Source organism: Streptomyces sp. NPDC040622 (assembly GCF_055593965.1).
Genome location: NZ_JBVIXD010000007.1, coordinates 113,294 through 194,424 on the forward strand (window position 1 = coordinate 113,294; position 81,131 = coordinate 194,424).

The following is an 81,131-nucleotide window of genomic DNA, read 5'->3' on the forward strand; positions in this document are numbered from 1 at the left end:
CGTGCGGATCAAGTTGTTCACGCCGGGACCGCAGAAACGCGGCCAGCTCCTGTGTCGCGTCCACCGTGCCGGTCCTCATGTCCGCCCCAACAGCCGGGACAGGGCCCGTGTTCCCGGAAAGGTCGCTCCTGGCCCGGCTCAGGACACGTCTCCGTAGCGAACGGCCAGCGCGACAGCACGGTGGTGCAGGGCGGTGCGCAGCGACGGCGGGGACAGCGCCTCCGCGTCCGTGCCGAGTTGCCACAGCGCCCACTCGGCGTGCCGTGCGTCCTGAAAGGTCACCTCCAGCCGCAGCCGGCCGTCCGCGTCGGGTTCCTCCGCGCGGACGGCCAGCGCGGTGTCCAGCAACTCCTCCCGCCGCGCGGGATCCACCCGGACCAGCGCGGTGAGCAGGTCGCCGCCGGAGAGGAACCGCGCGGAGCGTTCCCGCCAGATCCGGTCCAGGTCGACCCGGCCCGGCCGCTGTGCCGCTTCGGGGAGTTCCTCGGCGGCGGACATCCGCGCGAGGCGGTAGGTGCGGTCCTCGCCCTCCCTCGTGGCCAGCAAGTAGCCCCGGTCGCGCACGGTGACCAGGCCGATCGGGTCCACCGTGCGCCACCGCGGCGGCCCGCCCGCGGCCGCGTAGAGGATGCGCAGCCGGTGCCCGGCGAGCACCGCGCGCCGGACCTCGGCCATCGCGGTGGCGGGTGCCTCCTCGGTGACCTGCCGACGCGAGAGGAGGTCCGTCTCCGGGTCGACGAGGAAGCGCTGGACCGCGTCGCTCGCGGCGGCGCGGTGGCCCTCGGGCAGCGCGTCGACCACCTTCCGCAGGGCCGAGGCGAGCGCGGGACCGAGGCCGAGCAGTTGCTCGCCGCGCCCCGATCCGGCGGTCAGCAGGGCGAGCGCCTCGTCGCGGTTCAACCCGGTGAGCTCGGTCCGGAAGCCGGGCGCCAGCGCGAACCCGCCGTGCCGGCCTCGTTCGGCGTAGACCGGGACGCCGGCCACGGACAGCGCCTCGATGTCGCGCAGCACGGTACGGGTGGAGACCTCCAGCTCGCGGGCGAGCGTGTCCGCGGTCAGCCGACCGCGCTGCCGCAGCAGAAGCACCAGCGAGACCAACCGGTCGGCGCGCATGCGGGAACTTTATCGAAATACATGACCAAGGATGTCGTGAATTGTTGCGAGGCTCCTCGGCACGACGTCAGGACGGCGACCACCGAGCCGACGGACGGACGTACTCCCCGTAAAGCGAAGTGCCCATAAAGCGAATGGAGCTGATGTGACGATGGAAAGAACCGCGGTCAACCCGGTGACGTGGTCGGCGGAGATGGGATTCAACCAGGGTGAGCTCGTCTCCGGGCACACCCGGACCCTGTACATCTCGGGGCAGACCGCGATGAGCGAGGACGGCAGGCCCGAGCACGAGGGCGACATGGCCGCGCAGTTGGCGCTGTGCGTCGACAACGTGGAGGCCGTGCTCCGCGAGGCCGGCATGTCCCTGGCCCATCTCGTCCGGCTCAACGTCTGCACGACCGACGTGGGCCTGCTCCTGCGCCACTACGGCGTACTGGCGGCGCGGCTGGGCGCCGCAAAGGTGGCGCCCACCACCACGATGCTCGAGGTGACGAGGCTGGCGGTCCCCGGCCAACTGGTCGAGCTGGAGGGGACCGCCGTCGCGTGAGGCGGCCTCACCTCCTCACGCGGTGCGCCGGATCAGGGCCAGGTACATCGCGTCCGTCCCGTGCAGATGCGGCCACAACTGCACGTCGGGGCCCTCTCCCAGCGCCGGGACGCCCTGCATCAGCGGGCGCGCGTCGAGCAGTTCGGCGCCGTCGGACTCCTTGAGGATGTCGTCGACGACCGCACGGGTCTCGGCGAGGTGCGGCGAGCAGGTGGCGTACCCGACGACACCGCCGATCCGCACCGACTCCAACGCCGTGCGCAGCAGCGAGCGTTGGAGCGGCGCGAAGCCGTCCAGGTCCTGCGGGCGGCGGCGCCAGCGGGCCTCGGGGCGGCGGCGCAGCGCGCCGAGGCCCGTGCAGGGCACGTCCATCAGGACGCGGTCGAAGGTGCCGGGCCGCCACGGCGGCCGGGTCCCGTCGGCCGCGACGACCGCGTACGGTCCGGGGTTCCCGTCGAGCGCCTGCGCGACGAGGCCCGCCCGGTGGGGCTGCTTCTCGGCGGCGAGCAGGGCGGCACCGCGCTGGGCGGCGAGCCCGGCGAGCAGGGCCGCCTTGCCGCCGGGGCCCGCGCAGCCGTCGAGCCACTTCTCGTCGGGGCCCTCCAGCGGCGCGTTCGCGAGGGCCAGCGCGACCAGTTGGCTGCCCTCGTCCTGCACGCCCGCGCGCCCCTCGCGCACGGCCTCCAGGGAGCCGGGCTCACCGCCCTCGCTGAGCCGCACGGCGTAGGGCGACCAGCGCCCGGGCAGCGCGGAGTCCTCGCCCACGGAGTCGAGGAGTTCACCGGCGGTGGAGCGGCCGGGCCGCGCCACGAGTGTCACCTCGGGCCGTTCGTTGTCGGCTTCGAGCAGGTCCTCGATGCCGGCTCGGCCGCCGCCGAGCGCGTCCCACAGCGCCGAGACGACCCAGCGGGGGTGCGAGTGGACGACGGCGAGGTGGTCCTCGGCGTCCTCGTCGTAGGGCGGCGCGACCTTCTCCACCCAGCCGTCGAGGTCGTCCTGGGAGACCTTGCGCAGCACGGCGTTGACGAACTTGGCCCGGCCGTCGCCGAGCACGACGCGGGCCAGCTCCACCGAGGCGGAGACGGCGGCGTGCGTCGGGATGCGGGTGCCGAGCAACTGGTGCACGCCCAGGTTCAGGACGTCGAGCACCGGGGGGTCGACCTCGCGCAGCGGCCGGTCGATGCAGGCCGCCACGATCGCGTCGTACGTGCCCTGGCGGCGCAGCGTCCCGTAGACCAGCTCGGTGGCGAGCGCCGCGTCCCGCGCGTCGAACTTCTCGGGCCCCTCCTTCTCCCGCGCCTTGCGCAGGAGCGGCGGCAGGACGAGGTTCGCGTACGCGTCGCGCTCGTCCACGGCTCGCAGCGCCTCGAAGGCGAGGAAGCGGACGGGGTCCTTCTGCGGGCGGCGGTAGGGCTTGCCGGACTTCGCCGGCCGGCCCGACTTGCCCGGGCCACCCGGCTTGCCCGAGTTGGCCGGCTTGCCGGAGGACTGCTGGGGACGCCGGTTCGGCTGGTCGTTCAAAGGTGCTCCGCTGCTGGAATGGGTCGAACCCACCCAGCGTACGTCGCCTCCGCCCGCGCTCCCACTCGCCTCCCGACGCCCCCTGCGGGCCCGGCCTCCCGGGGGCCGCCCGGCGGCTGCCCACCCCGGCCGCCGACGACGGGCGCGCTACGCGCCGACCCGCTCCCCCGCCGCGATCCGCACCCCGCGCGCCCAGTCCGCGCCGCGCATCGGCTTCTTGCCCTGCGGCTGGACCCAGAGCAGTTCGACGGCGTGCGATCCGGAGCCGACGTACACGTTGTTCTTGGCCGCCGAGAGCTCGCCGGGCGCGAGATCGGTGCGGTCCTGGACCGGCGCGGCCTGAATGATCTTCAGGCGCTCGCCGCGGAAGACGGTCCAGGCGCCCGGCGCGGGCGTGCAGCCGCGCACCACGCGGTCGACGCGGAGGGCCGGCGCCGCCCAGTCCACCTCGGCGTCCTCGACGGTGATCTTCGGGGCGAGCGTGACGCCGTCGGCCGGCTGCGGCACCGCCTTGAGGCTGCCGTCCTCGATGCCGTCCATGGTCGCCACGAGCAGCCCCGAGCCCGCGAAGGCGAGGCGCGTCAGGAGGTCCCCGCTGGTGTCGGTCGGCCGGACCGCCTCGGTGACCGTCCCGTACACCGGACCGGAGTCCAGGCCCTGCTCGATGAGGAAGGTGGAGGCACCGGTGATCTCGTCCCCCGCCATCACCGCGTGCTGCACCGGCGCGGCACCGCGCCAGGCGGGCAGCAGCGAGAAGTGCAGGTTGACCCAGCCGCGGGCCGGCACGTCCAGCGCGATCTCGGGCAGCAGCGCGCCGTAGGCGACGACGGGGCAGCAGTCCGGGCCGATCTCCCGCAGCCGCGCCAGAAACTCCTCGTCACGCGGCTTCGCGGGCTTGAGGACCTCGATGCCAGCCTCCTCCGCGCGCTCCGCCACCGGGCTCGCGACGAGCCTGCGCCCGCGGCCCGCGGGCGCGTCCGGGCGGGTCACGACGGCGGCCACCTCGTGCCGGTCGGAGGCGATGAGGGCGTCCAGTGCGGGGACGGCGACCTCGGGGGTGCCTGCGAAGACGAGCTTCACTGGTGGGTACCTCGGATCTCTGGTCAGGGGTGGGGCGACGGCAGCGCACCAGTCTATGGGCCGCCCGGCGGGCCCGCCCGGGACGGTCGCCCCGCGCCCGTGCCGACACCGCCCCCGCTGCTGCCGCCGATACCATCCCGGCGCCGCCGCCGTCGCCGGCCTCCACGCCGCCGGGGGCGTACGAATGGGCGCGCGCCCTGTGCATATGCGCATACGCCCCTCCACCGTGACCCCACACGAACTAGCGCGTTGGTCAAGAAAGAGTTGACCTCAATGGGCCGCGCAGGCGGCCCGATCCTTTTCAACGCCGGTTCGAGAGGCTTGTTCATGGCCGACCACGCAACCCACGACGCCCAGGCACGGGCCAGCCTGCACCTGCTGGTGCGGGACATCGAGCGGGTCCGCCGGCAGGTGGACGCACTGCGCACCCTCACCGCCCAGCTCGGCAACGTCTACCGCCCGCGCCGTTCCAGCCCGTCCGCGGGCTTCGTCGTGTACGGGCGGGCGCCCGCCCCGACCGTCCGCCTCGCGCAGGAGCTGCGGGACAGCGTCGAGACGCTGGTCACCGCCGCGGTGGACTTCGACCGCTCGCTCGGGTTCTCGTGGGACGCGGTGGGCTCGGCCCTCGGCGTCACCAAGCAGGCGGTCCACCGCCGCTACGGCGCGCGGCGGGCCACCACGCAGGCGGCGGCCGAGGCGGAGCGCGCGACGGAGACCCCGGCGCCCGCCGTGACGTCCACGGTCACGCGGCCGCTCCCCGTGGGTGCCCCCCTGCCGTCCGTCCCCGCCGCCCGCGCGATGCCGACCCAGCCCACCGCGGGCAGCCCCACCCTGCGCGACGAGGCCAGGCCGAGCGCCTTCCCGGGCCCTCGCAACGGCTGACGTGCCATCCCCCTGCCGCCCCCTCGTACCGCCGCCAAGGACGAGGGGGCGGCTTCTTGTCCGACCCACCGGGTCCGCCGGCCCGCTCACCCCGCTCACCCCACGCGTCGAAGATCAGCCGATGTCCGGCGGATCCACCCTGACCCGCACCGCCTCGCCGCCCGCCTCCCTGGCCCCCTTGGCCCCCCGGGCCATCCGGGCGGCCTGCGCCACCTTCAACGCGTGCGCGAGCGCGGCCCCGCTCCCCGGCGGCACCCGGATCAGGACGCGCTCCGCCTGCTCCCCCGCGGGCGCTCCACCGCCACGGCGCGCGGGCGCGGGACCGGCCTCCCGCACCGGAACGGGACCCAACACCACGGAGTCCGCGGGAAGTTCGGCCCCCGAAAGGAAGTCCGAGAGCGCCTCGGGCGGGCCGGACACCGCCGCCATCCGCGACACCGGCGGAAACCCCAGCTCGGCCCGCTCGGCGAGCTCCCGCACCGCGTGCCCCACGGGATCCCACCGCACCAGCGCCTGCACGGGCCGCAGCGTCGGCTCGGCGACCACCGCCACGGTGCCCCCCGCACCCTGCGGACGTACGAGGGAGGCGGCCCCGATCCACCGCCGCAGCGCGTCCTCCCCCGCCCGCAGGTCGGGCCGGCCCAGCATGGCCCACCCGTCGAGCAGCAGGGCGGCCGCGTAACCGCCCTCGGCGACGGGCTCCGCCCCCGGTGTGCTGACCACCAGCGCCGGTGTCCCCGGCACCGTGTCGAGCACCTGCTCCCGCCCGGACGTGCGCACCGGCACCGCGGGAAACGCCCGCCCCAGCTCCTCGGCGGTGCGGCGCGCCCCGACGATCTGCGCGCGCAGCCGGAACCCGCCGCACGACTCGCAGTGCCAGGCGGCCTCCTCCACCCCGCACCAGCCGCACCGCAGCGCGGCCCCGCTCTCCTGCGCCTCCAGCGGTCCGGCACACCGCCGGCACCGCGCGGGTTCCCTGCACCGCTCGCAGGCGAGCCGCGGCACATAGCCGCGCCGGGGCACCTGCACCAGGACGGGCCCGTGTTTCAGGCCCTCCCGCGCGACCTGCCAGGCCAGCGTCGGCAACCGCGCGGCCCGCGCCGCCTCGTCCCGCGCGAGATCCCCGTCGCCCACGGTCCGTACGAGCGGCGCCGCCCCGCGCACCTGCTCGCGGTCGGCGACGAGCGGCGCGGCCCAGCCGCTCTCGACCAGCTGCGCGGCCTCCACCGTGCAGCTCCAGCTCCCCAGCAGGAAGCCGCACCTGTCGCGGGTGGCGCGCAGTTCGAGGACCTCACGCACGTGGGGGAAGGGCGCGTGGTCGTCGCTGTGGTTGGAGTCCCCGTCGTCCCAGATGACGACGAGCCCCAGGTCCCGTACGGGCGCGAACATGGCGGCCCGGGTGCCGACGACGGCCCGCACGGTCCCGCGCCGCACGGCGAGCCATTCCTGGTAGCGCCGTTCCTGCCCGGCGTCGGCGGTCAGCAGCGCGTGCTGTCCCGCGCCCAGCAGGTCGGTGAGCGCGGCGTCCACGCGCGCGGCGGGGCGCCCGGTCGGCACGACGACGAGCGCGCCCCGGCCCGAGGCCAGGGTGGCCTGCACGGCCCGGGCGATCTCCTCGGCCCACCGCGGCCCCGGCAGCGCGGTCCACACGGCGCGCGGCGCGCCCCCGGAGGCCAGGGCGTCCAGGAACTCGGCCCCGTGCCCGTACCGCCGCCAGCTGCCCGCTTCGGGCGGGGCGGGCGGGGCGGGCGGAGCGGGCGCCTCCCGCGCCTCGGCCCGTGCGTGCCGGGGCGGGATCGCCAGCTGCAGCACGTCGGCGAGGCTGCCCGCGTACCGGTCGGCGACGGCCCGCGCCAGGTCGAGCAGTCCGGTGTCGAGCACGGGCTCCGGCGAGACGACCTGGGCCAGCGCGGCCAGCGGCCCGGTGTAGTCGGTCTCGGCGCACCGCTCGACGATGTACCCGTCGATCAGCCCGCCGCCCTCGCGCCGCCCGTCGCGCACGTTCCGCGACCCGGCGCCGAAGCGCACCCGGACCCGCACCCCGGGCTGGGCCTCGGTGTCCAGCTCCTCGGGCACGGCGTAGTCGAAGTACCGGTCGAGGTGCAGCACTCCCTTGTCGACGAGCACACGCGCGACGGGCAGCTCACCGGCCAGCGCGGCGCCCCGCCAGGTCCGGGGCTTGGCCCGCGGCACCTTGGCCTTGCGCACCGACTCCCGGATGAGCGCAAGCTGCTCCGGCTCCTCGGCTCCCCCCGCCCCGGGCCCTTCGTTCTCCCTGCTCACAGCTGCATTCCTACCAGACCGCACTGACACCGCGGGAAAACGCCGAGGCCCGGCATCCCTCCAGGGACACCGGGCCTCGCGAGAGCCTGAACAGGACCGGGACTAGAGCCCCGCCGCCTTCCGCAGCGCGTCCACGCGGTCCGTGCGCTCCCACGTGAAGTCGGGGATCGCCCGGCCGAAGTGGCCGTACGCGGCGGTCTGCGCGTAGATCGGGCGGAGCAGGTCGAGGTCGCGGATGATCGCGGCCGGGCGCAGGTCGAAGACCTCGCCGATGGCGGTCTCGATCTTGTCCGTGTCGATCGTGGCCGTGCCGAAGGTCTCGACGAAGAGACCGACGGGCTCGGCCTTGCCGATGGCGTACGCGACCTGGACCTCGCAGCGGGCCGCGAGGCCCGCGGCGACCACGTTCTTGGCGACCCAGCGCATCGCGTAGGCGGCCGAGCGGTCGACCTTGGACGGGTCCTTGCCGGAGAAGGCGCCGCCGCCGTGGCGGGCCATGCCGCCGTAGGTGTCAATGATGATCTTGCGGCCGGTGAGGCCGGCGTCGCCCATCGGGCCGCCGATCTCGAAGCGTCCGGTCGGGTTGACCAGCAGGCGGTAGCCCTCGGTCTCCAGCTTGATGCCGTCCTCGAGGAGGGCCTTCAGCTCGGGCTCGACGACGAACTCGCGGATGTCGGGCGCGAGGAGCGAGTCCAGGTCGATGTCGCTCGCGTGCTGCGAGGACACCACGACCGTGTCGAGGCGGACGGCCTTGTCGCCGTCGTACTCGATGGTGACCTGGGTCTTGCCGTCGGGGCGCAGGTAGGGGATCGTCCCGTTCTTGCGCACCTCGGAGAGGCGGCGCGAGAGGCGGTGCGCGAGGTGGATCGGGAGCGGCATCAGCTCCGGAGTCTCGTCGCAGGCGTAGCCGAACATCAGGCCCTGGTCGCCCGCGCCCTGCTTGTCGAGCTCGTCCTCGTCGCCCTCGACACGCTTCTCGTACGCCGTGTCGACGCCCTGCGCGATGTCGGGGGACTGCGAGCCGATGGACACCGAGACGCCACAGGAGGCGCCGTCGAAGCCCTTCTTCGAGGAGTCGTAACCGATCTCGAGGATCTTGTCGCGCACGAGCTGCGCGATCGGCGCGTACGCCTTCGTCGTGACCTCACCGGCCACGTGGACGAGGCCGGTCGTGATCAGCGTCTCCACGGCGACCCGGGACTTCGGGTCCTCTCGCAGAAGCGCGTCGAGAATGGTGTCGCTGATCTGGTCAGCGATCTTGTCGGGGTGACCCTCGGTCACAGACTCCGAGGTGAAGAGGCGCCGGGACACATCGCTCCCTGTGGTTGCAGCGGCTGCTGGCTGATCATGGGTGGACTGGCCGAGAGCTGCGCTCGGCGTCATCCGTGACCAGTTTATCGGTCACACTCGCCCGCCGGACCACATGTCTCGCCACTTGGGAGCCCTGTGACCTGCGGCACTGCATTGTGCGGTACGACGATCGGTCTCCGCCAGGGGGCCTCGCGCCCGATTTATCCGCTTTCTCCGGTATCGAGGCACCCGATGGGGCGAAGGTGACATTGAGCCCCGGCCACCGAGACCCAGTCAAGGGAATCGGTGAAACGTGGCCAAGTTCCGCCCACAGGCGAAAGAATCCGGAGAATAAATCCGCACAGCCGTCCACATCGTGAGACGGACTGCGCGTCGGCATCGTCCGGCGGCTCAGGAGAGGCGCTCGGCGACCAGGTCCCAGACCGTGTCCGCGAGGGCTTCCTTGGGCCCGTACGGGACCGGGGTCTCGCTGCCGTCGGCGCCGAGCACCACGGCCTCGTTCTCCTCGGAGCCGAAGGTCTTGCGCTCACCGACCTCGTTGACGACCAGCAGGTCGCAGCCCTTGCGGGCGAGCTTGGCGCGGCCGTTGGCCAGGACGTCGTCCGTCTCCGCGGCGAAGCCGACGATCACCTGTCCCGCGCGCTGCCGCTCCCCCGCGATCTCCGCGAGGATGTCGGGGTTGCGGACCAGGGCGATCGGGGCCGGTTCCTGGCCGTCCTTCTTCTTGATCTTGCCGGTCGCGTACGTCTCGGGGCGGAAGTCGGCCACGGCCGCCGCCATCACGACGGCGTCGGCGTCGGCCACGGCCTTCAGGACGGCCTCGCGCAACTGCACGGCGGTGCCGACCGGCACGACGTCCACGCCGGCCGGGTCGGGCAGGTTCGCGTTGGCCGCGAGGAGGGTGACACGGGCGCCGCGGGCCGCCGCGCTGCGGGCGAGCGCGTAGCCCTGCTTGCCCGAGGAGCGGTTGCCGAGGAAGCGGACCGGGTCGAGGGGCTCGCGGGTGCCGCCCGCGCTGACCACGACGTGGCGCCCCGCGAGGTCCTGGGCCAGGTCCCCGCGGGCGAGGACACGGCGTACGACCTCGAAGAGCTCGACGGGGTCGGGAAAGCGGCCCTTGCCGGTGTCGACGCCGGTGAGACGGCCGACGGCGGGCTCGACCACGAGTGCGCCGCGCCGCCGGAGTGTCGCCACGTTCTCCTGGGTGGCCGGGTGCTCCCACATCTCCGTGTGCATGGCCGGGGCGAACACCACCGGACAGCGGGCCGTCAGGAGCGTGTTGGTGAGCAGGTCGTCGGCGAGGCCGTGGGCCGCCTTGGCCAGCATGTCGGCGGTGGCGGGGGCGACGATCACGAGGTCGGCGGCCTGGCCGATGCGGACGTGCGGCACCTCGTGGACGTCGGACCAGACCTCGGTCGAGACGGGGTGGCCGGACAGCGCCGACCAGGTCGCGGCGCCGACGAAGTGCAGCGCCGACTCCGTCGGCACGACGCGCACGTCATGGCCCGACTCGGTCAGCCGCCGCAGCAGCTCGCACGCCTTGTAGGCGGCGATGCCACCGCTGACCCCCAGGACTACCTTCGGCTTCTCGGCCACTGCCTCTGTCTCCCCGCACTCGGATGCGTACTGCTCCATGACACACCACAGGCCCGGCAGCCGTGCTGCCGGGCCTGTGGTGAAGGTGGTGCGAACCGCTTACTGAGCCGGGCCCTCGATGGCCTCGGAGGTCAGCAGACCCGCGTTGATCTCGCGGAGGGCGATCGAGAGCGGCTTCTCGTGGACGTGCGTGTCCACGAGGGGGCCGACGTACTCCAGAAGGCCCTCACCGAGCTGCGAGTAGTACGCGTTGATCTGACGGGCGCGCTTGGCGGCGTAGATCACGAGGCTGTACTTCGAGTCGGTGGCTTCGAGCAGCTCATCAATCGGCGGGTTGATGATGCCCTCGGGCGCGGTAATGGAAGAGGACACTCTCTGCCTTCCGATGGGGTCAAGACCAGAAGTCAAGACGGAATAAAGATCAAAGAACCTTCATCAAGGCTAGCAGCTCACGGGCCACATCCTCGACGGAGGTATTGACCAGGGTCGTATCGAACTCGGCCTCCGCGGCGAGTTCCACCTTGGCGGCGACGAGCCTGCGCTCGATCACCTCGGGAGCCTCGGTCCCCCGGCCGGTGAGCCGGCGGACCAGCTCGTCCCAGCTCGGCGGGGCGAGGAAGACGAGCTGCGCCTCGGGCATCGATTCGCGCACCAGGCGCGCGCCCTGCAGGTCGATCTCCAGGAGGACGGGCTCGCCCGCCTCCAGGCGCTCGATCACCGCGCGGCGCGGGGTGCCGTAGCGGTTGCCCGCGAATTCGGCCCACTCCAGGAGCTCGCCGTTGGCGATGAGCTTGTCCATCTCGTCGTCGGAGACGAAGAAGTACTGGACACCGTGCTTCTCACCGGGCCGCGGCTTGCGGGTGGTGGCCGAGACCGAGAGCCAGACCTCGGGGTGTTCTTTGCGCATATGAGCGACGACCGTGCTCTTGCCGACCCCGGAGGGGCCGGAGAGCACGGTCAGCCGCGGACGTACGTCCGGGGGCACGGGGGTCGTCCCCCGGGATGTTGCAGCCATGCAGCGATTATCCAGGTTCTCAGGAGTGCCCGAGAACATCAGCCGGCGGCACCGCCACCGAACTCGCGCTCGAGCGACGCGATCTGATTGGAGCCGAGACCGCGCACACGGCGGCTCTCGGAGATGCCAAGACGCTCCATGATCTGCTTGGCGCGGACCTTGCCCACGCCAGGCAGTGACTCCAGGAGGGCGGAGACCTTCATCTTGCCGATGACATCGTTCTCCTGACCCTGCTTGATGACCTCGTGAAGCGAGGCACCGGAGTGCTTGAGTCGATTCTTGACCTCGGCCCGCTCCCGGCGAGCCGCGGCGGCCTTTTCGAGCGCGGCTGCGCGCTGTTCAGGGGTAAGGGGCGGAAGAGCCACGCCTACGTCACCTCGGATGTCGAACTGTCGGATACGGACCGGTGAGGAACCTAGTCGCCCCACACCTGGTGAGCAACGTGCAACGCGCTTGCCCGTTCGCTCTCGTCGGAGACTAGCGGGCATGGCCGCCGGAGTCAGCGAGAACAGACGAAAAGTCCTGGTCAGCATCCATCGAGCCGTACATATCGGGCATTTCTCCCCCGATTTGAGCCGGTCGGCCATCAACGGAACGTATGCGCGGCCCTCGTTGCCCCGCTCAGGCCGCTTCGAACGCCGTCCTGATCTCGTCCGCGAAGCGCGTCGCGGAGTCGCGCAGGCCCGTGACGTCGGGTCCGTGCCGCAGCACTCCCCGGCTGACGCTCGGCACCACATTGCGCACGGCCGCGCCGAACACGCCCGGCAGATCGGCCGGGGTGGCCCCCTGCGCGCCGATGCCGGGGGCGAGCAGCGGACCGTTGACGGCGAGGTCGTACGAGGACAGGTCGCCCAGCGTCGCGCCGACGACCGCTCCGAAGGACCCCAGCGGCGTCTGTCCCGCGTTCTCCTCGGCGAGGTGCCCCAGGACGGTGGCCGCGACCGTGCGCCCGTCCTCGCGCACCGCGTGCTGCACCTCGGCGCCCTCGGGGTTGGAGGTGAGGGCGAGCACGAAGAGCCCGGCGCCGTTCTCGCGGGCCAGGTCGACGGCCGGCTTCAGGGAGCCGTACCCGAGGTAGGGCGAGACCGTGAGCGCGTCGCTGAACAGCGGGGAGTCCTTGTGCAGGAAGGTCTCGGCGTAGGCGGCCATGGTCGAGCCGATGTCACCGCGCTTGGCGTCCATCACGACCAGGGCGCCGGCCGAGCGCAGCTCGGCGACCGCCTTCTCCAGGACGGCGACGCCCCGCGAGCCGAAGCGCTCGAAGAAGGCGCTCTGCGGCTTGAAGACCGCGACGCTTTCGGCCAGTGCCTCCACGACGGTCCGCGTGAACCGCTCCAGGCCCGCGATGTCGTCGTTCAGGTCCCACGCGGACAGCAGGGAGGCGTGCGGGTCGATGCCGACACACAGGGGGCCGCGCGCGTCCATGGCGTGGCGCAGGCGGGCGCCGAAGGGCTCCTGGGGGCTCATGCGGTGACCTCGGGCTTCCTCACATCGGCGCCGACCGCGTCGGCGAGGGTGGCGTACGGGCTCGTGCGCAGGCGCGCGGCGAGGCCCTTGTGGATCGCGCGGCCCCAGAAGGGGCCTTCGTAGATGAAGGCGCTGTAGCCCTGGACGAGGGTGGCGCCCGCCAGGATGCGCTGCCAGGCGTCCTCGGCGTTCTCGATGCCGCCGACGCCCACGAGCGTGATCCGGTCGCCCACGCGCGCGTAGAGGCGGCGCAGGACCTCCAGGGAGCGCTCCTTGAGGGGCGCCCCGGACAGTCCGCCGGTCTCCTGGACCAGGCCCGGGTCGGAGGTCAGGCCGAGGCCCTCGCGCGCGATGGTGGTGTTCGTGGCGATGATGCCGTCCAGGCCGAGCTCGACGGCGAGGTCGGCGACCGCGTCGACGTCCTCGTCGGCCAGGTCCGGGGCGATCTTGACGAGCAGCGGGACGCGGCGGCCCTCGACGCTGCGGTCGGCGGCCTCGCGCACGGCGGTCAGCAGGGGCCGCAGCGACTCGGTGGCCTGGAGGTTGCGCAGCCCGGGGGTGTTCGGCGAGGAGACGTTGACCACGAGGTAGTCGGCGTGCCGGGCGAGGCGCTCGGTCGACTTCACGTAGTCGGCGGCGGCCTCCTCCTCGGGGACGACCTTGGTCTTGCCGATGTTGACGCCCACGACGGTGTTGAAGACGGCGTCGCGGGCGGCGAGGCGCTCCGCGACGGCCGCCGAGCCCTCGTTGTTGAAGCCCATGCGGTTGATCAGCGCGCGGTCGGGGACGAGGCGGAAGAGCCGCTTCTTGGGGTTGCCGGGCTGCGGCTCGCCGGTGACCGTGCCGATCTCGATGTGGTCGAAGCCGAGCATCGACATGCCGTCGATCGCGACGGCGTTCTTGTCGAAGCCCGCGGCGAGCCCGAAGGGGCCGTGCATCCGCAGGCCGAGGGCCTCGGTGCGCAGCTCCTTGTGGCGCGGCGCGAGGACGGCCGCGACGAAGGTGCGCAGGACCGGGACGCGGGCCGTGCGGCGGATCCAGCGGAAGGCCAGGTAGTGGGCCTGCTCCGGGTCCATCCGCTGGAAGACGAGGTTGAAGAAGAGCTTGTACATGAAGGGTGTCCTCGGTGTTCTCACCGGAAGCCGGTGTCCTCACCAGAAGGGGGACACCGGGTGTCCGGTGTCCCCCTTGTGGGCTGCTAGTCGCGGGTCGCGGTCAGGTGTTCCGCGTGTTCCTGGAGCGATCGGACGCCCACGTCCCCGCGGCCCAGCGCGTCGATGCCCTGGACGGCCGCGGCGAGCGCCTGGACCGTGGTCAGGCACGGCACGGAACGCGACACGGCGGCCGTACGGATCTCGTAGCCGTCGAGGCGGCCGCCGGTGCCGTACGGGGTGTTGACGATGAGGTCGACGCCGCCGTCGTGGATGAGCTGGACGATGGTCTTCTCGCCGTTGGGGCCCTCGCCCTCGGACTGCTTGCGCACGATCGTGGCGTTGATGCCGTTGCGCTTGAGCACCTCGGCCGTGCCGGACGTGGCGAACAGCTCGAAGCCGTGCGCGACCAGTTCACGCGCCGGGAAGATCATCGAGCGCTTGTCGCGGTTGGCGACGGAGATGAAGGCGCGGCCCTTGGTCGGCAGCGGACCGTAGGCGCCCGCCTGTGACTTGGCGTACGCGGTGCCGAACACCGAGTCGATGCCCATGACTTCGCCCGTGGAACGCATCTCCGGGCCGAGGACGGTGTCGACCCCGGCGCCGTGGATGTCGCGGAAGCGCGACCACGGCATGACGGCCTCCTTGACGGAGATCGGCGCGTCCATGGGGAGCGTGCCGCCGTCGCCGACGGCCGGGAGCATGCCCTCGGCGCGCAGCTCGGCGACGGTCGCGCCGAGCGAGATGCGCGCGGCGGCCTTGGCCAGCGGCACCGCGGTCGCCTTCGAGGTGAAGGGGACGGTGCGCGAGGCGCGCGGGTTGGCCTCGAGGACGTACAGGATGTCCCCGGCCATCGCGAACTGGATGTTGATGAGCCCGCGGACGCCGACGCCCTTGGCGATGCCCTCCGTGGAGGCACGCAGGCGCTTGATGTCGAAGCCGCCGAGGGTGATCGGGGGCAGTGCGCACGCCGAGTCGCCGGAGTGGATCCCGGCCTCCTCGATGTGCTCCATGACACCGCCGAGGTAGAGCTCCTGGCCGTCGTAGAGCGCGTCGACGTCGATCTCGATGGCGTCGTCGAGGAAGCGGTCGACGAGGACCGGACGCGAGGGGCTGATCTCGGTCGACTCCTCGATGTACGCGGAGAGCCGGGTCTCGTCGTAGACGATCTCCATGCCGCGCCCGCCGAGCACGTACGAGGGCCGTACCAGCACGGGGTAGCCGATCTCGTCGGCGATGGCCTTCGCCTCCGCGAACGTCGTCGCGGTGCCGTGCTTCGGCGCGGGCAGGCCGGCCTCCGCGAGCACGCGGCCGAAGGCGCCGCGGTCCTCGGCGGCGTGGATGGCCTCGGGCGGGGTGCCCACGACCGGCACGCCGTTGTCCTTGAGGGCCTGGGCGAGGCCGAGCGGGGTCTGGCCGCCGAGCTGGACGATGACGCCCGCGATCGGTCCGGCCGCCGCCTCCGCGTGGACGATCTCCAGGACGTCCTCCAGGGTGAGCGGCTCGAAGTAGAGCCGGTCGGAGGTGTCGTAGTCCGTGGAGACGGTCTCGGGGTTGCAGTTGACCATCACGGTCTCGTAGCCCGCGTCGCTCAGCGCGAAGGAGGCGTGGACGCAGGAGTAGTCGAACTCGATGCCCTGGCCGATGCGGTTCGGGCCCGAGCCCAGGATGATGACCGCGGGCTTGTCGCGCCGCGCGACCTCGCTCTCCTCGTCGTAGGAGGAGTAGAAGTACGGGGTCTTCGCGGCGAACTCGGCGGCGCAGGTGTCGACCGTCTTGTAGACCGGGCGCACGCCGAGGGCGTGCCGCACCTCGCGGACGACGTCCTCGCGCAGGCCACGGATCTCGGCGATCTGGTGGTCGGAGAAGCCGTGCCGCTTGGCCTCGGCGAGCAGCTCGGGCCGGAGCTTGTCGACGGCGGCCAGCTCGTCCGCGATCTCCTTGATCATGAAGAGCTGGTCGACGAACCACGGGTCGATCTTCGTGGCGTCGAAGACCTCCTCGGGGGTGGCGCCCGCGCGGATGGCCTGCATGACGGAGTTGATGCGGCCGTCGGTCGGGCGGACCGCCTCGGCCAGCAGCTCGGCCTTGTCGCCGGGCTCGCCCACGAAGGTGAACTGCGAGCCCTTCTTCTCCAGCGAGCGGAGGGCCTTCTGCAGGGCCTCCGTGAAGTTGCGGCCGATGGCCATGGCCTCGCCGACCGACTTCATGGTGGTCGTCAGGGTCGAGTCCGCCGAGGGGAACTTCTCGAAGGCGAAGCGCGGGGCCTTGACCACGACGTAGTCGAGCGTCGGCTCGAAGGACGCCGGCGTCTTCTCGGTGATGTCGTTCGGGATCTCGTCGAGCGTGTAGCCGACGGCCAGCTTCGCGGCGATCTTCGCGATCGGGAAGCCGGTGGCCTTCGACGCGAGCGCGGAGGACCGCGAGACGCGCGGGTTCATCTCGATGACGATGACCCGGCCGTCCGTCGGGTCGATGGCGAACTGGATGTTGCAGCCGCCGGTGTCGACACCCACCTCGCGGATGATCGCGATGCCGACGTCGCGCAGGGTCTGGTACTCGCGGTCGGTGAGCGTCATCGCCGGGGCGACGGTGATCGAGTCACCGGTGTGCACGCCCATCGGGTCGAAGTTCTCGATGGAGCAGACGACCACGACGTTGTCGTTCTTGTCGCGCATCAGCTCCAGCTCGTACTCCTTCCAGCCGAGGATGGACTCCTCGAGGAGCACCTCGGTGGTCGGCGAGAGCGTGAGGCCCTGCCCGGCGATGCGGCGCAGCTCCTCCTCGTCGTGCGCGAAGCCGGAACCGGCACCGCCCATGGTGAAGGAGGGGCGGACGACGACGGGGTAGCCGCCGAGCTCCTCGACGCCCTTGAGCACGTCGTCCATCGAGTGGCAGATGTAGGAGCGGGCGGACTCGCCGTGCCCGATCTTCTTCTTGACCTCTTCGACGACGCCCTTGAAGAGGTCGCGGTCCTCGCCCTTGTTGATGGCCTCGACGTTGGCACCGATGAGCTCGACGCCGTACTTGTCGAGGACACCCTGCTCGTGCATGGAGATGGCCGTGTTGAGGGCCGTCTGGCCGCCCAGGGTGGGCAGCAGCGCGTCGGGGCGCTCCTTGGCGATGATCTTCTCGACGAACTCCGGGGTGATCGGCTCGACGTACGTGGCGTCGGCGATCTCCGGGTCCGTCATGATCGTCGCAGGGTTGGAGTTGACGAGGATGACGCGCAGGCCCTCGGCCTTGAGGACGCGGCACGCCTGGGTACCGGAGTAGTCGAACTCGGCGGCCTGGCCGATGACGATCGGGCCGGAGCCGATGACCAGGACGGACTGGATATCGGTGCGCTTAGGCACGCTGGCCCTCCATGAGCGAGACGAAGCGGTCGAACAGGTACGCGGCGTCGTGCGGACCCGCGGCTGCCTCGGGGTGGTACTGGACGCTGAACGCGGGCTGGTCGAGGAGCTGGAGGCCCTCCACCACGTCGTCGTTCAGGCAGACGTGGGAGACCTCGGCGCGGCCGAAGGGCGTGTCGGAGGCCTGGTCGAGCGGCGCGTCCACGGCGAAGCCGTGGTTGTGCGCGGTGACCTCGACCTTGCCGGTGGTGCGGTCCTGCACCGGCTGGTTGATGCCGCGGTGGCCGTACTTCAGCTTGTACGTGCCGAAGCCGAGGGCGCGGCCGAGGATCTGGTTGCCGAAGCAGATGCCGAACAGCGGCGTCTTCCGCCGCAGGACGGCGGTCATCAGCGCGACGGGGCCGTCGGCGGTGGCCGGGTCGCCCGGGCCGTTGGAGAAGAAGACACCGTCGGGGGCGACGGCGTACACGTCCTCCTCGGTGGCGGTCGCGGGCAGCACGTGCACCTCGACGCCGCGCTCGGCCATGCGGTGCGGGGTCATGCCCTTGATGCCGAGGTCGACGGCGGCGACGGTGAACTTCTTCTCGCCGATCGCCGGGACGACGTAGGCCTCCTTGGTGGCGACCTCCTCGTACAGGCTGGCGCCCTTCATCTGCGGCTGCGCCTGGACGCGGGTGACCAGCTCGTCGTCGGTGCCGAGCCGCTCGCCGGAGAAGATGCCGGAGCGCATGGAGCCGCGCTCGCGCAGGTGGCGGGTGAGCGCGCGGGTGTCGATGCCGGAGATGCCGACGACGCCCTGGCTCACCAGCTCGTCGTCGAGCGAACGCTTCGCGCGCCAGTTGGAGGGGATCCGGGCGGGGTCGCGGACCACGTATCCGGAGACCCAGATACGGCCGGACTCGTCGTCCTCGTCGTTCCAGCCCGTGTTGCCGATCTGGGGCGCGGTGGCGACCACGATCTGACGGTCGTAGGACGGGTCGGTCAGGGTCTCCTGGTAGCCGGTCATGCCGGTGGAGAACACCGCTTCGCCGAAGGTCTCCCCCACGGCCCCGTAGGCACGACCGCGGAAGACGCGGCCGTCCTCCAGGACGAGTACGGCGGGAGACGCCTCCTTCCTCTGCGAGGCAATCCCCTGCTTGGAGGTCGTCATCGTGCGGTGCCTTCCGTAGTGCTGGTGTTGATCATGTTGTTGATGGCCTCGACCCACTCGGCCTGCTCGGCCGCGTGGTCCGAGCGGAAGCCCGAGTCGAGCAGCTTCCCGCCGTGCTCCCACGTGACGATCAGGAGCCCGCCCTCCGCGAGGACCTTGCCCGCGATGCCCTTGTCGAGGCGGGCCTCGCGCAGCTGTGCGGCCGGGACGAAGAAGTCGGCCGCGCCGGGGCGTACGACGTCCAGGCCCGCGTCGGTGAGCGTCAGCTCGACACGGCTGCGGGTGCCCAGGCCGTGCGCCACGATGCGGTCGAGCCACTGCCCCGCGGTGGTCGAGCCGTGGTACCGGCCGCTCAGCTCAAGTTTCACCGGGCCGGGCTCGGTCGGCGAGGCAGGCAGCTCGGGCAGGTCGCCCTGGAGCGTGCCGCGCCACTTCCAGCCCTCGCGCATCAGCCAGTAGACGAGCGCGATGAAGAGGAGCAGTCCGACGACCCAGCCGGCGCGCGCGGCCCAGTCGGTGACGTCCGCCGATTCCTTCTCGGCGGCCAGTTCCAGGAGTGATGTCACGTGAGCTTCCCGTCGACGAGCGTGGCCCGACCCCGGAGCCACGTGTGCGTGACGCGGCCCGGCAGCTCACGGCCCTCATAGGGAGTGTTGCGGCTGCGCGAGGCGAAGCCCGCGGGGTCCACTGCCCCACGGTAATCGGCGTCGACCAGGACGAGGTTCGCGGGCTCACCTGCCGAGACGGGCCGGCCGTGGCCACTCGCCCCGCCGATCGCGGCGGGCTTGACGGACATCCGGTCGGCGACGGCCTCCCAGGTCAGCAGTCCCGTCTCGACCATCGTCCGCTGGACGACGGACAGGGCGGTCTCCAGGCCCACCATCCCCATGGCGGCCGCGGCCCACTCGCAGTCCTTGTCCTCGTGCGGGTGCGGGGCGTGGTCGGTGGCCACGATGTCGATGGTGCCGTCGGCGAGGGCCTCGCGCAGCGCCATGACGTCGCGCTCGGTGCGCAGCGGCGGGTTGACCTTGTAGACCGGGTTGTACGAGCGGACCAGCTCGTCGGTGAGGAGCAGGTGGTGCGGGGTGACCTCGGCGGTGACGTCGATGCCTCGGGACTTGGCCCAGCGCACGATCTCCACGGACCCCGCGGTCGACAGGTGGCAGATGTGCACGCGGGATCCGACGTGCTCGGCGAGCAGGACGTCCCGGGCGATGATCGATTCCTCGGCGACGGCAGGCCAGCCGCCGAGGCCCAGCTCGGCGGAGACGACGCCCTCGTTCATCTGGGCACCCTCGGTCAGCCGCGGCTCCTGCGCGTGCTGCGCGACGACGCCGCCGAAGGCCTTCACGTACTCCAGGGCCCGGCGCATGATCACCGCGTCGTCGACGCACTTGCCGTCGTCGGAGAAGACGGTGACCCCGGCGGCGGACTCGTGCATGGCGCCGAGCTCGGCGAGCTTCTTGCCCTCCAGGCCGACGGTGACGGCGCCGATGGGCTGCACGTCGCAGTAGCCGGACTCCTTGCCGAGCCGGTAGACCTGCTCGACGACGCCGGCGGTGTCGGCGACGGGGAAGGTGTTGGCCATGGCGAACACGGCGGTGAATCCGCCGGACGCGGCGGCGCGCGTGCCGGTCAGGACGGTCTCGGAGTCCTCGCGGCCCGGCTCGCGCAGGTGGGTGTGGAGGTCGACGAGGCCCGGCAGGAGCACCTTGCCGTCGGCCTCGACGACCTCGGCGCCCTCCGCCGAGAGCCCGGCACCGACCGCCTCGATGGTCTCGCCGTCGATCAGGACGTCCTGCGCCTCGCCACCGAGCACCTTCGCACCACGGATCAGGATCTTGCTCATGTTGGTTACTTCTCCTCGGAACCGGTGATGGAGGGGCGCGCGACGCGCTCGTCAGAGGGCTGGTGGTGGGAGACGGGCGGGCGGGTGTGGGTGACGGCGGGCTCGTTGCCGCCCAGGAGCAGGTAGAGGACGGCCATGCGGACGGAGACGCCGTTGGCGACCTGCTCGACGACCGTGCAGCGGTCGGAGTCGGCGACCTCGGCGGTGATCTCCATGCCGCGGACCATCGGGCCCGGGTGCATCACGATGGCGTGCTCGGGCATCTTCGCCATGCGCTCGCCGTCCAGACCGTAGCGCCGGGAGTACTCGCGCTCGGTGGGGAAGAACGCGGCGTTCATGCGCTCGCGCTGCACCCGCAGCATCATCACGGCGTCGGACTTGGGCAGCACCCTGTCCAGGTCGTACGAGACCTCGCAGGGCCACTGCTCGACGCCGACCGGCACCAGCGTGGGCGGGGCGACCAGGGTGACCTCGGCGCCGAGGGTGTGCAGCAGGTCGACGTTGGAGCGGGCGACGCGGCTGTGCAGGATGTCGCCGACGACGGTGATGTGCCGGCCCGCCAGGTCCTGGCCGAGGCCGGCGTCGGGACCGACCAGGCGGCGGCGCATGGTGAAGGCGTCGAGCAGGGCCTGGGTGGGGTGCTGGTGGGTGCCGTCGCCCGCGTTGATGACGGCGGCGTCGATCCAGCCCGAGGTCGCCAGGCGGTAGGGCGCGCCGGAGGCGCCGTGCCGGATGACGACGGCGTCGACGCCCATCGCCTCCAGGGTCTGCGCGGTGTCCTTGAGCGATTCGCCCTTGGAGACGGACGAGCCCTTGGCGGCGAAGTTGATGACGTCGGCGGAGAGGCGCTTCTCGGCGGCCTCGAAGGAGATCCGGGTCCGGGTCGAGTCCTCGAAGAAGAGGTTGACCACGGTGCGGCCGCGCAGGGCGGGCAGCTTCTTGATCGGCCGGTCGGCGACGCGGGCCATCTCCTCGGCCGTGTCGAGGATGAGGACGGCGTCGTCGCGGGAGAGGTCGGCGGCCGAGATGAGGTGTCGCATCATCTGCGTGTACTCCGGTGTGTGGAGGTCTGCGGGCGCGCGGGCGCGCAGGGGTGTGCCCCTGGGCCCGTGAGGGAGGAAGCCGGTGCTAGGCGGAGGCGGGCTTGGCGCCGAGCAGCACGGCGTCGCGGCCGTCCTCCTCGGCGAGCTGCACCTTCACCGTCTCCCGCAGCGACGTGGGGAGGTTCTTGCCCACGTAGTCGGCGCGGATGGGCAGCTCGCGGTGGCCGCGGTCGACGAGCACGGCGAGCTGTACCGCACGGGGGCGGCCGATGTCGTTCAGCGCGTCGAGGGCGGCACGGATGGTGCGGCCGGAGAAGAGCACGTCGTCGACGAGGACGACCAGGCGGCCGTCGATGCCGTCACCGGGGATCTCGGTGCGGGCCAGCGCGCGCGGCGGGTGCATGCGCAGGTCGTCGCGGTACATGGTGATGTCGAGGGAGCCGACCGGGATCGTGCGTCCGGTGATCTCTTGGAGCTTCTCGGCGAGCCGGCGGCCGAGGAAGACGCCGCGGGTGGGAATGCCGAGCAGAACCACGTCGTCGGCGCCCTTGGCGCGCTCGACGATCTCGTGGGCGATGCGGGTCAGCACCCGCGCGATGTCCGGGCCTTCGAGCACGGGGCGCGCGACACCGGGGTCATTCGTGTCCATATGAAACGGACCTCCTTCTCCGCCTCACGGGACGGACGTTAAAGGACGTCGAAATTGCGCCAGTCAGACTACCAGTACTCAAGAGCGAGCACGTCATCAGCCTCCACCGAAGGGGCGGTAAGGACCTCTCGGCTTGACGCAAGCAAGTAACGCTGCGTAACCTCACAGTGAGTTACCAGCCACGCGGCGGAGCCGCATGATTGTCGCAGCGTCCGGGGAGCTATATGTCCAGCGAATACGCCAAGCAGCTCGGGGCCAAGCTCCGCGCGATCCGTACCCAGCAGGGCCTTTCCCTCCACGGCGTCGAGGAGAAGTCCCAGGGACGCTGGAAGGCGGTCGTGGTGGGGTCGTACGAGCGCGGCGACCGTGCCGTGACCGTGCAGCGCCTCGCCGAGCTGGCGGACTTCTACGGCGTCCCCGTCCAGGAGCTCCTGCCCGGTACGGCTCCCGGTGGCGCCGCCGAGCCGCCGCCGAAGCTCGTCCTCGACCTGGAGCGGCTGGCCCACGTGCCGGCCGAGAAGGCGGGCCCCCTGCAGCGGTATGCCGCCACGATCCAGTCGCAGCGCGGTGACTACAACGGCAAGGTGCTCTCGATCCGCCAGGACGACCTGCGCACCCTCGCCGTGATCTACGACCAGTCCCCCTCGGTCCTGACCGAGCAGCTGATCAGCTGGGGCGTCCTGGACGCGGACGCCCGGCGTGCGGTCGCCCACGAAGAGGTCTGATCCCGCACCACACATCAGCAGAAACGTGCCGCCGGGGTGGCCGCAGCCGAAAGGCCGCGGCCACCCCGGCGGTTTTTTCGCATTTCCCGGAGCATTTCGCCCACGACGGCATTTCGCCCCACCACGGAATTCCGCGCGCGGTCCGGGCGGCGACAAATCGGAGGGCCCGCGGCATTGCGCCGCGGGCCCTCCGATGACGTACGGGGACGCCTTACCGACTTACGCCTCGTCCCGGCGCAGGGACGGCTTCAGGTCCTTGAAGCGTCCCAGCAGGCCGTTGACAAAGGCCGGTGACTCGTCCGTGGAGAACTCCTTGGCGAGCTGGACCGCCTCGTCGAGCACCACGGCGTCCGGCGTCCCGTCGACCCAGACGAGTTCGTAGGCGCCGAGCCGCAGGATGTTCCGGTCGACGACCGGCATGCGGTCCAGGGTCCATCCGACGGCGTACTGCGAGATGAGTTCGTCGATGCGGCGCTCATGCTCCGCGTACCCCTCGACGAGCTCCATCGTGTACTCGCTCACCGGCGGCTGCCGGGTGTCGGACCGCGAGTGGCGCACCCAGTCGGCGAGCACCGTCAGGACGTCGGTACCGCGCTGGTCTGCCTCGAAGAGGATCTGGAAGGCGCGCTTGCGGGCCGTATTACGAGCAGCCACGGTTAGCTGTTCACCCGGCCGAGGTAGCCGCTGTCACGGGTGTCGACCTTGATCTTCTCGCCGGTGGTGATGAAGAGCGGCACCTGGATCTGGTGGCCGGTCTCCAGCGTGGCGGGCTTGGTGCCACCGGTGGAGCGGTCGCCCTGGACGCCCGGCTCGGTCTCCTGGATGACGAGCTCGACGGCGGCGGGCAGCTCGACGTAGAGCACCTCGCCCTCGTGCTGCGCCACGGAGGCGGTGAAGCCCTCGATCAGGAAGTTGGCGGCGTCACCGACGGCCTTGCGGTCGACGTGCAGCTGGTCGTACGTCTCCATGTCCATGAAGACGAAGTAGTCGCCGTCCATGTAGGAGAACTGCATGTCGCGCTTGTCGATCGTGGCCGTGTCGACCTTGACGCCGGCGTTGAACGTCTTGTCGACGACCTTGCCGGAGAGCACGTTCTTGAGCTTGGTGCGCACGAAGGCCGGGCCCTTGCCGGGCTTGACGTGCTGGAACTCGACGACGGACCAGAGCTGGCCGCCTTCGAGCTTGAGCACCAGGCCGTTCTTGAGGTCGTTCGTGGAAGCCACGGTTGCGGAATCTCCTGCACTGACTGACTGGTGGACGACCCCGGGGGCGCACGCGCGCTAGAGCGCGAGCAGTTCCTTGGTCGTGATGGTGAGTAGCTCGGGTCCGCCGTCCGCCTCGGGGCGCACGACGAGCGTGTCATCGATCCGGACACCACCCCGGCCCGGGAGGTGAACCCCCGGTTCGACGGTGACCGGCACGCAGGCATCCAGTTTACCCATGGCCGCGGGCGCCAACTGCGGGTCCTCGTCGATTTCGAGCCCCACACCGTGTCCCGTCACCGGAGCGAGACCTTCCGCATAGCCCGCGGAGTCCAGTACGTGGCGTGCCGCGCGGTCCACATCACGGCAGGCGGCGCCGGGTGCGAGAGCCTCGCGGCCGGCCCGCTGCGCGGCGAAGACCAGGTCGTACAGCTCGATCTGCCAGTCGGCGGGCGAGGTCCCGATGACGAACGTGCGCCCGATCTCGCAGCGGTATCCGCGGTAACTCGTCCCCAGACAGACGGAGAGGAAGTCCCCCTCCTCCACCCGCCGGTCCGACGGCCGGTGGCCGCCCTTGCCGGAGTTGGGCCCGGTGCCGACCGAGGTCGGGAACGCGGGGCCGTCCGCGCCGTGGTCGACCAGCCGCCGCTCCAGCTCCAACGCCAGGTGCCGCTCGGTGCGCCCCACGAGAATCGACTCCAGCAGCTCCCCCAGCGCCTGGTCGGCGATCTCCGCGGCGATCCGCAGGCAGGAGAGCTCCTCCACGTCCTTGACCAGCCGCAACTGCTCGACGGCCGTCCCGAGATCGGTCAGCCGCAGCCGCGGCTCCACCGACCCGAGCGCCCGGTGCCTTGCGACGGTCAGATGGTGCTCCTCGACCGCCAGCGCCTCGACCCCCTGGGCGGCCGCGAGCCCCGCTCCGGCGACGGCCGGGTCGGCGCCCGTCGTGGGCAGCACCTGCGTCCGCAGCGCCTCGTCGGGCCGCCCTTCGCCCGGTTGGTCACCGGGTGGGCGCCCGCAGAGCAGTACGTCCTCGTCCTTGCCGACGAGGAGCACCGCGCCGTGCGGCGCCGCACCGGCGAGATAGCGGACGTTGGCGGGCCGGGAGATCAACGCCGCCGCGCCACCGCCGGCGGCGCACCGCTCCCGTACCCGCTCCCTGCGGACCTCGTAGACCTCTGACATGGGGCGAGCCTACGAGCGCGATCACCGCACGGCCCGGCGGGCGCGTCCGACCGGGCGGCGGGGCACGTGTGAGCCGCCGCCCGCCGCCGGCCTCGCTGTGCCGCGGCACGCCGTCGCGGCCCGCTCAGCCGTCGCGGCCCGCTCAGCTGTCGCAGCCGATTCCGTCGCCGTCCCGGTCGAGGTGCCTGCCGTAGCCGGGCTCGCCGCGCCGGACCGGAGCGGCGCCGGCGGCGCGGGCCTCGGAACAGTTCTGGTAGTACACGGAGCCGCCCCCGCCGGACCCGGAGCCGCCCGAGCCCCCGTCGTCGGACCCTCCGCCCGCCGGGGCCCGGGTGACGGTGACGGTCCTGGTCGCCCTGACCGTCTCCGTCGCCTTGACCGTCTTGGTCGCCTTCACGGTGACGGTCGGGGTCGGCCCCGCGTCCTGGCTCGGCGTCGCGGTGGCGGTGGCCGTCGCGGTCTTGGTGACGGTCGCGCCGGCCTTCTCGTCGCCGGTCGTGTCGCCCCCGGTGCCTATGCCGACCCCCACGAACAGGGCGACGGCGAGGGCGGGCAGCACGTACCGCTTGCGTGCCCACCTGGGAGCGGTCCGGGGACCGCCCGGTGGTGCGGGCGGGTTGGGTGGTGTGCCGTACGGATTGGTCATGTCATGCCCCCCGGGCTCATTCCAGGGGCATGACCGTAGTCCTGGTACCGGACCGCGGGAAGGCGGTGCGGGGACTCAGTGGCTCAACCGTGACCGGCGGGGCGCGCTACCACTGGGGCGGGCTCGCGATGGCCCGGGCGAGGACGTCGTCCAGGACCCTGGCCGTGGCGGGGACGTCCAGTTGGGAGTTGTCGATGATGGGCAGGCCCGAGCCGTACCAACCGGCCATGCGGCCGTGGATGCGGGCGACTTCCTCGTCCGTGAGGCGGCGGTTGCCGCTGCGCTGCGCGTTGCGCTCCAGGACGATCTCCAGGCCGGGGAGCAGGACCACGGGCAGCAGGCCGGGTCCCACGTGCCGCTTCCAACCGCCGAGGCCGACGGCGGGGCGGTCGGGGAAGACCGCGTCGTCGAGGATGCAGGAGATGCCGTTCGCAAGGAAGTTGCGCGCGGCGAAGCCGCAGGTGCGGCGGGCCAGGCGGTACTGCGCCTCGGAGTGGTCGTTCCAGCCCGACTGGGGGTCGGCGAACCCGGAGCGCACCCACTCGCGCACGTCGTCGAGGCTGATGTGGGCCGTCGGCACGCGCCGGTGCTCGGCCCAGTACTTGGCGACGCTCGTCTTGCCCGCGCCGGCGGGACCGATGAGCAGCACGGCGAGCGTCGTGCCGCCGGTGTCGGTGGGCGCCGTGCCCTGCGGGGGGCTCGGCATCGTCACGGGACCGCCGGGCGGCAGCTGCACGTGCCCCGTGGTGTCCGGGGACGGCGGCACGGGCACGGGCCCCTGCTGGGGCGGTTGCTGCCCGTGCTGAGGGGGCTGCGGGGCCGCCGGGGCGTGCTGGACCGGGGCGGGGCCCGGCGCGTGCGCGGCGTGCGGCGCCTGGCCGCCCGTGAATCCCGGGGCGGGAGGAACCGCGCCCGCCGGCGCCGCCCCGGGGGGTGGCGCGCCCGGGTGGTGTGCGGCCGGCGACCAGCCGGTGGCCGGTCCGTGCCCCGGCTGAGGGGGCGGCGGCAGCGGAGACCCCACTGCGTGCTGCATCCGGTGCCACTCCGTCTCGTGCGACTGACGCTGGTCGGGCGGCGGCCGGGCCGCCCGTTACCGAACGGTACCGTCCCCGGCCGCCGTTGTGTGAACGGCCGGGGAGCCCGTGAGGTGCCCGTGGCCGGATAGCAGGGCCACGGAGAGCGTCTACTGGCCCACTTCGCCGTACGCGGCGAGCAGGACAGCCGGGTCGGGTCCCTCCAGGACGGTCGGCTTGCCGAGGCCGTCCAGGACGATGAAACGCAGCAGGTCGCCGCGGGACTTCTTGTCGACCTTCATGGTCTCGAGCAGCTTGGGCCACTGGTCGTAGCGGTAGGTCAGCGGCAGCCCGACGGATTCGAGGACCGTGCGGTGCCGGTCGGCCGTCGCGTCGTCCAGGCGGCCTGCCAGACGGCCGAGTTCGGCCGCGAAGTGCATGCCGACGGAGACCGCGGCGCCGTGCCGCCACTTGTAACGCTCGTTCTTCTCGATGGCGTGCGCGAGGGTGTGTCCGTAGTTGAGGATCTCGCGCAGGCCCGCCTCCTTCAGGTCACCCGAGACGACCTCGGCCTTGACCCTGATGGAGCGCTCGATGAGCTCGGCGGTGTGCGGTCCGGCGGGCGAACGGGCCGCCTCCGGGTCCGCCTCGATGAGCTCCAGGATCGCCGGGTCGGCGATGAAGCCGGCCTTGATGATCTCAGCGAGCCCGGAGACGTAGTCGTTCACGGGGAGCGAGTCGAGGGCGGCGAGGTCGCACAGGACACCGGCCGGCGGGTGGAAGGAACCCACGAGGTTCTTGCCCTCGGCGGTGTTGATGCCGGTCTTGCCGCCGACCGCCGCGTCGACCATGCCGAGCACCGTGGTCGGCACGGCGATCCACCGCACCCCGCGCAGCCAGGTCGCGGCCACGAACCCGGCGAGGTCGGTGGAGGCACCGCCGCCGACGCCGACGATGACGTCGCTGCGCGTGAAGCCGGACTGCCCGAGGGCCTTCCAGCAGTACGCGGCGACCTCCGCCGTCTTGGCCTCCTCGGCGTTCGGCACCTGGATGGCGACCGCGTCGTAGCCCTGGTCGGCGAGGTCCTGGCGGAGCGCGTCACCGGTCTCGGCGAGCGCCTCGGGGTGGATCACGGCGACGCGCTTGGCCTGGTCGCCGATGAGCCCGGGCAGCTCGCCGAGGAGCTGCCGACCGACGAGGACCTCGTACGGATCCGTACCGGCGGTGCCACCGACGTGGATACGGGTGGGGGTCTGCTCCGTCGTCATGCTTCCTTCAACTCCAGTGCGTCGAGGACCGCTTGGGCGACCTCATCGGGGGTACGGTCGTCGGTGGCGACGACCGCGCGGGCGACTTCGGCGTAGAGATGCCGGCGGGCGTCCATCAGCTCGCGCCACTGCTTGCGGGGGTTGACCGCGAGCAGGGGGCGCGCCTGGTTGAGGCCGGTGCGCTTGACGGCCTCCTCGACGTCCATCGACAGACAGACGACGGAGTGCTCGGCGAGCAGCGTGCGCGTCGACTCGTCCAGGACGGCGCCGCCGCCGAGGGCGAGGATCCCGGCGTGCTCGGCGAGGGCCGTCGCGACGGCTGCCTTCTCCAACGCACGGAAGTGCGCCTCCCCCTCATCGACGAAGATGTCCGAGATCTCGCGGCCCTGAGCGGCCACGATGTCGGCGTCGGTGTCCCGGAACGAGACACCGAGCCGTTCGGCCAGCAACTCACCCACCGTCGTCTTGCCCACGCCCATCGGGCCGACAAGAACAACCCGCGGCCCACTCACCGGATCTGCAGGTGGTCGAGGTAGGACCGCACATTGCGCCGCGTCTCGGGCACGCTGTCGCCCCCGAACTTCTCCACCACCGCATCCGCGAGAACCAGCGCCACCATCGCCTCCGCCACGATCCCGGCCGCCGGCACCGCACACACATCAGAACGCTGGTGATGCGCCTTGGCCGCCTCACCCGTGGCCACATCAATGGTCGCCAGCGCACGCGGCACCGTCGCGATCGGCTTCATCGCCGCCCGCACCCGCAACAGCTCACCCGTGGTCAGCCCGCCCTCCGTACCACCGGAGCGGCCCGAGGCCCGCTTGATGCCGTCATCGGTCGTGACGATCTCGTCGTGCGCCTGTGATCCGGGCACCCGGGCGAGGCCGAAGCCGTCGCCGACCTCCACGCCCTTGATCGCCTGGATCCCCATGAGCGCGGCAGCCAGCCGCGCATCCACCCGCCGGTCCCAGTGCACATGCGAACCCAAACCCACCGGCACCCCGTAGGCCAGGACCTCCACCACACCACCCAGGGTGTCACCGTCCTTGTGGGCCTGGTCGATCTCCGCGACCATCGCCTCCGACGCATCCGCGTCCAGACACCGCACCGGATCCGCGTCCAGCCTCTCCACATCCGCCGGCGTCGGATACACCCCGTACGGCGCCTTCGCCGCCGCCAGCTCCGTGACATGAGAGACGACCTCGATACCGGCCGCCTCCTTCAGAAACGAACGCGCCACCGCACCCAGCGCCACCCGCGCCGCCGTCTCACGCGCCGAAGCACGCTCCAGGACCGGACGCGCCTCGTCGAAGCCGTACTTCTGCATCCCCGCCAGATCAGCGTGACCAGGCCGCGGACGCGTCAGCGGAGCATTACGCGCCAGATCCGCCAGAACCTGCGGATCCACCGGATCGGCTGACATCACCTGCTCCCACTTCGGCCACTCCGTATTACCCACCATGACCGCGATCGGCGAGCCCATGCTCAGACCGTGCCGCACACCACCCAGGAACGTGACCTCATCACGCTCGAACTTCATCCGCGCACCACGCCCATACCCAAGACGCCGCCGCGCCAGGTGATCCGCCACCAACTCCGTGGTGACCGGCACGCCGGCGGGAAGACCCTCCAACGTCGCGACAAGCGCGGGTCCGTGCGACTCCCCCGCGGTCAGCCAACGCAACCTGCTCAACGGTGCTCCTCATGCTCGCGCCTCGAACTGCGGTCTTCGACGGCGCGGCCGGGTGCGCGGCCCTGGCCCGCCACCCCCGATCCTCCCACGACCGGAGGCGGGATCCGGCGTCCGGTCCACCTGACGGACCGCTTCGGCCACGCCTCGACCGCAGCGCGACCGGGGCGCGACCTGGGCGACGCGTGAACCAGGGCTCCCGAAGAGCTCCCGACGGGTTCGCGAGGCAGGCTCTACCGTGCGGCGAGCGCGTGCTCCCCCGCCTTGCGCATGGCCGCGAGCGGCGCGGGGGCGAGGCCCGTCATCTGCTCGACCTGCAGCACCGCCTGGTGCACGAGCAGGTCGAGTCCGCTGACGACCGCTCCGCCGTACGCCGACCAGCGGGCCGCGAGCTCGGTGGGCCACGGGTCGTACAGCACGTCGAAGAGGGTGCCCGGACGCTCGGGCACCAGGGCGGACAGCGTGTCCGTGGTGCCGGCCGGAGTCGTGGCGATCACCAGCGGGGCGCCGAGCGCCTCGCGGGCGTCCTCCCAGTCCTCGGTCCGCACCTCCACGTCGAGCCGCTCGCCCCACTGCCGCATCTCGGCGGCGCGGGCCGCGCTGCGGACGTACGCGACGACCTCGCCCGTACAGATCCGGGCGAGCGCGGCCAGGGCGGACGAGGCGGTGGCGCCCGCGCCGAGGATCGCGGCCGACTCGACCTGCTCGATGCCGCGTTCGCGGAGCGCCGCGACCATGCCGGGGATGTCGGTGTTGTCGCCGACCGTGCGGCCGTCCTCCGTGAACACCACCGTGTTCACGGCCTCGACGGACCCGGCGGTCGCGCTGACCTCGTCGAGCAGCGGAATGATCGCCCGCTTCAACGGCATCGTCAGCGACAGCCCCGCCCACTCGGGGCCGAGCTCCCCGATGAATCCGGGCAGCGCCGCCTCATCGATCTCGAATCGGTCGTACGACCATTCACTCAGCCCCAGCTCTTCATATGCCGCACGGTGCAGCACCGGGGAGAGGGAATGGGCGATCGGGGAGCCGAGGACTGCGGCTCGTCGCTTCTGAGCGCTCATTGCCCCTTCAGGTATTTGTCACGGTTCCGGTTCTGCTCTTCGTTGGTCTCGGCGAAGAGTGTCTTGTCCTCGCTGACGGAGACGAAGTAGTACCAGTTGCCCTTGGCGGGATTCAGCGCCGAATTCAGCGCGACCTCGCCCGGGTTTCCGATCGGCCCGGGCGGCAGACCCTTGATCTTGTAGGTGTTGTACGGGTCCTCGAGCTTGCGGAGTTCGTCCACCGTGCCGGTGCCGAGCTTGGACTCACCGCGCAGGTAGTTCACCGTCGAGTCGAAGTCCAACAGGCCATACGTCTCAGTGTTGTTGGGCTTGAGACGGTTGTAGACGACGGTGGCGACCTTCTCGAAGTCGTGCTTGTACTTGCCTTCGGCCTGGACGAGGCTCGCCACGGTGAGGACCTGCAGCGGGTCCTTCAGATTCAGTTCCTTGGCCTTCGCCTGGAGGCCGAGCTCGTCATACTTCTCGCTGGCGTGGGCGACCATCTTCTTGAGGACGTCCTCGGGCTTCTGGCTCTTGGCGACCGGATAGCTGGAGGGGTAGAGGAATCCTTCGAGCGGATCCTTGATGTCCTTGTTGGTATTCGCCCAGGAAGGAAGTCCGAGGTTCTTCCATTCCTTTTGGGCGACCTTTTCCGTGGTGCCCTTCTTCAGGTCAAGGCGATCGTCGATCTTGCTGTAAACCCATGCATTCCGGCGGCCCTCGGGAATGATGAGATTGTTGCGGCTCTTCGGGTTCAGCATCAGCGCGACGGCGCTCTTGGCGGACATGTGCTTCTTCAGCACGTACACGCCCGCCTGGATCGACTGGCCGTCCGGGTGCTGCCCCTGCGCGGAGACGAACGCGTCGACGCTCTTGACGACGCCCGCTTCCTTGAGCTTCTGCCCGATCGCGTAGCCGCCGGAGTCCTTGGGGATGTCGACCGTGGCCGCCCCCGAGCCCTCGCCCGCGAAGTCCGGGGCCGTGCCGAAACGATCCTGGTAGAACTGGTAGCCGAAATAGGCCACTCCGCCGAGGCCACCCGCGAAGACCAGGGTGACGACCAGGCAGGCACAGCCGCTGCGGCGCTTCTTGGGCTTCTTTCCGCCACGTCCGCCGCGCCGGTCGCCGCGGCCACCCCGGCGGCCGGGCTCGTCGTCATCGTCGTAGCCGTCGTCGTCCCCGCCACCCGCGAAGAACGCGTGCTCGCCCTGGTCGGGACCCGGATCCCAGTCCGCCCCCGCCCCGGGCTCGGAGGGGACGGGCTCCCGGCGTCGGCCGGGCGGCTCCGGCGGCGCATAGGCATCGGGCGTGGCGTAGTAGTCGTGGCCCTCGGCGCCGTAGCCGGCCTGCTGGCTGCCGTAGGGGTCCATCGGGTCGGCGGCGTAAGGGGCCTGACCCTGCTGGTTGGTGTCCCAGCCACCGTTGTAACCCTGGTCCGCGCCGCCGTCGTACCCCTGGTCGTGGCCGCCGTTGTACCCGTGGACCGGCCCTCCGTCGTACTGCTGCTGGCTCTCGTACTGCTGCTGACCGTCGTACGGCCGGCCGTAGGTCTGCTGCTGGCCCGTGCTCCAGTCACCGCCGTACTGCGACTGGTGCGGAGCCTGCTGCTGATGCTGGTGCGGCTGCTGAGGGTGGTACTGCCCCTGGCCGCCGTAGGGGGACTGGCCGCCCGCGGGCTGCTGTCCTCCCCATCCGCCGTCCCCGTACAACGGGTCCTCCGGATGCCACGGTTCGGAGCCTGGGCCCCGGCCATACTCAGTCATCGATCCCCTACATGCCGCGAGGCGGGGCCGCCGTCTGGATGGCCGGGCAACCGTTCCGCCTCTTGATGCTGTGCGGCAGCTGTTCGAACACCGCCGCATCGCGCGGAACGTTACCGTATCGCGATCAGATGACCACTTCGACGCCCTCGCCGGGAGCTTTACCTGACGCCCGTTCGGACTCCAGAGCCTGCTGGAGGATGATGACCGCCGCGGCCTGATCGATGACAGACCTGCCCTTTTTGGACTTCACGCCGGAGGCGCGCAGGCCCTGACTGGCCGTCACTGTGGTCATCCTCTCGTCCACGAGCCTCACCGAAATGGGGGCCACCATGCGGGCGAGGTCCTGGGTGAACGCGCGGATCTTGGCGGCCGCCGGGCCCTCGCCCCCGTTGAGGGAACGAGGGAGTCCGACGACGATCTCGATGGGCTCGTACTCGTCGGCCAGCTGCTTCAGCCGACGCCGGGCCGCCGGGACGTCACGCCCCGGCACCGTCTCCACCGGCGTGGCCAGGATCCCGTCGGGGTCGCACGAGGCAACCCCGATCCGGGCGTCACCGACGTCGATGGCCAGACGCCGGCCCCTGCGCATGCCCTCGGTCATCAGGCCGTCTCGGTGACGAGGCGCTCGACGGCGGCGATGGCGTCCGGGACGGCCGCCGCGTTCTGGCCGCCGCCCTGGGCGACGTCCGGCTTGCCGCCGCCACCGCCGCCGAGGGTCTTGGCGGCCGTGCGGACGAGGTCGCCGGCCTTGAGACCGCGCTCACGTGCGGCCTCGTTGGTGGCGATGACCGTCAGCGGGCGGCCGTTGGCCGTGGTGAACAGGGCCACGACGGCGGGGCGGTCGCCCGGGATGCGGCCGCGCACGTCGAGGACCAGCCGGCGCAGGTCGTCGGCGCCCGTGCCGTCCGGCACCTTGCCGGTGACGACGGCGACGCCGCGTACGTCCTTGGCGGAGTCGACGAGACCGGCGGCGGCCTGGAGGACCTTCTCCGCGCGGAACTTCTCGATCTCCTTCTCGGCGTCCTTCAGCTTGGCGAGCATGCCGGAGATCTTCTCGGGGAGCTCCTCGGGACGGCCCTTGACCAGCTCCTGCAGCTGGGCGACGACCGTGTGCTCCTTGGCGAGGAAGTTGTACGCGTCGACGCCGACCAGCGCCTCGATGCGGCGCACTCCGGAACCGATGGAGGACTCGCCGAGCAGCTTGACCAGACCCAGCTGGGCGGTGTTGTGGACGTGCGTACCGCCGCACAGCTCCTTGGAGAAGTCGCCGATCGTCACGACGCGCACGCGCTCGCCGTACTTCTCGCCGAACTCGGCGATGGCGCCCTGCTTCTTGGCGTCGTCGATCGACATGACCTCGGCCTGGACGTCCAGCTCGCGCGAGAGCACCGCGTTGATCTTCTGCTCGACGTCCGTCATCACGGCCGTGGGCACGGCGGACGGCGAACCGAAGTCGAAGCGGAAACGGCCGGGCTGGTTCTCCGAACCGGCCTGGGCCGCCGTCGGGCCGAGCGCGTCGCGCAGCGCCTGGTGCGTGAGGTGCGTGGCGGAGTGCGCGCGGGCGATGGCGCGGCGGCGGTGGTCGTCGATGGACGCCCACACCGGGGCGCCGACGGTGATCTCGCCGACCTGGACGACACCCTTGTGGACGTGCACGCCGGGCACCGGCTTCTGCACGTCCCGGATCTCGACGACGGCACCGCTGTCCAGACGGATGCGGCCGGTGTCGCCGATCTGGCCGCCGCCCTCGGCGTAGAACGGGGTGCGGTCCAGGACGATCTCGACCTCGTCGCCCTCGGTGGCGGCGGGCGAGGAGACGCCGTTGACCAGCAGGCCGACGATCTGCGCCTCGTTCTCCGTGAGGGCGTAGCCGGTGAAGTCGGTGGCGCCGGAGGCGTCCGCGATCTCGCGGTAGGCGTGCAGGTCGGCGTGGCCGGTCTTCTTGGCCCTGGCGTCGGCCTTGGCGCGGTCCCGCTGCTCCTTCATCAGGCGGCGGAAGCCGTCCTCGTCCACGGAGAGGCCCTGCTCGGCGGCCATCTCCAGGGTGAGGTCGATGGGGAAGCCCCACGTGTCGTGCAGCAGGAACGCCTTGTCGCCGGCGAGGACCTTGCCGCCGGCGGCCTTGGTCTCGGTGACGGCGGTGTCGAGGATGTTCGTGCCGCCCTTGAGGGCCTTGAGGAAGGCGGCCTCTTCGGCGAGCGCGACGGTCTCGATGCGCTTGCGGTCGGTGACGAGCTCCGGGTACTGCAGGCCCATCGTGTCGATCACGACGTCGACGAGGTCCTTGACGACCGGACCCGTGGCACCCATGAGGCGCATGTTGCGGATGGCGCGGCGCATGATGCGGCGCAGAACGTACCCGCGGCCCTCGTTGCCGGGCGTGACGCCATCGCCGATGAGCATCGTGGACGTACGGATGTGGTCGGCGACCACGCGCAGGGAGACGTCCGAGCCGTGCTCGGCGCCGTAGCGCACACCGGTCAGCTCGGTGGCCCTGTCCATGACGACGCGCAGGGTGTCCGTCTCGTACATGTTCTGTACGCCCTGCAGGATCATGGCGAGGCGCTCGAGGCCGAGGCCCGTGTCGATGTTCTTCGAGGGGAGCTCGCCGAGGATCGGGAAGTCTTCCTTCCCGTCGCCCGCGCCGCGCTCGAACTGCATGAAGACCAGGTTCCAGATCTCCACGTAGCGCTCGTCGTTGACGGCGGGGCCGCCCTCTTCGCCGAACTCGGGACCGCGGTCGTAGTTGATCTCGGAGCACGGGCCGCAGGGTCCGGGCACGCCCATGGACCAGAAGTTGTCCTTCTTGCCCAGGCGCTGGATGCGCTCGGCCGGGACGCCGACCTTCTCGCGCCAGATCTGCTCGGCCTCGTCGTCGTCGAGGTAGACCGTGATCCACAGGCGCTCGGGGTCGAGGCCGAAGCCGCCGTCGGCCACCAGGCTGGTCAGCAGCTCCCAGGAGAGCGTGATGGCGCCCTCCTTGAAGTAGTCGCCGAACGAGAAGTTGCCGCACATCTGGAAGAACGTGCCGTGGCGGGTGGTCTTGCCGACCTCTTCGATGTCGGGCGTGCGCACGCACTTCTGCACGCTGGTGACGCGCGGGGCGGGCGGCTTGACCTCACCCAGGAAGTAGGGCTTGAAGGGCACCATGCCGGCGGGGACGAGGAGCAGAGTCGGGTCGTCCGCGATGAGCGACGCCGAAGGGACGACGGCGTGGCCGCGCTCCTCGAAGAAGCTCAGCCAGCGGCGGCGGATTTCAGCCGACTCCATCAGTGGTCCTCATTCCGGTCGTACGAGTGCGTCGTGTTCTCGACGTACTGCGTCTTCTTGTCGATCGTGTTGCTCTTGTTGCTGTTGTGGTTCTCGATGACCGCGAAGCGGCGCTGCACGGGCAGCTCGGCGTCGGGGTGGTCCTGCAGCCCCAGCACCTCGCCCAGTTCGGCCTCGCGCTCGGCCATGCCGTCGCGGATGTCGAGCGCGAAGTCCTTCAGGCGGTGCCCCGTCTCGATGGCCTTGTTCGCCGCCTGCGCGGCGAGGCTCTCGGGGGTCAGCTGCTTGAGCTTGCGGTTGACCTTGGTGGTGGCCCATACGCCGGCGGCTGCGCCCGCGGTGAACCAGAACGTACGGCGGAACATCGCTGCGTCAGTCCCTCTTACTCCGGTTGGCCCGCTTGGTCCTTCGTGCGGACGGGACGGTGCGACCCACGATCACCGTACGACGGGACGGCTTGGGGGGCATTTCCTTTGCGGCGGGGTCGGCCTTGCGGCTGATGGCCCTGCGTACGCCGTAGCCGAACGCGGCCACCTTCACGAGCGGGCCGCCGAAGGTCGAGGCGACCGTCGTGGACAGCGCCGACGCGTTCGACGTGACTTCCTGGACGTCGGAGGCGATGGCGTCGACACGGTCGATCTGCGTCTGCGCGGAGCGCACCGCGGTGGAGGCGTCGGCCAGCAGGGGAACCGCCTGCTCGGTCACGTCCGCGACGAGCTTGGTGGTCGCCCTGAGCGTCTGGGCCAGCCTCGCCAGTGCCACCGCGAGGAAGGAGACCAGGATCGCCCAGAAGACGGCCACCAGGACCCCGGCAACCTCTCCACCGGACACTTGGCACCGCTCCCTGGATCTCGTCCCTGAACTTCGTCCCTGAACATCGAAAAGTCGTCCTCCGACCCTATCGCGCCGGGGGCGCCGCTCCGCACCGGATTCCCCTTCGCCATGGCGGGAGTTGCGCGAAGTGATTGTACGGACCGCATACGAATGAGTACGCTCCGTACCCCATGCGACCTTCTCAGCCCGGCAATCTCCCCCTGGAGCTCAACGCCTTCGTCGGGCGCGACGTCGAACTCGCCGAGCTGGCCACCGCTTTGGAGGCCGGCCGCCTGGTCACGGTGACCGGGGTCGGCGGGGTCGGGAAGTCCAGGCTGGCCGTGCGCGCCGCGTCGCGGAGCAGACTGCGCGACGGTGCCTGGCTGGTGGACCTCACGGCGCTGCGCGACCCGGACCTGCTGGACCACGCGGTCGTCGAGGCCCTGGAGCTGACCGACCACACGAAGCGGCCACCGCGCGAGGTGCTGCTCGCGCATCTCGCCGAGCGGGAACTGCTCCTCGTCCTGGACGGCTTCGAGCACCTCGTCGACGCCTGCGCCGCCCTCGTCCGCGAGTTGCTGGTGCGCTCCCCCGGCCTTCGGGTGCTCACCGTGGGGCGCAGGCCGCTGGAGACCGAGGGCGAACGGCTCATGCCGCTCGCCCCGATGCCGGGGCCGGACTCGGCCGCGCTCTTCCTCGACCGGGCGACGGCCGGGCTGCCCGGCTTCGCCCTCGACGACGACAACCGCGCGGACGTCATGGAGCTGTGCCGCCGCCTGGACGGGATCCCGCTCGCCGTGGAGCTGGCCGCGGGCCGGCTGCGGGCCCTCTCCCCCGCACAGCTGCTCGCCCGGCTCGACGACCGGTTCCGGCTGCTCACCGGCGCCCGGCGCGACACGCTGCCGCGCCACCAGACGCTGCGCACGGCGATCGGCTGGAGCCATGAGCTGTGCGCGCCGCGGGAGCGGTTGCTGTGGTCGCGCCTCTCGGTGTTCGCCGGGCAGTTCGACCTGGAGGCGGCCGAGTACATCTGTGCCGGTGACGGCCTTCCCGCCGACGACGTGCTCGACGTCCTTGACGAGCTCCTCGCGCAGTCCGTCGTGACCCGCGAGGAGTGGCCCGCGGGCGTGCGCTACCGCATGCTCGACACGGTCAGGGCCTACGGCGCCGACTGGCTGGAGGCGGCGGGCGAGAGCGCCCGCATGCGGCGCAGGCACCGCGACTGGTACATGGGGCTCGCCACCTGGTGCGAGCTGGACTGGTTCTCGCCGCGCCAGCCGGAGGTCGCCGCACTGGTCGACGCCGAACTGCCCAACCTGCGCGCCGCGCTGGAGTTCTGTCTGACCGAGCAGGACGAGGCGCACCTCGGCCAGTACCTGGCGGGCACGCTCTGGTTCTACTGGGCGGGCTGCGGTCGGCTCGCGGAGGGCAGGCACTGGCTCGACCGGGCCCTGGAGCTGGACGGCGGCCACGACGATTCGCGGCTGAAGGCGCTGTGGGTGCTCGGCTATGTGGCGGTGCTGCAGGGCGACACGGTCGCGGCCCTCGCCGCGCTGCACGAGTGCCGTGACGGCGCGGAGCGCACGGGTTCGGCGATCGCCACGGCGTACGCGGAGCACCGCATCGGCTGTCTCGCGCTGGTCACGGACGATCTGCCGCGCGCCGAGACGCTGCTGCGTTCGGCGCTGGAGCAGTACCGGGAGATCGGCGAGCTCAACAGCAACGTCCTGATGGGGCAGGCCGAGCTCGCCATGGCGCTGGCCTTCCGCGGCGATCTGGCCCTCGCGGTGGAGCTGTGCGAGGACGTCCGCCGGGTCTGCGAGGACCACGGCGAGCGCTGGACCCTCGCGTACGCCCTCTACGTCCTCGGTTACGCGGCCTGGACCCGTGGCGAGGCGGGCACGGCGCGGGAGCTGCTCACCGAGTCGCTCGATCTCGACCACCGTTTCCACGACCTGCTGGGCACGGTCCTGTCCATCGAGCTGCTCGCGCTGTTCACCGTGACGGAGGGCGATCCGGCGGAGGCGGCGGTGCTGCAGGGCGCCGCGTCCCGCATCTGGAGCTCGGTGGGGCTGCCGCTGTTCGGCTCGGTCCACTTCGGCGGGCCGCACGCGGTGTGCGAGGAGCGGGCCCGCGAGGCACTCGGCGAGGCGCGGTACGAGGAGTGCGTGCGGGCGGGGGCGGGGCTCGGTCTGGACGCGGCGGTGGCGCGGGCGCTGCGCTCCGACCCCGGAAACGAGCGAACCCGCCGCCTGCCCCGCCAGGAAGGGCGGGGAGGCGACGGGCTGAAGCAGGGTGAGCTACGTCCGGGTCAGCGGGCGTAGTACTCGACGACGAGCTGCTCGTCGCAGATCACGGGGATCTCCTTGCGGTTCGGGTCGCGGTCCAGGCGGAAGGCCAGGGCCTTCAGGTTCACCTGGAGGTAGCGCGGGGTCTCGCCGTCGGGGGCGAAGCCACCCTCACGCGCGACCTGGAACAGCGGCTTCTCGCGGCTGCGCTCGCGCACCATCACGACGTCGTCGGGACGGACGCGGAACGACGGCTTGTCGACCTTGCCGCCGTTGACCTCGATGTGGCCGTGCACGACCATCTGGCGGGCCTGGTAGATCGTGCGGGCGATGCCCGAACGCAGAACCAGGGCGTCGAGACGACGCTCCAGCTCGATGACCAGGGCCTCACCGGTCTTGAGCTGCGTCTTGGACGCACGCTCGTAGGCACGGACGAGCTGGCGCTCGGAGAGGTCGTACTGCGCGCGCAGACGCTGCTTCTCGAGCAGACGGACCTTGTAGTCCGAGTTCTGCTTGCGCCCACGGCCGTGCTCGCCCGGCGGGTAGGGGCGGGCCTCGAAGTACTTGACGGCCTTCGGGGTCAGCGCGATGCCGAGGGCACGCGACTTCTTGACCTTGGGGCGGGACTGGTTCGGCATGAACCAACCTCTCTGTTCTTAAGTGACATCGGCTTCACCAGTGGTTAGGGGAGGTCGCATCCGCAGCCTGGGAAACCTCATGAGCCATGGCTCGTGAGGCAGCCGCTCCCTGGTCTGGGCACTATGTGCAGCACGCGAGTGGCCCACCGACCGATTCCCGGACTCCGGGTGGTGGTGGGCTGCCCGCGACACCTTCGACGGTGCGCGACGCTCCTGGAGATCCCCGGCCCGAGGGCCTGGGCTCCGGCTGGATGTCCCGTTCTGGTGGTGATCGGTACGAGACCGTTCACGGGACGCAGCACTTCGGGCAAGTGTACCGGGTGTGGCGAGGTGCCCCGGCCACGGGCCGCCGGGCGGATCAGCGGCAGGTGCCGAGGAGGTCCTGGAGGGCGAGCTTCTCGGGGGCGGTGACCGTCAGCCCGTACTTCGCCTTGATCCCGGTCCAGCGGCGCCCGTACTCGCACCAGTATTCCTTGCGGGGCGGCTTCCACTTGTCGGGGGTCTGGCTGCTCTTCCGGTAATTGGTGTCCTTGTCGGCGGCGAGCAGGACGTCCAGGTCGTTGGCGAAGGTGAGGCGCCGCTGCGGGGTCCAGGCCCAGGCGCCGGCCCGCCAGGCGGCGCCGAGGGCGACGACATGGTCGGTCTGGATCTGGGAGGCACGGCGGTAGAAGTAGGGCAGTTCCTTGCCGGTGTAGGGGTCCATCAGGGTGCCGGAGAGGACGACGCAGGGGTTGCGGTCGCCCTCGCGCAGGTTCTTCAGGTCCCGGCGCAGCACGTCGTCACGGGTGTCGCAGCCGTTGCGCCCGCCGGGGGCGTCGGTCTCGTCCGACCAGCCCACGCCGAATGCGGAGCGCTTGTACGTCTGCCAGTTCTCGCCCCGGGCGACGGTGAGGCGGGCCAGCTGGTCGCGGGCCCGCTCGACGGAGGGCGGGAAGCCGGCACTGGCGAGGGGGACCTTCGACGCCGGGGAGGGCTGCGAGGTCGTCGGCATCGCGCTCGCCCCGGAGGGCTCGGCCGTCTCCGTGGCCGACGAGCGGCGTGCGGCGCCGCGCTCCAGCTGCGGCGGGGTGCAGGCAGTGGCGAGGGCGGCCAGGACGATGAGCGCCCCCGTCGCTCCTGTGGCCGCTGTGCGCATGCCGCCGAGCGTAGGCGGCGGGGGCGGGGCCCGCCTGTCGGCGGCCGGAACGCTAGCTCTCGGGCTGTTCGCCCTTGAGGCGGGCGCGGACCCGCTCGACCACGTCCGCGTACCGCGCCTCGGCGCCGTAGCGCGTGGGCTGGTAGTAGCGCTTGCCCTCGACGGTGTCCGGTGCGTACTGCTGGGCGGCGATGCCGCCGGGGACGTCGTGGGGGTACACGTACCCCTGGGCGTGGCCGAGCTTGGCCGCGCCCTTGTAGTGGCCGTCGCGCAGGTGGGGCGGGACGGGTCCGGCGAGGCCGCCGCGGACGTCGGCCTGGGCCTGCTGGATGGCGATCGTCGCCGCGTTCGACTTCGGGGCGAGGGCCAGGGCGATCGTGGCGTGGCTGAGGGTGAGCGCGGCCTCCGGGAAGCCGATCATCGCGACGGCCTGGGCGGCGGCGACGGCGATGGGCAGGGCCGTGGGGTCGGCGAGGCCGATGTCCTCGCTCGCGGAGATCATCAGGCGCCGGGCGATGAAGCGGGGGTCCTCGCCCGCCTCGATCATGCGCGCCAGGTAGTGCAGCGCCGCGTCCACGTCCGAGCCGCGGATGGACTTGATGAGGGCGCTCGCCACGTCGTAGTGCTGGTCGCCGTCGCGGTCGTACTTCACGGCGGCCCGGTCGACCGACTCCTCCAGGGTCTGGAGGGTGATCTCCTTCTCGCCCTTGGCCAGGGCCGAGCCGGCGCCCGCCTCCAGGGCGGTCAGCGCGCGCCGGGCGTCACCGCCGGCGATCCGCAGCAGGTGCTCCTCGGCCTCCGCGGGCAGCTCGACCGCGCCGCCGAGGCCCCGCTCGTCGACGAGGGCGCGGCGCAGCAGACCGCGCAGGTCGTCGTCGGTGAGCGGTTCGAGGGTGAGCAGCAGGGAGCGGGACAGCAGCGGGGAGATGATCGAGAAGTACGGGTTCTCGGTGGTCGCCGCGATCAGCGTGACCCAGCGGTTCTCCACGGCGGGCAGCAGGGAGTCCTGCTGGGCCTTGCTGAAGCGGTGGATCTCGTCGAGGAAGAGGACGGTCTCCTTGCCGTGGCCGCCCATCGCCCGGCGGGCGCCGTCGATGACCGCGCGCACCTCCTTGACGCCCGCGGTGATCGCCGAGAGCTCGACGAAGCGCTTGTTCGTGGCCTTGGAGACCACGTACGCGAGGGTGGTCTTGCCGATGCCCGGCGGGCCCCACAGGAACACCGAGGACGGTCCGGCCGGGCCTCCGCCGCCCTCGCCGACCAGGCGGCGGAGCGGCGATCCCGGCTTCAGCAGATGCTGCTGGCCGACGACTTCGTCGAGGGTGCGCGGGCGCATCCGGACGGCCAGGGGACTGCTGGACGGGTCCTTCTCCTGGCGGTCTTCGGCAGCGGCGGTGAACAGGTCGGGCTCCACGTCGAGAACCCTATGTCACCCCACTGACAATCCGTCCTGGCCCCGGTCAGGACCAGAGGTCGGCGCCCCAGCGGGTGAGGATCAGCATCGCGATGACGCCGATGTGCATCACGGGCAGCGCCCAGGTGAAGTCCGCGAGGAAGCTCTTGGTCCAGCGGGGCGCGGGCAGGAATCCGGCCCGGATGTTGAAGGACGTGACGTACCAGAACATCAGGATCGTGGCGGCCCAGGCCAGGCAGCACCACAGGCAGAGCGCGTTGATGTGGTAGAGCGACTGGATCATCAGCCAGGTGCAGAATCCGACGCCGAAGAGCGTGCCCGCGTTGAACGTGAGCCAGTACCAGCGGGGGAAGCGGGCGCGGGCGAGCAGGCTCATGCCGACGCAGACCACGATGCCGAAGGTGACCAGGCCCAGCATCGGGTTCGGGAAGCCGAACGCCTCGGCCTGCTCGCTCTTCATGATGCTGCCGCAGGCGACGACGGGGTTGATGCTGCAGCCCGGCTGGAAGTTCGGGTCCTTCAGGAGCTCGAACTTGTCGAGCGTGATCACCCAGGAGGCGAGCAGACCGGCCGCGCCCGTGATCACCAGCAGCAGGGCGAGCGCACGGCTGCCGCCGACGGCACCGGGAGCGTCCGTGTGCTCCTGGTCGTCGTCCAGGGCGTCGTCCTTCGCTGACATCGTTTTGCTCATCACGCCGTTCCGTCGCTCGTGGTGTCCGGGCACGCACATTGTGCCGCACGCACCCGGCTGCCCACCGTTCGATGGACATAAGGATGGACATAAGAAGGTACGCACGAAGGATCCGCGCCGTTCGGTTCCGGTACGGGAGATGCGCGAAGGCGCCGGCCCGACGGGAGACCCGTCGGGCCGGCGCCTTCTGCAGATACCTGCCGCGGAGCCCTCAGCCGAGCTTCGCCGTCAGCACCGCCACGATCTCGTCCACGGCGACCGCCTCCTGCTCGCCGGACTCCATGTCCTTGAGCTGGACGACACCCTCGGCGAGGTCGCGCTCGCCGGCCACGACGGTGAAGCGCGCACCGCTGCGGTTGGCGTTCTTCATCGCTCCCTTGAGGCCCTTCCCGCCGTACGAGAAGTCCGCCGCGACCCCGGCCCTGCGCAGCTCCGTCACCTTGGCGAAGAGCACGCGGCGCGCCTCATCGCCCAGCGGCACCGCGAACACGCTGGTGGACGCGGGCAGTTCCAGCTCGACGCCCTCCGCCTCCAGGGCGAGCACGGTGCGGTCCACGCCGAGCGCCCAGCCGACCGAGGGCAGCGAGGGGCCGCCGATCATCTCGGACAGGCCGTCGTAGCGGCCGCCGCCGCCGACCGCGGACTGCGAGCCGAGGCCGTCGTGGACGAACTCGAAGGTCGTACGGGTGTAGTAGTCCAGGCCGCGGACCAGCTTCTCGTCGTCCTCGAACGCGACGCCCGCCGCCGTGATCAGCTCGCGGACCTGCTCGTGGTACGCCTTGCACGCGTCACACAGGTAGTCGCGCAGCGAGGGCGCGCCCACGAGCTGCTTCTGGACGTCGTCCCGCTTGTCGTCCAGGACCCGCAGCGGGTTGATGTCGATGCGGCGGCGCGTCTCCTCGTCGAGCTCCAGGCCGCGCAGGAACTCCTGCAGCGCGGCGCGGTAGACGGGACGGCACTCCTTGTCGCCCAGCGAGTTGAGCAGGATGCGGAAGTCGCGCAGGCCGAGGGCGCGGTACGCCTGGTCGGCCAGGATGATCAGCTCGGCGTCGAGCGCCGGGTCCTCGGCCCCGATCGCCTCGGCGCCGACCTGGGAGAAGTGCCTGTAGCGGCCCTTCTGGGGGCGCTCGTAGCGGTAGTAGGAGCCCGAGTACCAGAGCTTGACGGGGAGGTTGCCCGCCTTGTGGAGGTTGCCCTCCAGGGCCGCGCGCAGCACGGAGGCGGTGCCTTCGGGGCGCAGCGCGAGCTCGTCGCCGCCCTTGGTGGTGAAGGCGTACATCTCCTTGGTGACGATGTCGGTGGACTCACCGACACCGCGCGCGAACAGCTCGACGCTTTCAAAACCGGGCGTCTCGATGTAGCCGTAGCCGGAGTTGCGCAGCGGCCCGGCGATCGCCTCGCGCACCGCGAGGAACTTCGCGGAGTCGGGCGGCAGCAGGTCGTACGTGCCCTTGGGGGCCTTGAAGGTGCTCACGGAATTCTCTCGTCACATTCCTCGTCGCGGGGCGGACGTGTCGTCCGCGCCCAGGCCGGCGGCCACCTGCCGCAGATACGGGTTGGTGGCGCGCTCCTGGCCGATGGATGTCTGGGGGCCGTGGCCGGACAGCACCACGGTCGAGTCGTCGAGCGGCAGGCACACGCGGGCCAGCGACTGGAGGATCTCGGGGTGGCTGCCGCCGGGCAGGTCGGTGCGTCCGATGGAGCCGGCGAACAGCAGATCGCCCGAGAAGAAGACCGAGGGGACTTCCTGGGTCTCGGGCATCCGGAAGGTCACCGACCCCTTCGTATGGCCCGGCGCGTGCGCGACGGAGAAGTCGAGGCCCGCCAGCTTCAGCCCCGCGCCGTCGGACAGCTCCCGCAGGTCGTCGGGCTCCCCCACCGTCAGCTCCCCCATGAGCGGCATCCCGATGGAGCGGCCGAGGGCCTTCTCGGGGTCGCTCATCATGTACCGGTCCGAGGGGTGGATCCACGCGGGCACGTCGTGCGCTCCGCAGACCGGGACGACCGAGGCGACGTGGTCGATGTGGCCGTGGGTGAGGATGACCGCGACGGGCTTGAGCCGATGCTTCTTGAGCGCGTCCTCGACTCCCTGGGCGGCCTGGTGGCCCGGGTCGATGATCACGCACTCCTCGCCTGCGGCGGGGGCGACCACGTAACAGTTGGTGCCCCAGGCCCCGGCGGGGAACCCGGCAATGAGCACGATCGTCCTTCGTTCGTCGTCCGGCGGGCGGCACCGCGGCCCCCGGCGGGGAGAACGCGGCAGATCAGAGCCTACCGGCGCTCCCGATTCCACAGGTAACCCATATACGGTACGGGGCACACTCTGGCGGGTACCGCACGCGGTCCCATGAGAAGGGGAGAGAACCCGGTGGTCAGCAACGAGCAGCGGCGGCGGCAGCTCGCCCGGGAGAAGATGGCGCGCCAGCACGAGCGGCGGCAGGCGGCGCGGCGCAAGGCGCGGATGCGCAACGCGGTGATCGCGGGAGCGCTCGCGGTGGTCGTGGCGGGCGGCGCGGTCTCGTACGCGGCGGGCGCCTTCGACAGCGACTCGGAGGACAGGGCCGGCGCCAAGCCCTCCAGCACGCCCAAGGACCCGTGCAAGGGGGCGGCGCCGGGCAAGGTGAAGCCGCTGAGCTTCAAGAAGGAGCCGGCGCTCGACATCGACAAGTCCGCCGACTACACGATGAACCTCAGGACGACGTGCGGCGACATCGGCCTCGGCCTCGACGCCGCGAAGGCCCCGCACACCGTCAACTCCTTCAACTTCCTGGTCAACAAGGGCTATCTCGACCACACGAAGTGCCACCGCCTCACCACCGGCGGCATCTACGTGCTGCAGTGCGGGGACCCGAAGGGCACCGGCGAGGGCGGCCCCGGCTACTCGATCCCGGACGAGAACCTGAAGGACAAGCGCCTGAAGGGGAACGTGTATCCGGCGGGCACGGTCGCCATGGCGAACCAGTACAACGCCCAGGCGAAGAAGGGCCGGAACACCGGTGGCAGCCAGTTCTTCCTCGTGTACCAGGACAGTCAGCTGCCCCCCGACTACACACCGTTCGGGACCATCTCCGACGCGGGGATGAAGGTGCTCAAGAAGATCGCCGCCGCTGGTGAGAGCAGCGGGAAGGGCGACGGCGCCCCGAACGCGACGGTCGTCGTCGACAAGGCGACCGTCACCAAATCCTGAGTGCCGCCGGGCAAACTTCGGTCGCGCGGGATGCGGACAGCCGCCCCGCCGGTCGCCTATGTTGGCGGAGACGAAACTGTGGACGATGCCGGGGGCCCCGAGGCCCTGCGCAGGCATCATGTGGAGGAGGCGCTGTGAGCAGCGACCCGTGGGGCCGCGTCGACGAGACGGGGACCGTGTACGTGCGTACGGCCGACGGCGGCGAGCGAGTGGTCGGTTCGTGGCAGGCAGGATCTCCTGACGAGGCCCTCGCCTACTTCGAGCGCAAGTACGACGGTCTGGTCGTCGAGATCGGACTTCTCGAGCGCCGGGTGAAGACGACCGACCTGTCCGCCAAGGACGCCACGACGGCCATCGACCACCTGCGCCAGCAGGTGGACGAGGCCCATGCCGTCGGCGACCTGGCGGCCCTCGGGCAGCGGCTCGACAAGCTCGTGGAGAGCGTCGACGCCCGCCGCGAGGAGCGCAAGGTCCAAAAGGCCAAGCAGTCCGACGAGGCCCGGCACGCCAAGGAGGCCCTGGTCACCGAGGCCGAGGAGCTGGCCCAGAGCGAGCAGTGGCGGGCGGCCGGGGAGCGGCTGCGGGCGCTGGTGGACACCTGGAAGGGTCTGCCTCGGCTCGACCGCAAGTCGGACGACGAGCTGTGGCACCGCTTCTCGCACGCCCGCTCGGCGTTCTCCAAGCGCCGCAAGGCGCACTTCGCGTCGCTGGACGCGCAGCGCGAGGACGCCCGCAAGGCCAAGGAGAAGCTGGTCGGCGAGGCCGAGGCGCTGTCGAACTCGACGGACTGGGGTCCCACGGCAGCGCGCTACCGCGAGCTGATGACCGACTGGAAGGCCGCGGGCCGCGCCCAGCGCGAGCACGAGGACGACCTGTGGAACCGCTTCCGCGGCGCCCAGGACGTGTTCTTCGCGGCGCGCAGCGCGGTCTTCGCCGAGCGCGACGCCGAGCAGGGCGAGAACCTCAAACTGAAGGAGGAGCTGGCCGCCGAGGCGGAGAAGCTCGTCCCGGTGACGGACCTGAAGACGGCGCGTGCCGCCTTCCGCTCCATCAACGAGCGCTGGGAGGCCATCGGCCACGTCCCGCGGGACGCCCGCCCGAAGGTCGAGGGCCGGATGCACGCGGTGGAGCGGGTCCTGCAGGAGTCCGAGGAGGCCGAGTGGCGCCGGACGAACCCGGAGGCACGCGCGCGTGCCGCGGGTCTGACCGGCCAGCTGCAGGCTGCCGTGGACAAGCTCCAGGGCCAGATCGAGACCGCTCGCGCCGCGGGCAACACCTCCAAGGCCGACAAGCTCCAGCGGGAGCTCGACGGCCGCCAGGCGCTGCTCGACCAGGCGCTGAAGGGCCTGCACGAGTTCGGCGGCTGAGCCTCACGTCCTGTGACGGCCCGGAGCGCTTTGCCGCGCTCCGGGCCGTCGTGCGTCTACCGGGTGGCGCTGTGGTCGTACTCGGAGATGTCCAGGGCGTGCTTGAGGACTTCGCACGCCTCGATGTGGTTGCCGGACTCCTGGAGCAGTTCGGCAGGGCGGCGGCAGACGAGCACGGCCTCCGGCCCGTACATCTTGTGGACGCGCTGGAAGGCGGACTCCAGGATCTCGATGGCTTCCTTGTTCTGTCCGGTCTCGGCGAGCAGTTCGGACAACTCCAGCTGTACGGCGAGGAGTTCGCCGGAGGTGTCGGTGATCTGTTCCTCCAGGGCGAGGCGCAGGACCGGCAGCGCGTCCTTGACGGCGCCCTCGGCACGCAACAGCCGGGCGAGGTTGAGGCCGGTGGCGACCATCGCGGCGCGCACGTCGGCCCGCAGGACGGGTCCGGCCGGGGCGCTCTGCGCAGACCGGGCCCGGTTGCGGGCCAGGGGCAGCCGGCCGACCCCGTTCTCCTGCGCACGTTGCGGCAGGGGCCGGTTCTTGGCGCGCAGCCGCTCGTCCAGGACGCGGTAGAGCGTCTCCAGGTCGATGAGTTCGGGGCCGTCCTGTACGCCGTCCCGCAGGATCCCGAGCAGCTCCCCGGTGAAGGCGGTGTGGCGCTCGCCGTCCGGGGCGAGCGCCACCCGGTCGCGCGGCGATGCCGTGAGGACGTACGCGCCGTCGACGGCCGCCTGTGCCGCCAGCATGTCGTCGCCGCCCAGGGCGCGCGCCGCCCGGCCGCTGAAGCAGCAGTCCAGGATGACGATCTTGCGGCGGGCCCGCGAGGCCCGCAGGGCCGCGCGCAGATGCTGGTAGGCGACGGCGGTGTAGCCCATGCTCTCCCGGGACTCGCCCAGGGCCAGGTACAGATCGGCGGACTCGGTGTCGCGCATGCCGTGCCCGGAGTAGTACACGAGCAGGGTGTCCGACGCCTCGTCGCCCGCCCGGTGGACGGGGTCGAGCATGGCGGGCGCACTCGGCGGGTCCGCGACGACGGTGCAGTGCTGTACCGGCAGCCCCCACACGGTGGCGTCGCACAGCTCGCCCGCCAGGTCCACCAGGTTCGTCTCGACCGCGGCGAGCTGGGGAAGGTGGCGGTAGGAGGCCGTGCCGATCAGGACGGCGCGCGACAGGCTCGGATCAGGCAGCGCCGCCATCGCGCTCCCCGTCCCGGGCCGCGGGGGCCGGCTGCTGGTCCAGGAGTTCCACCACGCGCCGCAGCGTCTCGGCGTCCCGGGCTCCCTCCGGGGTCACCTCGACGCGCAGCTCTCCCCGGCTGAGGACGAGCGCGGGTGCGCGGTTCCTCGCCAGCTGCCATTGGAGTACGGAGACGACCAGCGACGCGGTGGACAGGCAGCTCGCGAGGGCGAGTTGCAGGATGTCGAAGCCCCCGCCCATCCGGCCGGCGACCGGTGCCGCCGAGGCGGTGACCTCGCCGCGCACCGCACCCGTGAGCGTCTCGTCCTCGCGCAGCCAGCGCAGCAGGGAACGCAGGGCGTCCTCGGTGTCCGCGCCCCGGTCCGCAGGTGCCAGCTCCACCAGGACGTCAGTCACGTGCGGCTCCTTTGCGCCGATCGACGTACTTGTTCACCCGGGCCAGGAGCTCCAGGGCCTCGCGCCCCGCGTCCAGCCTGGCCAGACATACAGCTTGCCAGTACTGGCTCGTCAGCGTGGTCGGATGGTCGGGACCGAGCCGGGCGACGCAGACGGGCACGATGGCCGCCAACATCCGTGCGGCCGAGTCCAGTTCCCCCCGCTGGACGAGGTTGACCGCCTCCCGCTGGCGGGACAGGGCGGTCTCCCGGGACATGCTGCCGAGCACCATGCGCCGGGTGTTGTCGCTGAGGGTCGGCGGACCCACGGCACCGGGGAGCAGGGACGGGGCGGGTTCGGCGGCCGACGCGGCGTCCCCGGCCCGCGGGGCCGGCACCGTCGCCTCGTCCCATGCGTACTCGGGTCCCTTCCGCAGCCGTACGCCCCGGGCCATCCGTACGGCCTCGTCGCGCTGGAGCGTGGCAAGGCGGCCGCTCACGACCTCCTGGCCGCCGGCGGACAGCGTCCCGATCGCCTCCACCACCTCGGCCGCGTCGCGCGGCCGCTCCGCGGGGTCCTGCGCGCACAGACCGTCGACCAGCCGGGCCAGTTCGGGGAGCAGACCGGGAGAGCGGCCGGACAGGCGCGGGATGCCGGCACCCAGCGCCCGCTCCACGACGGCCCCGACATCGACCGCGGGGCCGAGCGGGCTCTCCCCCGTGAGCATGAAGTACATGCAGGCCCCGAGCCCGTACAGGTCGGCGGGCACGTCCGCGCGTGCGCCCTTCATGGCTTCCGGCGCCATGAACTGCGGGGAGCCGAGCACCACCCCGGTCGCCGTGATCGCCTGCTCGCCCGCGAGGCGGGCCAGGCCGAAGTCGTGCAGCACGACGCGGCCGTCGCGGGTCAGGCTGACGTTCGATGGCTTGATGTCCCGGTGCATCACCCCGGCCTTGTGCGCGGCGGAGAGCGCCTTGGCCATGCTCAGGCCGATCCAGCACACGGCCGGCACCGGCAACTCGCCCGTGGCCGACACGAGGTGGGCGAGGTTGCGCCCGTCGAGGATCTGCGTCACCAGGTACGCGACCCCCCGGTGCACCCCACTGTCGTACAGCGTGATGACCCCGGGGTGCTCGATCCTCGCCATCGCGCGGGCCTCGCGCCGGAACCTGTCGAGCTCCTCGCCGCCCGGTTCCATGCCCCCGACGCCGGTCAGGAGCTTCACCGCGACCCGGCGCCCCAGTTGCGTGTCCTCGGCCTCGTAGACCTCGCCCATGCCGCCGCGGCCCAGGAGGCCCGTCAATCGGTAGCGTTCGTCGACCAGTTCGCCTCGCGTCATGCCTTCTCCCGTGAACCGAGCCCGGAATCAGGCTAGTTCACGGGCGGCGCGTCGACGTCACCCTGTACACGTCGTACACACCCTCCACTCCCCTGACCGCCTTGAGCACGTGCCCCAGGTGCTTGGGGTCGCCCATCTCGAAGGTGAAGCGGGAGGTCGCGACGCGGTCGCGGGAGGTCTGGACGGCCGCCGACAGGATGTTCACGTGCTGGTCCGAGAGGATGCGCGTGACGTCCGACAGGAGGCGCGAGCGGTCCAGTGCCTCGACCTGGATGGCGACCAGGAACACCGAGGACTGGGTGGGTGCCCACTCGACCTCCAGGATCCGCTCGGGCTCGCGGGAGAGCGAATCGACGTTCACGCAGTCGCTGCGGTGAACCGATACGCCGCTGCCGCGCGTGACGAAGCCGATGATGGGGTCGCCGGGGACGGGCGTGCAGCAGCGGGCGAGCTTGACCCACACGTCGTCGACGCCCTTGACCACGACGCCCGGGTCGGCGTTGGAGCGGCGCTTGCTGCGGCCCCGGGAAGGCGGCGCGCTCTCCGCGATGTCCTCGTTGGCGGCCTCCTCGCCGCCGAGCGCCTGGACGAGCTTCTGCACCACGGACTGGGCGGTGACGTGGCCCTCGCCGATCGCCGCGTACAGCGAGGAGATGTCGGGGTAGCGCATCTCGTGCGCGAGGGTGACCAGGGAGTCGCCCGTGAGGATGCGCTGGATCGGCAGGTTCTGCTTGCGCATGGCGCGCGCGATGGCGTCCTTGCCCTGCTCGATGGCCTCGTCGCGGCGCTCCTTGGAGAACCACGCGCGGATCTTGTTGCGCGCCCGGGGCGACTTGACGAAGCCCAGCCAGTCACGGGAGGGCCCGGCCCCCGCGGCCTTGGAGGTGAAGACCTCCACGAGGTCGCCGTTGTCCAGGGTGGATTCGAGCGGTACGAGACGGCCGTTGACCCGTGCGCCTATGGTGCGGTGACCGACCTCGGTGTGGACCGCGTAGGAGAAGTCGACCGGGGTCGCGCCCGCCGGGAGCGCTATGACGTCGCCCTTCGGCGTGAAGACGAAGACCTCGTTGCGCGACAGGTCGAAGCGCAGCGACTCCAGGAACTCGCTGGGGTCCTCGGTCTCCTTCTGCCAGTCCAGGAGCTGGCGCAGCCACGCCATGTCGTTGAGGTGGTCGTCCTTGCCACCGGTCTTCTTCGGTACGTCGGTACGCACCTTGGAGGCGCCGGCGGACGGCTCCTGCTTGTACTTCCAGTGCGCGGCGATGCCGTACTCGGCGCGGCGGTGCATGTCGAACGTGCGGATCTGGAGCTCGACGGGCTTGCCGCTGGGGCCGATGACCGTCGTGTGCAGCGACTGGTACATGTTGAACTTCGGCATCGCGATGTAGTCCTTGAACCGGCCGGGGACCGGGTTCCATCGCGCGTGGACGGTGCCGAGGGCGGCATAGCAGTCGCGGACCGTGTCGACGAGGACGCGGATGCCCACCAGGTCGTAGATCTCGGCGAAGTCGCGGCCTCGCACGATCATCTTCTGGTAGACGCTGTAGTAGTGCTTGGGGCGGCCCGTGACGGTCGCCTTGATGCGAGCGGCGCGCAGGTCGGCCTGGACCTCGTCGGTCACTATGGCCAGGTACTCGTCGCGCTTGGGCGCGCGCTCGGCCACCAGGCGCACGATCTCGTCGTACATCTTGGGGTAGAGGATCGCGAAGGCGAGGTCCTCCAGCTCCCACTTGATGGTGTTCATGCCCAGGCGGTGCGCCAGCGGAGCGTAGATCTCCAGCGTCTCGCGGGCCTTCTTCTCCTGCTTCTCGCGCTTGAGGTACCGCATGGTGCGCATGTTGTGCAGGCGGTCGGCGAGCTTGATGACCAGGACGCGGGGGTCCTTGGCCATGGCGACGACCATCTTGCGCACGGTCTCGGCCTGCGCGGCCTCGCCGAACTTGACCTTGTCCAGCTTGGTGACGCCGTCGACGAGCAGGGCGACCTGGTCGCCGAAGTCGCGCTTGAGGGTGTCCAGGCCGTACTCGGTGTCCTCGACGGTGTCGTGAAGCAGCCCGGCCATGAGCGTGGCCGGGTCCATGCCCAGCTCGGCGAGGATGGTCGTCACGGCCAGCGGGTGCGTGATGTACGGGTCGCCGCTCTTGCGCTTCTGGCCGCGGTGCCAGCGCTCGGCGACCTGGTAGGCCCGCTCGATCTGGCGGAGCGTGGACGTCTCGATCTTGGGGTCGTTGCTGCGGACGATGCGCAGCAGGGGCTCCAGGACCGGGTTGTACGGGTTGGAGCGCTGGACGCCGAGCCGGGCGAGCCGGGCCCGCACGCGGTTCGAGGAACCGGTGCGCGCGGGCTGGCCCGCGGCGGGCCGGATCGCGGGGGCCGTCGGATGGTGGTCCGCGGGCGGCTTGGGACGGGGCTGCTCGGCCGGTTTGTCGCCCCGAGAGACCTCTCCCTGGGCGCGCTGCGCGGACGTGCCGCCCTGTGTGCCGTCTGTCTTCTTCGCGGGCGCGGCGGGGCCCGCCGAGGCCTCCTTGCCCTTCTGGGCGGCCTTGGCGGCGGTGAGTGGCTGGGACTCGTCTGGCAAGAGCGCTCCCTGTGCGCGATCGGGGTCCCCCGGACAGGCCCCGAAGAGCCCATGGTATCGATCCTGGGCCGTCCGCTCCCATTCGGCCGGTGAGACGGCTCTGTACAGGAGGAACGTGTGGGGCGGGCGCCGGATTCCCCGCGCCCGCCCCACACGTCGCCCGACCGTCCCGATCCGGGCCCGCGGACCCTGCGGGCGCCCGGCCCGGACACCGTCCAGAGCGTGAACCGGCCGAAACGACGACGGGCGCCCCGGTGCGGACCGGGACGCCCGTCGTGCTGTCCTGCGAGCCGCTGTGCCGCGGGCCGCTCAGACGGTGATCAGGGTCTCCAGCGGCGCCCCTCGCAGGGCGGGCTCCAGCTTCTGGCGACCGTCGAGGAACCCGAGCTCCATGAGGACGGCGACACCCGCCACCTCGGCGCCCGTGCGCCGGACGAGGTCCAGCGACGCCGCCGCGGTGCCGCCGGTGGCGAGGACGTCGTCGATGACCATGACGCGGTCGCCCGCGGCCAGGTCATCGGCGTGCACCTCGATCTCGGCGCTGCCGTACTCCAGGTCGTAGCTCTGCTTGAGCGTCGCCCCGGGGAGCTTGCCCGCCTTGCGTACGGGGATGAAGCCGAGCCCTGCACGGAGCGCCACCGGAGCGCCGAGGATGAAGCCGCGGGCCTCCAGACCGACGATCTTCGTGGCGCCGTGCCGCACGCTGAGGCCGGCCAGCGTGTCCGTGAGCGCGCCGAACGCGACCGGGTCCGCCAGGAGCGGGGTGATGTCCTTGAACATCACGCCCGGCACCGGGTAGTCCGGGACGTCACGGATGCGGCTGAGCAGCAGCTCCGTGACGCCGGCGAGCTCGGTCATCGGCGCTTCCCCGACGGGCGGCCCTTGCCGCGGTTGCGCGAGGCGGGCTGCGCACGGGGGCCGACGACCGCGGGAGCCGCGTCCCCGGCCATCTCGTCCTCGGGTCCCTCGTCCGCGGGCTCCGGCGCCTCCGTGGAGTCGCCCTTGGCCGCGGCCGCCGCGCGCTTGGCGAGCACCCGCTTCTTGAGGGCCTTCATCTGCGGCTCGCGCTCCTTGAAGTCGGCGACGAGCGGCGTGGCGATGAAGATCGAGGAGTACGCACCGGCCGCGAGGCCGACGAACAGCGACAGCGAGATGTCGTTGAGCATGCCCGCGCCCAGGACACCGCCACCGATGAACAGCAGGCCCGCCACCGGCAGCAGCGCGACGACCGTGGTGTTGATGGAACGCACCAGGGTGCCGTTGATGCTGCGGTTGGCGAGTTCGCTGTAGGTGTACTTGGTCTGCTTGGTGATGTCCTTCGACTGCTCCTTCAAGCTGTCGAAGACCACCACCGTGTCGTAGAGCGAGTAACCCAGGATGGTGAGCAGACCGATCACCGTGCCCGGGGTGACCTCGAAGCCGACCAGGGCGTACACACCCACGGTGATCGTGATGTCGTGGATGAGCGCGATCAGTGCCGCCAGGGCCATGCGCCACTCGAAGGCGATGGCCAGATAGACCACCACCAGGACCATGAAGATCGCCAGGCCCTGCCAGGCCTTGCTGGCGATCTGCTCGCCCCAGCTGGGGCCGACGAGGTCGGCGTCGATGTCGCCGGCCTTGACGTCGAGGTCCGTCGCCAGCGACTTCTTGATCTGGTCGGACTTGTCGATGTCGACGCCCGCGATCTGGATGCGGAGCTTGTCGCCGCCCAGTTTCTGGACGATCGCGTCGTGACCGGACGCCTTCTCCGCGGCCTCCTCGGCCTGGGAGACGGAGGCGCTGGTCTTGGGGGTGCTGAAGACCGCGCCGCCCTCGAACTCGATGCCCATGTTCAGGCCGCGCACCGCCAGGCCGACGATGGCCGTGATGGTGATCAGGATCGAGACGGCGTACCAGATCTTGCGCTTGCCGACGAAGTCGTAGCCGACCTCACCGCGGTAGAGCCTGGCGCCGAGATCGCCGAGCTTCGACATCTCACGCCTCCTTCGGGTCGACAGGGCCAGCAGCGGGGGGAGTGACACGGCGGGACCGGCGCAGCGGGGGCTTGGCGCCGAGCCGCTTGGGGTCGAGGCCGGACCACTTGTGGCCGCTCGCGAAGAACTTCTTGCGGGCCATCAGCGTCATCAGCGGCTTGGTGAAGAAGAACACCACCACGACGTCGAGCAGTGTGGTCAGGCCGAGGGTGAACGCGAAGCCCTGCACCTTGCCGACCGTGACGACGAAGAGCACGGCGGCGGCGAGGAACGACACGAAGTCGGAGACCAGGATGGTGCGCCGGGCGCGCGGCCAGGCCCGCTCGACGGCGGGACGCAGCGTGCGGCCCTCGCGGACCTCGTCCCGTACGCGTTCGAAGAACACGATGAACGAGTCCGCCGTGATGCCGATCGCGACGATCGCACCGCAGACCGCGGGCAGGTTCAGCGCGAACTTGATGGTCGGGCCGAGCAGCGTCATGATCGTGTACGTCAGCGCGGCGGAGACCAGGAGGCTCGCGATGGCGATGAGCGACAGGCCGCGGTAGTAGGCCACCAGGTAGATGATGACCAGCGCGAGGCCGATGGCGCCCGCGATCAGACCCGCCTGGAGCTGCTCGCCGCCGAGGGCCGGGCTGACCGTGGTGACGCTCTGCTCGTGGAAGGTGAGCGGCAGGGCGCCGTAGGAGAGGACGTTCGCCAGGTCCTTCGCGGACTCCTGGTTGAAGCTGCCGGAGATCTCCGCGTTCGAGTTCAGGGTCGTGTTGACGCTGGGCGCCGAGACGACGTCACCGTCGAGGACGATCGCGAACTGGTTCTGCGGGGGCTGCTGCTTCGAGAGCTTGCTGGTGACCTCGGAGAACTTCTTCGAACCGCCCTTGGTGAACTCCATGTTGACGACCCAGGCGCCGGTCTCCTGCCTGATGGTCGCCTGCGCCTTGTCGACGTCCTTGCCGTTCACCTCGGCCGGGCCGAGGATGAACTTGTCCCAGGTCTTGCCGTCGGGGCTCTTGCCGCAGGCGACCGTGGGATCGGACGGCTTGACGCCCTGTCCGGCCTCGACACGGGCCTTCTTGTCCGTGCAGTCGAGCTTGGTGAACTTCTCCTGCAGCTTGGCCGTGGCGGGGTCCGGGGTCGGCGTGTCGTCCTTCTTGCCGCCCTTGTCCGTGGCCTTGTCCGAAGGGGTGGGGTCGGCCTTCAGGGCTTCGCTGACGGGGCGGCCCTGGGGTGACGGGGAAGAGCTGGGGGAGGTCGCTCCGTCGGTGGCCTTGTCCTTGCCCTTGTCCTTCTCCTTCTCCTTGTCCGTGCCGGACGAGGAGCTGGGGGACGGATCGGGCGTGGGCGCGCCGCTGGTCTGCGTGATCACCGGACGGAAGTAGAGCTGAGCGGTCGTACCGACCTGCTCGCGCGCCTGCTTCTCGTTCGTCCCCTTGGGGATGTTGACGATGATGTTCTTGTCGCCCTGGGTCTGAACCTCGGCCTCGGAGACACCCAGACCGTTGACGCGGTTGTTGATGATGTCAACCGCGGTGTTCATGTTGGTCGGGTTGATCGCGTTCTTCTGGCCGGGCTCGTTCTTGGCCTCGAGCGTGATGCTCGTGCCGCCGGCGAGGTCGATGCCCAGGCGGGGCGTGGTGTGCCCGGAGAGGAACATTCCCCCGGTCATCGCCACGAGGGCGATCAGGATGAAGACCAGCGAGCGTCCCGGCTTGCCCGGGGCGCTCTGCCTTCGGCCCTTCTTCGGTGCTGCCACCTTCTCGTTCTCCCTGTCCAACCGCCCGGCATCCGGTCTGTCCCGGCGCTGCGGGCAGGACCGGGCGGGCGGCCATGAAGTGGTGTCGAGATTCGGCGCGAAATGCACGTGGTCCGGGGCCCGTGGTGCGCGAGCGGCGCACCCCACGGGCCCCGGTCGTGACTACTTCGCGTCGGACTCGCCGTCGGTCTTCTTCGGCTCCGCGTCGTCGGCCCCGGCGGCCGCGTCCTTCTTGCCGAGGTCGATGGGCGAGTCGGCGGAGGCGTCGGCGGGCTCGTCGGTCTTCTCGGTCAGGGAGGAGGCGTCGTCCGGGACGACGGGGGCATCCTCGTTCAGGTCGTCCTCGGTGCCGTGCACGATGCGGTTGTACTCGTCGTCGTCCAGGACGGCGCCGATCGAGTTCTTCGCGTACACCGCGTGGACACCGGGGGCCACCTCAAGGAGGACGGCTTCGTCGTGGACCTCCTTGACGGTGGCGTACATGCCCCCGATCGTGCGGATGCCGGTGCCGGGCTGCATCTCGTTGCGCATCGTGGCGGCGGCCTGCTGCTTCTTCTTGGCCGAGCGGGTCATCAGGAACATGGCCCCGATGAGCACGATGAACGGGAGGAGGGTCACGATATTCACGGGACGGAGTTTCCTTCGCACGACCGCGCAGGTAAGCGGCCATTGGGATGGGGGTGGGCACGCCACCTATAAGGGCGGCATCGGCGGAGTCTAAGCGAGTCCGCACCTAACGAACAACGCTCAGCATGGCACCGCAGTTCCTGAGGGGTCGACTCCCCGCGCCGTTCTCCCCGGCGCGCGGCGGTGCCGCGCCGACATCACGCCCCGAACAGGTCCTGTTGTCCCTTTCCGCCCGAGTGACTCGGCGGTACCAGGCCGAGGTGGGCCCAGGCCGCGGGTGTCCCGACGCGGCCGCGCGGGGTGCGGGCGAGCAGTCCCTCCCGTACGAGGAAGGGCTCCGCCACCTCCTCGACCGTCTCGCGCTCCTCCCCCACGGCGACGGCGAGCGTCGACAGGCCCACGGGCCCGCCGCCGAACAGCTTGAGCAGGGCCTCCAGGACGGCCCGGTCGAGGCGGTCGAGGCCGCGCTCGTCCACTTCGTAGACCGCGAGGGCCGCGCCCGCGATGTCCCTGTTGATGGCGCCGTCGGCCTTGACCTGGGCGTAGTCCCTGACGCGGCGCAGCAGGCGGTTGGCGATACGGGGCGTGCCGCGCGAGCGGCCCGCGATCTCCGCGGCGCCGTGCGGGTCGATCTCTACGTCCAGGAGCTGGGCGGAGCGGTGGACGACCCGCTCCAGCTCGGTGGGCTCGTAGAACTCCATGTGCGCGGTGAAGCCGAAGCGGTCGCGCAGCGGCGGGGGCAGCAGGCCCGCGCGCGTGGTGGCGCCGACGAGGGTGAAGGGCGGCAGTTCGAGCGGGATGGCCGTGGCTCCGGGGCCCTTGCCGACGATGACGTCGACGCGGAAGTCCTCCATGGCCATGTAGAGCATCTCCTCGGCGGGCCGCGACATCCGGTGGATCTCGTCGAGGAAGAGGACCTCGCCCTCCTGGAGGGAGGAGAGGATCGCCGCGAGGTCGCCCGCGTGCTGGATGGCGGGGCCGCTGGTGATGCGGATCGGGGCGCCCATCTCGGCGGCGATGATCATCGAAAGGGTGGTCTTGCCGAGGCCGGGGGCGCCCGAGAGCAGGACGTGGTCGGCGGTGGCGCCCCGCGCGCGGGCGGCGCGCAGGACCAGGTCGAGCTGTTCGCGGACCTTCTCCTGGCCGATGAACTCGCCCAGGTCCTTGGGGCGCAGGGCGGCCTCGACCGCCTGGTCCTCGCCGTCGGCGGACGCTCCGACGAGCCGCTCGGCCGCGGCGGCAGCGTCGTCGGTCGTGTCGTCCCAGTTCATGCGGTGTGCCTCGCGATGCGGTTCTAGGGGTGGCCGGCGGGTGCGTGCGGGAGGGGCTAGCGGGTGCGGTTCAGGGTCTGGAGCGCGGCCTTGAGGAGCTGGCCGACCTGCGGGGTGCCCTCGGCGGCCTCGGCCTGCGGGGTGACGGCGACGACGGCCTCGTCAGCCTCGCGCGTGGCGTACCCGAGGCCGATGAGGGCGGCGTGCAGCTGGTCGCGCCAGCCTGCGGTGACGGCCTTGCCGATCGCGGGGCCGCCGGTGCCCAGGGGCTCGCCGAGGCGGTCCTTGTACTCGAGGAGGAGCTTCTGGGCGCCCTTCTTGCCGATGCCCGGCACGGCGGTGAGCGCCTTCTCGTCACCGGTGGAGACCGCGCGGCGCAGGGCGTCCGGGCTGTGCACGGCGAGCATGGCCTGGGCCAGGCGCGGGCCGACACCGCTAGCGGTCTGCAGGAGCTCGAAGGTCTGGCGCTCGTCGTCGTCCGCGAAGCCGTAGAGGGTCAGGGAGTCCTCCCGTACGACGAGGGAGGTGGCCAGCTTGGCCTGCTGGCCGAGGCGGAGCGTGGAGAGGGTGTTCGGCGTGCACTGGACGGCCATGCCGACACCGCCGACCTCGACCACCGCGGTGTCGGGGGCGAGGGCGGCGACGGGGCCGCTGACGAAGGCGATCATCAGGTACGGCCTTTCTGTGCGGTGGGGGCTTTGGCGGTGGGGGTCTTGGTGGTGGGCGTCTTCGTCGCGGGTGTCCTGGCCGACGGGGACTGCGCGGCGTGCCGGGCCACGGCCTGCTGGAGGCGGTTCTGGGCGACGGCCTGCTGCAGGCGGTTCTGGGCGGGGGCGCGCCAGATGTGACAGATGGCCAGCGCCAGGGCGTCCGCGGCGTCGGCGGGCTTGGGCGGCGCGTCGAGCCGCAGGAGGCGGGTGACCATCGCGCCGACCTGCGCCTTGTCGGCGCGGCCGCTGCCGGTGACGGCGGCCTTGACCTCGCTGGGCGTGTGCAGGGCGACGGGGATGCCGCGGCGGGACGCGCAGAGCATGGCGACGGCACTCGCCTGGGCGGTGCCCATCACCGTACGGACGTTGTGCTGGCTGAACACGCGCTCCACGGCGAGGACTTCGGGGCCGTACTCGTCCAGCCACTGCTCGATGCCCTGCTCGATCGCGACGAGACGGTGGCCCAACTCGGCGTCGGGCGGGGTGCGTACGACTCCGACGCCCCGCATGGTCAGCGGGCGCCCCGCGACTCCGTCGACGACGCCGACACCGCACCGGGTGAGTCCCGGGTCGACCCCCATCACACGCACGTAGCCCCTCCCATCGCCTGTCCGTGCAGGTTATCGGGTCCCTCTGACAACGCGACGGGCCGACGGGGGTGTGTCCCGTCGGCCCGTTCGTGCGCCAAGGGGCGCGGGGTCCGCGTCGTGGGGCGGCTGCGCCGCGGGGCGCGGGCGAGCACGGACGGCGCGGGGCCGTCGGATCGCGGAAGCCCGGCGGACGCCTACGCGTCGACCTGCGCCATGACCTCGTCGGAGACGTCGAAGTTGGCGAAGACGTTCTGCACGTCGTCGCTGTCCTCCAGGGCGTCGATCAGCTTGAAGATCTTGCGGGCGCCCTCCTCGTCCAGCTCGACCTGCATGGTCGGGACGAAGTTGGCGTCGGCCGAGTCGTACTCGATGCCGGCCTCCTGGAGCGCGGTGCGGACCGCGACCATGTCGGTGGCCTCGGAGAGGACCTCGAAGGACTCGCCGAGGTCGTTGACCTCTTCGGCACCGGCGTCGAGGACCGCGCCCAGGACGTCGTCCTCGGACAGCTCGCCCTTGGGGACGATCACCACGCCCTTGCGGTTGAACAGGTACGAGACCGAGCCCGGGTCGGCCATCGAGCCGCCGTTGCGCGTCATGGCGACGCGCACGTCCGAGGCGGCGCGGTTGCGGTTGTCGGTGAGGCACTCGATGAGCACCGCGACACCGTTCGGGCCGTAACCCTCGTACATGATCGTCTCGTAGTCGGCGCCACCGGCTTCGAGACCGGCACCGCGCTTGACCGCGGAGTCGATGTTCTTGTTCGGAACCGAGCTCTTCTTGGCCTTCTGGATGGCGTCGAAGAGGGTCGGGTTACCCGAGATGTCGGCGCCGCCCGTGCGGGCCGCGACCTCGATGTTCTTGATCATCTTCGCGAAGAGCTTGCCGCGCTTGGCGTCGATCACGGCCTTCTTGTGCTTCGTCGTAGCCCATTTAGAGTGGCCGGACATCTGCCTGTCTCCTTCGCGTTACCCAACCTGTACGAACTCCCCCCGGGTCTCGACGGCCTGGGGGGTACCCCGGGAGATCCTACAAGGATCCCGCGCGCGGGTTACCCCGCGCCATCTCCACGAACAGAGCGTGGACCCGGTGGTCGCCGGTCAGCTCCGGATGGAACGACGTGGCGAGCGCGTTGCCCTGGCGCACGGCGACGATGTGGCCCTCGTGCTCGGCGAGTACCTCGACCTCGGCGCCGACCGACTCGACCCACGGCGCCCGAATGAAGACACCCTCCACAGGGGCCCCTTCGACACCCTTGACGTCGACGGCCGCCTCGAACGACTCGTTCTGCCGGCCGAAGGCGTTGCGCCGCACGATCATGTCGATGCCGCCCAGCGTCTCCTGGCCCGAACGCGGGTCGAGGATCTTGTCGGCGAGCATGATCAGGCCCGCGCAGGTGCCGTAGACGGGCATACCGTCCCGCACGCGCGCGCGAAGGGGCTCCAGGAGGCCGAACAGGGCGGCCAGCTTGGAGATGGTGGTGGACTCGCCGCCGGGGATGACCAGGCCGTCGACCTCGGCGAGCTCCTCGGGCCGCCGGACCGGCCTGGCCACGGCATCCGCCGCGGCCAGGGCGATCAGATGCTCCCGTACGTCTCCCTGAAGGGCGAGGACGCCCACTACGGGAGTGGTCATCACCAGCCCCGGTTCGCGTAGCGCTCGGTCTCCGGCAGGGTGTCGCAGTTGATGCCGACCATGGCCTCGCCCAGGTTGCGGGAGGCGTCGGCGATGATCTTCGGGTCGTCGAAGAAGGTGGTGGCCTTGACGATGGCGGCGGCGCGGGCGGCCGGGTCGCCGGACTTGAAGATGCCGGAGCCGACGAAGACGCCCTCGGCGCCGAGCTGGCGCATCAGGGCGGCGTCGGCCGGGGTGGCGACGCCGCCGGCGGAGAAGAGGACCACCGGGAGCTTGCCGAGCTCGGCGGTCTCCTTGACCAGCTCGTAGGGGGCGCGCAGGTCCTTGGCGGCGGCGTACAGCTCGTTGTTGTCGAAGCCGCGGAGCCTGGCGATCTCGTTCTTGATCTGGCGCAGGTGACGGACGGCCTCGACGACGTTGCCCGTGCCGGCCTCGCCCTTGGAGCGGATCATGGCCGCGCCCTCGGCGATGCGGCGCAGCGCCTCGCCCAGGTTGGTGGCGCCGCAGACGAAGGGGGTCGTGAACGCGAACTTGTCGCTGTGGTTGACCTCGTCGGCCGGGGTGAGGACCTCGGACTCGTCGATGTAGTCGACGCCGAGGGACTGCAGGACCTGGGCCTCGACGAAGTGGCCGATGCGGGACTTGGCCATGACCGGGATCGAGACGGCCTCGATGATCTCTTCGATCATGTTCGGGTCGGACATCCGCGCGACGCCGCCGTCCTTGCGGATGTCGGCGGGCACCCGCTCCAGCGCCATGACGGCCACGGCGCCGGCGTCCTCGGCTATCTTCGCCTGCTCGGCGTTGACGACGTCCATGATCACGCCGCCCTTGAGCTGCTCGGCCATGCCGCGCTTCACGCGCGCGGTGCCGGTCTCGGGGGACGGGTTGCTGCTGGAGAGGGAGCTGGACACGGAGTTGACCTCACTCGCTGAAGAGGATTTCTACAGCTCCGAGGAAACTCCCGGCCACCAGGCCACAGCAAGGGCCAATGCCTGACCGGTGGCTCATTTTTCCATTGCGTGCCTGGTCAGCGCGGTACAGCGCGCTGGGTCACACCGCTACGAAACGGCCCGGTCGGCCAGCGCCGTCGGCGGCTCGTCGTCCATCTCGAAGGCCATCGGGAACGGCGCGTGCCCGGCGAGGCGGAACCAGCGGACCGTGCGGTGCCTGCGCAGCGCCCGTGCGGCGCGCACCGCGTCGTTGTGGAAGCGCCGGGCCATCGGCACCCGGCGGACGGCCGCGGCCAGCTCGGTGGCCGCCTCGTCCCCGCCCGGGGCCTCCCGCACCGCCTCGACCTGCTGGACCTCCCCGAAGATCGCCCGCAGCGCCTGGCTGAGCTCGCTCTCGGCGACCTCGCGCTGCTCCTCCTCCGCCTGCCGGGCCGCGTGCGCGGCCTCGTAGAGCACGATCGAGGCGGCCGGGTCGAGCACTCCGGAGGTGGCCAGTTCCTGGGCGACCGAGGCGCGGCGCAGCAGTTGGGCGTCGAGGGCGGCGCGCGCCGCGTCGATGCGCGCGTGCAGCCGGTCGAGCCGGCCCGCGGTCCAGCTCAGGTAGAGGCCGATCGCGAAGAGCGCTGCCGCGATCCAGATCAGAGTCGAGGTCACGGGCCGAAAGGCTACCTTCGGGCGGGGGCGCCTCGAACCGTGGCCTCGGCCGGACCACCCGTTCGTCTTCGGGGGCTTCGCCCCCATACCCCCTGTCGCGCTGCGCGCTCGTCCTCACACGCCGGACGGGCTGATGCCCCTGGCCTCAGCCCTTCTGCGCCAGCCCGAACCGTGCCCGCAGGCCCATCCGCTCGTCCTCCGCCACCGAGGCCGCGCCGTCCGTGACCGTCTCGTACACCGCGAGGATGTCGGAGCCGACCGTCGACCAGTCGAAGCGGCGCACGTGGGCGCTGCCGCGCTCGCGCAGGCCCTCGCGGCGCTCGGGGTCGGCCAAGAGGCGTACCGCGGACTTGGCGAGGGACTCCGCGTCCTCGTTGGAGAACAGGTCCCCTGCCGCGCCCTGGTCGAGGACCTGGGCGAAGGCGTCCAGATCGCTCGCGAGCACGGGCGCGCCCGCGGACATCGCCTCGACCAGGATGATGCCGAAGCTCTCACCGCCGGTGTTCGGCGCCACGTACAGGTCGACGCTGCGCAGCAGCCGCGCCTTGTCCTCGTCGCTGACCATGCCGAGGAACTCCACCCGGGAACGGAGTTCGGCCGGGAGCGAGGCGACCGCCTCGTCCTCGTCGCCTCGGCCCGCGACCAGCAGGCGTGCGTCCGGCCGCTCGGCGAAGATCTGCGGGAGCGCCTTCATCAGCACCGGCAGGCCCTTGCGGGGCTCGTCGATGCGTCCGATGAAACCGATCGTCTCCCCCTGCCACTCGGGCTTGGGCTCGGCCTTCGCAAAGAAGTCGACGTCCACGCCGTTCGGGATGACGACGGCGTCGCCGCCGAGGTGTTCGACGAGCGTGCGGCGCGCGTACTCGCTGACCGCGATGCGCGCGCTGATCTTCTCCAGCGCGGGCTGCAGGATGGGGTACGCGGCGATCATCGCGCGGGAGCGGGGGTTGGACGTGTGGAACGTCGCGACGATCGGCCCCTGGGCGGCCCAGCAGGTGAGCAGGCCCAGCGAGGGCGAGGCGGGCTCGTGGATGTGGATGACGTCGAAGGTGCCGTCGTGCAGCCAGCGGCGCACCCGCGCGGCCGACAGGAAGCCGAAGTTGAGCCGGGCCACGGAGCCGTTGTAGGGCACGGGAACGGCCCGGCCCGCCGAGACCACGTACGACGGCAGAGGGGTCTCGTCGTCGGCCGGGGCGAGTACGGAGACCTCGTGCCCGAGGCGGATGAGGTGCTCCGCCAGATCGCGGATGTGGAACTGGACGCCGCCCGGCACGTCCCACGAGTACGGGCAGACGATGCCGATTCTCACGAGGACTCCCCCGGCCGTGCCGTGTCGGGACGGGGTTCCAGGTCGGCGAGCCACAGACGCTGCAGCATGTGCCAGTCCTCCGGGTGGTCGGCGATACCGGTGGCGAAGGCGTCGGCCAGCGCCTGCGTCATGACAGACGTCTTCTCGGCCCGGCTGCCTGTCTCGGGGACGTCGACAGGCGGGTGGACTCGACCCTTCATGACAGGAGAATCGTCGTACCAGAGCGTCACGGGAAGCAGCAGCGCGCCGGTCTGCTGGGCGAGCAGCGCGGGCCCCGCGGGCATCCGGGCGGTGTCCCCGAAGAACTTGACCTCGACCCCGGAGGACGACAGGTCGCGGTCCGAGACGAGGCAGACGAGGCCGCCGGCGCGCAGGCGGCGCGCCAGCGTGCCGAAGGCGGCGCCGCCCTCGTGCGGCAGGACCTCCATGCCGAGGCTCTCGCGGTAGGCGACGAAGCGGTCGTACAGCGTCTCGGGCTTGAGGCGCTCGGCGACCGTCGTGAAGGGGGTTTCCAGCCGGGTGGTGACCCAGGCGCCCGCGAGGTCCCAGTTGCCCAGGTGCGGCAGGGCGAGGATCACGCCGTTGCCCGCGGCGAGCCCGTCGGTGAGGTGGTGGACGTCCTTGACGTCGAAACCGTCCTTGACCCGCTCCCTGCTCCAGGACGGCAGCCGGAAGGACTCCATCCAGTAGCGCAGGTAGGAGCGCATGCCCGCCTTGGAGAGCTCGGCGAGCCGCTGCGGGCTCGCGTCGGGCACCACGCGCGCGAGGTTGGACTCCAGCCGCAGCACGCCCTTGCCTCGCCGCTTCCAGACGGTGTCGGCGATGGTCCTGCCGAGCCGTGCGGCGACCGGCTCGGGGAGCTTCTTGACGGTGCTCCAGCCGAGGCCGTACAGCGCGTCGGTGAGTCGGTCCTTCACTGCGCGGCCTCACTCTCCTGCGCACCGGCGGCGTCCGCCTCCGCGGACTCCCTGCGCACGGTCACGACACGCTGGACGAGTGTGACCATGCTGCCGAGCGCGACGGCCCACAGGGCGATCGGCAGCAGGATCTGGATGCCGGGGACGCCGAAGGCGTGCAGACCCGCGAGGCCCGCGGCGACCAGCGTGATCACCAGGCGCTCGGCGCGCTCCACCAGGCCGTTGACGGCGACGGGCAGGCCGATGGCCTCGCCGCGCGCCTTCGTGTACGAGACCACCTGGCCGCTGGCCAGACAGAAGATCGAGACGGCGCAGAGGATGTTGTTGTCGCCGGATCCGGCGTACCAGAGGGCGAGGCCTCCGAAGATCGCGCTGTCGGCCACCCGGTCGAGCGTGGAGTCCAGGAAGGCGCCCCAGCGGCTGGAGCGGCCGAGCTGGCGGGCCATGTTGCCGTCGACCAGGTCCGAGAAGACGAACAGCGTGATGACGATCGTGCCCCAGAAGAACTCTCCCCGGGGGAAGAAGACCAGCGCTCCCGCCACCACACCGGCCGTGCCGATGAAGGTGACCGCGTCGGGGCTGACCCCACGGCGGATGAGAAACGCGGCGAACGGCGTGAGGACACGCGTGAAGAATGCACGCGCGTACTTGTTCAGCATGGCCTTCCCGAGGGTTCGGTGCGCCGCGCGGCCCCGTTGGCCACCGGCTGGCCCATCGTAGTCACGCCCGTGACGGACCGGCTCGCCCCCTCACGATCGCGTACGACGTATGGACGCAGAGTGACCCGAGTGGAAAGCTCGAAAGCAGTACGGGCGCCGCAGGAGCCGCCCCGCACCCGGCCCCCGCGCGTCCGCGAGCAGCCAGCATCCCCGAGGGGGCTGAGCCTCCTCACCGTGTACGCAACCGGGAGGCCAAGGCATGGGCGACAAGGCGAACGCACACCCCGGAGCCGCCGGCAGGGCAGCATCGGCCGACCACCCCGCGTCCGTACGGAATGTGGTGCTGGTCGGCCACAGCGGATCGGGCAAGACGACTCTGGTGGAGGCCCTCGCGCTGACCGCGGGGGCGGTGAACCGGGCGGGCCGCGTGGAGGACGGCGGCACCGTCTCGGACTACGACGAGATCGAACACCGGCAGCAGCGCTCGGTGCAGTTGTCGCTGGTCCCCGTCGAATGGGGCGGCTTCAAGATCAACCTGCTCGACACCCCCGGGTACGCCGACTTCGTCGGGGAGCTGAGGGCCGGTCTGCGTGCGGCGGACGCGGCCCTTTTCGTCGTCTCGGCGGCGGAGGGCGTCGAGGGCATCACCGGGGCGACCCGCATGGTGTGGGAGGAGTGCGCGGCGGTCGGCATGCCGCGGGCCATCGTGATCACCCACCTGGAGTCCGCCCGCGCGGGCTTCACCGACATCACCCGCACCTGCGCCGAGGCGTTCGGCGCCGACGACCCCGACGCCGTGCTCCCGCTGTACCTGCCCCTCCACGGCGAGCAGGGACCGGACGGCCACGCCCCGGTGACCGGTCTGATCGGGCTGCTCTCGCGGCGGCTCCTCGACTACGCGTCCGGTGAGCGCAAGGAGTCCGAGCCCGGCGAGGACCAGCTGCCGGTGATCGAACAGGCGCGCAACACCCTCATCGAGGGGATCATCGCCGAGAGCGAGGACGAGTCCCTCATGGACCGCTATCTCGGCGGCGAGGAGATCGATTTCAAGACGCTCGTGGACGACCTGGAGCGGGCCGTGGCGCGCGGCATCTTCCATCCGGTGCTCGCCGCGGCGCCGGCGGCCGAGGGAGGCCGCCAGGGCATCGGCACGGTGGAACTCCTCGAACTGATCACGGGCGGCTTCCCCACCCCGCTCGAACACCCGGCCCCCTCGGTGACCACGCCGGACGGCCGGGCGCGCCCCGCGCTCACCTGCGACCCCGACGGCCCGCTCGCCGCCGAGGTCGTGAAGACCGCGTCCGACCCCTACGTAGGCCGGATCTCACTCGTACGCGTCTTCTCCGGCACCCTGCGCCCCGACGAGACCGTGCACGTCTCGGGGCACGGCCTGGCGGACCGCGGCCACGAGGACCACGACGTCGACGAACGCATCGGCGCCCTCTCCGCCCCCTTCGGCAAGCAGCAGCGCTCGCTGAGCCGCTGCATCGCCGGCGATCTGGCGTGCGTGGCCAAGCTGACCCGCGCGGAGACCGGCGACACCCTCTCCGCCAAGGACGACCCGCTCCTGATGGAGCCCTGGGACATGCCCGACCCACTGCTGCCGCTCGCCATCCAGGCCCACAGCAAGGCCGACGAGGACAAGCTCTCGCAGGGCCTGTCGCGGCTGGTCGCCGAGGACCCGACGATGCGGCTCGAACACAACCAGGACACCCACCAGGTGGTGCTGTGGTGCCTGGGCGAGGCGCACGCGGACGTGGCCCTGGAGCGGCTGCGCAGCCGGTACGGCGTCCAGGTGGACGTGGTGCCGTACAAGGTGGCGCTGCGCGAGACGTTCGCGGGCAAGTCCGGTGGCCGCGGCCGCCACGTGAAGCAGTCCGGCGGGCACGGCCAGTACGCGATCTGCGAGATCGAGGTCGAACCGCTGCCCGGCGGCAGCGGCATCGAGTTCGTCGACAAGGTCGTCGGTGGCGCGGTGCCGCGGCAGTTCATCCCGTCCGTGGAGAAGGGCGTGCGCGCGCAGGCGGCGAAGGGCATCGCCGCCGGGTACGCGCTCATCGACGTCCGCATCACGCTCCTGGACGGCAAGGCGCACTCGGTGGACTCCTCCGACGCCGCGTTCCAGACGGCGGGCGCGCTCGCGCTGCGCGAGGCCGCCGCCGGGGCACGGATCCATCTGCTCGAACCGGTCGCCGAAGTGCAGGTCCTGGTCGGCGACGACTACGTCGGCGCGGTGATGAGCGACCTGTCGGGCCGTCGCGGCAAGGTGGTCGGCACCGAGCAGGCGCCGGGCGGGCGCACCCTCGTACGGGCCGAGGTGCCCGAGATCGAGATCGGCCGGTACGCGGTGGACCTGCGGTCCCTCTCGCAGGGCACCGCGCGCTTCGACCGTACGTACGCACGTCACGAGCCGATGCCGCCGCAGCTCTCCGACCGGCTCCGCGAACAGGCGCACGACGCCTCGTAGTTGCCCTTCCGGCACGGACCGCCCGCCCGTTCCCGTTCGGGCGGGCGGCATTGCGCCGTCCCCTGACGGATGTCGGTGCGCCCGGATACGCTGATGACCTGATCAACGGATGTCCCGGGCGGCAACAGGTGTGCCGGACAGGGAAGTCGGGAAGAGCCGCAGCAGCGAAGGCGTCGCGGCGATGGGGGTGGCAGTGGCGGACGATGTATTCGACTTCAGGCCCGGGGCCCAGGTTCCGCTCTCGGGCGCCGCGGGACAGACGGCGGCGACGCATGCCCTGGCCTCGGCGGCGTACCGCGACGGCGATGTCGACGGCATCCTCACGGCCAACGGCGACTGGCACAAGTCCGAGGTGAAGCCCGGCCTCTGGTCGCTCTTCAAGCCGAACCTCGGCGAGGCGTTCGCGCGCACCGTGCAGGTCCGGATGCTCGGCGGCGGCCGCAGTCCGCTCATCCAGTCCTTCGGGACGGAGCCGCAGGCGATCGTCGAGCACTGCCTGGCGGCCAACCGCATCCGCAAGCAGCGCGACAGCTGGCTCACCGCCGTGATGGTGCTGTGTGGTGTGCTCTTCCTGCCGGGCCTGCTGGTCTGGCTCGTCGTCTTCACCATCAGGCGCCAGGTCGCCAAGAGCGAGAACAAGCGCGCGGGCGCGCTCGCCACCGCGGTCCTGGTCGCCGTGGGCGTACTGGCCGCGATCTTCCTCCTCAAGCTGCCCTTCGGCGGCTTCTGGGCCTGGTACCTGCGCGCGGCGATCGTCCTGCCCGTGGTCGGCTGGTTCTGGGCCAAGCAGATCGCCGAGCGCACCGCCAGGGACATGCGCGAGCGCTGGTCGAGCCTGCTCGCGGGCGGCGGCATCGGCGCCAAGATCCCCGAGGCGGTGCCCGGCAGCCCCGGCGAGACGGCGGCCGAGCAGCTCCGCCAGAGCCTGGCCAGGCTCTCCGCGGAGCAGCAGAGCAACTCCGTGTTCTACGCGGGCCCCAAGGGCATATTGGGCATGGGCACGCGCTGGGGCAGCTGGCAGCTGGCCGAGGAGCTGGTGCCCGCGGAGGAGGGCAAGGAGATCCACCCCTTCCGCAGCTGGGATGTCATACGCGCGGTGCACGACCAGCTCCGCATGCTGGAGCGCGGTCCCCTGCACACCGGCGGCTTCCCCACCCCGGACATAAAGCACTGGATCGTCTCCCCCATCGGGGAGAACGCGAAGTCGGTGGCCCGCCCCACCGGCACGGACGTCGAGGCCTTCCAGATCCGCGGCCACGAGATACAGCGCATCTGCAACGAGCAGCAGTTCGGCAGCGGCAACCGCCACTACCTGGGCGTGCAGTTCACGCTCTGGGACGGCCAGTTGGTCATCACGATGCTGATCACCGTCACCGTGCTGCACGAGACGCTGCGCATCGAGGTCACCGGCCACGCGCTCGGCCCGGTGCACTCGCTGTTCACCACGAAGCCCTCGCCCAAGACGAAGACGGTCGCCAAGCCGATCAAGTTCTGGGAGACCACCAGCCGCAACCTGCCGCTCATAGACGCCGACGAGGTCGTGCGCCTGGCGGTCCGCGCCCCCTTCACCTGGTACCCGCCGCTCCTGGACTACCTCGGCGGCAAGCTGGTGCTGCCCGAGCCCTTCGGCCTGCGGCACGCCTGGGCGGACAAGCCGTGGCGCCACCGCTTCATGGCCGACGACGCGCTGCGCGCCGCGACACCCGTGCTGCGCGTGGTGCACGCGGCCGCGATCAAGGTCCTCGACGAGAACGGCGTGAACACGGAGAAGTTCGGCGCCCGTTCCGGCTTTCTCAGCGGGGCGATCCAGGACCCGATGCCGAGGAAGGCGGACGTGTACGACGCCTGAGGGACCCGCGGCGCGCCCGGGGCCCCTGTCGGCGGGGTACGAGCTAAAGCGCCGCGGGCCAGACGTCCGCGAGCATCTTGCGGGTGTCGGCGAGCAGCTGCGGCAGGATCTTGGTGTGGCCGACCACCGGCATGAAGTTCGTGTCGCCGCCCCAGCGCGGGACGATGTGCTGGTGCAGGTGCGCGGCGATGCCGGCGCCCGCCACGGCCCCCTGGTTCATGCCGATGTTGAAGCCGTGCGCGCCGGACGCGGTGCGCAGCGCCGTCATCGCCTGCTTGGTGAGCTCGGCGAGCTCGGTCGTCTCCGCGGCCGTGAGGTCCGTGTAGTCGGCGACGTGCCGGTAGGGCACGACCATCAGGTGGCCGCCGTTGTACGGGTAGAGGTTCAGCACCGCGTACACCTGCTCGCCGCGCGCGATGACGAGCCCGTCCTCGTCGGACTTGGCCGGGATCGAGCAGAACGGACAGCCGTCGTCGGCCCCCGGCCCCGTGGGCTTGTTCTCGCCCTGGATGTACGCCATCCGGTGGGGCGTCCACAGGCGCTGGAACGCGTCCTGCGTCCCGACTCCGATCTGCTGCTCCGGCTCACTCGTCATGGGGTGCAGCATATGACTTCGCCCGTTCGGAGCGTGTCGGCGGGGCGGATACCGCGGGCCGCCCGGCGAAGCTTGGCCGATGATCGACGACAGCAGGCGGGAGCGCTGGGAGAACCGCACGGAGGTCCCGCTCACCGTGGCATCGGCGCTGTTCCTTGCGGCGTACGCGGTGCGGGTCCTGGCCCACGGGCTGTCCGCGCCCTGGCGTGACGTGTGCCTGGTGCTGACGCTCGTGGCCTGGGCGGCGTTCGCCGTGGACTACGCGGTGCGGTGGCGGATGAGCGGGCGGCGCCTCTCCTTCGTCCGCAGGCACTGGCTGGACATGGTCGTTCTCCTGCTGCCGCTGCTGCGCCCGCTGCGGTTCGTGCGCACCTACGAGACGGTCCAGCGACGGCAGGCACGGCCGCGTCTCGCGCTCCACGCGCGCGTGGCGGCCTACGCGGGCCTGTCCGCGCTCCTGCTCGGGTTCGCGGGCGCCCTTGCGGTCTACGACCAGGAGCGCGGGGCGCCGGGCGCGACGATCCGCACCTTCGGGGACGCGGTGTGGTGGACGTGCTCGACGCTGGCGACCGTGGGGTACGGGGACGTGGCCCCGGTGACGCCGCTGGGGCGGCTGGTCGCGGTGGGGCTGATGGGGTGCGGTCTCGCCCTGCTCGGCGCGGTGACCGGCTCGTTCTCGTCGTGGCTGCTGCAGACCTTCGCCCGGGAGGGCGAGACTCCCGCGGGCCGGGGCGGCGAGAGGCCCCCGGGGAGCGAATCCCCGGGGGCCTCCTGAGACGCCGTACCGCCGTACGCCGGACCGTGGGACCGTCGCCGGTCGGACGGTCCGGACGGATCAGACCTGCGCGCGGTCCTCGACGGCCTTGGTGATCTTGGCGATGGCCTCGTCGACCGGGATCCCGTTCTCCTGCGAACCGTCGCGGTAGCGGAAGGAGACGGCGCCGTTGGCCATGTCCTCGTCGCCCGCGATGATCATGAACGGGACCTTGGCCTTCTGGGCGTTGCGGATCTTCTTCTGCATGCGGTCCGAGGAGGCGTCGACCTCGACGCGCAGCCCCTGCTCCTTCGCCTTGGCGGCGAACTCCTGCAGGTAGGGCGCGTGCGCGTCACCGATCGGGATGCCGGTCGCCTGCACGGGGGCCAGCCACACCGGGAAGGCGCCCGCGTAGTGCTCGAGGAGCACCGCGAAGAACCGCTCGATGGAGCCGAAGAGCGCCCGGTGGATCATGACGGGCTGCTGCTTGCTGCCGTCGGATGCGGTGTACTCCAGGCCGAAGCGCTTGGGCTGCTGGAAGTCGACCTGGATGGTCGACATCTGCCAGGACCGGCCGATCGCGTCCTTGGCCTGCACGGAGATCTTCGGGCCGTAGTACGCGGCGCCGCCCGGGTCGGGGACCAGCGGCAGGTCCTGCTTGGCGGCCGCCTGGCGCAGCGCCTCGGTGGCCTCCTCCCACTCCGCGTCCTCGCCGATGAACTTGTCGGACTCGGGGTCGCGGGTGGAGAGCTCCAGCTCGAACTCGTTCAGGCCGTAGTCGCGCAGCAGGTCGAGGACGAAGGTCAGGAGCGAGTCGAGCTCGCCCGCCATCTGCTCCTTGGTGCAGTAGATGTGCGAGTCGTCCTGGGTGAAGCCGCGCGAGCGGGTCAGGCCGTGCACGACGCCGGACTTCTCGTAGCGGTAGACCGTGCCGAACTCGAAGAGCCGCAGCGGCAGTTCGCGGTAGGAGCGGCCGCGCGCCTTGAAGATGAGGTTGTGCATCGGGCAGTTCATCGCCTTGAGGCGGTAGTTCTGCTCGTCGAACTCGATGGCCGGGAACATGCCGTCCGAGTAGTTCGGCAGGTGACCCGAGATCTCGAAGAGGCGCTCCTTGGAGATGTGCGGGGTGTTCACGAACTCGTAGCCCGTGTCCTCGTGCCGCTTGCGGGAGTAGGTCTCCATCTCCTTGCGGATCACGCCGCCCTTGGGGTGGAAGACCGCGAGGCCCGGGCCCAGCTCCTCCGGGAAGGAGAAGAGGTCCAGCTCGGAGCCGAGCTTGCGGTGGTCGCGCTTCTCGGCCTCGGCGAGGAACTCCAGGTGCGCCTTCAGTTCGTCCTTGGAGGGCCACGCGGTGCCGTAGATCCGCTGGAGCTGCGGGTTCTTCTCGCTGCCTCGCCAGTAGGCGGCGGCGGAGCGCATCAGCTTGAAGGCGGGGATGTTCCGGGTGGTGGGCAGGTGCGGACCGCGGCAGAGGTCCTTCCAGCACAGCTCGCCGGTCTTGGCGTCGAGGTTGTCGTAGATGGTCAGCTCGCCGCCGCCCACCTCGGCGTCCGCGCCATCGGCGGCGTTCGCCGCGTTGCCCTTGAGGCCGATGAGCTCCAGCTTGTAGGGCTCGCCGGACAGCTCCTCGCGGGCGTCGTCGTCGGTGGTGACCCGGCGGGAGAACTTCTGGCCCCGCTTCTGGATCTCCTGCATCTTCTTCTCGACGCGCTTGAGGTCCTCGGGGGTGAAGGGCTCCGCGACGTCGAAGTCGTAGTAGAAGCCGTCCCGGATGGGCGGGCCGATGCCCAGCTTGGCGTCGGGGAAGAGCTCCTGCACGGCCTGCGCCATGACGTGCGCGGTCGAGTGGCGCAGGATGTTCAGACCGTCCTCGGAGGAGATCTCCACGGGCTCGACCTCGTCGCCGTCGGCCACGGCGTACGCGAGGTCCTTGAGCTCGCCGGCCACGCGCGCGGCGACGATGGTGCGCTCACCGGCGAAGAGCTCGGCCGCCGTAGTGCCCGTCGTCACCACGCGCTCTTCCCGCTCGGAATCGCGTTGGATGATCACACGGACGTCTGACACCGGTCTCTCCTAGCTGAAGGGGGTGCGGCGCCTTCCTGTGGCGCGCGCACTAGGGATCGTACCGAGCCACAGGGGCCCGCCGCGAAACGGTTGCCCGCCGCCACCGGAAGCGCCCCCTCCGATCCCGCGCCCCCGACCGGGCGCTCAGTCCGTGCTGCACGCCTCCTCAAAGAAGTCGAGGTTCTCCTGGAGCGACTTCATGAGCCGGTCGCGCTCCGCCTCGTCCACCTGCACCGGCACCACCCCGGTCGCCCCGGTGAGCCTGCGGAAGCCGCCCCTGCTCTCCAGCCGCCCGTGCACCCGGATCGGCAGCCCGACCAGATGGGCGTGGCCCGCGATGCGGTACGACTCCTCGTCCAGGATCATCCGTACGTGCGGGACGTCCGCCCCCGCGATGACCCGGATCCGCACCGTGCCGTCCCCGCGCGGCGACGGCCGCCGCAGCCGCACCACGGCCCCGGTGATCCGCACCGGCACCGACGGCTCGTCGCGCAGGTAGCGGGCGCCCGCCTCGCGCAGCGCCGTCAGGTCGCCGGGCGAGAACTCGACCGGCTCGGCACGGGCCGCGCACCCCTCGGGCACCCCGGCACCCGGCGCCCACTCCACCGCGACACGGGCCCCTTCCGTGCCGCGCACCAGCGCCACGAGCGCCTCGGTCAGCTCGTGGCTCACGCCGGCCTCGACCGCGCCGTCGAAGGCGTCCATGCCGCCGGTGGCGCGCCGGTAGTCGACGGCCTCCCGGGCGGCGTGCAGCGCCTGGTGCAGCCGGACGGCGAGCGGCCGCCCCGCCGCGACGGGCACGAAGGCGGTGAGCCGTCGGCCGCCGGTCGCGGGCCCCACCAGGACGTTGTCCAGGGACGCCGCGGCGGGTCCGCGGTGGCGCGCGCCGTAGTACCCGGCGCGGCCGCGCGCGGCGAGTGCCCCGGCGAGGAGCATCTGCCGCGCGGCGGAGCGCAGCTGTTCCTCGGCGGGCCAGGTCGCGGTGTCCGCGGGCCCCACCGGCACGTCGCGCCACCAGTGGATCTCGTCGCTGGGCACGGCGAGCCCGACGAGGACGTCACGCGCGGCGGGCGAGGCGCTGCGGGACAGGGCGAGGAGCGCCTCGCCGATCAGGTCCTCGCAGTCGGGGAAGGCGCGGCTCTCCGGCACGAGCAGGCTGGTGCCGGCGCCGCCGGGGCCCGGCGGTGTCCACCGGGCGTAACGGCCGGGGGTGCCGCCGCGCCGCTGCCAGCCGTGCCGGGCCAGCAGCGCGCCGAGCACGGCGGGGTCGACGAGGGAGGGTTCGGGCGGCGGGGACCACTGGCCGACGGCCGGGTCGGGGTGCGGGTGCACGGGAGCGGCCGGCTCGTCGTGCTCGAAGGGGCGGTGCATCAGGGTCTCCCTCCCGTCCCGACGCGGGTCATGATCTCGCAGAGCGCTCGGTCGTCGAAGATCCGCGAGGTCGCCACGCGCACGGTGGTCCTGCGCCGGCCGGTCACGGGGTGTCCGGCGAGGTTGGTCCAGTAGCAGCAGTGCCGCAGGTCGAGCCGGTCGTGACCGGCACGCAGCCAGTCGTCCTGCGAGCGGGGCACGAGCATCACGACCAGGATCTTGTGGACCGAGACCGGGGTGCGCGCGAGCTTCTCCAGGTGCGCGTTGTCGAGCGTGAACGAGAAGGCGGGGCCTGCCGGTTGCGGCGGTATCTGGTACGTGCACTTCAGCTGGACCTTGATGGTGACCTCGTCGTCGACCGTGTGTCCCGGGGCGCTGTGGCTGACGTGCCAGTCGATGCCGTTGTCCGGGAAGGGCTGCGAGAGCGAGCACCCCGCGGCGGCCGCCACGGCGTGCAGGTATCCCACCTGAAGGGTCTCCATGCAGGCGGTGGTGGCGAGTGTGCCGCGCGGCGGTGCGATCCGCTCGGGCAGCAGCCCACCCTGTTCGGGCTGCGCGAGCGCCATGTCCAACAAGCCTTCCGGGAAAGGTGCTTACCCAAAGGGGCTTCCCACTCGGGCCGTCCGTTCCACAGCCCGGTACCTCTGTTGTCTCCGGGCCGCGTACAGCGCAAACGGCCCGGGTATCACCAGCGTGGGCAGGGGACCGAACGTCATCTGCCGGAACTGAACGAGGAGTTGCGTCACTATGACGTGCTGGTACGAGGGCCCCTTGGCCGCATTCGACACCGAAACCACGGGCGTGGACGTCGAGACCGACCGGATCGTGTCGGCCTCCGTCGTCGTCCAGCAGGGCGCGGGCACCCGGCCGCGCATCACCCGATGGCTGGTGAATCCGGGCGTACCCGTGCCCGAGTCCGCCACCGCGATACACGGACTGACGGAGGAACACCTGCAGCGCACCGGCCGCTGGCCGGCGCCGGTGATGGAGGAGATAGCACGCGATCTGGCCGAGCAGGGCGCGGCGGGCCGGCCGATCGTGGTGATGAACGCGCCGTTCGATCTGACCATCCTGGACCGGGAGTTGCGCAGGCACCGCGCATCCTCGCTGAGCCGCTACACGGAGGGCTCGTCGTTGTGCGTGATCGATCCCCGGGTCCTGGACAAACAGCTGGACCGCTACCGCAAGGGCCGCCGCACGCTCACCGACCTGTGCGCGCACTACGAGGTGGAGCTGTCCGAGGCCCACGACGCGGCGGCGGACGCGCAGGCCGCCCTCGATGTCGTACGGGCCGTCGGGCGGCGTTTCGCGTCGCGCCTCGAACGCCTGTCACCGGGCGAGCTGCATTCGCTGCAGGCCGTCTGGCACGCGGCGCAGGCGCGCGGTCTGCAGGCGTGGTTCGCGAAGAGTGGCACTCCCGAGATCGTGGATCCGGCGTGGCCGCTGCGTCCCGAACTCCCGGCGGCCGCCTGAGCGTCGACGGCACGCGCGCCGGTCCGGCATCGCGCACCCGGATGGCGCGAGCCGGAAACGGGCATGAAAAAACCGGTCCGCCTGCTGACGGACCGGTATTCTCCGGGTGGGCGATACTGGGTTCGAACCAGTGACCTCTTCGGTGTGAACGAAGCGCTCTCCCACTGAGCTAATCGCCCGGGAACGCACCGAACAATACAGGTCCGGGCACCGTTCCTTCAAACCGCTTTCAGATGCGCCGCGAGGCCGCGCCGCCCGGCGCGCATCATCAGCGCGTGGTTGAGCAGGAACAGTGGGCGGCCGGGGACGGCGAGGCGCCGCATCAGGGGCCTGCGCACGTCGACCTCCTGGTCGTAGAGGGCCCGCGTCCCGTCGGGCGCGGGCGTCACCGTCCAGCGGGCCCAGCCGTCCAGGTCCCCGGTCATGGAGATCTCCAGGACCCCGGCCGCGGGGTCGCGGCGCCGCTCGCGCGCGGTGACGACCAGGTCGTACGGGAGCAGGGAGCGGAAGCGGGCGATGCCGGTGTGCTCGTCGAGCGGGGTCATCTCGCGCACCTGCGGCCACCACGACGGATAGTCCTCGGCCCGCTCCAGGGCGGCGAAGACGTCGGCGGGCGCGCCGGGCAGATCCCAGACGCTGCGGAAGCGGTAGTGGCACCAGTCCATGGAGGGCAGTCTGCCCGACGCCCGGCATCCGATCTGAGTACGTCCTGAGTATCCGCACCGATGCCGTGCGCTGTGCCGCGGAGCACACTCCACGGACATGACGAACATTCCACCCCCGGCCGAGGAGCTCCGCGTCCTCGACTGGGAGTTGCGCCAACTGGAGGCGCGCAGGACGCAGTTGCTGCAGCGCCGGGCCTGGCTGCTCACCGCCCTGCGCGCGGCGGGGCCGGCCGGGACTCCCCCTCGTCCGGCCGGCCCGCCCGCCCCCGGCGCCGCGCCGCCCGGCGCACAGAACGTCCTGCTCACCCTGGGCGGGATCCTCCTGACCTTCGCGGCGATCGCCTTCACGGTGGTGAGCTGGGGCCACTTGGGCATCGGCGGCCGCAGCGCGGTCCTCGGCGCGGTCACGGTGGCGGCGCTCGGCGTGCCCGCGCTCCTGCTGCGCCGTTCGCTGCGGTCGACGGCGGAGGCCGTGGCGGCCCTGGCGCTCGCGCTGACGGTCCTCGACGCGTACGCGCTGCGCCATCTCGCGCTCTCCGGCACGGACCCCCTCGGTTACGCGGCGGCGGCCTCCGCGACGCTCGCCGCGCTGTGGGCGGGGTACGGCCTGCTCCTCGGCGCGCTGCGGGTGCCGCTGCCGACGGCGGTGGCGACGGCGCAGCTCCCGCTGGTCCTCTGGGCGGGCGCCGCGGACGCGGGTGAGCACGCGATGACGGCGGCGCTGCTCGTGACGGCCGCCTTCGACACCGCGCTGGCGCTGTGGGCGGGGGTGCGTTCCGTCCGGATCGCCGGCGCGGCCGGTGCCTGCCTGCTGGGGCTGTGGGGTGCGGCGGGTGCCGGCCGGCTGTCCGCGCAGGCCACCGACCCGAGCGGGGCGGCGCGCGCGGGCATGCTGCTGCTGTTCGCCGCCGCGATCGCGCTGGCGGCGGCGTGGTGGGCGAAGACTTCTGGGATCGGGACGGGTGCGGCGGCCGCCGGCGGCCTGCTCGTGGTGGTCGCGGCCGGCGGGGTGCCGCGGACCGCGCTCCCCGACGTCTGGGCGGTGCCGGTCCACCTGGCGTGCGGAATCGCGCTGTTGGCACTCGTCCGCGCCTCGCTGCCGGGACCGCTGCGGCGCGGGCTCGCCGCCGCGTCGGCCGTGACGCAGGGCGTGGCGGTGCTGTGGGCCCTGCCCGTCGCGGTGCTCGCGCTGCTCGGCCCGGCGGGCCTGGCCACCCGGGTCTGGTCGGGGGCGCCGTCGGACGCCCGGGACGCCCTGCCGGCCGCACCGCCCCTGCCGCACCCGGCCCTGGCCCCGCTGGTCCTCGCGGTCGTCGCCGTCGTCCTGTGCACGGCGACCGGCTTCCCGCGGGCGGCGATGGGCGTACCGGGCGAGGCCGTCCGTCGCGCGGCCCGCCGTGCCGCGCCGGTGCTCGCCTGGGCCGCCGCCGTGGCGCTGCCGGCCGCGCTCCGGCTGCCCTACGTCGCCGGGGTGTCAGCACAGGTCCTGGTGGTCGCGGCCCTGCTCGTCGTCGCGGCGCGCGCCACGTCCGCGCCGGTGGCCCTGACCGCCTCGGCCCTCGCGGCGGTGACCTCGGTGAGCGTCGCGTTCCTCTCGCTCGCCACCACCACGACCACCCTCACCACGCTCGGCGCGCTCACGGCGCTCCACCTCGCGGCCTGCGTGCCCGTGGCGCGGAGCGCGGCACCCGCACCGGGCGCGGCGGCGCTCGCCGTCTGCCCCGCCCTCGCCCACGCCACCGCGCTGACCTGCGCGGCCGGTGCCGCGTGGGGTCTGGACGCGGCACAGCTCGGGCTGCTCGCCCTCATCGTCCCGGCTCTTGCCGCGCTCGCCGCGGCCCGTCTCGGCGGGCACGCCCTGACGCTGCCCGTCGAGATCATGGGAGCCGCGTCCGGGGCCGTCGCCGTCGCCCTCACCGCGGCCGACCCGCCCCTGCTCGCCCTGGCCCTGTCGCTCGCCGGGCTGATCGCGTCGGGCACGGCGCTGCGGGCGGACCGCCGCCGCGCCGGATACGCGGCCGTCGCGCTGTTCGTCCTGTCGAGCTGGGTCCGCCTCGCCTCCTGGGAAGTGTCGGACCCGGAGGCGTACACCCTGCCGGTGACCGTCCCCGCGCTGTTCCTCGGGCTGCTGCGACGCCGCCGCGACCCCGAGACCTCCACGTGGTCGGCGTACGGCCCCGGTCTCGCGGCGACGCTGCTGCCGAGCCTGGTCGCGGCCTGGAGCGACCCTTACTGGCAGCGGCCGCTGCTGCTCGGCACCGCGGCCCTCGCCCTGACGCTCGCCGGCGCCCGTCACCGGCTGCGCGCCCCGCTCGCCCTGGGCGGCGCGGTCCTCACACTGGACGCGCTGCACGAACTGGCCCCGTACGTCGTGCAGGTGGTGGGTGTGCTGCCCCGCTGGCTGCCGCCCGCGCTGGCGGGCCTGCTGCTCCTCGTGGTCGGCGCCACCTACGAACAACGACTGCGCGATGCACGCCGGTTCCGGAATGCGCTCCACCGAATGCACTGATTCCCGAAGCGCCGGCAGATCGCATCAGCGCGGCAGCCATCTGTGGACCCGTCAATTCCCTTGAAAGGCGCGGGTAATACGAGAACGGCCCGGAGGCTTGAAAAGCCTCCGGGCCGTAATCCGGGGTGGGCGATACTGGGTTCGAACCAGTGACCTCTTCGGTGTGAACGAAGCGCTCTCCCACTGAGCTAATCGCCCCGGGCGCATGGAGAACATTACCGCATGTCAGCGGGTGCTCGGGACCGCCCCGGAGCCGGCCGGCTCACTCCTTGATGTCCCACGGCATGGTGATGCCGAACTTCCACACGTAGATGCCGACGAGCACCGCGATGATCACGAGACCGATCGTCGTCAGGATGATGTTGCGGCGGCGCACCTTGGGGTCGAGCGCGCGCTGCGCGGCCTCGGTGACCTTGCGCTTCGTCCAGCGGAGCACCAGCTGGGCCCAGACGAACTCGGTCGCCCAGATCGCCATGCCGCCGAAGATCACCAGCCAGCCCGGGCCCGGCAGGGGCAGCATGATGATGCCCGCGACGACGACCGCGAGACCCACGATGAACACGCCGACCTGCCAGCTCAGGTGCAGCGCCCTGCGGGACTGGACGAACCCCGGCGCCCGAGAGCCGAGCGGCTGTTCGGACTTGACACCGGCGGCCGGTTCCGTGACCTCCGCCGGCTCGTTACTCCCCGTATTCATGCGGCCAAACCCTACCGGACGGAAACCCGTCACCGGAATGGGCGCACGGGTGGAGGGGGCAACCCGCCATACGGGGCACCTAAAGACACGCAAAACCCTCAGAGGGGTTTACAACGGCACCGTAGGTGGCATGTCGATTTCGCCGACGTGCGAATCCCCGAGCGCACACTGAGCGAAAGGCCCTGGCGCTTATGAACACCACGGTCAGCTGCGAGCTGCACCTGCGCCTCGTTGTGTCGAGCGAGTCCTCACTGCCTGTACCCGCAGGACTGCGGTATGACACGGCCGATCCCTATGCCGTGCACGCCACCTTCCACACCGGAGCCGAGGAAACCGTCGAGTGGGTTTTCGCCCGCGATCTCCTCGCCGAGGGCCTCCACCGGCCCACCGGCACCGGCGACGTCCGAGTCTGGCCGTCCCGGAGCCACGGTCAGGGCGTCGTCTGCATCGCCCTGAGCTCACCGGAGGGCGAGGCTCTGCTCGAGGCCCCGGCGCGGGCCCTGGAATCCTTCCTGAAGCGAACGGACGCAGCCGTGCCACCCGGCACGGAACACCGCCATTTCGATCTCGACACGGAGCTCTCACACATTCTGGCCGAGAGTTAACCGCTACCGGCGCGTCGAGAACCACACACGCCGTCCGACTCGGGGCGACGGCGCGGGCAGTCACGACACAACGAGACAAGGCGAGCAGATACAGACACCGGCGCCGGGGGGGGGGGGGGGTTGTGGGGGGGGGGGGGGGGGGTTGCTCCTGGGGGGGGGGTGGATCTCACCACACCCCCTGGTGGGGGTGC

74 protein-coding genes and 2 tRNA genes (1 of these 76 cut by a window edge) are annotated in these 81,131 nt (G+C 71.5%); 12 read left to right on the forward strand and 64 right to left on the reverse strand.

The window, feature by feature from the left end:
• Both ACZ592_RS21010 and ACZ592_RS21015 read right to left on the reverse strand, forming a co-directional pair.
• Positions 1-64, reverse strand: the 5' portion of a protein-coding gene (locus tag ACZ592_RS21010) for a helix-turn-helix transcriptional regulator (RefSeq protein ID WP_471583107.1). 752 nt of this gene lie to the left of the window's left edge; only the first 64 of its 816 coding nucleotides appear in the window; it begins with the start codon at positions 62-64; its stop codon lies off the left edge, out of view.
• Between the two features lie 74 nt (positions 65-138).
• Entirely contained in the window at positions 139-1,113 is a 975-nt protein-coding gene (locus tag ACZ592_RS21015) for a helix-turn-helix transcriptional regulator (protein ID WP_471583108.1), read from the reverse strand.
• Between the two features lie 151 nt (positions 1,114-1,264).
• Between ACZ592_RS21015 and ACZ592_RS21020 the strand changes: the two genes are divergently transcribed.
• On the forward strand, positions 1,265-1,660 hold the full coding sequence (locus tag ACZ592_RS21020; RefSeq protein ID WP_471583495.1) for a RidA family protein: 396 nt from the start codon (positions 1,265-1,267) through the stop codon (positions 1,658-1,660).
• A gap of 15 nt (positions 1,661-1,675) precedes the next feature.
• Here the strand turns inward: ACZ592_RS21020 and ACZ592_RS21025 are convergent, their stop codons facing one another.
• Both ACZ592_RS21025 and fmt read right to left on the reverse strand, forming a co-directional pair.
• Positions 1,676-3,181: an RsmB/NOP family class I SAM-dependent RNA methyltransferase gene (locus tag ACZ592_RS21025; RefSeq protein ID WP_471583109.1), complete on the reverse strand. Its 1,506-nt coding sequence runs from the start codon at positions 3,179-3,181 to the stop codon at positions 1,676-1,678.
• Positions 3,182-3,328: 147 nt separating this feature from the next.
• Positions 3,329-4,261, reverse strand: a complete 933-nt coding sequence (gene fmt / locus ACZ592_RS21030) for a methionyl-tRNA formyltransferase (RefSeq protein WP_471583110.1) — start codon at positions 4,259-4,261, stop codon at positions 3,329-3,331.
• A gap of 327 nt (positions 4,262-4,588) precedes the next feature.
• Between fmt and ACZ592_RS21035 the strand changes: the two genes are divergently transcribed.
• Complete coding sequence (locus ACZ592_RS21035) at positions 4,589-5,143, forward strand: hypothetical protein (RefSeq protein WP_471583111.1); 555 nt, start codon at positions 4,589-4,591, stop codon at positions 5,141-5,143.
• A 114-nt stretch (positions 5,144-5,257) separates the two neighbouring features.
• On the opposite strand, the gene ACZ592_RS21040 is transcribed toward ACZ592_RS21035, so the two are convergent.
• From ACZ592_RS21040 to pyrR, 14 genes are all read right to left on the reverse strand, one after another.
• Positions 5,258-7,426, reverse strand: coding sequence for a primosomal protein N' (locus ACZ592_RS21040; RefSeq protein ID WP_471583112.1), 2,169 nt, complete (start codon positions 7,424-7,426; stop codon positions 5,258-5,260).
• A 102-nt stretch (positions 7,427-7,528) separates the two neighbouring features.
• Entirely contained in the window at positions 7,529-8,737 is a 1,209-nt protein-coding gene (gene metK, locus ACZ592_RS21045) for a methionine adenosyltransferase (RefSeq protein ID WP_471583113.1), read from the reverse strand.
• A gap of 390 nt (positions 8,738-9,127) precedes the next feature.
• On the reverse strand, positions 9,128-10,372 hold the full coding sequence (coaBC, locus tag ACZ592_RS21050; RefSeq protein WP_471583114.1) for a bifunctional phosphopantothenoylcysteine decarboxylase/phosphopantothenate--cysteine ligase CoaBC: 1,245 nt from the start codon (positions 10,370-10,372) through the stop codon (positions 9,128-9,130).
• A gap of 60 nt (positions 10,373-10,432) precedes the next feature.
• Positions 10,433-10,705, reverse strand: a complete 273-nt coding sequence (rpoZ, locus tag ACZ592_RS21055) for a DNA-directed RNA polymerase subunit omega (RefSeq protein WP_005319902.1) — start codon at positions 10,703-10,705, stop codon at positions 10,433-10,435.
• A 49-nt stretch (positions 10,706-10,754) separates the two neighbouring features.
• Complete coding sequence (gene gmk, locus ACZ592_RS21060; protein WP_471583115.1) at positions 10,755-11,348, reverse strand: guanylate kinase; 594 nt, start codon at positions 11,346-11,348, stop codon at positions 10,755-10,757.
• A 38-nt stretch (positions 11,349-11,386) separates the two neighbouring features.
• Positions 11,387-11,713 (reverse strand): integration host factor, encoded by a 327-nt coding sequence (locus tag ACZ592_RS21065; protein WP_055564204.1) that lies wholly within the window; start codon positions 11,711-11,713, stop codon positions 11,387-11,389.
• A 256-nt stretch (positions 11,714-11,969) separates the two neighbouring features.
• On the reverse strand, positions 11,970-12,815 hold the full coding sequence (gene pyrF / locus ACZ592_RS21070; RefSeq protein ID WP_471583116.1) for an orotidine-5'-phosphate decarboxylase: 846 nt from the start codon (positions 12,813-12,815) through the stop codon (positions 11,970-11,972).
• Positions 12,812-13,927: a quinone-dependent dihydroorotate dehydrogenase gene (locus ACZ592_RS21075; protein ID WP_471583117.1), complete on the reverse strand. Its 1,116-nt coding sequence runs from the start codon at positions 13,925-13,927 to the stop codon at positions 12,812-12,814. Before ACZ592_RS21075 ends, pyrF begins: the two co-directional genes overlap by 4 nt.
• Before the next feature lie 86 nt (positions 13,928-14,013).
• Complete coding sequence (gene carB, locus ACZ592_RS21080; protein ID WP_471583118.1) at positions 14,014-17,322, reverse strand: carbamoyl-phosphate synthase large subunit; 3,309 nt, start codon at positions 17,320-17,322, stop codon at positions 14,014-14,016.
• A complete protein-coding gene (gene carA / locus ACZ592_RS21085) occupies positions 17,315-18,472 on the reverse strand; it encodes a glutamine-hydrolyzing carbamoyl-phosphate synthase small subunit (protein ID WP_471583119.1) in 1,158 nt (385 codons plus the stop codon). Before carA ends, carB begins: the two co-directional genes overlap by 8 nt.
• Positions 18,469-19,038, reverse strand: coding sequence for a PH-like domain-containing protein (locus ACZ592_RS21090; protein WP_471583120.1), 570 nt, complete (start codon positions 19,036-19,038; stop codon positions 18,469-18,471). The genes carA and ACZ592_RS21090 overlap by 4 nt, the downstream gene beginning before the upstream one ends.
• Positions 19,035-20,321: a dihydroorotase gene (locus ACZ592_RS21095; protein WP_471583121.1), complete on the reverse strand. Its 1,287-nt coding sequence runs from the start codon at positions 20,319-20,321 to the stop codon at positions 19,035-19,037. The genes ACZ592_RS21090 and ACZ592_RS21095 overlap by 4 nt, the downstream gene beginning before the upstream one ends.
• A 5-nt stretch (positions 20,322-20,326) precedes the next feature.
• A complete protein-coding gene (locus ACZ592_RS21100; protein WP_471583122.1) occupies positions 20,327-21,364 on the reverse strand; it encodes an aspartate carbamoyltransferase catalytic subunit in 1,038 nt (345 codons plus the stop codon).
• Positions 21,365-21,449: 85 nt separating this feature from the next.
• Entirely contained in the window at positions 21,450-22,013 is a 564-nt protein-coding gene (gene pyrR, locus ACZ592_RS21105) for a bifunctional pyr operon transcriptional regulator/uracil phosphoribosyltransferase PyrR (protein ID WP_471583123.1), read from the reverse strand.
• A gap of 224 nt (positions 22,014-22,237) precedes the next feature.
• Here pyrR and bldD point away from each other — a divergent pair, with 224 nt between their 5' ends.
• The gene (gene bldD / locus ACZ592_RS21110; protein WP_055698930.1) at positions 22,238-22,738 is read left to right on the forward strand and encodes a transcriptional regulator BldD; all 501 of its coding nucleotides are present in this window, start codon (positions 22,238-22,240) and stop codon (positions 22,736-22,738) included.
• A 219-nt stretch (positions 22,739-22,957) separates the two neighbouring features.
• On the opposite strand, the gene nusB is transcribed toward bldD, so the two are convergent.
• The 14 genes from nusB to ACZ592_RS21180 form a co-directional block, all read right to left on the reverse strand.
• Positions 22,958-23,392: a transcription antitermination factor NusB gene (gene nusB / locus ACZ592_RS21115; protein WP_055543677.1), complete on the reverse strand. Its 435-nt coding sequence runs from the start codon at positions 23,390-23,392 to the stop codon at positions 22,958-22,960.
• Between the two features lie 2 nt (positions 23,393-23,394).
• A complete protein-coding gene (gene efp / locus ACZ592_RS21120; protein WP_055543676.1) occupies positions 23,395-23,961 on the reverse strand; it encodes an elongation factor P in 567 nt (188 codons plus the stop codon).
• A 57-nt stretch (positions 23,962-24,018) separates the two neighbouring features.
• Positions 24,019-25,125: a M24 family metallopeptidase gene (locus tag ACZ592_RS21125; RefSeq protein ID WP_471583124.1), complete on the reverse strand. Its 1,107-nt coding sequence runs from the start codon at positions 25,123-25,125 to the stop codon at positions 24,019-24,021.
• 142 nt (positions 25,126-25,267) lie between these two features.
• The gene (locus ACZ592_RS21130) at positions 25,268-25,771 is read right to left on the reverse strand and encodes an excalibur calcium-binding domain-containing protein (protein ID WP_471583125.1); all 504 of its coding nucleotides are present in this window, start codon (positions 25,769-25,771) and stop codon (positions 25,268-25,270) included.
• Between the two features lie 106 nt (positions 25,772-25,877).
• Positions 25,878-26,804 carry a Pro-rich N-terminal domain-containing protein gene (locus ACZ592_RS21135; protein ID WP_471583126.1) on the reverse strand — a complete coding sequence of 309 codons (927 nt, stop codon included), beginning with the start codon at positions 26,802-26,804 and terminating at the stop codon, positions 25,878-25,880.
• Positions 26,805-26,954: 150 nt separating this feature from the next.
• Complete coding sequence (gene aroB / locus ACZ592_RS21140; protein WP_471583127.1) at positions 26,955-28,052, reverse strand: 3-dehydroquinate synthase; 1,098 nt, start codon at positions 28,050-28,052, stop codon at positions 26,955-26,957.
• Positions 28,049-28,531 (reverse strand): shikimate kinase, encoded by a 483-nt coding sequence (locus tag ACZ592_RS21145; RefSeq protein ID WP_471583128.1) that lies wholly within the window; start codon positions 28,529-28,531, stop codon positions 28,049-28,051. Before ACZ592_RS21145 ends, aroB begins: the two co-directional genes overlap by 4 nt.
• A gap of 29 nt (positions 28,532-28,560) precedes the next feature.
• Positions 28,561-29,745 carry a chorismate synthase gene (gene aroC / locus ACZ592_RS21150; protein ID WP_471583129.1) on the reverse strand — a complete coding sequence of 395 codons (1,185 nt, stop codon included), beginning with the start codon at positions 29,743-29,745 and terminating at the stop codon, positions 28,561-28,563.
• A gap of 230 nt (positions 29,746-29,975) precedes the next feature.
• On the reverse strand, positions 29,976-30,806 hold the full coding sequence (locus ACZ592_RS21155; protein ID WP_471583130.1) for a shikimate dehydrogenase: 831 nt from the start codon (positions 30,804-30,806) through the stop codon (positions 29,976-29,978).
• A complete protein-coding gene (gene mltG, locus ACZ592_RS21160) occupies positions 30,803-32,548 on the reverse strand; it encodes an endolytic transglycosylase MltG (protein ID WP_471583131.1) in 1,746 nt (581 codons plus the stop codon). Before mltG ends, ACZ592_RS21155 begins: the two co-directional genes overlap by 4 nt.
• Positions 32,549-32,672: 124 nt before the next feature.
• Positions 32,673-33,149, reverse strand: a complete 477-nt coding sequence (ruvX, locus tag ACZ592_RS21165; RefSeq protein ID WP_361168937.1) for a Holliday junction resolvase RuvX — start codon at positions 33,147-33,149, stop codon at positions 32,673-32,675.
• A complete protein-coding gene (gene alaS, locus ACZ592_RS21170; protein WP_471583132.1) occupies positions 33,149-35,818 on the reverse strand; it encodes an alanine--tRNA ligase in 2,670 nt (889 codons plus the stop codon). Before alaS ends, ruvX begins: the two co-directional genes overlap by 1 nt.
• Positions 35,818-36,183: a DUF6167 family protein gene (locus ACZ592_RS21175; RefSeq protein ID WP_471583133.1), complete on the reverse strand. Its 366-nt coding sequence runs from the start codon at positions 36,181-36,183 to the stop codon at positions 35,818-35,820. Before ACZ592_RS21175 ends, alaS begins: the two co-directional genes overlap by 1 nt.
• A gap of 7 nt (positions 36,184-36,190) precedes the next feature.
• A complete protein-coding gene (locus ACZ592_RS21180; RefSeq protein ID WP_471583134.1) occupies positions 36,191-36,649 on the reverse strand; it encodes a DUF948 domain-containing protein in 459 nt (152 codons plus the stop codon).
• Positions 36,650-36,822: 173 nt separating this feature from the next.
• On the opposite strand from ACZ592_RS21180, the gene ACZ592_RS21185 reads away from it, so the two are divergent.
• Positions 36,823-38,955 (forward strand): ATP-binding protein, encoded by a 2,133-nt coding sequence (locus tag ACZ592_RS21185; protein ID WP_471583135.1) that lies wholly within the window; start codon positions 36,823-36,825, stop codon positions 38,953-38,955.
• Here ACZ592_RS21185 and rpsD read toward each other — a convergent pair.
• The 6 genes from rpsD to ACZ592_RS21215 form a co-directional block, all read right to left on the reverse strand.
• Entirely contained in the window at positions 38,943-39,557 is a 615-nt protein-coding gene (gene rpsD / locus ACZ592_RS21190; RefSeq protein WP_055543665.1) for a 30S ribosomal protein S4, read from the reverse strand. The two genes, ACZ592_RS21185 and rpsD, sit on opposite strands and share 13 nt — an antisense overlap.
• Before the next feature lie 358 nt (positions 39,558-39,915).
• Complete coding sequence (locus ACZ592_RS21195; RefSeq protein ID WP_471583136.1) at positions 39,916-40,692, reverse strand: HNH endonuclease family protein; 777 nt, start codon at positions 40,690-40,692, stop codon at positions 39,916-39,918.
• A gap of 52 nt (positions 40,693-40,744) precedes the next feature.
• Positions 40,745-42,106 (reverse strand): replication-associated recombination protein A, encoded by a 1,362-nt coding sequence (locus ACZ592_RS21200; RefSeq protein ID WP_471583137.1) that lies wholly within the window; start codon positions 42,104-42,106, stop codon positions 40,745-40,747.
• A 46-nt stretch (positions 42,107-42,152) separates the two neighbouring features.
• Positions 42,153-42,797, reverse strand: a complete 645-nt coding sequence (locus tag ACZ592_RS21205; protein ID WP_471583138.1) for a vitamin K epoxide reductase family protein — start codon at positions 42,795-42,797, stop codon at positions 42,153-42,155.
• A 211-nt stretch (positions 42,798-43,008) separates the two neighbouring features.
• A complete protein-coding gene (hisS, locus tag ACZ592_RS21210) occupies positions 43,009-44,271 on the reverse strand; it encodes a histidine--tRNA ligase (protein WP_471583139.1) in 1,263 nt (420 codons plus the stop codon).
• Positions 44,272-44,283: 12 nt separating this feature from the next.
• Entirely contained in the window at positions 44,284-44,997 is a 714-nt protein-coding gene (locus ACZ592_RS21215; RefSeq protein ID WP_471583140.1) for an MBL fold metallo-hydrolase, read from the reverse strand.
• A gap of 168 nt (positions 44,998-45,165) precedes the next feature.
• On the opposite strand from ACZ592_RS21215, the gene ACZ592_RS21220 reads away from it, so the two are divergent.
• Both ACZ592_RS21220 and ACZ592_RS21225 read left to right on the forward strand, forming a co-directional pair.
• A complete protein-coding gene (locus tag ACZ592_RS21220; RefSeq protein ID WP_471583141.1) occupies positions 45,166-45,984 on the forward strand; it encodes a peptidylprolyl isomerase in 819 nt (272 codons plus the stop codon).
• A gap of 134 nt (positions 45,985-46,118) precedes the next feature.
• Complete coding sequence (locus ACZ592_RS21225; RefSeq protein ID WP_471583142.1) at positions 46,119-47,351, forward strand: DUF349 domain-containing protein; 1,233 nt, start codon at positions 46,119-46,121, stop codon at positions 47,349-47,351.
• Between the two features lie 56 nt (positions 47,352-47,407).
• Here the strand turns inward: ACZ592_RS21225 and ACZ592_RS21230 are convergent, their stop codons facing one another.
• The 18 genes from ACZ592_RS21230 to pgsA all read right to left on the reverse strand — a co-directional run bounded on the left by ACZ592_RS21230 (position 47,408) and on the right by pgsA (position 65,891).
• A complete protein-coding gene (locus ACZ592_RS21230) occupies positions 47,408-48,547 on the reverse strand; it encodes a caspase family protein (protein WP_471583143.1) in 1,140 nt (379 codons plus the stop codon).
• Positions 48,531-48,944 carry an effector-associated constant component EACC1 gene (locus tag ACZ592_RS21235; RefSeq protein ID WP_471583144.1) on the reverse strand — a complete coding sequence of 138 codons (414 nt, stop codon included), beginning with the start codon at positions 48,942-48,944 and terminating at the stop codon, positions 48,531-48,533. The genes ACZ592_RS21230 and ACZ592_RS21235 overlap by 17 nt, the downstream gene beginning before the upstream one ends.
• The gene (locus ACZ592_RS21240; protein ID WP_471583145.1) at positions 48,937-50,262 is read right to left on the reverse strand and encodes a serine/threonine-protein kinase; all 1,326 of its coding nucleotides are present in this window, start codon (positions 50,260-50,262) and stop codon (positions 48,937-48,939) included. The genes ACZ592_RS21235 and ACZ592_RS21240 overlap by 8 nt, the downstream gene beginning before the upstream one ends.
• A 37-nt stretch (positions 50,263-50,299) precedes the next feature.
• A complete protein-coding gene (locus tag ACZ592_RS21245) occupies positions 50,300-52,840 on the reverse strand; it encodes a RelA/SpoT family protein (RefSeq protein ID WP_471583146.1) in 2,541 nt (846 codons plus the stop codon).
• 309 nt (positions 52,841-53,149) lie between these two features.
• Positions 53,150-53,698: an adenine phosphoribosyltransferase gene (locus tag ACZ592_RS21250; RefSeq protein ID WP_471583147.1), complete on the reverse strand. Its 549-nt coding sequence runs from the start codon at positions 53,696-53,698 to the stop codon at positions 53,150-53,152.
• Positions 53,695-54,816: a protein translocase subunit SecF gene (gene secF / locus ACZ592_RS21255; RefSeq protein WP_471583148.1), complete on the reverse strand. Its 1,122-nt coding sequence runs from the start codon at positions 54,814-54,816 to the stop codon at positions 53,695-53,697. Before secF ends, ACZ592_RS21250 begins: the two co-directional genes overlap by 4 nt.
• A gap of 1 nt (position 54,817) precedes the next feature.
• Positions 54,818-56,569: a protein translocase subunit SecD gene (secD, locus tag ACZ592_RS21260; RefSeq protein WP_471583149.1), complete on the reverse strand. Its 1,752-nt coding sequence runs from the start codon at positions 56,567-56,569 to the stop codon at positions 54,818-54,820.
• 162 nt (positions 56,570-56,731) lie between these two features.
• Positions 56,732-57,196 (reverse strand): preprotein translocase subunit YajC, encoded by a 465-nt coding sequence (yajC, locus tag ACZ592_RS21265; protein WP_471583150.1) that lies wholly within the window; start codon positions 57,194-57,196, stop codon positions 56,732-56,734.
• 197 nt (positions 57,197-57,393) lie between these two features.
• Positions 57,394-58,467 carry a Holliday junction branch migration DNA helicase RuvB gene (ruvB, locus tag ACZ592_RS21270; RefSeq protein ID WP_471583151.1) on the reverse strand — a complete coding sequence of 358 codons (1,074 nt, stop codon included), beginning with the start codon at positions 58,465-58,467 and terminating at the stop codon, positions 57,394-57,396.
• A gap of 56 nt (positions 58,468-58,523) precedes the next feature.
• The gene (ruvA, locus tag ACZ592_RS21275) at positions 58,524-59,135 is read right to left on the reverse strand and encodes a Holliday junction branch migration protein RuvA (RefSeq protein WP_471583152.1); all 612 of its coding nucleotides are present in this window, start codon (positions 59,133-59,135) and stop codon (positions 58,524-58,526) included.
• Complete coding sequence (gene ruvC / locus ACZ592_RS21280) at positions 59,135-59,767, reverse strand: crossover junction endodeoxyribonuclease RuvC (RefSeq protein WP_471583153.1); 633 nt, start codon at positions 59,765-59,767, stop codon at positions 59,135-59,137. Before ruvC ends, ruvA begins: the two co-directional genes overlap by 1 nt.
• 194 nt (positions 59,768-59,961) lie before the next feature.
• Positions 59,962-60,714: a YebC/PmpR family DNA-binding transcriptional regulator gene (locus ACZ592_RS21285; RefSeq protein ID WP_471583154.1), complete on the reverse strand. Its 753-nt coding sequence runs from the start codon at positions 60,712-60,714 to the stop codon at positions 59,962-59,964.
• 79 nt (positions 60,715-60,793) lie between these two features.
• Positions 60,794-61,399 carry a pyridoxal 5'-phosphate synthase glutaminase subunit PdxT gene (pdxT, locus tag ACZ592_RS21290; RefSeq protein WP_471583155.1) on the reverse strand — a complete coding sequence of 202 codons (606 nt, stop codon included), beginning with the start codon at positions 61,397-61,399 and terminating at the stop codon, positions 60,794-60,796.
• Positions 61,399-62,247 (reverse strand): pyridoxal 5'-phosphate synthase lyase subunit PdxS, encoded by an 849-nt coding sequence (pdxS, locus tag ACZ592_RS21295; protein WP_471583496.1) that lies wholly within the window; start codon positions 62,245-62,247, stop codon positions 61,399-61,401. Before pdxS ends, pdxT begins: the two co-directional genes overlap by 1 nt.
• Before the next feature lie 213 nt (positions 62,248-62,460).
• On the reverse strand, positions 62,461-63,006 hold the full coding sequence (locus ACZ592_RS21300) for a LemA family protein (protein ID WP_471583156.1): 546 nt from the start codon (positions 63,004-63,006) through the stop codon (positions 62,461-62,463).
• A gap of 145 nt (positions 63,007-63,151) precedes the next feature.
• A complete protein-coding gene (locus ACZ592_RS21305) occupies positions 63,152-64,315 on the reverse strand; it encodes a glycosyltransferase family 4 protein (RefSeq protein WP_471583157.1) in 1,164 nt (387 codons plus the stop codon).
• Entirely contained in the window at positions 64,312-65,232 is a 921-nt protein-coding gene (locus ACZ592_RS21310; RefSeq protein WP_471583158.1) for a phosphatidylinositol mannoside acyltransferase, read from the reverse strand. Before ACZ592_RS21310 ends, ACZ592_RS21305 begins: the two co-directional genes overlap by 4 nt.
• The gene (pgsA, locus tag ACZ592_RS21315; protein ID WP_471583159.1) at positions 65,229-65,891 is read right to left on the reverse strand and encodes a phosphatidylinositol phosphate synthase; all 663 of its coding nucleotides are present in this window, start codon (positions 65,889-65,891) and stop codon (positions 65,229-65,231) included. The genes ACZ592_RS21310 and pgsA overlap by 4 nt, the downstream gene beginning before the upstream one ends.
• Positions 65,892-66,150: 259 nt before the next feature.
• On the opposite strand from pgsA, the gene ACZ592_RS21320 reads away from it, so the two are divergent.
• Both ACZ592_RS21320 and ACZ592_RS21325 read left to right on the forward strand, forming a co-directional pair.
• Complete coding sequence (locus ACZ592_RS21320) at positions 66,151-68,358, forward strand: elongation factor G-like protein EF-G2 (protein ID WP_471583160.1); 2,208 nt, start codon at positions 66,151-66,153, stop codon at positions 68,356-68,358.
• 181 nt (positions 68,359-68,539) lie between these two features.
• Positions 68,540-70,207, forward strand: a complete 1,668-nt coding sequence (locus tag ACZ592_RS21325) for a hypothetical protein (RefSeq protein ID WP_471583161.1) — start codon at positions 68,540-68,542, stop codon at positions 70,205-70,207.
• 43 nt (positions 70,208-70,250) lie between these two features.
• Here the strand turns inward: ACZ592_RS21325 and ACZ592_RS21330 are convergent, their stop codons facing one another.
• Entirely contained in the window at positions 70,251-70,814 is a 564-nt protein-coding gene (locus ACZ592_RS21330; RefSeq protein WP_471583162.1) for an HIT family protein, read from the reverse strand.
• Positions 70,815-70,881: 67 nt separating this feature from the next.
• On the opposite strand from ACZ592_RS21330, the gene ACZ592_RS21335 reads away from it, so the two are divergent.
• Positions 70,882-71,577 carry a potassium channel family protein gene (locus ACZ592_RS21335; protein ID WP_471583163.1) on the forward strand — a complete coding sequence of 232 codons (696 nt, stop codon included), beginning with the start codon at positions 70,882-70,884 and terminating at the stop codon, positions 71,575-71,577.
• Between the two features lie 60 nt (positions 71,578-71,637).
• On the opposite strand, the gene thrS is transcribed toward ACZ592_RS21335, so the two are convergent.
• The 3 genes from thrS to ACZ592_RS21350 all read right to left on the reverse strand — a co-directional run bounded on the left by thrS (position 71,638) and on the right by ACZ592_RS21350 (position 75,557).
• Positions 71,638-73,620 carry a threonine--tRNA ligase gene (thrS, locus tag ACZ592_RS21340; RefSeq protein WP_471583164.1) on the reverse strand — a complete coding sequence of 661 codons (1,983 nt, stop codon included), beginning with the start codon at positions 73,618-73,620 and terminating at the stop codon, positions 71,638-71,640.
• Positions 73,621-73,764: 144 nt separating this feature from the next.
• Positions 73,765-74,994 (reverse strand): hypothetical protein, encoded by a 1,230-nt coding sequence (locus tag ACZ592_RS21345; RefSeq protein WP_471583497.1) that lies wholly within the window; start codon positions 74,992-74,994, stop codon positions 73,765-73,767.
• A complete protein-coding gene (locus ACZ592_RS21350; RefSeq protein WP_471583165.1) occupies positions 74,991-75,557 on the reverse strand; it encodes a DUF4365 domain-containing protein in 567 nt (188 codons plus the stop codon). The genes ACZ592_RS21345 and ACZ592_RS21350 overlap by 4 nt, the downstream gene beginning before the upstream one ends.
• Before the next feature lie 181 nt (positions 75,558-75,738).
• Between ACZ592_RS21350 and ACZ592_RS21355 the strand changes: the two genes are divergently transcribed.
• Positions 75,739-76,464 (forward strand): exonuclease domain-containing protein, encoded by a 726-nt coding sequence (locus ACZ592_RS21355; protein ID WP_471583166.1) that lies wholly within the window; start codon positions 75,739-75,741, stop codon positions 76,462-76,464.
• A 107-nt stretch (positions 76,465-76,571) separates the two neighbouring features.
• Here the strand turns inward: ACZ592_RS21355 and ACZ592_RS21360 are convergent.
• Positions 76,572-76,643, reverse strand: a tRNA-Val gene (locus tag ACZ592_RS21360).
• A 39-nt stretch (positions 76,644-76,682) separates the two neighbouring features.
• Complete coding sequence (locus ACZ592_RS21365; RefSeq protein ID WP_471583167.1) at positions 76,683-77,129, reverse strand: SRPBCC family protein; 447 nt, start codon at positions 77,127-77,129, stop codon at positions 76,683-76,685.
• A 97-nt stretch (positions 77,130-77,226) separates the two neighbouring features.
• On the opposite strand from ACZ592_RS21365, the gene ACZ592_RS21370 reads away from it, so the two are divergent.
• Positions 77,227-79,638 (forward strand): SCO7613 C-terminal domain-containing membrane protein, encoded by a 2,412-nt coding sequence (locus ACZ592_RS21370; RefSeq protein ID WP_471583168.1) that lies wholly within the window; start codon positions 77,227-77,229, stop codon positions 79,636-79,638.
• 126 nt (positions 79,639-79,764) lie between these two features.
• Here the strand turns inward: ACZ592_RS21370 and ACZ592_RS21375 are convergent.
• Positions 79,765-79,836: transfer RNA gene (locus ACZ592_RS21375), tRNA-Val, on the reverse strand.
• Between the two features lie 64 nt (positions 79,837-79,900).
• Complete coding sequence (locus ACZ592_RS21380; protein WP_471583169.1) at positions 79,901-80,335, reverse strand: TIGR02611 family protein; 435 nt, start codon at positions 80,333-80,335, stop codon at positions 79,901-79,903.
• Positions 80,336-80,526: 191 nt separating this feature from the next.
• On the opposite strand from ACZ592_RS21380, the gene ACZ592_RS21385 reads away from it, so the two are divergent.
• On the forward strand, positions 80,527-80,940 hold the full coding sequence (locus ACZ592_RS21385) for an SsgA family sporulation/cell division regulator (protein WP_003959770.1): 414 nt from the start codon (positions 80,527-80,529) through the stop codon (positions 80,938-80,940).
• Positions 80,941-81,131 lie beyond the last annotated feature (191 nt).

What these genes read in the sequence shown, in the direction of transcription:
- mltG (WP_471583131.1), bottom strand. Translation starts at nt 32,548, where the DNA reads ATGACTGAGTATGGCCGGGGCCCAGGCTCCGAACCGTGGCATCCGGAG.
- ACZ592_RS21325 (WP_471583161.1), top strand. Translation starts at nt 68,540, where the DNA reads ATGGGGGTGGCAGTGGCGGACGATGTATTCGACTTCAGGCCCGGGGCC.
- coaBC (WP_471583114.1), bottom strand. Translation starts at nt 10,372, where the DNA reads ATGGAGCAGTACGCATCCGAGTGCGGGGAGACAGAGGCAGTGGCCGAG.
- ACZ592_RS21365 (WP_471583167.1), bottom strand. Translation starts at nt 77,129, where the DNA reads ATGGACTGGTGCCACTACCGCTTCCGCAGCGTCTGGGATCTGCCCGGC.
- ACZ592_RS21100 (WP_471583122.1), bottom strand. Translation starts at nt 21,364, where the DNA reads ATGATGCGACACCTCATCTCGGCCGCCGACCTCTCCCGCGACGACGCC.
- ACZ592_RS21355 (WP_471583166.1), top strand. Translation starts at nt 75,739, where the DNA reads ATGACGTGCTGGTACGAGGGCCCCTTGGCCGCATTCGACACCGAAACC.
- ACZ592_RS21185 (WP_471583135.1), top strand. Translation starts at nt 36,823, where the DNA reads ATGCGACCTTCTCAGCCCGGCAATCTCCCCCTGGAGCTCAACGCCTTC.
- bldD (WP_055698930.1), top strand. Translation starts at nt 22,238, where the DNA reads ATGTCCAGCGAATACGCCAAGCAGCTCGGGGCCAAGCTCCGCGCGATC.
- secF (WP_471583148.1), bottom strand. Translation starts at nt 54,816, where the DNA reads ATGTCGAAGCTCGGCGATCTCGGCGCCAGGCTCTACCGCGGTGAGGTC.
- ACZ592_RS21125 (WP_471583124.1), bottom strand. Translation starts at nt 25,125, where the DNA reads ATGTCAGAGGTCTACGAGGTCCGCAGGGAGCGGGTACGGGAGCGGTGC.
- ACZ592_RS21130 (WP_471583125.1), bottom strand. Translation starts at nt 25,771, where the DNA reads ATGACCAATCCGTACGGCACACCACCCAACCCGCCCGCACCACCGGGC.
- ACZ592_RS21380 (WP_471583169.1), bottom strand. Translation starts at nt 80,335, where the DNA reads ATGAATACGGGGAGTAACGAGCCGGCGGAGGTCACGGAACCGGCCGCC.
- ruvX (WP_361168937.1), bottom strand. Translation starts at nt 33,149, where the DNA reads ATGACCGAGGGCATGCGCAGGGGCCGGCGTCTGGCCATCGACGTCGGT.
- ACZ592_RS21020 (WP_471583495.1), top strand. Translation starts at nt 1,265, where the DNA reads ATGGAAAGAACCGCGGTCAACCCGGTGACGTGGTCGGCGGAGATGGGA.
- ACZ592_RS21335 (WP_471583163.1), top strand. Translation starts at nt 70,882, where the DNA reads ATGATCGACGACAGCAGGCGGGAGCGCTGGGAGAACCGCACGGAGGTC.
- ruvB (WP_471583151.1), bottom strand. Translation starts at nt 58,467, where the DNA reads ATGAACTGGGACGACACGACCGACGACGCTGCCGCCGCGGCCGAGCGG.
- ACZ592_RS21075 (WP_471583117.1), bottom strand. Translation starts at nt 13,927, where the DNA reads ATGTACAAGCTCTTCTTCAACCTCGTCTTCCAGCGGATGGACCCGGAG.
- pyrR (WP_471583123.1), bottom strand. Translation starts at nt 22,013, where the DNA reads ATGGACACGAATGACCCCGGTGTCGCGCGCCCCGTGCTCGAAGGCCCG.
- ACZ592_RS21285 (WP_471583154.1), bottom strand. Translation starts at nt 60,714, where the DNA reads ATGTCCGGCCACTCTAAATGGGCTACGACGAAGCACAAGAAGGCCGTG.
- pdxT (WP_471583155.1), bottom strand. Translation starts at nt 61,399, where the DNA reads ATGACCACTCCCGTAGTGGGCGTCCTCGCCCTTCAGGGAGACGTACGG.
- pdxS (WP_471583496.1), bottom strand. Translation starts at nt 62,247, where the DNA reads ATGGCCGAGCAGCTCAAGGGCGGCGTGATCATGGACGTCGTCAACGCC.
- ACZ592_RS21155 (WP_471583130.1), bottom strand. Translation starts at nt 30,806, where the DNA reads ATGAGCGCTCAGAAGCGACGAGCCGCAGTCCTCGGCTCCCCGATCGCC.
- ACZ592_RS21320 (WP_471583160.1), top strand. Translation starts at nt 66,151, where the DNA reads ATGGGCGACAAGGCGAACGCACACCCCGGAGCCGCCGGCAGGGCAGCA.
- carA (WP_471583119.1), bottom strand. Translation starts at nt 18,472, where the DNA reads ATGACGACCTCCAAGCAGGGGATTGCCTCGCAGAGGAAGGAGGCGTCT.
- gmk (WP_471583115.1), bottom strand. Translation starts at nt 11,348, where the DNA reads ATGGCTGCAACATCCCGGGGGACGACCCCCGTGCCCCCGGACGTACGT.
- ACZ592_RS21195 (WP_471583136.1), bottom strand. Translation starts at nt 40,692, where the DNA reads ATGCGCACAGCGGCCACAGGAGCGACGGGGGCGCTCATCGTCCTGGCC.
- alaS (WP_471583132.1), bottom strand. Translation starts at nt 35,818, where the DNA reads ATGGAGTCGGCTGAAATCCGCCGCCGCTGGCTGAGCTTCTTCGAGGAG.
- ACZ592_RS21350 (WP_471583165.1), bottom strand. Translation starts at nt 75,557, where the DNA reads ATGGCGCTCGCGCAGCCCGAACAGGGTGGGCTGCTGCCCGAGCGGATC.
- aroB (WP_471583127.1), bottom strand. Translation starts at nt 28,052, where the DNA reads ATGACGACGGAGCAGACCCCCACCCGTATCCACGTCGGTGGCACCGCC.
- ACZ592_RS21205 (WP_471583138.1), bottom strand. Translation starts at nt 42,797, where the DNA reads ATGAGCAAAACGATGTCAGCGAAGGACGACGCCCTGGACGACGACCAG.
- rpsD (WP_055543665.1), bottom strand. Translation starts at nt 39,557, where the DNA reads ATGCCGAACCAGTCCCGCCCCAAGGTCAAGAAGTCGCGTGCCCTCGGC.
- pyrF (WP_471583116.1), bottom strand. Translation starts at nt 12,815, where the DNA reads ATGAGCCCCCAGGAGCCCTTCGGCGCCCGCCTGCGCCACGCCATGGAC.
- ACZ592_RS21330 (WP_471583162.1), bottom strand. Translation starts at nt 70,814, where the DNA reads ATGCTGCACCCCATGACGAGTGAGCCGGAGCAGCAGATCGGAGTCGGG.
- ACZ592_RS21250 (WP_471583147.1), bottom strand. Translation starts at nt 53,698, where the DNA reads ATGACCGAGCTCGCCGGCGTCACGGAGCTGCTGCTCAGCCGCATCCGT.
- ACZ592_RS21370 (WP_471583168.1), top strand. Translation starts at nt 77,227, where the DNA reads ATGACGAACATTCCACCCCCGGCCGAGGAGCTCCGCGTCCTCGACTGG.
- ruvA (WP_471583152.1), bottom strand. Translation starts at nt 59,135, where the DNA reads ATGATCGCCTTCGTCAGCGGCCCCGTCGCCGCCCTCGCCCCCGACACC.
- ACZ592_RS21015 (WP_471583108.1), bottom strand. Translation starts at nt 1,113, where the DNA reads ATGCGCGCCGACCGGTTGGTCTCGCTGGTGCTTCTGCTGCGGCAGCGC.
- ACZ592_RS21385 (WP_003959770.1), top strand. Translation starts at nt 80,527, where the DNA reads ATGAACACCACGGTCAGCTGCGAGCTGCACCTGCGCCTCGTTGTGTCG.
- ACZ592_RS21230 (WP_471583143.1), bottom strand. Translation starts at nt 48,547, where the DNA reads ATGGCGGCGCTGCCTGATCCGAGCCTGTCGCGCGCCGTCCTGATCGGC.
- ACZ592_RS21175 (WP_471583133.1), bottom strand. Translation starts at nt 36,183, where the DNA reads ATGTTCCGCCGTACGTTCTGGTTCACCGCGGGCGCAGCCGCCGGCGTA.
- ACZ592_RS21145 (WP_471583128.1), bottom strand. Translation starts at nt 28,531, where the DNA reads ATGGGCGTGGGCAAGACGACGGTGGGTGAGTTGCTGGCCGAACGGCTC.
- ACZ592_RS21095 (WP_471583121.1), bottom strand. Translation starts at nt 20,321, where the DNA reads ATGAGCAAGATCCTGATCCGTGGTGCGAAGGTGCTCGGTGGCGAGGCG.
- ACZ592_RS21035 (WP_471583111.1), top strand. Translation starts at nt 4,589, where the DNA reads ATGGCCGACCACGCAACCCACGACGCCCAGGCACGGGCCAGCCTGCAC.
- ACZ592_RS21240 (WP_471583145.1), bottom strand. Translation starts at nt 50,262, where the DNA reads ATGACGCGAGGCGAACTGGTCGACGAACGCTACCGATTGACGGGCCTC.
- ACZ592_RS21135 (WP_471583126.1), bottom strand. Translation starts at nt 26,804, where the DNA reads ATGCAGCACGCAGTGGGGTCTCCGCTGCCGCCGCCCCCTCAGCCGGGG.
- pgsA (WP_471583159.1), bottom strand. Translation starts at nt 65,891, where the DNA reads ATGCTGAACAAGTACGCGCGTGCATTCTTCACGCGTGTCCTCACGCCG.